This window comes from Neptunicoccus cionae (genome assembly GCF_014643735.1).
Classification (GTDB): domain Bacteria; phylum Pseudomonadota; class Alphaproteobacteria; order Rhodobacterales; family Rhodobacteraceae; genus Amylibacter; species Amylibacter cionae.
Window position 1 is genome coordinate 339,590 of record NZ_BMKA01000002.1, and the last position, 111,382, is coordinate 450,971.

The 111,382-nt window shown below is 57.2% G+C and carries 118 protein-coding genes, 1 tRNA gene and 4 pseudogenes (2 of these 123 cut by a window edge); 58 read left to right on the forward strand and 65 right to left on the reverse strand.

Annotation, left to right across the window (positions count from 1 at the left end; genetic code table 11):
• Both IEX10_RS06850 and phaZ read right to left on the reverse strand, forming a co-directional pair.
• Positions 1-382, reverse strand: the 5' end (the start) of a protein-coding gene (locus IEX10_RS06850) for a DUF2855 family protein (protein ID WP_188672455.1). 692 nt of this gene lie to the left of the window's left edge; 382 of the gene's 1,074 nt are visible here — the first part of the coding sequence; it begins with the start codon at positions 380-382; its stop codon lies beyond the left edge, outside the window.
• A 54-nt stretch (positions 383-436) separates the two neighbouring features.
• Complete coding sequence (gene phaZ, locus IEX10_RS06855; protein ID WP_373287464.1) at positions 437-1,744, reverse strand: polyhydroxyalkanoate depolymerase; 1,308 nt, start codon at positions 1,742-1,744, stop codon at positions 437-439.
• 179 nt (positions 1,745-1,923) lie between these two features.
• On the opposite strand from phaZ, the gene IEX10_RS06860 reads away from it, so the two are divergent.
• The 5 genes from IEX10_RS06860 to dtd all read left to right on the forward strand — a co-directional run bounded on the left by IEX10_RS06860 (position 1,924) and on the right by dtd (position 5,779).
• Positions 1,924-3,627, forward strand: a complete 1,704-nt coding sequence (locus IEX10_RS06860) for a PHA/PHB synthase family protein (RefSeq protein WP_229678458.1) — start codon at positions 1,924-1,926, stop codon at positions 3,625-3,627.
• A gap of 116 nt (positions 3,628-3,743) precedes the next feature.
• Positions 3,744-4,169, forward strand: a complete 426-nt coding sequence (locus IEX10_RS06865) for a Phasin (RefSeq protein ID WP_188672464.1) — start codon at positions 3,744-3,746, stop codon at positions 4,167-4,169.
• Between the two features lie 148 nt (positions 4,170-4,317).
• Entirely contained in the window at positions 4,318-4,878 is a 561-nt protein-coding gene (gene phaR, locus IEX10_RS06870) for a polyhydroxyalkanoate synthesis repressor PhaR (RefSeq protein WP_188672467.1), read from the forward strand.
• 9 nt (positions 4,879-4,887) lie between these two features.
• Entirely contained in the window at positions 4,888-5,340 is a 453-nt protein-coding gene (locus IEX10_RS06875; RefSeq protein ID WP_188672470.1) for a YtoQ family protein, read from the forward strand.
• A 1-nt stretch (position 5,341) separates the two neighbouring features.
• Entirely contained in the window at positions 5,342-5,779 is a 438-nt protein-coding gene (gene dtd, locus IEX10_RS06880; protein WP_188672472.1) for a D-aminoacyl-tRNA deacylase, read from the forward strand.
• A 6-nt stretch (positions 5,780-5,785) separates the two neighbouring features.
• On the opposite strand, the gene IEX10_RS06885 is transcribed toward dtd, so the two are convergent.
• From IEX10_RS06885 to IEX10_RS06910, 6 genes are all read right to left on the reverse strand, one after another.
• The gene (locus IEX10_RS06885; protein WP_188672475.1) at positions 5,786-6,688 is read right to left on the reverse strand and encodes a CobW family GTP-binding protein; all 903 of its coding nucleotides are present in this window, start codon (positions 6,686-6,688) and stop codon (positions 5,786-5,788) included.
• Entirely contained in the window at positions 6,685-8,328 is a 1,644-nt protein-coding gene (locus tag IEX10_RS06890) for an amidohydrolase (RefSeq protein WP_188672478.1), read from the reverse strand. The genes IEX10_RS06885 and IEX10_RS06890 overlap by 4 nt, the downstream gene beginning before the upstream one ends.
• A gap of 106 nt (positions 8,329-8,434) precedes the next feature.
• The gene (locus IEX10_RS06895; protein ID WP_188672481.1) at positions 8,435-9,268 is read right to left on the reverse strand and encodes an SMP-30/gluconolactonase/LRE family protein; all 834 of its coding nucleotides are present in this window, start codon (positions 9,266-9,268) and stop codon (positions 8,435-8,437) included.
• 81 nt (positions 9,269-9,349) lie between these two features.
• The gene (locus tag IEX10_RS06900; protein ID WP_188672486.1) at positions 9,350-10,273 is read right to left on the reverse strand and encodes a 2-dehydro-3-deoxygalactonokinase; all 924 of its coding nucleotides are present in this window, start codon (positions 10,271-10,273) and stop codon (positions 9,350-9,352) included.
• Positions 10,273-11,043 (reverse strand): SDR family NAD(P)-dependent oxidoreductase, encoded by a 771-nt coding sequence (locus IEX10_RS06905; RefSeq protein WP_188672488.1) that lies wholly within the window; start codon positions 11,041-11,043, stop codon positions 10,273-10,275. The genes IEX10_RS06900 and IEX10_RS06905 overlap by 1 nt, the downstream gene beginning before the upstream one ends.
• A gap of 65 nt (positions 11,044-11,108) precedes the next feature.
• Positions 11,109-12,026, reverse strand: coding sequence for a LysR family transcriptional regulator (locus tag IEX10_RS06910; RefSeq protein ID WP_188672519.1), 918 nt, complete (start codon positions 12,024-12,026; stop codon positions 11,109-11,111).
• An 84-nt stretch (positions 12,027-12,110) separates the two neighbouring features.
• On the opposite strand from IEX10_RS06910, the gene IEX10_RS06915 reads away from it, so the two are divergent.
• On the forward strand, positions 12,111-12,908 hold the full coding sequence (locus IEX10_RS06915) for a phytanoyl-CoA dioxygenase family protein (RefSeq protein WP_188672521.1): 798 nt from the start codon (positions 12,111-12,113) through the stop codon (positions 12,906-12,908).
• Between the two features lie 229 nt (positions 12,909-13,137).
• Here the strand turns inward: IEX10_RS06915 and IEX10_RS06920 are convergent, their stop codons facing one another.
• Positions 13,138-14,091, reverse strand: a complete 954-nt coding sequence (locus IEX10_RS06920) for an L-threonylcarbamoyladenylate synthase (protein WP_188672523.1) — start codon at positions 14,089-14,091, stop codon at positions 13,138-13,140.
• A 158-nt stretch (positions 14,092-14,249) separates the two neighbouring features.
• Here IEX10_RS06920 and IEX10_RS06925 point away from each other — a divergent pair, with 158 nt between their 5' ends.
• From IEX10_RS06925 to IEX10_RS06945, 5 genes are all read left to right on the forward strand, one after another.
• Positions 14,250-15,929, forward strand: a complete 1,680-nt coding sequence (locus IEX10_RS06925; RefSeq protein WP_188672525.1) for an acyl-CoA dehydrogenase family protein — start codon at positions 14,250-14,252, stop codon at positions 15,927-15,929.
• 4 nt (positions 15,930-15,933) lie between these two features.
• A complete protein-coding gene (locus tag IEX10_RS06930) occupies positions 15,934-16,962 on the forward strand; it encodes an MBL fold metallo-hydrolase (protein ID WP_229678459.1) in 1,029 nt (342 codons plus the stop codon).
• 9 nt (positions 16,963-16,971) lie between these two features.
• On the forward strand, positions 16,972-17,451 hold the full coding sequence (locus tag IEX10_RS06935; RefSeq protein WP_188672528.1) for a DUF6173 family protein: 480 nt from the start codon (positions 16,972-16,974) through the stop codon (positions 17,449-17,451).
• Positions 17,452-17,537: 86 nt separating this feature from the next.
• Positions 17,538-17,672: an aa3-type cytochrome c oxidase subunit IV gene (locus IEX10_RS06940; RefSeq protein WP_188672532.1), complete on the forward strand. Its 135-nt coding sequence runs from the start codon at positions 17,538-17,540 to the stop codon at positions 17,670-17,672.
• 33 nt (positions 17,673-17,705) lie between these two features.
• Positions 17,706-18,290 (forward strand): hypothetical protein, encoded by a 585-nt coding sequence (locus tag IEX10_RS06945; protein ID WP_188672535.1) that lies wholly within the window; start codon positions 17,706-17,708, stop codon positions 18,288-18,290.
• A gap of 211 nt (positions 18,291-18,501) precedes the next feature.
• Here the strand turns inward: IEX10_RS06945 and IEX10_RS06950 are convergent, their stop codons facing one another.
• Entirely contained in the window at positions 18,502-19,875 is a 1,374-nt protein-coding gene (locus IEX10_RS06950; RefSeq protein ID WP_188672538.1) for a D-alanyl-D-alanine carboxypeptidase family protein, read from the reverse strand.
• A 345-nt stretch (positions 19,876-20,220) separates the two neighbouring features.
• Between IEX10_RS06950 and clpS the strand changes: the two genes are divergently transcribed.
• The 4 genes from clpS to IEX10_RS06970 all read left to right on the forward strand — a co-directional run bounded on the left by clpS (position 20,221) and on the right by IEX10_RS06970 (position 23,058).
• A complete protein-coding gene (clpS, locus tag IEX10_RS06955) occupies positions 20,221-20,580 on the forward strand; it encodes an ATP-dependent Clp protease adapter ClpS (RefSeq protein WP_188672540.1) in 360 nt (119 codons plus the stop codon).
• Positions 20,581-20,626: 46 nt separating this feature from the next.
• A complete protein-coding gene (locus IEX10_RS06960) occupies positions 20,627-21,625 on the forward strand; it encodes a class I SAM-dependent methyltransferase (RefSeq protein WP_188672543.1) in 999 nt (332 codons plus the stop codon).
• 57 nt (positions 21,626-21,682) lie between these two features.
• Positions 21,683-22,489: an SDR family NAD(P)-dependent oxidoreductase gene (locus IEX10_RS06965; RefSeq protein ID WP_188672546.1), complete on the forward strand. Its 807-nt coding sequence runs from the start codon at positions 21,683-21,685 to the stop codon at positions 22,487-22,489.
• 152 nt (positions 22,490-22,641) lie between these two features.
• Positions 22,642-23,058, forward strand: a complete 417-nt coding sequence (locus tag IEX10_RS06970; RefSeq protein ID WP_188672549.1) for a DUF7282 domain-containing protein — start codon at positions 22,642-22,644, stop codon at positions 23,056-23,058.
• A 44-nt stretch (positions 23,059-23,102) separates the two neighbouring features.
• On the opposite strand, the gene IEX10_RS06975 is transcribed toward IEX10_RS06970, so the two are convergent.
• Together IEX10_RS06975 and IEX10_RS06980 are read right to left on the reverse strand one after the other, a co-directional pair.
• On the reverse strand, positions 23,103-24,065 hold the full coding sequence (locus IEX10_RS06975) for a DMT family transporter (protein ID WP_188672552.1): 963 nt from the start codon (positions 24,063-24,065) through the stop codon (positions 23,103-23,105).
• A gap of 185 nt (positions 24,066-24,250) precedes the next feature.
• Positions 24,251-25,006 (reverse strand): DUF1013 domain-containing protein, encoded by a 756-nt coding sequence (locus IEX10_RS06980; protein ID WP_188672555.1) that lies wholly within the window; start codon positions 25,004-25,006, stop codon positions 24,251-24,253.
• A gap of 132 nt (positions 25,007-25,138) precedes the next feature.
• On the opposite strand from IEX10_RS06980, the gene IEX10_RS06985 reads away from it, so the two are divergent.
• Together IEX10_RS06985 and IEX10_RS06990 are read left to right on the forward strand one after the other, a co-directional pair.
• Entirely contained in the window at positions 25,139-25,783 is a 645-nt protein-coding gene (locus tag IEX10_RS06985; protein ID WP_188672558.1) for a ribonuclease T2 family protein, read from the forward strand.
• 118 nt (positions 25,784-25,901) lie between these two features.
• Complete coding sequence (locus IEX10_RS06990; protein ID WP_188672561.1) at positions 25,902-26,579, forward strand: hypothetical protein; 678 nt, start codon at positions 25,902-25,904, stop codon at positions 26,577-26,579.
• A 75-nt stretch (positions 26,580-26,654) separates the two neighbouring features.
• On the opposite strand, the gene IEX10_RS06995 is transcribed toward IEX10_RS06990, so the two are convergent.
• From IEX10_RS06995 to IEX10_RS07005, 3 genes are all read right to left on the reverse strand, one after another.
• Positions 26,655-27,641, reverse strand: a complete 987-nt coding sequence (locus IEX10_RS06995) for an NAD(P)H-quinone oxidoreductase (RefSeq protein WP_188672564.1) — start codon at positions 27,639-27,641, stop codon at positions 26,655-26,657.
• Positions 27,638-28,513, reverse strand: coding sequence for a branched-chain amino acid aminotransferase (locus IEX10_RS07000; protein ID WP_188672566.1), 876 nt, complete (start codon positions 28,511-28,513; stop codon positions 27,638-27,640). Before IEX10_RS07000 ends, IEX10_RS06995 begins: the two co-directional genes overlap by 4 nt.
• 109 nt (positions 28,514-28,622) lie before the next feature.
• On the reverse strand, positions 28,623-29,336 hold the full coding sequence (locus IEX10_RS07005) for a COQ9 family protein (RefSeq protein ID WP_188672568.1): 714 nt from the start codon (positions 29,334-29,336) through the stop codon (positions 28,623-28,625).
• A gap of 162 nt (positions 29,337-29,498) precedes the next feature.
• Here IEX10_RS07005 and rpsU point away from each other — a divergent pair, with 162 nt between their 5' ends.
• Positions 29,499-29,705, forward strand: coding sequence for a 30S ribosomal protein S21 (gene rpsU / locus IEX10_RS07010; protein WP_069298912.1), 207 nt, complete (start codon positions 29,499-29,501; stop codon positions 29,703-29,705).
• A 146-nt stretch (positions 29,706-29,851) separates the two neighbouring features.
• Here rpsU and IEX10_RS07015 read toward each other — a convergent pair whose 3' ends face one another.
• On the reverse strand, positions 29,852-30,430 hold the full coding sequence (locus IEX10_RS07015) for a YqgE/AlgH family protein (protein ID WP_188672569.1): 579 nt from the start codon (positions 30,428-30,430) through the stop codon (positions 29,852-29,854).
• Positions 30,431-30,660: 230 nt separating this feature from the next.
• On the opposite strand from IEX10_RS07015, the gene IEX10_RS07020 reads away from it, so the two are divergent.
• Positions 30,661-31,491 (forward strand): protein-disulfide reductase DsbD domain-containing protein, encoded by an 831-nt coding sequence (locus IEX10_RS07020; RefSeq protein ID WP_188672572.1) that lies wholly within the window; start codon positions 30,661-30,663, stop codon positions 31,489-31,491.
• A 27-nt stretch (positions 31,492-31,518) separates the two neighbouring features.
• On the opposite strand, the gene IEX10_RS07025 is transcribed toward IEX10_RS07020, so the two are convergent.
• From IEX10_RS07025 to IEX10_RS07045, 5 genes are all read right to left on the reverse strand, one after another.
• A complete protein-coding gene (locus IEX10_RS07025; RefSeq protein ID WP_188672575.1) occupies positions 31,519-31,875 on the reverse strand; it encodes a DUF805 domain-containing protein in 357 nt (118 codons plus the stop codon).
• 72 nt (positions 31,876-31,947) lie between these two features.
• Positions 31,948-32,553, reverse strand: a complete 606-nt coding sequence (gene plsY, locus IEX10_RS07030; RefSeq protein WP_188672578.1) for a glycerol-3-phosphate 1-O-acyltransferase PlsY — start codon at positions 32,551-32,553, stop codon at positions 31,948-31,950.
• A 33-nt stretch (positions 32,554-32,586) separates the two neighbouring features.
• Positions 32,587-33,867, reverse strand: coding sequence for a dihydroorotase (pyrC, locus tag IEX10_RS07035; RefSeq protein WP_188672581.1), 1,281 nt, complete (start codon positions 33,865-33,867; stop codon positions 32,587-32,589).
• Entirely contained in the window at positions 33,864-34,310 is a 447-nt protein-coding gene (locus tag IEX10_RS07040; RefSeq protein ID WP_188672584.1) for a hypothetical protein, read from the reverse strand. Before IEX10_RS07040 ends, pyrC begins: the two co-directional genes overlap by 4 nt.
• Positions 34,307-35,263, reverse strand: coding sequence for an aspartate carbamoyltransferase catalytic subunit (locus IEX10_RS07045; RefSeq protein ID WP_188672588.1), 957 nt, complete (start codon positions 35,261-35,263; stop codon positions 34,307-34,309). Before IEX10_RS07045 ends, IEX10_RS07040 begins: the two co-directional genes overlap by 4 nt.
• 113 nt (positions 35,264-35,376) lie before the next feature.
• Between IEX10_RS07045 and IEX10_RS07050 the strand changes: the two genes are divergently transcribed.
• The 6 genes from IEX10_RS07050 (at position 35,377) to IEX10_RS07075 (ending at position 42,763) form a co-directional block, all read left to right on the forward strand.
• Positions 35,377-36,180, forward strand: coding sequence for a uracil-DNA glycosylase (locus IEX10_RS07050; protein WP_188672591.1), 804 nt, complete (start codon positions 35,377-35,379; stop codon positions 36,178-36,180).
• On the forward strand, positions 36,177-36,770 hold the full coding sequence (locus IEX10_RS07055; protein WP_188672594.1) for a metallophosphoesterase family protein: 594 nt from the start codon (positions 36,177-36,179) through the stop codon (positions 36,768-36,770). The genes IEX10_RS07050 and IEX10_RS07055 overlap by 4 nt, the downstream gene beginning before the upstream one ends.
• A 27-nt stretch (positions 36,771-36,797) precedes the next feature.
• Positions 36,798-37,328 (forward strand): molybdenum cofactor biosynthesis protein B, encoded by a 531-nt coding sequence (gene moaB / locus IEX10_RS07060; protein WP_188672597.1) that lies wholly within the window; start codon positions 36,798-36,800, stop codon positions 37,326-37,328.
• Positions 37,325-37,774: an NUDIX domain-containing protein gene (locus tag IEX10_RS07065; protein WP_188672600.1), complete on the forward strand. Its 450-nt coding sequence runs from the start codon at positions 37,325-37,327 to the stop codon at positions 37,772-37,774. The genes moaB and IEX10_RS07065 overlap by 4 nt, the downstream gene beginning before the upstream one ends.
• Positions 37,775-37,867: 93 nt before the next feature.
• Complete coding sequence (locus tag IEX10_RS07070; protein ID WP_188672603.1) at positions 37,868-39,343, forward strand: efflux RND transporter periplasmic adaptor subunit; 1,476 nt, start codon at positions 37,868-37,870, stop codon at positions 39,341-39,343.
• 3 nt (positions 39,344-39,346) lie between these two features.
• Positions 39,347-42,763, forward strand: a complete 3,417-nt coding sequence (locus IEX10_RS07075; RefSeq protein ID WP_188672606.1) for an efflux RND transporter permease subunit — start codon at positions 39,347-39,349, stop codon at positions 42,761-42,763.
• 14 nt (positions 42,764-42,777) lie between these two features.
• On the opposite strand, the gene IEX10_RS07080 is transcribed toward IEX10_RS07075, so the two are convergent.
• The 4 genes from IEX10_RS07080 to IEX10_RS07095 are packed head-to-tail and all read right to left on the reverse strand — an operon-like array spanning position 42,778 to position 45,595.
• Positions 42,778-43,440 carry a nitroreductase gene (locus tag IEX10_RS07080; protein ID WP_188672609.1) on the reverse strand — a complete coding sequence of 221 codons (663 nt, stop codon included), beginning with the start codon at positions 43,438-43,440 and terminating at the stop codon, positions 42,778-42,780.
• Positions 43,437-44,174 (reverse strand): alpha/beta fold hydrolase, encoded by a 738-nt coding sequence (locus IEX10_RS07085; RefSeq protein ID WP_188672611.1) that lies wholly within the window; start codon positions 44,172-44,174, stop codon positions 43,437-43,439. Before IEX10_RS07085 ends, IEX10_RS07080 begins: the two co-directional genes overlap by 4 nt.
• Positions 44,175-44,708: an rRNA large subunit pseudouridine synthase E gene (locus IEX10_RS07090; protein WP_188672614.1), complete on the reverse strand. Its 534-nt coding sequence runs from the start codon at positions 44,706-44,708 to the stop codon at positions 44,175-44,177.
• Complete coding sequence (locus tag IEX10_RS07095; protein WP_188672616.1) at positions 44,705-45,595, reverse strand: DMT family transporter; 891 nt, start codon at positions 45,593-45,595, stop codon at positions 44,705-44,707. Before IEX10_RS07095 ends, IEX10_RS07090 begins: the two co-directional genes overlap by 4 nt.
• A 173-nt stretch (positions 45,596-45,768) precedes the next feature.
• Between IEX10_RS07095 and thrS the strand changes: the two genes are divergently transcribed.
• The 3 genes from thrS (at position 45,769) to IEX10_RS07110 (ending at position 48,608) form a co-directional block, all read left to right on the forward strand.
• Positions 45,769-47,715, forward strand: a complete 1,947-nt coding sequence (thrS, locus tag IEX10_RS07100) for a threonine--tRNA ligase (RefSeq protein WP_188672618.1) — start codon at positions 45,769-45,771, stop codon at positions 47,713-47,715.
• Positions 47,716-47,721: 6 nt separating this feature from the next.
• Positions 47,722-48,246: a GNAT family N-acetyltransferase gene (locus IEX10_RS07105; RefSeq protein WP_188672620.1), complete on the forward strand. Its 525-nt coding sequence runs from the start codon at positions 47,722-47,724 to the stop codon at positions 48,244-48,246.
• A 158-nt stretch (positions 48,247-48,404) separates the two neighbouring features.
• Positions 48,405-48,608, forward strand: coding sequence for a hypothetical protein (locus IEX10_RS07110; protein WP_188672623.1), 204 nt, complete (start codon positions 48,405-48,407; stop codon positions 48,606-48,608).
• Positions 48,609-48,610: 2 nt separating this feature from the next.
• On the opposite strand, the gene IEX10_RS07115 is transcribed toward IEX10_RS07110, so the two are convergent.
• Entirely contained in the window at positions 48,611-50,032 is a 1,422-nt protein-coding gene (locus tag IEX10_RS07115; protein WP_229678460.1) for an MATE family efflux transporter, read from the reverse strand.
• 44 nt (positions 50,033-50,076) lie between these two features.
• Here IEX10_RS07115 and IEX10_RS07120 point away from each other — a divergent pair, with 44 nt between their 5' ends.
• The 3 genes from IEX10_RS07120 to arsC are packed head-to-tail and all read left to right on the forward strand — an operon-like array spanning position 50,077 to position 51,811.
• Entirely contained in the window at positions 50,077-50,412 is a 336-nt protein-coding gene (locus IEX10_RS07120) for a DUF952 domain-containing protein (RefSeq protein WP_188672624.1), read from the forward strand.
• A complete protein-coding gene (locus IEX10_RS07125) occupies positions 50,409-51,467 on the forward strand; it encodes a quinone-dependent dihydroorotate dehydrogenase (protein WP_188672627.1) in 1,059 nt (352 codons plus the stop codon). Before IEX10_RS07120 ends, IEX10_RS07125 begins: the two co-directional genes overlap by 4 nt.
• Entirely contained in the window at positions 51,464-51,811 is a 348-nt protein-coding gene (gene arsC, locus IEX10_RS07130) for an arsenate reductase (glutaredoxin) (RefSeq protein WP_188672630.1), read from the forward strand. The genes IEX10_RS07125 and arsC overlap by 4 nt, the downstream gene beginning before the upstream one ends.
• A 43-nt stretch (positions 51,812-51,854) precedes the next feature.
• Here the strand turns inward: arsC and IEX10_RS07135 are convergent, their stop codons facing one another.
• Genes IEX10_RS07135 through IEX10_RS07145 form a run of 3 tightly spaced genes read right to left on the reverse strand, consistent with a single transcriptional unit; the run spans position 51,855 to position 54,182 of the window.
• Entirely contained in the window at positions 51,855-53,159 is a 1,305-nt protein-coding gene (locus IEX10_RS07135; RefSeq protein ID WP_188674582.1) for an MATE family efflux transporter, read from the reverse strand.
• A 34-nt stretch (positions 53,160-53,193) separates the two neighbouring features.
• Positions 53,194-53,703: a PaaI family thioesterase gene (locus IEX10_RS07140; protein WP_188672633.1), complete on the reverse strand. Its 510-nt coding sequence runs from the start codon at positions 53,701-53,703 to the stop codon at positions 53,194-53,196.
• A complete protein-coding gene (locus IEX10_RS07145) occupies positions 53,700-54,182 on the reverse strand; it encodes a PaaI family thioesterase (RefSeq protein WP_188672636.1) in 483 nt (160 codons plus the stop codon). Before IEX10_RS07145 ends, IEX10_RS07140 begins: the two co-directional genes overlap by 4 nt.
• Before the next feature lie 382 nt (positions 54,183-54,564).
• On the opposite strand from IEX10_RS07145, the gene IEX10_RS07150 reads away from it, so the two are divergent.
• The 7 genes from IEX10_RS07150 (at position 54,565) to IEX10_RS07180 (ending at position 62,785) form a co-directional block, all read left to right on the forward strand.
• A complete protein-coding gene (locus IEX10_RS07150) occupies positions 54,565-54,960 on the forward strand; it encodes a MerR family transcriptional regulator (RefSeq protein WP_188672639.1) in 396 nt (131 codons plus the stop codon).
• Positions 54,961-55,128: 168 nt separating this feature from the next.
• Positions 55,129-55,527, forward strand: a complete 399-nt coding sequence (locus IEX10_RS07155; protein ID WP_188672641.1) for a MerR family transcriptional regulator — start codon at positions 55,129-55,131, stop codon at positions 55,525-55,527.
• A gap of 55 nt (positions 55,528-55,582) precedes the next feature.
• Positions 55,583-57,358 (forward strand): acyl-CoA dehydrogenase C-terminal domain-containing protein, encoded by a 1,776-nt coding sequence (locus tag IEX10_RS07160; protein WP_188672642.1) that lies wholly within the window; start codon positions 55,583-55,585, stop codon positions 57,356-57,358.
• Positions 57,359-57,419: 61 nt separating this feature from the next.
• Positions 57,420-58,574 (forward strand): acyl-CoA dehydrogenase family protein, encoded by a 1,155-nt coding sequence (locus IEX10_RS07165; RefSeq protein ID WP_188672645.1) that lies wholly within the window; start codon positions 57,420-57,422, stop codon positions 58,572-58,574.
• A 93-nt stretch (positions 58,575-58,667) separates the two neighbouring features.
• Positions 58,668-59,300 carry a glutathione S-transferase family protein gene (locus tag IEX10_RS07170; RefSeq protein ID WP_188672647.1) on the forward strand — a complete coding sequence of 211 codons (633 nt, stop codon included), beginning with the start codon at positions 58,668-58,670 and terminating at the stop codon, positions 59,298-59,300.
• 30 nt (positions 59,301-59,330) lie between these two features.
• Positions 59,331-60,545 (forward strand): acetyl-CoA C-acetyltransferase, encoded by a 1,215-nt coding sequence (locus IEX10_RS07175; RefSeq protein WP_188672649.1) that lies wholly within the window; start codon positions 59,331-59,333, stop codon positions 60,543-60,545.
• Between the two features lie 35 nt (positions 60,546-60,580).
• A complete protein-coding gene (locus IEX10_RS07180) occupies positions 60,581-62,785 on the forward strand; it encodes a 3-hydroxyacyl-CoA dehydrogenase NAD-binding domain-containing protein (protein ID WP_188672651.1) in 2,205 nt (734 codons plus the stop codon).
• A 136-nt stretch (positions 62,786-62,921) separates the two neighbouring features.
• Here the strand turns inward: IEX10_RS07180 and IEX10_RS07185 are convergent, their stop codons facing one another.
• From IEX10_RS07185 to nth, 3 genes are read right to left on the reverse strand one after another with little or no spacing between them, the layout of a single operon-like run.
• Positions 62,922-63,830, reverse strand: a complete 909-nt coding sequence (locus tag IEX10_RS07185; RefSeq protein ID WP_229678461.1) for a DMT family transporter — start codon at positions 63,828-63,830, stop codon at positions 62,922-62,924.
• Positions 63,831-63,839: 9 nt separating this feature from the next.
• Positions 63,840-64,835: an adenosine kinase gene (locus IEX10_RS07190; RefSeq protein ID WP_188672653.1), complete on the reverse strand. Its 996-nt coding sequence runs from the start codon at positions 64,833-64,835 to the stop codon at positions 63,840-63,842.
• Positions 64,832-65,476 (reverse strand): endonuclease III, encoded by a 645-nt coding sequence (nth, locus tag IEX10_RS07195; RefSeq protein ID WP_188672655.1) that lies wholly within the window; start codon positions 65,474-65,476, stop codon positions 64,832-64,834. Before nth ends, IEX10_RS07190 begins: the two co-directional genes overlap by 4 nt.
• A gap of 239 nt (positions 65,477-65,715) precedes the next feature.
• On the opposite strand from nth, the gene IEX10_RS07200 reads away from it, so the two are divergent.
• From IEX10_RS07200 to IEX10_RS07255, 12 genes and pseudogenes are all read left to right on the forward strand, one after another.
• Positions 65,716-65,931 (forward strand): hypothetical protein, encoded by a 216-nt coding sequence (locus IEX10_RS07200; RefSeq protein ID WP_188672657.1) that lies wholly within the window; start codon positions 65,716-65,718, stop codon positions 65,929-65,931.
• A 38-nt stretch (positions 65,932-65,969) separates the two neighbouring features.
• Complete coding sequence (locus IEX10_RS07205) at positions 65,970-66,728, forward strand: SGNH/GDSL hydrolase family protein (RefSeq protein ID WP_229678462.1); 759 nt, start codon at positions 65,970-65,972, stop codon at positions 66,726-66,728.
• A gap of 25 nt (positions 66,729-66,753) precedes the next feature.
• The gene (locus tag IEX10_RS07210) at positions 66,754-67,650 is read left to right on the forward strand and encodes a methylated-DNA--[protein]-cysteine S-methyltransferase (protein WP_188672660.1); all 897 of its coding nucleotides are present in this window, start codon (positions 66,754-66,756) and stop codon (positions 67,648-67,650) included.
• Between the two features lie 89 nt (positions 67,651-67,739).
• Positions 67,740-68,381 (forward strand): YiaD family glycine zipper/OmpA-like lipoprotein, encoded by a 642-nt coding sequence (locus tag IEX10_RS07215; protein WP_188672663.1) that lies wholly within the window; start codon positions 67,740-67,742, stop codon positions 68,379-68,381.
• A gap of 165 nt (positions 68,382-68,546) precedes the next feature.
• On the forward strand, positions 68,547-69,317 hold the full coding sequence (locus tag IEX10_RS07220) for a FadR/GntR family transcriptional regulator (RefSeq protein ID WP_188672666.1): 771 nt from the start codon (positions 68,547-68,549) through the stop codon (positions 69,315-69,317).
• Between the two features lie 99 nt (positions 69,318-69,416).
• Entirely contained in the window at positions 69,417-70,382 is a 966-nt protein-coding gene (gene glpX / locus IEX10_RS07225; RefSeq protein WP_188672668.1) for a class II fructose-bisphosphatase, read from the forward strand.
• A 10-nt stretch (positions 70,383-70,392) separates the two neighbouring features.
• Positions 70,393-70,740, forward strand: coding sequence for a hypothetical protein (locus IEX10_RS07230; RefSeq protein ID WP_188672670.1), 348 nt, complete (start codon positions 70,393-70,395; stop codon positions 70,738-70,740).
• Entirely contained in the window at positions 70,733-72,478 is a 1,746-nt protein-coding gene (gene recJ / locus IEX10_RS07235; protein ID WP_188672672.1) for a single-stranded-DNA-specific exonuclease RecJ, read from the forward strand. Before IEX10_RS07230 ends, recJ begins: the two co-directional genes overlap by 8 nt.
• Positions 72,479-72,553: 75 nt before the next feature.
• Positions 72,554-72,628, forward strand: a tRNA-Glu gene (locus IEX10_RS07240).
• 500 nt (positions 72,629-73,128) lie between these two features.
• A complete protein-coding gene (locus tag IEX10_RS07245; RefSeq protein WP_188672675.1) occupies positions 73,129-73,599 on the forward strand; it encodes a tyrosine-type recombinase/integrase in 471 nt (156 codons plus the stop codon).
• Positions 73,600-73,630: 31 nt separating this feature from the next.
• Positions 73,631-73,786 carry a hypothetical protein gene (locus tag IEX10_RS07250; RefSeq protein WP_188672678.1) on the forward strand — a complete coding sequence of 52 codons (156 nt, stop codon included), beginning with the start codon at positions 73,631-73,633 and terminating at the stop codon, positions 73,784-73,786.
• A gap of 367 nt (positions 73,787-74,153) precedes the next feature.
• Positions 74,154-74,565 (forward strand): annotated as a pseudogene (locus tag IEX10_RS07255) (site-specific integrase).
• A 1,060-nt stretch (positions 74,566-75,625) separates the two neighbouring features.
• Here IEX10_RS07255 and IEX10_RS20190 read toward each other — a convergent pair.
• The 8 genes from IEX10_RS20190 to IEX10_RS07290 all read right to left on the reverse strand — a co-directional run bounded on the left by IEX10_RS20190 (position 75,626) and on the right by IEX10_RS07290 (position 83,159).
• Positions 75,626-75,727: a hypothetical protein gene (locus IEX10_RS20190; RefSeq protein WP_373287439.1), complete on the reverse strand. Its 102-nt coding sequence runs from the start codon at positions 75,725-75,727 to the stop codon at positions 75,626-75,628.
• A gap of 155 nt (positions 75,728-75,882) precedes the next feature.
• Complete coding sequence (locus IEX10_RS07260; RefSeq protein WP_188672681.1) at positions 75,883-76,335, reverse strand: SRPBCC family protein; 453 nt, start codon at positions 76,333-76,335, stop codon at positions 75,883-75,885.
• Between the two features lie 31 nt (positions 76,336-76,366).
• Positions 76,367-77,695 carry a TRAP transporter large permease gene (locus IEX10_RS07265; protein WP_188672684.1) on the reverse strand — a complete coding sequence of 443 codons (1,329 nt, stop codon included), beginning with the start codon at positions 77,693-77,695 and terminating at the stop codon, positions 76,367-76,369.
• Positions 77,692-78,162 (reverse strand): TRAP transporter small permease subunit, encoded by a 471-nt coding sequence (locus tag IEX10_RS07270; RefSeq protein ID WP_229678463.1) that lies wholly within the window; start codon positions 78,160-78,162, stop codon positions 77,692-77,694. The genes IEX10_RS07265 and IEX10_RS07270 overlap by 4 nt, the downstream gene beginning before the upstream one ends.
• Positions 78,163-78,343: 181 nt before the next feature.
• Complete coding sequence (locus tag IEX10_RS07275) at positions 78,344-79,402, reverse strand: C4-dicarboxylate TRAP transporter substrate-binding protein (RefSeq protein ID WP_188672690.1); 1,059 nt, start codon at positions 79,400-79,402, stop codon at positions 78,344-78,346.
• A gap of 48 nt (positions 79,403-79,450) precedes the next feature.
• Positions 79,451-81,832, reverse strand: a complete 2,382-nt coding sequence (locus IEX10_RS07280) for a xanthine dehydrogenase family protein molybdopterin-binding subunit (protein ID WP_188672694.1) — start codon at positions 81,830-81,832, stop codon at positions 79,451-79,453.
• Positions 81,829-82,329 carry a (2Fe-2S)-binding protein gene (locus IEX10_RS07285; RefSeq protein WP_188672697.1) on the reverse strand — a complete coding sequence of 167 codons (501 nt, stop codon included), beginning with the start codon at positions 82,327-82,329 and terminating at the stop codon, positions 81,829-81,831. The genes IEX10_RS07280 and IEX10_RS07285 overlap by 4 nt, the downstream gene beginning before the upstream one ends.
• Positions 82,326-83,159: an FAD binding domain-containing protein gene (locus tag IEX10_RS07290; RefSeq protein ID WP_188672700.1), complete on the reverse strand. Its 834-nt coding sequence runs from the start codon at positions 83,157-83,159 to the stop codon at positions 82,326-82,328. The genes IEX10_RS07285 and IEX10_RS07290 overlap by 4 nt, the downstream gene beginning before the upstream one ends.
• 93 nt (positions 83,160-83,252) lie before the next feature.
• On the opposite strand from IEX10_RS07290, the gene IEX10_RS07295 reads away from it, so the two are divergent.
• Positions 83,253-83,933, forward strand: coding sequence for a TetR/AcrR family transcriptional regulator (locus tag IEX10_RS07295; protein WP_229678464.1), 681 nt, complete (start codon positions 83,253-83,255; stop codon positions 83,931-83,933).
• 202 nt (positions 83,934-84,135) lie between these two features.
• Here IEX10_RS07295 and IEX10_RS07300 read toward each other — a convergent pair.
• Positions 84,136-84,315, reverse strand: a pseudogene (locus IEX10_RS07300) (transposase); the annotation flags it as partial.
• 71 nt (positions 84,316-84,386) lie between these two features.
• Between IEX10_RS07300 and IEX10_RS19975 the strand changes: the two are divergent.
• Positions 84,387-84,705, forward strand: a pseudogene (locus IEX10_RS19975) (transposase); the annotation flags it as partial.
• A gap of 281 nt (positions 84,706-84,986) precedes the next feature.
• Here IEX10_RS19975 and IEX10_RS07310 read toward each other — a convergent pair.
• Positions 84,987-85,901 (reverse strand): COG3904 family protein, encoded by a 915-nt coding sequence (locus IEX10_RS07310; RefSeq protein WP_188672705.1) that lies wholly within the window; start codon positions 85,899-85,901, stop codon positions 84,987-84,989.
• 409 nt (positions 85,902-86,310) lie between these two features.
• On the opposite strand from IEX10_RS07310, the gene IEX10_RS07315 reads away from it, so the two are divergent.
• A complete protein-coding gene (locus IEX10_RS07315) occupies positions 86,311-86,826 on the forward strand; it encodes a GNAT family N-acetyltransferase (protein WP_188672708.1) in 516 nt (171 codons plus the stop codon).
• Positions 86,827-87,057: 231 nt separating this feature from the next.
• Here IEX10_RS07315 and IEX10_RS07320 read toward each other — a convergent pair whose 3' ends face one another.
• The 3 genes and pseudogenes from IEX10_RS07320 to IEX10_RS07330 form a co-directional block, all read right to left on the reverse strand.
• The gene (locus IEX10_RS07320; RefSeq protein WP_188672711.1) at positions 87,058-87,315 is read right to left on the reverse strand and encodes a hypothetical protein; all 258 of its coding nucleotides are present in this window, start codon (positions 87,313-87,315) and stop codon (positions 87,058-87,060) included.
• Complete coding sequence (locus IEX10_RS07325; RefSeq protein WP_188672714.1) at positions 87,302-87,709, reverse strand: amidase family protein; 408 nt, start codon at positions 87,707-87,709, stop codon at positions 87,302-87,304. The genes IEX10_RS07320 and IEX10_RS07325 overlap by 14 nt, the downstream gene beginning before the upstream one ends.
• A gap of 95 nt (positions 87,710-87,804) precedes the next feature.
• Positions 87,805-88,250: pseudogene (locus IEX10_RS07330) on the reverse strand (TRAP transporter large permease subunit); the annotation flags it as partial.
• Between IEX10_RS07330 and IEX10_RS07335 the strand changes: the two are divergent.
• The gene (locus IEX10_RS07335; protein ID WP_188674790.1) at positions 88,171-88,470 is read left to right on the forward strand and encodes a hypothetical protein; all 300 of its coding nucleotides are present in this window, start codon (positions 88,171-88,173) and stop codon (positions 88,468-88,470) included. The pseudogene IEX10_RS07330 and the gene IEX10_RS07335 sit on opposite strands and share 80 nt — an antisense overlap.
• Here the strand turns inward: IEX10_RS07335 and IEX10_RS07340 are convergent.
• From IEX10_RS07340 to fnrL, 12 genes are all read right to left on the reverse strand, one after another.
• Positions 88,467-89,099 carry a D-glutamate cyclase family protein gene (locus tag IEX10_RS07340; protein WP_188672723.1) on the reverse strand — a complete coding sequence of 211 codons (633 nt, stop codon included), beginning with the start codon at positions 89,097-89,099 and terminating at the stop codon, positions 88,467-88,469. The two genes, IEX10_RS07335 and IEX10_RS07340, sit on opposite strands and share 4 nt — an antisense overlap.
• A 190-nt stretch (positions 89,100-89,289) precedes the next feature.
• Positions 89,290-90,198 carry a phosphoadenosine phosphosulfate reductase gene (locus IEX10_RS07345; protein ID WP_188672725.1) on the reverse strand — a complete coding sequence of 303 codons (909 nt, stop codon included), beginning with the start codon at positions 90,196-90,198 and terminating at the stop codon, positions 89,290-89,292.
• A complete protein-coding gene (locus tag IEX10_RS07350) occupies positions 90,195-90,971 on the reverse strand; it encodes a sulfotransferase family 2 domain-containing protein (RefSeq protein ID WP_188672736.1) in 777 nt (258 codons plus the stop codon). Before IEX10_RS07350 ends, IEX10_RS07345 begins: the two co-directional genes overlap by 4 nt.
• A 159-nt stretch (positions 90,972-91,130) precedes the next feature.
• Positions 91,131-91,283 carry a cbb3-type cytochrome oxidase assembly protein CcoS gene (ccoS, locus tag IEX10_RS07355; RefSeq protein WP_188672752.1) on the reverse strand — a complete coding sequence of 51 codons (153 nt, stop codon included), beginning with the start codon at positions 91,281-91,283 and terminating at the stop codon, positions 91,131-91,133.
• Complete coding sequence (locus IEX10_RS07360) at positions 91,280-93,445, reverse strand: heavy metal translocating P-type ATPase (RefSeq protein WP_188672755.1); 2,166 nt, start codon at positions 93,443-93,445, stop codon at positions 91,280-91,282. Before IEX10_RS07360 ends, ccoS begins: the two co-directional genes overlap by 4 nt.
• Entirely contained in the window at positions 93,442-93,894 is a 453-nt protein-coding gene (locus IEX10_RS07365) for a FixH family protein (RefSeq protein ID WP_188672758.1), read from the reverse strand. The genes IEX10_RS07360 and IEX10_RS07365 overlap by 4 nt, the downstream gene beginning before the upstream one ends.
• A gap of 1 nt (position 93,895) precedes the next feature.
• Positions 93,896-95,332 (reverse strand): cytochrome c oxidase accessory protein CcoG, encoded by a 1,437-nt coding sequence (ccoG, locus tag IEX10_RS07370; protein WP_188672761.1) that lies wholly within the window; start codon positions 95,330-95,332, stop codon positions 93,896-93,898.
• A gap of 168 nt (positions 95,333-95,500) precedes the next feature.
• Positions 95,501-96,373, reverse strand: coding sequence for a cytochrome-c oxidase, cbb3-type subunit III (gene ccoP / locus IEX10_RS07375; RefSeq protein WP_188672765.1), 873 nt, complete (start codon positions 96,371-96,373; stop codon positions 95,501-95,503).
• Entirely contained in the window at positions 96,373-96,591 is a 219-nt protein-coding gene (locus IEX10_RS07380; RefSeq protein ID WP_188672768.1) for a cbb3-type cytochrome c oxidase subunit 3, read from the reverse strand. Before IEX10_RS07380 ends, ccoP begins: the two co-directional genes overlap by 1 nt.
• 9 nt (positions 96,592-96,600) lie before the next feature.
• Positions 96,601-97,326, reverse strand: coding sequence for a cytochrome-c oxidase, cbb3-type subunit II (ccoO, locus tag IEX10_RS07385; protein WP_188672771.1), 726 nt, complete (start codon positions 97,324-97,326; stop codon positions 96,601-96,603).
• Between the two features lie 12 nt (positions 97,327-97,338).
• Positions 97,339-98,952, reverse strand: a complete 1,614-nt coding sequence (ccoN, locus tag IEX10_RS07390) for a cytochrome-c oxidase, cbb3-type subunit I (protein ID WP_188672774.1) — start codon at positions 98,950-98,952, stop codon at positions 97,339-97,341.
• A gap of 148 nt (positions 98,953-99,100) precedes the next feature.
• A complete protein-coding gene (fnrL, locus tag IEX10_RS07395; protein WP_188674594.1) occupies positions 99,101-99,823 on the reverse strand; it encodes a transcriptional regulator FnrL in 723 nt (240 codons plus the stop codon).
• Positions 99,824-99,999: 176 nt separating this feature from the next.
• Between fnrL and IEX10_RS07400 the strand changes: the two genes are divergently transcribed.
• Complete coding sequence (locus IEX10_RS07400; RefSeq protein WP_188672777.1) at positions 100,000-100,521, forward strand: isopentenyl-diphosphate Delta-isomerase; 522 nt, start codon at positions 100,000-100,002, stop codon at positions 100,519-100,521.
• A 309-nt stretch (positions 100,522-100,830) separates the two neighbouring features.
• Here IEX10_RS07400 and IEX10_RS07405 read toward each other — a convergent pair whose 3' ends face one another.
• The 7 genes from IEX10_RS07405 to IEX10_RS07435 all read right to left on the reverse strand — a co-directional run bounded on the left by IEX10_RS07405 (position 100,831) and on the right by IEX10_RS07435 (position 108,017).
• The gene (locus IEX10_RS07405; RefSeq protein ID WP_188672780.1) at positions 100,831-101,820 is read right to left on the reverse strand and encodes an ABC transporter substrate-binding protein; all 990 of its coding nucleotides are present in this window, start codon (positions 101,818-101,820) and stop codon (positions 100,831-100,833) included.
• A gap of 36 nt (positions 101,821-101,856) precedes the next feature.
• Entirely contained in the window at positions 101,857-102,696 is an 840-nt protein-coding gene (locus IEX10_RS07410; protein ID WP_188672783.1) for an ABC transporter permease, read from the reverse strand.
• Complete coding sequence (locus tag IEX10_RS07415; RefSeq protein WP_188672786.1) at positions 102,693-103,568, reverse strand: ABC transporter permease; 876 nt, start codon at positions 103,566-103,568, stop codon at positions 102,693-102,695. The genes IEX10_RS07410 and IEX10_RS07415 overlap by 4 nt, the downstream gene beginning before the upstream one ends.
• A gap of 275 nt (positions 103,569-103,843) precedes the next feature.
• Positions 103,844-104,623, reverse strand: a complete 780-nt coding sequence (locus tag IEX10_RS07420) for an ABC transporter ATP-binding protein (protein ID WP_188672789.1) — start codon at positions 104,621-104,623, stop codon at positions 103,844-103,846.
• Between the two features lie 16 nt (positions 104,624-104,639).
• Positions 104,640-105,050, reverse strand: coding sequence for a VOC family protein (locus tag IEX10_RS07425; protein WP_188672792.1), 411 nt, complete (start codon positions 105,048-105,050; stop codon positions 104,640-104,642).
• A 71-nt stretch (positions 105,051-105,121) separates the two neighbouring features.
• A complete protein-coding gene (hydA, locus tag IEX10_RS07430; protein WP_188672794.1) occupies positions 105,122-106,585 on the reverse strand; it encodes a dihydropyrimidinase in 1,464 nt (487 codons plus the stop codon).
• Positions 106,586-106,766: 181 nt separating this feature from the next.
• Positions 106,767-108,017 carry a Zn-dependent hydrolase gene (locus tag IEX10_RS07435; protein ID WP_188672797.1) on the reverse strand — a complete coding sequence of 417 codons (1,251 nt, stop codon included), beginning with the start codon at positions 108,015-108,017 and terminating at the stop codon, positions 106,767-106,769.
• A 108-nt stretch (positions 108,018-108,125) separates the two neighbouring features.
• On the opposite strand from IEX10_RS07435, the gene IEX10_RS07440 reads away from it, so the two are divergent.
• Genes IEX10_RS07440 through IEX10_RS07450 form a run of 3 tightly spaced genes read left to right on the forward strand, consistent with a single transcriptional unit; the run spans position 108,126 to position 110,129 of the window.
• Complete coding sequence (locus IEX10_RS07440) at positions 108,126-108,761, forward strand: TetR/AcrR family transcriptional regulator (protein ID WP_188672800.1); 636 nt, start codon at positions 108,126-108,128, stop codon at positions 108,759-108,761.
• Positions 108,762-108,796: 35 nt separating this feature from the next.
• Positions 108,797-109,438 (forward strand): TetR family transcriptional regulator C-terminal domain-containing protein, encoded by a 642-nt coding sequence (locus IEX10_RS07445; RefSeq protein ID WP_188672804.1) that lies wholly within the window; start codon positions 108,797-108,799, stop codon positions 109,436-109,438.
• Positions 109,428-110,129, forward strand: coding sequence for a M50 family metallopeptidase (locus IEX10_RS07450; protein WP_188672807.1), 702 nt, complete (start codon positions 109,428-109,430; stop codon positions 110,127-110,129). Before IEX10_RS07445 ends, IEX10_RS07450 begins: the two co-directional genes overlap by 11 nt.
• Positions 110,130-110,179: 50 nt before the next feature.
• Here IEX10_RS07450 and preA read toward each other — a convergent pair whose 3' ends face one another.
• A protein-coding gene (gene preA, locus IEX10_RS07455) for an NAD-dependent dihydropyrimidine dehydrogenase subunit PreA (protein ID WP_188672810.1) crosses the window boundary here: on the reverse strand, positions 110,180-111,382 show its 3' portion. It continues 102 nt past the right edge of the window; 1,203 of the gene's 1,305 nt are visible here — the last part of the coding sequence; its start codon lies off the right edge, out of view; its stop codon occupies positions 110,180-110,182.

Consider the following 111,382-nt stretch of genomic DNA (forward strand, 5'->3'; position numbering starts at 1 on the left):
CCTCTGGCAAACCGTCCCGGTGGGGCGCGCCGTCCCGCACCGCACTGCGCCCGTGGGCGACAGGTTCGATAACCAGTTCGGACGCCATTGGATAAAAACCGTAGAGCCTCTCGCCAGTTTCCAGAAACTCGGATCGGCTTTCGACCACACGGGCAAATCCCCAAACCGGAACCAGCCCCTGTCCTTCCTCGGCCACCGGAAAAAACTTCCAATAGCCGATGTCAAATCCGGTCGCGGCATAGGTCACGTTATTCGCGGTGAGCGCGAAGCTTTCAATCGCAAGGCGCACCTGTCCGTCGCGCAGTGCTTCTGCGTCACACGTATCTGTCTTTTGGCGGGTGATGTTTTTCTGGTCGGTCAGAATGCGGGTGACTGCGGGCATGGGTAAGGCTCCTCCTGATTGGATGCCTTACCCTGCACGCTGGAAGAGGGCCTGTTAAGCCTTCTTCGCTGTTTTCGCAACGTCAGCTTGGCCAAGCTTATCCGCCGTCTTCTTTGCAGACTTCGGAGCCGCTGAAACTTTCTTACGGGCGTCTGGCGCATCGTTATGTTTGTCGATGAAGTTCAACACCGCAGGGCGGATGTCGTTGCGCCATGCGCTGCCGCTGAAGATACCGTAGTGACCGGCATCCGGCGCGAGGAAAGTTTCTTGCATATCCTCAGGCAAGTTCGGCAACAGATCCAGCGCCGCAAGGCACTGTCCGGGTGCCGAAATATCGTCCCGCCCGCCTTCAACAATTTTTACAGCCGTCTTGGTGATCTTGCTGATGTCCACCAGTTTACCGTCTACCTTAAATACATTGCGTGCCACTTCGCGGCGCTTGAAGACGCGATCCACGGTGGAGAGGTAGAATTCCGCGGGCATGTCCATAACGGCGAGGTATTCGTCATAGAATTTGTTGTGACGGTCCAAATCTGCCGCTTCACCGCGCGCCACCGCGCCAATCTGGTCGGCAAAGGCTTTGGCGTGGGTCTGCGCATTCATCGCGATGAACGACGAAAGTTGCACGGAACCAGGATAAACCTTGCGTCCGACGCCAGCGAAAGCAAATCCAACGGGGGTGATCACACTGTGTTCCAACTGGCCCATCGTCACGCGGTTGCCGAAGTCCGTGACTTCAGTCGGGTTGGCATCCGGATCAACCGGCCCGCCGATCAAGGTCAGAGTGCGCGGCTGTGGTGCGGTTTCGTCTTCCGCCAGCATCGCAGTCGCCACCAGTGTCAGTGGCACCGGCTGACAAACGGCGATCACGTGAATGTTTTCGCCCAAGTGCCGCAGCATTTGCACCACGTATTTGGTGTAATCCTCTACGTCGAACTTGCCCGCAGACAGGGGCACATCCCGTGCGTTTTTCCACTCCGTGACATAGACGTCACAGTTAGGCAGCAGGCTTGCCACAGTTTTACGGCACAGTGTCGCGTAATGCCCGGACATCGGCGCAACCAGCAGCACGCGGCGTTTCACGGGGCGATCCCGTTCTGCCGTGAAGTGGATCAGGTTGCAAAACGGCAGCTCCAGTTCGATCTGCTTTGTCACCGGATAGTCTGAATCCGCGGAAACAACACTGTCGATGCCCCAAGACGGTTTCGTCGCTATTTTTTCAAAGGTCCGCTCTGTCACTTCGCCCCAAGCGGAGAAAAGCGCCGGGAGCGGGCTCATGGTTACGGAAAAGGCAGGGTTTTGCCAGAAGGCTTTGGTCGTCGCACCCACCCAAGCACTGCTTTGGCGCATGCTTTCGCTCATGTCATAAATGGTCACAGTCTGAACCTTTTGTTGTCTCTTTGCGTGCATGTTGCGTAAAGTAATAGGTGAATACTAGTGCAATCCTCATTAATGGAGGTTTAATAATGACTGACCAGACGTCACCCGATGCCGAGATTTTAGAGAAAAACTTAAGTAAAATTAATGATTTAACCAAGAGAATGATGGCAGCTCTAGCGGATCGAAAAAGTCACAGTCCAAACCTCGAAACCCCCGATCATCAGTTCTATGCCAAGGCCGCAGCCGCCTATTTCGCCGAAATGATGAGCGATCCGAGCCGGATTATAGAGGCGCAAGTGGGGTTCTGGACCGATAGTCTGAAGAATTGGTCAGAAATTCAGCAACAAATGGCCGGCTCCGGTGAGAATTTGGACGCTGAACCGATGAAGGACAAACGGTTCAAGAATGAAAACTGGGACAAGAACCCCTACTTCAAAATGATCAAACAGCAGTATCTGCTGTCCTCGAGAACGATTGAAACCATTACCAAAGACATGTCCCACCTGCCCGAGCGGGAGCGGGAGAAGGTAAATTTCTTTGCCAAACAGGTTGTGGATATGTTCGCGCCGACAAACTTTCTTGCCTCTAATCCTGATGCGCTCGAACGGGCGATGGAAACAAATGGGCAATCGCTTGTGGATGGATTGCAAAATTTCGTCGCTGATCTGGAAAGCAACCAGCAGGGTATCGCGGTACGTCTGGCAGATCCCGATGCATTTGAGGTGGGCAAGGATATTGCCACCACGCCCGGTTCGGTTGTGTTTCAGAACCGTATGTTCCAGTTGATCCAGTACAGCCCGAGCACGGATAAGGTCTACAAAAAGCCGCTGCTCATCACTCCGCCGTGGATCAACAAGTTCTATATTCTGGATCTGCGCCCTGAAAACAGCCTGATCAAATACGCGGTCGATCAAGGCCATACGGTTTTTGTGGTGTCTTGGGTCAACCCCGACGCCAGCTATGCAGATTGCGGTTTTGACACCTACCTTGAAGAAGGCCTGCTTGTCGCGCTCGACAAGGTGTTGGAGATCACGAAACAGAAATCTGCGAACGTGGCTGGGTATTGTATCGGGGGAACCTTGCTGGCCTGTACGATGGCTTACCTGACAGCCATCGGCGAGGACCAGAAGATCAACAAGGCGACCTTCTTTACCACAATGACCGATTTCAGGAATCCGGGTGAGCTGGGGAACTTCCTTGAACCGGGTTTCCTGAAAGGGATTGAGGCTCAGGTAGAAGAAACCGGCTATCTGGAAAGTTACTTCATGTCACGCGCCTTTAGCTTCCTGCGGGCGCGGGATCTGGTCTACGCCCCTGCCGTTCGCTCCTATATGATGGGCGAAGCACCGCCCGCTTTTGATCTGTTGCAGTGGAATGCCGACAGCACCAACCTGCCCGGACGTATGGCGGTGGAGTATCTTCAGAAGCTTTACGTGGATAATGAACTGGCGGAAGGCAATTTTGAACTGCTCGGGGAAAAGATCCGGCTCGCCCAGATCAACCGGCCTATTTTTGCGGTGTCGACCATTCAGGACCATATCGCACCTTGGGCAAGCACGTTCCGCGGACTGACCAAGACGCGGGGCGACCGGACCTTTATCCTGTCCGAAAGCGGACACATCGCTGGCATCGTCAATCCGGCATCAAAGGACAAATACGGCCACTGGCACAATGCGGAGCCGCCCCGCGATCCGGAGTTCTGGCTGGAGAACGCCACCTTTGTAAAGGAATCATGGTGGCACCGCTGGTCCAAATGGTTGGCCGAAGGGGAGCAAAAATCGACCGCTCCGCGCAAACCGGGGAGCAAAAATAACCCTGTTATCGAACCGGCACCAGGAAGTTTTGTATTGAAACCAGGCGTTTGATTGATTTATTCTGCGTTGCAGCATAAAATTGTTGAAATGCCGCAACGCAGCATCTATATGTTTGTCACAGGCAGCGATCATGCTGGCTCCGAAATTCCGATCAAAGGATCAAAACGATGGCAAACCAAGACTTCGATTTCGCTAAAGCAACTGAAGAATTCTTCGCTGCTTTCAAAATGGACACAAAGATGTTTGACGACGCGACTAAGAACGCCGCTGAATTCAACGTCAAAATGGGCAAGATTGCACTGGCTGCTGCTAAGAGAAACGCAGAACTGACCAACGCATGGACTGCTGAAACTCTGAAAACTGTTGAATCAGCAAACAAGGTTCAAAAAGATCCTTCCGCTTACACAACAGTTGCTTCTGATTTCGCATCCGCACAAGCACAGTCCCTGCCCGAAAAACTGGCTGCTTACGCTGAAGTTGCAAAAGCTGCTCAACTCGAAGCTGTTGAACTGTTCGTTGCCGCTGGCAAAGACATGCAAGCTGAAGTTGCTGCTGCAACTAAAGACGTTACAGCAAAAGCAAAAGCTGCCTAAGCTTTTACCGCGGGTTCCGACCTCCCACGGAAACTGCACACAAAGGGGTACCGCGCGTCGGTGCCCCTTTTTGCGTTTTAGGTTTCCCTCTTTGAATACGCGATGATCTGCGCTACGGTGCAGCATTACCGCGCATTTCGGGGAAACCATGACCAACACGATTTTGATCAATCGCTACGCCAGCCGACGGCTGTATAACACGCAGACCAGCGAATATGTTACGCTGGACGAGATAGCGGAGCTGATCAAACAGGGCAACGATGTCGAGATCAAAGACCGCAAAAGCGGTGAAGATCTGACCCGTCAGTTTCTGCTGCAAATTATCACCGAACAGGAAAGCAAGGGCGAAAACGTATTGCCTGTCAATGTGTTGACGGGGCTCGTGCGGTCCTACAGCACCGCCGCTCAAGGGGTGCTTCCGGATTTCCTGTCAAAATCCTACGAAATGTTTTCCGAACAGCAGGCCGCCATGATGGAACGCATCCCTGGCATTGGGTCCGGAATGGCATCTGGCACCAACTGGCAAAAACAGCAGGCTGATCTGATGCAATCCATGATGGCTGCGTGGATGCCGCAAATGCAAAACAGTGCTGCTGCACCGCAACAAGACCCTGCCCCAGAAGCGGACCCGAAAACCGAAACGGACGAAGAACTCTCTGCTGTGAAACAACAGCTGGCAGAGCTGATGAAAAAAGTTGAAGGACTTTAAGACTTTCTTATGAAACTGAACGTATACCTTGCCGGCGAAATCCACACCTCCTGGCGTGAAGAGATTATCGCCGAATGCGAAGCCCAAAAGCTCGACATTACATTCACCGCACCTGTGACAGATCACGGCGCGTCAGATGATTGTGGTGTGGAAATTCTGGGCGCAGAGGAAGATAAATTCTGGCACGACAGCAAGGGCGCGAACCTGAATTCCATCCGCACCCGCAAGGCGATCAAGGATGCCGATGTGGTGGTCGTGCGCTTTGGTGAAAAATACCGCCAGTGGAACGCCGCCTTTGACGCGGGATTTGCCCATGCACTGGGTAAATCGTTGATCGTGCTACAAATGGACGAGCACCAGCACGCCCTGAAAGAGGTAGACGCCGCGGCGCAGGCGGTCTGTTCCACCCCCTCGCAAGTGGCGAAATGCCTGTCTTATGTTCTGACCGGACAGCTCGGCTGATATGCGCTGTTTGTTGCAGCGCGTCAGTCAGGGCGCGGTTTCGGTCGACGGCGAAGTTATCGGGGAAACCGGACCGGGCCTTGTGGTGCTGGCCTGCGCGATGCAGGGCGATACACAGACCAATGTGCAAGCCATGGCGAAAAAGCTGACCGCCCTGCGTATTTTCAAAGATGAGAACGGGCGGATGAACCGCTCGCTGCTGGATACCGGCGGCGGCGTTCTGGTGATCAGCCAGTTCACCCTTGCCGCTGATACCAAAAGCGGCAATCGCCCCGGATTTTCCGCTGCCGCCCCGCCGGAAGAGAGCGAGCGGCTTTACGAGCTACTCTGCGCTACCCTGTCGGATATGGGAATCACCGTCGGCAAAGGGCGGTTCGGCGCAGACATGCAAGTGTCGTTGGTGAATGACGGTCCGGTTACGATCTGGCTGGAAAAGTAACGCCCCTCACCCAAACGCTTGCGCAATCTGCTGACGCAACTTTTCCTCGTCAAACGCCGGTTTCAACCCGATGCAGACCAAACCGATGGGGGAGTCTTCGGGGGCTGGTTCGCTGCTCCAACGGCGGGACACGGATTGCACCGCGTGAACAGCACCACTTTCATCCCGCACAAAGCCTTTCGCCCGCACCAGATCCAGTTCGTCAGATGCCAGAAATCTGCCCAGCGCCGCCGGATCGCAGGGTGTTTCCAGCGGCAGACTGACAGAGTCAAAGCCGCTGGTGTCATGCCGTGCGCCGCTGTCGCGATTGCGTCCGACAAAGCTTTGCAGCAGCACTTCGGGCGGCAGGGCACCATGTTCGGCCCCTAGCAACTGGGCGTTTTTAGCATAGGACAGCGCGAAATCTGTACTGTCGGCCCGGGTCTTGTCGTCGACCAGATCCACCTTGTTCAGCACCACAATATCCGCATCCGCCAGCTGGCGGGTCACGGTATCGCCCATGTACTTGTGATTGGCATTGGTGCGCAATGTCTCGGCGTCGGCCACGATCACCACGCCGTCCATGCTATACCCCTGCATCAGCCCGACAGACCCCGCAATCGCACCGGGTAGCGCCACGCCAGACGCCTCTAGGACCACGTGATCCGGCGCCGGATCCAGCTTGCGTAGATCAGACAGGGCCGCCGCCATATCCGAACCATAGGAACAACAGACACAGCCCCCAGCGATAGAGATGATGTCATCCTCTTGCGCTTCGATCAGGTCTTCGTCGATGGGCAGCGCGCCGAACTCGTTAACCAGCACCGCCAGCCGCAGCCCGTCTGCATTGCGCAGTAAATGGTTGACGAGCGAGGTTTTCCCCGCCCCCAGATACCCGCCAATTACAGTAACAGGAAGCGGCTTTATCACAGGTCTGCCGCCGCAAAGATGCGTCCGCCCTGCACCGTCCCCCAGACCTTAACGTCTTTCAGTTCCGCCGGATCAACGGCTGTGGGATCATCCTCCAGCACAGCAAAGTCGGCCTTCTTTCCGATTTCGATCGAACCGACCTCCCCGTCGAGCTTCAGCGTATAGGCCGCCCCGATAGTGATGGCATAAAGCGCATCTGCAACCGGAATTTTCTCGCCCTCGCCCTGCACACGCCCCGATGCCGTCAGCCGGTTGACCGCACACCAAGCGGTGAACAGCGGGCCAAGCGGCGTCACCGGCGCGTCAGAGTGGATTGCCATCGGCACACCCGTGTTCAACGCCGTGCGACAGGCATTCATGCGCAGCGCACGTTCAGGGCCGACAGTCAGATTGTAATGTTCGTCCCCCCAGTAAAAATGGTGATTGGCGAACAGGTTCACACACATGCCAAGCTGTTTTATCTTGCGAAACTGCGCGGCATCGGCCAACTGGCAGTGTTGCAGCGTATACCGGTGGTCCGGTGAAGGATGGTTGCGCAGGGCTTCTTCCATCGTTTCCAGCACCAGTTCGGTCGCCTGATCTCCGTTGGTATGGGTATGGATGTGCAGGTCGTTTTCCAGCGCAAGGTTCAGGATTTGCGACAGGTGGTCCGGCGTGATGTACCACAGCCCGTTGTCCGCCCCGTTGTGATAACCGGGCCAGCGCATCCGGGCCGAGAACCCCTGAATAGACCCGTCTGCCACAACCTTGATCATCCCAAGGCGCAGTTGATCGGTGGACTTTTCCTTCAATTCCTTCGCGTGGTCGATCAATTCTTCCGGTGTCAGGCCCATGAAATGGCGCAGCGGGACGATGCGGCTGGGAAAATCCTTTTCGGACGTCACATCCAGCATCATCTCTACCGCTTCGTCGTTCAGACGGGCGGCCAGATCGGTGATGGTCGTGGTGCCGGTCCGCACGCACAGCTTGCCAAAGTCGCGCAAACCATCGGCGTCACAGCCGAGCACATCGCGATCAAAGCCGACGTGTTCGCCCACCGGCATATAGGCATCCGGCCCGCGCAACTCGCCCGTGGGATAACCGTCCGGTCCAAGCGGAATACCTGGATGGTTGATACCGGTTTTCATCAGTCCGGCCAGCTCCAGCCCTTTGGTGTTCACGTTCATGATGTGACCGGAGGCATGCAGCACCCCGATCGCACGGGTTTCAGAAACAGTGTCCAGATCAGCGCGGCTTACCAGTGCGTTGTCCATATAGATCGGGTCCAGCTGCCAGCCCGGCAACGGTGCTTTTGGATCATCCAAATCTGCTTCGGCCTGTTTAAGACGTTCCAACATGGCGTCGATGGATTTCACACCTTCCCAGACCTTGCCGTTCGGGTCCATCCGGTCGAAGAAACCGCAGTATACATTGCGCCACATCGTGCCTTCCATCGTGTGGGCGTGACCTTCCACAAAGCCCGGCATCAGCACTTTGTCCGCGAACCGCTCGTCCAGTTCGTAGTCCCCCCAAACCGCCAGTTCTTCAAGGCTACCTGCCCCCAGAACCCGCCCTTCGCGCACGGCGACATGGCTGACCTCGGGTTGGTTCGGGTTCATGGTGATAATCTTGCGTGCGGAATAAATTGTGGTCTGTGACATACTGAAAGTCCCGATCTCGTTGTGTGCCAAAAGACTACGGCGCGGCTGCTGATTGGAAAAATAGTTTTATGAGGCTAATACCCTCAGCAAATCTGAGGAATGATTTTCACAGTATAACGCGATGTTCGGGCTGTCCTGCCACATCCAGCTGGATCGAAAAGGTCTGCCCTTCTGATGGCCCGTCCAGCCCATCCGCAGCAGACGTCACGAAAAGCGTCTTAAGGTCGTCACCGCCAAAAGCAGGACAGGATATTTGCGCAGCGGGGAATTCCACGGCTTCCATAAACACACCGTCAGCATCGTAACGGGCCACGCGATGGGCGCCCCACTGGGCGTTCCAAAGGCAGCCTTCGCTGTCCACCACCGATCCGTCGGGGTTAAGCTCTTCTGTCCGCAGATCAAGGTAGGTTTCCGGCTCTCCGGTCGGCCAGCCCTCTGGGTCGAGCGCGATCTGCATAATCCGGCGGCCACGGGTGTCGGTGAAATAGGCGCGGTCCCCGCTTGGGGCGAAACAGATGGAATTGCTTATGGTGATACGGTCGAACAACTGGCGCAGCTCTCCGCGATAGTAGCGATAGATCGCACCCGCCCAGCTTTGCGCCTCTTTGCCCATGGTCCCTATCCAGAAGCCACCCTGCGGATCAGCGCGCCCGTCATTGGACCGGTTCTGCGGGTTATCTGCCTCCAACCCGACAATATCCGTGACGGCCTGTGTGTTCAGGTCAAAAGTGAACAGCGCGGTTTCCCCTGCCACCATCAGAGTATCCGCATCAATCCAACCCGCCGCCGAGACATGGCCGCTGAACTTCCAATCCTCGCCGCTGTCGCAGAGCAGTTTTTTCCCGAGAATATCAAACCAGAACAACTGCTTGCGCAGCGGATGCCAGAGCGGACCTTCACCCAGAACACAATGGCGGGGATCGTAAAGAGTGACGGTCATGGGGCTGGCTCCTGTCTGCAACGGCACCACTGTTGCCTGCACGCGCATCTGCGTCAACGGCAGAATATTTCCCGACCCCGCTTAATCTGCTGGCGCGGTGAGGGAGTCGTAAGCCGCCATCAAACCCTCGCGGGTTAGCGGCGCCGCATCAAACACCGGCGCTTGCAGTCCTTGCAATGACAAGGCACGCGCATAAATCGCCCCGATCTTTGGTGCACCCAGAATTGTAAGGTTCTGCCCCAGCCAATAGGGCCGTGTTGCGGCCAGTTCCATGCCGATCAGCAGGCCGGACAGACGGGCACGGGCCGCTTCCGGTGCGGGTGTCGACAGTTGCGCGGCGGCGTGCAAACTGAACAGCTTGGCCGCCACGGATTCAGGGCGGGAGATGGCTTCGCTGACGCCATCCTCGAACGCGGCATCGTCCCAGCCATCAATCGCCACAGCATTGAGCAGAACCGATTGACGGGCAATCAGCGCGTAAAGCTCTCCGGTCAGGAAGGTCTGGAAGGAAACGACCTCCTCGGCACTGATATGGACCCATCTGGAATGGGTGCCGGGCATCACCAGCACGCCGTCAAACTTCGGATTGGATTGTAAGAACCCTGCGATCTGCGTTTCCTCACCGCGCATAACGTCTGGCGCGGGGGCGGTTTGGCTTAGCCCTGGCAGAATAGAAACTGCGATGCGGGGATCGCGAGTCGCAGCACTTACAATCGACGCGGTTGATTGCGGGGCGCAGGGCACCGGCTGGAACGGAGCTTCGGCCCAGCCACCGAGCGATCCAACCATGCCCGAGCAGATCACTGGTGTTGTTTTTCCGTCAGTCAGGAAATCTTCGATTAGGGCGAGCAACGTGGGTTCAAACCCTTCAGGCGTCAACCCGCCCATGCCCTGATCAGCACTGCGTTCGGCCAACAGGTTTTCACCTGCCCCCATCACCCAGACACGCAGGTGTGTCAGCCCCCAGTCAACGGCGATCCATTCGGTTTTTTCGCGCAACGACATCAGCCCGTCACCACCACGCCGCCATCCACAACCATCGCCTGGCCGGTCATCATCCGGCTGGCTTTGGAGGCGAGAAACAAAGTGGCGTCTACGATATCATCAGCCACAAGATGCTCCTTCAGACATTGCTTCTCAAGATGCGCTGCCAGCCCTTCGGGTGTGGCCCAAAGCTTCATCTGCCGTTCCGTCAGAACCCAACCCGGCATCAGCGCATTCACGCGGATGTTGTGGGGGCCGAGTTCGCGCGCCAGACCACGGGTCAGGCCCGTGATCGCAGCTTTGGCGGCCACATACCCGGGATAATCCCCGTTCCCCATCATATAGGACACGGAGGAAAAGTTGATGATGGACCCTCCACCTGCGTCTTTCATGCCATCGACTGCGGCCTGCGCGGTGAACACATGGGGGCGCAGGTTCACAGCCTGCCCTATGTCCCAGCTTTCCGGCGTGATGTCAGCCAGCTGGTGGCGGTTGTCATTGGCGGCGTTGTTAACCACCACATCAAAGGCACCGTTGATGCTGGCGGCCTGTGCCATCGCCTCTTTCAAGGCGGGAATGTCGGTAATATCGCACTGAATGAACGCTGGCGTGCTGCCGTACTTCGATCCCATCTTCGCGGCAAATTCGCTCGCGTCGGAGCGTTGCACAAAGGCGACCTTGGCGCCCTGTTGCAAGAATCCTTCCGTCAGGCTCGCCCCGATGCCCGATCCCCCGCCAGTGATAAACACGCTTTTGTCTTTCAGGTCGTGGAAGGTGACGGTATCGCTCATGTAAGTTCCTTAGGCGTCTGGGACCGGCGTACCGGTCCTTCTCGAGTTCTGTTCCCTCTCTTTTATCACTGCCCTTCAGGATCGCAATCTCTACCCGTCTGTGGCGCCAGTGTCTTCAGCAGACGGGGCAGTTCCAGCACATCAGCCATATCGCTGCGATTGGCCGCCACGATATTTTCCTGCGCGGACGGATCGCTGATCTCCACCCGCTGCAAGGGCAGGCCATCGTAACTGTGATCTGACAGCGGCGCGGTATAGCTGATCCCGACGCCTTCACCGTTGGCAGCGAAAGAGCGCATGACTTCTAGCGATGCAACACGGTGCGCCACACGGGGCCGCACGCCCACCTCTGCAAATAGCGCGAGCATATGCCGGACCGAGAGCCCTTCATCAAACAGGATCAGATCCCGCGTTGCGAGCTGTCTCAGCGCCACGGAGGGCAGCTGCGCAAGCGGATCATCCGCCGCCACAAAGGCTCCGGGTGCCACGGCAGAAAGCCTGTGACGGGTAAATCGGGCATCAAGTCCAAGATCATAAGTAATGGCAAGATCAAGCTGCCCTTCGGCCATGTCTGCGGCCAGCGTTTCAAAATCTGCCACCAGCGGGAGAAGCTCGATACCCTCAAATTCTGCCCTGAGGCGTTTCAAGGAGGGGGCCAGCCAGACCGGTGCAAGATCGGAAAAGCAGCCGATCCGCAGCTTTTTCGGCGGCTTGTTGAAATCAGCGCGGGGGTTTTCCAGTTGCGCCGCACTTGCGAGCAGCGCCTCTGCTTCGACCAGAAACCCCTTGGCAAACCCTGTCGGACGGATCGGCGCCCCCTTGCGCCGGATGAACAGAGGCCTGCCAAGATGGGTTTCAACCGTGGCAACTGCCACTGACAGGGCCGGTTGGGAGATGTTCAGCATCTGGGCAGCCGCGCTCATGCTGCCCGCTTTGGAGACGGCAACCACATATTCATACTGGCGCAGGGTGAGGTATAACATGGAGCTATATTTAAGTTAGGTAATTATGATTTGAAACTATGTCATTAAACAGTCAACCCTGTCACCAGACAAAGGAGACAAAACATGCATCATCCGCTGATTACCCAAGACCATATCGACACCTACCAACGGGACGGCGTGGTCCTGATCAAAGGGCTGTTTGCCGATCACGTTGAAACCCTGCGCGACGGTGTTGAGGTGAATATGAAAGAGCCCGGTCCCTATGCCGCTGAAAACCTCAAAGAAGGGGACACCGGCCGGTTCTTTGACGACTATTGCAACTGGACGCGGATTTCCCAGTTTGAAGAGGTGATCCGCAATTCACCCGCAGCGGCGGTTGCGGCTGATCTGATGCGTTCGGAGTCTGTGCAGGTGTTTCACGATCATGTTCTGGTAAAAGAGCCCGGCACTTCCAAGCCGACGCCGTGGCATCAGGATGCGCCCTATTATTTCGTCGAAGGCCAGCAGACCATCAGCTTCTGGTCGCCGCTTGATCCGGTGACGGATGCGTCACTGCGGTGTGTGGCTGGCAGTCATAAATGGGAAAAACAGGTGGTTCCGACCCGCTGGTTGAACGAGGATAATTTTTACCCTGACAGTGATGCCTATATGCCGGTTCCTGATCCTGATGCGGAAGGAATGCAAATCACTGAATGGGCAATGGCCCCTGGCGATGCGGTGGCGTTCAATTACGGCGTTTTGCACGGGGCGCGGGCCAATGTGTCCGACCAGCGCCGCCGCGCGTTTTCCCTGCGGCTGGTGGGTGATGATGCGCGCTATGTAGAGCGTCCGGGACCGACTTCCCCGCCATTTCCGGGACATGATATGACTGCGGGACAGAAGCTGCGCGAAGACTGGTTTCCGGTGATCTATCAGCGGTAACGGGTATACACAGGCCTGTCAGCGAAATCTAGAAGCTTGATAACGCTTGGGAATCCCGTTTATCACCCTGCAAATATGAAGCGTCATACAAGACGCTTCATATAAGACGCGTGTTAAATGAAGCTTCATATATGAAGCTTCATGATTAACCATTTGTTAGCTTATTCTATCGCACACTAAAGCGAACCAGCCGCTGCACTCAATATTGTCACTGGGCACTGAAAGCGCATTAATCCCGATCAGCCGCCGCACGGGACAAACGATCATTGATCGCCAGCCCCAACCCCTTCAGAGGCACCGGCGAAATCGCGATGGTTCCGGCGTCCCTGCGCGCCAACAGATCCGCCCGACGCAACATATCAAACAAATTGGCAGCCGCCTCGGCCAGATCTCCCGTTTCAGACAGGTTCAATTCTGCGCCCGTCACTGCACCAAATCCGATCAGAACCTCATCCGCCCGTGCTTCGCTCGCGTTGATCCGAACCTTCGCATCCGGCGCATAGTGGGACGCCAACTGCCCCGGTGATCTCGGCGTATCAGGATCTTCGGGACGGGCCACAGCCTGCCCGAGCACGGCCTCGACATCCTCAACCGTCACCCCGCCCGCCCGTAAAAGCGCAACGTCTTCGCCCACATAAAGAATAGTAGACTCCAGCCCCACGTCGCAGTCACCACCATCGAGCACACCGTCGATTTTACCGTCGAGACCGTCCAATACATGGCACATCCGCGTCGGGCTGATCCCGCCAGAGGGGTTTGCCGATGGCGCTGCTACCGGACCACCAAAGGCTGCCAGCAGCGCCCGCGCTCCTTCATGGGCGGGGACACGGATCGCCACGGTATCAAGGCCCGCCGTCACCAGTGAAGACAGTCCAGCACCGTTGCGCACCGGAACAACAAGGCTGAGCGGTCCGGGCCAGAAGGCTTCTGCCAGCTTGCGGGCAAGGGGGGAAAACACGCCAAAACGCTCGGCCGCGGCAAGATCGGGAAGATGGATGATAAGCGGGTTGAAAGCTGGCCGCCCCTTGGCCGCATATACCCCCGCCACAGCCGTCCCATCACAAGCATCCGCGCCAAGGCCGTAAACGGTCTCGGTCGCGAAGGCCAGCAGCCCTCCGCGCCGCAGAACGTCAGCGGCCTGTTTGACCTGATGGCTCTCAAAACGCTGTGTCTGCTTGCCCATGCTGATCCTGCTCTGGCCCTTTAAAGGCCCCACAATGACGTTGTGTTCCAGTTGTCGTGACGCAACGGGCAGTTTAGGTTGCCTCGAAACCGCCGTTACCGTGCGTTTACCCGAATGACCTCGTAATACAAGCCTGCGCCGCAAAAGGACAAGCCCAGATGCCCTATACCGCCCCGACAGACGAACACCTCCACCTTTTGCGCAATGTGCTCGGCTATGAACGCATCAGCAGCACCGAACGGTTCGAGGACGCAGGCGACGATATGATTGCCGCCATCCTGTCCGAGGCAGGTAAGATGGCGCAAGATGTGCTGGCGCCACTGCAACGCCCCGGCGATCTGGAACCGGCCCATCTTGAAAACGGCGTTGTGCGTACAGCACCCGGCTTTCACGATGGCTACAAGGCGATTGCACAAGGCGGTTGGGTCGGTGCGGCCGCTGATCCCGAACACGGCGGCATGGGCCTGCCCCTGACAATCACTACACTGGTGGGAGAAATGATGGCTTCGGCCTGTCTGTCCCTGTCCCTGAACCCGCTGATGACCCAAGGCCAGATCGAAGCGCTAGAGGCGCACGGTTCGGATGCGATTAAGGCGCTTTACCTGCCCAAGCTGATTTCCGGTGAATGGACCGGCACGATGAACCTGACCGAACCGCAGGCCGGTTCGGATGTAGGGGCGTTGCGCTCCAAGGCGGTGGACAACGGGGATGGCACATTCGCGATCTCTGGCCAGAAGATTTATATCAGCTGGGGTGATCACGATTTTGGCGGCAATGTTTGCCATCTTGTGCTGGCGCGCCTGCCGGACGGCGTTCCGGGCACGAAGGGGATTTCCCTGTTTATCGTTCCGAAATTCATTCCCGATGCAGACGGCAATCTGGGTGAGGCCAACAGCCTGCGCGTTGTGTCACTGGAACATAAACTCGGTCTGCACGGCTCCCCTACTGCGGTGATGGAATTTGATGGCGCAACCGGCTGGATGGTCGGCCCGCCCCACGGTGGTATGGCGGCGATGTTTACTATGATGAACAACGCCCGTCTTGGCGTAGGGACAGAAGGGCTCGGCGTGGCGGAAGCAGCCTATCAGAAGGCGCTCGAATTTGCGCTGGAACGCAAGCAAGGCAAAACCCCTGTGGACGGCGGCACCGGCACGATTGCGGATCACGCCGATGTGCGCCGCATGTTGCTGACCATGAAGGCGCAAACCGCTGTGGCCCGCGCGATCATTCTTGATACCGCGATGAGCACCGACTTATTCAACGCCACCCAAGACGCCAGCTTTAAGGCGCGCGCTGCCTTCCTGACGCCAATCACAAAAGCCTTTGGCACGGACACCGGATCAGAGGTCGCAGACCTTGGCATTCAAGTCCACGGCGGCATGGGATTTGTCGAAGAAACCGGCGCGGCACAATTTGCCCGCGACGTGCGCGTGACCCGTATCTATGAAGGCACCAACGGCATTCAGGCAATGGATCTGGTGGGACGCAAACTGATGGATGGGGGCGATGCTGCCTTTGCCATGTTGGATGAAATCGCAGCGACTGCGAAAGGGAACGAGGCGCTCGCCAAAGCAGAGGCCACCCTGCGCGAAACCACCAAAGCGCTGCTCGATTCAGAGATGAATGCACGCTTTGCGGGGGCAACATCCTTCCTGCGCGCCTTTGCCATCACCCTTGGCGGTCACTATCTGACGCGCGGTGCGGACACAGAAAACCGTCGTGCGCTGAACGCCTTTTATACGGCCCATTTCCTGCCACAGGTCGACGCGCTTTGCGCTGCGGCCACTGCGGGCGATGCGCTGCTTTATGCTTTAGACACAGACGCATTGGCGGGTTAATCTTTTGAAGAATATCAACTTCCCCTATGAGACCCCGCCCGCAGAAGGCGAAGCAATCGACGTAGCACCGGGCATCAAGTGGCTGCGCCTGCCGCTGCCGATGAAGCTGGATCACGTCAATGTTTACGCGCTGGATGACGGCGATGGATGGTGCATCGTCGACACCGGATTTTATTCCAAACGGATGGTCTCCACATGGGAGAAAATCGTGGGGGAAACGCTTGGCGACAAGCCGATTACCCGCGTTTTGATAACCCACCACCACCCCGATCACGTGGGCATGGCGGGCTGGCTGCAAACCCACCATCAGGCAGAGCTGATCTCTACCCGCACCAGCTGGCTGTTTGCACGGATGTTGTTGCTCGATGCGCAGGACACCCCGCCCCCCGAAACCATCGCCTTTTATGAAAGCGCGGATATGGAGCCGCGTCTGTTGGAAGAACGGCGCACCCAGAAACCGTTCAACTACGCGGATATTGTGTATCCGATGCCGCTCGGCTTTCGGCGCATTCAGGAAGGTGACACGTTAAAGATCGGGGAGCGCACCTTTGATGTGCGCATCGGCAACGGACATGCGCCGGAGCACGCCACGCTGTGGTCCCGTGACGACAATATTGTTATCGCAGGTGACCAGATCCTGCCGGGCATTTCCCCCAACCTCGGGGTTTATGCCACCGAACCAGAGGCCGATCCGGTGCAGGGGTGGCTCGACGCTTGTGAAACATTTGCCAAAATCGCGCGGGAAGATCATTTCGTGCTGCCCGGCCACAAACTGCCGTTTACCGGCCTGCCCGCCCGTATGCGCCAGTTGATCGACAACCATCACCACGCGCTGGACCGGCTGATCAAGCATCTTGAAACCCCCGCCACTGCGTCCCAATGCTTCCTGCCATTGTTCAAACGCAAGATCGGTGACGGCGAATACGGGCTGGCACTGGTTGAATCCATCGCCCATTTGAACCATCTTCACCAACAAGGCAAAATCACCCGCACCCGCAATACCGCCGGTGCTTGGGTTTATCAGGCTGCCTGAGGGGGTCGTATGGACAACAAGATCAAAACCACCGCAGAGGCGTTGGAAAGCCACGCCCTGTGCGAGCTTTATTCCGCGCAGGTTGATCGGGACGGAGAAACCAAAACCGAGAATCAGGTCGTGGATAGCGGTGATGCAGGGCGCAAAGCTGGCCCCAAATCAGAAGCCGAATGGGCCTATGAACGTATCGTCATGTACATCCAGAAATTTGAGGAAACGCTCGATTCAGATCAAGAGGTCGGCATGGGCTTTGTTGGCGGCGATGTGGGTACTCTGCGGATTCAGGGCATGGGATTTTTTGCACCCGACCTGATCACCTTTTACGGCGCAGCGCCAAATGGGTCAAAAACCCAACTCGTTCAACACGTCAGCCAGCTGAATGTCATGCTTGTGGCAGCCCCGAAAGAGGACGAAAAGGCCGAACCACAGCGGATTGGCTTCCGTTTGGCGGCGAAACTGCACCAAAAATGGGACGAACCCGTTCTCTGAGCGTAAACGCGGCAAACTGACAATTGCATTGTCGCAAATTATCGGTCAAAACCTCTGCCAACCACGGGATAAGAAAGGGCACCATCATGGCCAACCACGAACATGGTAAAATGAACATCGAAGCACAAGAAGCAGCATTTGACGGCTTCATCCGTTGGAGCATCCGCGTATCGGTCTTTTCCATCGGCGTTCTGATTTTCCTCGCGCTTTTCAATTCCTAATTTCAAGGGGCGCCGGAAAAACCGGATTGCCAAATGGGTTTAATGTCATTTTTCCGCGTCCTTCTTCTCGTCCTTCTGTCAATTACTGTTTCCGCCTGTGGCGGGAAATCCGTCTGGGCGCCTGACGCCGAGGTCGAAAAGCGCCGGTATGTCAGCCCGGATGATCCCTATTTGATGCTGAAAACCATGATCAACAACCGCACCGGCTCTGGTGGCCATGCGGCTTTGGTGATCAATGCCAGTGAAACCGTGATGTATGATCCGGCAGGCCGCTGGTCCCATCCGCTCGGGCCGGAGCGTAATGACGTTGTTTACGGCATGTTCCCCGAACTGGAAGAAAATTACGATAACTGGCACGCCCGTGTGACCCATCACGTGGTGAACCAGAAGATCTATGTCAGCAGTGCCACGGCCGAGAAAGCCTTTGCCCTTGCCAAAGCCGCCGGCCCTTCACTTGATGCGCAATGTACGCTGAATATTTCAGGTCTGTTAATGCAGCTTGAAGGGTTTCAGGCAATCCAGCGCACCTATTTCCCCGCCAAGCTGATGCGCAACTTTGCAGACTTGCCCGGCGTGACCACCACCAAGGTTTACCAGACCGACGAAGGCCGCAGCTAAACTGCTTTACGCTGTCGGGCCAGCCTGACAGCGCCATCTGCCCTCCTCCCCTCCGCAATTGGCATGCTCTTTGAAACAGCACCCATACGGGCTGTGTGGCGATTGGTGACGGCCATTCGCAACTATAGCGCCCAACGCTTTACGCATCCCCAAAGAGAACCCCCTCCGAACGACAGTCCGAAGGGGCTCTATGTCATGCTATTTGCGTGGGTCAGGAACCGGGAGCGATCGGCAAACAGGTCTGATTGCGGGCGCGTAATCTGGCGCAAGCGAGATTGGCTTCGGCTTGGTTTAGCCCCACAAATCGGGCGCGGTACTTCTTGTACCCGTTGACTGTAGCGTAATCGATCCGGCGTTCGGACCCGTCAAGGGATTGCAGTTCCCGCAGGGCGGTTTGCAGCAAAGCTTTTTCCGCCTGATGACGGGAGGAAAACGCCCCGACTTGCACACCCCAATACTGATTGCCCGCGGTTGAGACGCGGCTGACCACGCGCAAAGGTTGCTCCGCCTGCGCAGCCGCCGCAATAGAAGTCAGCTTACCGCTGCTTGCTTTTACAACGCCATTGGCCTGCGCCTCGCGGTTGGCTGCTTTGACCGCTGCTTCAATCGCTTCCAGTTGTGCATCGGCCATAAGCGTTGTCGTGGTTGTGGTCGGCGCGGTACGCAACTTGGGTCGTGGGCTGGATTTTACAGCACCGGAATTGGCCACGCGGATGCGTTTTGCTTGCACGCCCAAATCCACCTTAGGCGGCTTGCGCACGGCAACACGGTTTTTAGAGCGTTTGAACCCCATATCGAGCAGTTCTGCCACGCGGGCATTGCGCCACGCTGTGGTGCGTCCGCCAAAGACAGTCGCAATCACCCGCTTGTTGCCCCGCTCTGCCGACGCCACAAGATTGAAACCGGCGGCATTGGTGAAACCGGTCTTGATCCCGTCCGCCCCTTTGTAAGCACTTAGAAACTTGCGGTTTGTGTTTGGCACATTGCGGATGCCTGCATGGGTCGATTTGCGAGAGAACAGGTTATAATACTGGGGAAAATCATAAAACAGGCGCCGCCCGAGCAGGGTCATATCGCGGGCAGTGGACAGATGCCCAGACTGCGTCAGACCGTGGGCGTTCTTGAAGGTAGAGTTCTTCATACCAATTGCCTTGGCCGTGCTGTTCATCATTTTGGAAAATTCAGCTTCGGAACCGGCAATCGCTTCGCCCAGTGCGGTGGCCGCATCATTGGCGGATTTCACCGCGGCTGCACGGATCAGATAACGCAGGGCGATCTTTTGCCCCGCCCGCAATCCCAGCTTGCTGGGCGGTTCGCTGGCGGCGTGACGGGAAATGGTGATCTGCTTATCCAGACTGATCACGCCACGCTCCACTGCGTCAAAAACGATATAAAGTGTCATCATTTTGGTAAGGGATGCTGGATGCAACCGCGCATCCGCATTGCGGGAATGAAGAACCTCACCGGTTCTGGCATCCACGACCATTGCTGCATAAGGCGCGGCCTGTGCCACGTTTGCCCCAAGGGTTACCACGATAAGAAGATAGAGGGCACATAGCGCCCGTACTGCTACTGCGATTCGCATCGGTTCTCCGACGTCCTGTATTGCTGCCTGCCTCGTCGCCATTTTCGGCGTATTGATTAAAATTAGGCTAGCACAAACCCGTTGGGGTGAGAAACCTTTTCTTTTTCCGTGGTTTAGCGGTGTCCACAACGCAACAGTCCACAACATTACGGGAACACGCCCAGTTCAACCACTAGGTGTAGTACCACCCCTAAACGGCTTTCCCACTATTTGTAAATCGGCCGCTCGAACCTACCAGAAACGGGGCAAACCCGCACCGGAATCACCCATCAGGATTAGGCTCTTTTTTCTTTGGCTCGAAACGCTATATAGTGTGCTGAAATGCAAACAACCCAGACCAATCTCATGACTTCAAGACTGACAATACGGGCGCAGAACGACGGGTCTGATTCGGACATCGGCGATCAGAACGGTGATACCGCGCTGGCCACCAAACCCAAATCCAAAACCGCGCGCCCGCCGATGTATAAAGTGATGCTGCTGAACGACGACTACACACCGATGGAGTTCGTCGTGCATGTGCTGGAACGGTTCTTCGGGATCGGCCACTCAGGTGCAATCGAACTCATGCTGACTGTGCACAAGAAGGGGCTGGCTGTGGTTGGCGTCTTCAGTCACGAGATTGCAGAGACCAAAGTGATGCAGGTGATGGAATGTGCACGCCAGCACGAACACCCGCTGCAATGCACTATGGAAAAAGAATAGGCGCCTTGCGCTTAGAATAGGGAGCAGGCGCGACGCGCCGGATCACATGAGCACCGTTAACCGCCTTATGCTGCCCTTCGATGAAGGGGCAATCAACCTGCCCGAAACCGGACAGATTGTCGTTCTTCGTGCAAAGACAGAAGGTTACGGGGATTTCCCCAGAGACCGGCTGACCTGCGTGCAAGGGTTCTACCCGACGTATCAGTTTCTTCAGGCATCAGGATACCAGACCACTACCGCGATTCCGGACGGGGCCGCGATGATGATCGTACACCTCACAAAAGCCAAGGACGAAAACCGCGCTCTGCTGGCGCTGGCCTATGATGCGCTGGAACTGGGCGGCACGCTGGTGGTGGACGGGGCCAAGACCGAGGGCGTGGAAAGCCTTATGCGCGCCACCAAAAAGCTGCATGCGGTCGACGGGCAACTGTCCAAGGCGCACGGCAAGGTGTACTGGCTAACAAAATCGACGCCGAAAAATCCCTTCTCCGACTGGGCCACAGCGCTGACCCCTGCCCCGAACAAGGACGGCTTCATGACCGCCGCCGGTGTCTTCTCTGCCGAGGGGATTGATCAGGGTTCAGCGGAACTTGCCCCTGTGTTCGCAGGCAAGCTGAAGGGGCGCGTTGCCGATCTTGGCGCAGGCTGGGGCTGGCTGGCGCAGCAAGCGCTCGACGCCAACCCCGCGATTGAAAGCCTCGATCTGATCGAAGCAGAACATATGGCGCTGAATTGTGCGCAACTCAACCTGAACGATCCCCGTGCGCGGTTTATCTGGGGGGATGCGCGGGAGGTGGCCGCCAAGCGCAGCTATGATGCCGTCATCACCAACCCGCCGTTTCACACAGGGCGCAAGGCAGAACCTGCCTTAGGCCGCGCCTTTATCGCAGCGGCCCGTGACATGCTGAAACCGGCAGGGCATCTCTACCTCGTAGCGAACCGGCAGCTGGCCTATGAGACCACGCTGAACGAATGCTTTGGCCGTGTAGACGTTGTGAACCAGTCCAGCCGCTATAAAATTATCCATGCGCGAAAACCAAAGTAACCTGTCTTCCCTTTTGCTAGACTGGCAGAGGTCGAATCATGAAAAGGTACCCGAAACATGAGTTTTTCGCTTGAGGGAAAGACCGCCATTATTACTGGCGCTGCCAACGGGATCGGGCTGGAAATAGCGCGACATTTTTCGGACCATGGGGCCAACGTCATGTTGGTGGATATGGATGAAGAAAAGCTTGCCACCGAGGCGGAATCCATCGTCGGGGATGGTGCCAATGTACGCAGTTTTTCGGGCGATCTGCGCGAAAAACTGACGGTGGCTAATCTGCTTTCCGCCACGATTGACGCGTTTGACAGTATCGACATCCTGATCAACGCCAGCCGTCAGGTGCTGCCGTCCAATCCGCTGGATGAAAGCGAAGACCATTTCGAAGAGCTGTTTCAGCAGAATGTTCTGGCCAATCTGCGGGTGACGCAGGCCGTGGCCAAACGGATGATTGCGCAGGCCAAAGACAAACCTGAAGCCAATTCAATCGGCGCTGTGATCAACCTCAGCTCTATTGCGGCAGATCGCACCCATGCGGGGCTTCTGGGCTATTCTGTGGCGTGTGCCGCGCTGAACCAGATGACCCGCTCGCTGGCGGTGTCCTTCGCGGACCAGCGCATCCGCGTCAACGCCATTGCCATCGGTTCAGTCATGAGCGCGAGCCTGCAAGCGCGGTTGAAACAAGACCCGGAAATGCGCAGCGCAACCCTTGCAACAACGCCTTTGGGCCGTATTGCCGAAGCCCGCGAGGTGGCCGAAACAGCGCAGTTCCTTTCCACAGATGCCTCCGGGTTTATCACCGGCCAGGTTGTCACAGTGGATGGGGGACGCTCTTTGATTGATCCGCTGGAAACAGCGGCGCATTAAACGCTGTAGAGCGTCATATTTTACCTGATCAAAACAGCAACCTACTAAAAATCTCATCTATAGTTGAATTCTTTTTGATCCACCAAGGCAGTGCCTCCGTACCCCTTACAGAGCCGCGAAACATTTGCGGCCAACAAACAGGAGGTTTACGCATGAAACGCAATCTTATCGCAATGACACTCGGGGCAACACTGCTGTCCGGCGCAGCTTTGGCTGAAGCCCACGGTGGCCTGATGGTGGCCGGTTCGGACCAAGACGTGTCCGGCGGTACTGTCACAGCTGAAAAGATCGTCGCAGGCGCGAATGGCTGGCTGGTGGTGCACCGCACCGACGACAGCGGCAAACCCGGTCCGGTTGTAGGTCACGCCCCGCTCAAAAAGGGCGAAAACATGGACGTTAGTGCAATTCTGACAGAGCCGGTAAACAGCGGCGACAAACTGATGCTCATGCTGCACGCAGAAGATGGTGGCATGAAGACTGGCGTGTTTGAATATACGCTCGGTGCGAAAGAAGACGGACCGATTAAGGTAGACGACAAACTGGTGATGGCGGTCATTTCCGCTAAATAACCGTATCCCCCCGGCACCTGCGGCGGCCAAGAGCTGTCGCAGGGCTACCGGCGGCCTGCCACCCGTTTTGCTGAAGGCTTACTGCCAACACGCCCTTCGCGCACCGCCACATAGACACCCGATCCTGCAATCAGAATGATCCCCGCCCAAGTGGTGCCCGTCGGCCATTCCTGCCAGATCAGGATACCCCAGAACACAGCCAGCAGCAGGGCGGAGTATTCAAACGGTGCAACAATCGCAGCATTCGTGCCCCGATACGCCAGCGCAATCAGATAGCCAGCGCAGGCGCTGATCCCGCCAAGTGCCAGCATGATAAGACCATCCTTCAGATCCGGCATGGTCCACGCCCGCAAAAAGAACTCAAGCGCGTCATTGTCGCTGCCCGAATAGCGCCCGTCCCCAAGGCCGAGCGCAAGACCGCCAGAGACCATCAAAAAGGTGATCTGGATATAAACCGACATGGTCGAGGCTCGCTCTGACATGCCGGTGTAACGGGTCAACACTTGTAATCCCGCATAGGCCGCCGCCGCCAGAACCGGCAGCAGTGCCACAACGGTAAAGCTTGCGCCTGTTGGTTTGACGACCAAAATGACACCGATCAGCCCGACACCCACCGCAAGCCAGCGCCGCATGCCCACCGGCTCACCAAGAACCAGCGCTGAAAGGCCGGTGATAAACAACGGCGCTACAAAGAAAATCGCCGAAGCATCCGCAAGTGGCATGGCTGCAATCCCTGCAAAAAAGGCGGAGTTGGCCACGACCACGCACAGCCCGCGCAGCACATGTATCCACGGGCGTTTCGCACGCAGGGCAGACCAGCCACCATCCAGTGGCACGATGAATATGACCGTCAGGGCAAGTGCCACCAAGGCGCGCAAGAACACGATCTGGTGCAACGGATAACCGCCGCTGAGGAATTTGATCGACAAGTCGTTCAGGGAAAAGAATATCGCCGCGCCCAAAGCGCATGAAATTCCAAACGCGACACCGCGCTGTGCAGTTTCCACGGGCACCCTCCTCCGACTGATGAAAACGCCCGCGCAATCCGCGGGTTCGGGGGCAAGCTACGCCGCGTTTATCCGTAAGGCCAGCGCAAAAGTACACACCTCAGGTTGTAGTTTCTTAGCCCCGAACCAGACACAAAAAACCCGGCGCGATGGCCGGGTTAATTGGGTCGATCTGCGGAATAAAATTACGCGTCGTCGTCTTCGTCGTCCTCGCCGCCACCTTTAGGCAGGTTGAACAGGCTGTCTGCATCCACAACCGGTTCGTTTTTCTTCTCTTCCTCGTCCGAGCTGGACAGGGAGAAGGTTTCAAGACCGGACATGTTGGACGGCAGGCGTGGCTCGTCGTCCATTTGCAGCGATTGCTCGGTCGAAACCAGCTTCAGACGTTCTTCATCGCTCATGGCGGTGCCGTCTTTAGCCGCCTTAGCAGCCGCTTTGCCCACAGCCTTGTCGAGTTCCAGCTGTTTACACAGACCAAGAGCCACCGGATCAATCGGCGCGATGTTGGCAATGTTCCAGTGGGTCCGCTCACGCAGGGCCTGAATGGTTGGCTTGGTTGTGCCTACCAGCTTAGAGATTTGTCCGTCGGTCAGTTCGGGGTGGAATTTCACCAGCCAGAGGATCGCTGCAGGGCGGTCCTGACGTTTGGACAGCGGAGTGTAGCGCGGACCACGGCGTTTTTCTTCGCCGTCAGCGGCTGGATTGTGCTTCAGCTTCATCTTGTGGCGGGGATTTTTCTCCGCCATGTCAATTTCCGCTTGGGTCAGCTGATTGTTGGCAATCGGGTCGAAACCCTTGATGCCTTGGGCCACTTCCCCGTCGGCAATGCCGTTCACCTCAAGTTCGTGCAGCCCGCAGAAATCCGCGATCTGTTTGAAGCTCAACGTAGTGTTGTCCACCAGCCAGACAGCGGTGGCCTTAGCCATAATCGGAAGCGCCATATCTCTTTCCTCCAAATAAACCTCTCCCGCGCCGAGAAATCGGTTGCTCGGGTCGGGACCGTCGCGAATTGCCGTTTCAGGTGGGGAATTCCCAGCCTATATAGACAAGGATAGCACAAAGGAAAAGGCCAAATGATCCGTATTCTAATGACCCTTCTTTCGATTACCGCCATTGCAGCAACTACGGCCCGCGCCGAAGGGGAGCGTCCCGGCCAGTTTGATTACTACGTTATGGCGCTGTCATGGTCGCCAAACTGGTGCGCTTTGGAAGGCGACGCCCGCAATTCGCCACAATGTGCACCGCAAAAGGATCACGGCTGGGTGCTTCACGGGCTTTGGCCACAAAAGGAACGGGGCTGGCCGTCCTACTGCCGCGCCAACACCCGCGCCCCAAGTCGTGCAATGACTGGCGCGATGGCTGACATTATGGGCACTGGCGGTCTCGCATGGCATCAATGGAAGAAACACGGCACCTGTTCGGGGCTGGATGCTGCTGACTATTATGCTTTATCCAGAGAGGCTTATGCCCGTGTGAACCGCCCCGAGGTGCTGCGCAAGTTGGGCAAAACCATCGCCCTGCCCGCTCGCGTGATCGAAGATGCCTTTCTGGAAGCTAACCCCGATTTTGACGCCGACCAGATCACCGTGACCTGCAAAAGCAACCACATCCAAGAGGTCCGCATTTGCCTGACACGAGACCTGAAACCCCGCCGCTGCGGTGTGGATGCCTTGCACGATTGCACCGCCAAAAAGGCCGTTTTGAACCCGATCAGATAAGGCGAAACAGTCACCAAATCATCAAACTACCCCCTAAATCCAGCCGCAAAGCTGCCCATATTCACCGATAATTTACCATGAACAAGCTTCAACGCACTCATGCAGAAACGGTGAAAACATGCTGGCATTTATATTGGCACACGCGGCAAACGCCCTGATGTTCGTAGCCTTGCTCGGCGCGTCGTTTCTGATCGGGAATGATGAATCCCCCGAGCAGCCAGTGGCAGTGAACTTCCCCAAAACCGAAGATAGCAAGCCGCTCCTCCCGCGCGCGCTGTCCGATCAGCGTCCCATCGCCCACAGCACCCCTGCGGCTCCGCAAATCGTTGAGGCACACGCAATAGAGATGCCTGCGCAGGGAATTGCGGACACGCCTGAAACCACTCCGACCGCAGAAAAAGCGGCGGATGAAGATGTGGTTATTGGGGACAGTGGCGATGACATGCTTTGGGGCGCCAGCAATGCAGAACCCCTGCCTGCTACCTCTGATACGGGTATCTTGCTGCTCGATCTGGCATATCAGGTAGAGCCGGAAGAACCGATCGCTCCACCCGCTGCCTTGGCGGAGCCCGAGGCGGTTGAGATTACCGATTTTGACCCTGCCGAAGACCAGCTTCAAATCGAATATAATGCCATGACTGATCCACGAACCGGCGAAACTATCCCTGCGTCCCTTTCGGTGATGACCTCAACAGACGGCACTGGCGCGGATATTGTTATCAACGATGTGGTGGTGGCAAAACTGGCCGGAGTGCAGGGGATCACCCCGTCCCACATCCAACTGATCGCCCGCTAAAATTCGCAGGCGCAAGATACGGCAAAGCCGGAAGATGACCCTTCCGGCTTTACCTGTTGTTCAGTGTTATCTGATTTAAACTTTCAGAACGATCTTTCCGATATGGGTAGACCCTTCCATCCGCGCATGGGCCTCTGCCGCCTGTGCCAACGGATAGGTGCTGTCCATCACCGGCGCAATTGTACCGTCCGACAGCATGGGCCAGATATTCGCTTCCAGCGCCCGCGCGATCTCTGCTTTAGCACCATCGCTTTGGGGCCGCAGGGTCGAACCTGTGATGGTCAAACGCTTCACCATGACCTGCGCGAAGTTCAGCTCGCTTACAGGGGCTTCAAGGAAAGCGATTTGCACCAACCGCCCGTCAAGCGCCAGCGCCTTCACGTTGCGCGGGATATAACTGCCGCCCACCATATCAAGGATCAGGTCGATGCCATTTCCGCCGGTGGCTTCTTCCATCACCTCGACGAAATCTTCTTCCTTATAGTTTATCGCCCGCTCCGCGCCGAGCTCTTCGCATTTGGCGCATTTTTCGGCGGAACCGGCTGTGGCAAACACCCGCGCACCGGCTTTCACGGCCAGCTGGATTGCGGTTGTGCCGATCCCGCTGGACCCGCCATGTACCAAAAACACCTCACCCGCTTTTAATCCACCGCGCATGAAGACGTTGGAATAGACAGTGAAATATGTTTCACACAGCGCCGCCGCCTGAACCATATCCAGACCCGCAGGCACTGGAAGGGCGTGATCTGCGGGGGTCGTGACGTATTCCGCATACCCACCGCCGGGCAACAGGGCGCAAACGCTGTCGCCCACGGCCCAGCGCGTGACACCTTCACCGATGGCAGCGACCGTGCCAGAACATTCGAGCCCCGGCAAATCGGAGGCACCGGGGGGCGGTGCATATTTGCCAGCCCGTTGCAGCGCATCAGGGCGGTTCACACCCGCAGCGGCCACCTGAATCAGGATTTCACCGTGACGGGGCGTAGGCACCTCACGCGTGGCGGGTTTCAGAACCTCCGGCGCACCGGGCTCGGTTATTTCAATAACATTCATATCGGTCATAGGGGCATACTTTCATAGTTCGAATGGGCAAAATCCCAATAGAGTTCACGGGCCCGCATCGCGACAGGGGATGACGCAAATTCGCGGGTATCCAGTCGGGTCACGGGCATCACCTTAGAGGCGTTTCCGGTCAGGAAAACCTCATCCGCCTCGCGGAAATCTTCAACGGTCAGCGATACTTCCTGCACGTCATAGCCATCATTGCGCAGCAGCGCGATCACCCGCCGCCGTGTGATCCCGTTAAGGAAGGTGCCGTTTGGATGGGGCGTCTGCACAACCCCGTCACGCAGCATAAACACATTTGTCGATGCGGTTTCAGCCACATTGTCTTCCAGATCAAGCGATAGGGCATTCTTGAACCCGCGCTTGCGTGCCTCTGTCAGAATGCGCGCGTTGTTGGGGTAAAGACAGGCTGCTTTCGCCTCGGTCAGCGCCGTATCCTGACGGGGCCGCCGGAACGGGCTGATCGTGATCGGCATATCGCTAGGTTCGGGCATTGGCAGGGTTTCAAGGCAGATCGCAAAGGCGGTGCTTTCAGGATCGGCGTCCAGCAGCGCCGGAGAGGCCTCGCGGCTCCACATCATCGGGCGCAGGTAGAGCGCCTCTTTCGTGTCCATTTTCGCGATACCGTCACGGATCAGACCGGCGATTGTGTCGCCATCCACCGGCGCATCCATGCCCATAGCTTCGGCAGATTTCACCACACGGGCGGCGTGGTGATCAAGATCAGGCGTCACGCCGTCAAAGAACCGCGCCCCGTCGAATACCATCGTGCCCTGCCAAGCCCCGTGGTCCGCCGCGCCGATCACCGGCGTGTGCCCTTCATGCCAGTCTCCGTTGAAATAGGTCAGCTGTCGCTTGCCAAGTGCCATAGTGTTTCCTCGGTTTGGGAACGTCTTTATTATTCTGGCAACGAAGTGCATTCGGATAACGGATGCAAGCGGCAAATACCGCGCGGGCCACCCGACGCAGCGACGCCGGTCAGGACTTGGGCGCGACATACCCCGGCATATTGCTCTGCGCGGATGTGTCAGGGGCTTTGATCAGATCAAGCAACCGGCCCGGCCCTGCCATAAATGCTTTGGACAGCGGATTGTCCCGCAACTTTGCCTTGGTGGTCTCGATCTTCATCACATCGCTAATACGCCGGTCGATGAAAGCCCATGTTTCCGCCGAATCCTCGCTGGTATCCCCAAGCCAGAACAGGACCGCACTGGAATAAACCGCAGACAGCATCGCCCGCTTGGAGTACCAGTTCACATCCCGCGACGTGTCACCCAAGGCATCCCAAATCGCGCTGGAGGTTTCCCAGATCAAACCAGCCCCTTCGGCGGCATGATGGGGCAGCGCGAACAGCGTCGACCCACGGTGCACCAATTCGCGGTCCGCCGTTTCCAAACGCGCACGAAGGCCATAGGCCACGCGGTCAGAGTAACGCATGGACTGCAGGTCTGCCGCTTCCATCGCGGCAACCATCGCACGGTCCCCCTGCCGGTGATAGGCCACCGCCAGATCAAGCCCCTTGCGCGGACAGGCCTGCGCGGCAAGCCCGGCATCCACGCCGCTCTCGGCTACGGCGGCGTCGAATGTCGCATCGGACCAGCCGTCAAACACCACATGGGGGATGGCCGCCTCTAACAACGCAGCGCGGGTTTCAAGGATATGGTCGGCTTCGGTTTTTTGTGTCTCGGTCATACCCTATAAATAGGCCTACCGCCGCCGAAAGCAAAGTCCGGATCGCCAGCGCGACGTTTTACCAGCGCCATGCCAACAGCGCTGGACAAAAAAAGAATCCGCGTCTATAAGGCGCCTTCCTGCACTTCTGCAAACTCAAACCTAGAAAGGTGGTGACACCACATGCAGGTATCGGTACGCGACAACAATGTCGATCAGGCGCTCCGCGCTCTGAAGAAAAAACTGCAACGCGAAGGCGTTTTCCGTGAGATGAAGCTTCGGCAGCATTACGAAAAGCCTTCCGTTAAGAAAGCCCGTGAAAAGGCCGAGGCAGTTCGCCGTGCACGCAAGCTGGCGCGCAAAAAGCTTCAGCGCGAAGGCATGCTCTAAGCACTACGCTTCAGACCGAAAAGTCACTAAACCCCCGGATCCGTTCGGGGGTTTTGCTTTTGCGGGACGCGAAACAGCCCTGCCCAAGTCCATTTTCTTCAAATATCCAAAGTCCAACAGGGCAGCACGAAACAACGCAGGCAGGTTCAGGCGCTCCCGCCTTCCATTGACAGAACTCGTGGGTCAATCCCGATCTGTTTCATCGCTGCCGCCCACTTCCCTTCATGGTCCGCCGAAAACACCAGCGACGCATCCGCATCGCAAATCAGCCAGCCGTTTTCGCGAATTTCTCCTTCAAGCTGCCCCGGCCCCCAACCGGCATACCCCAGTGCCAGCAGGCAGCTTTGCGGGCCGAACCCCTGCGAAATGTCCTCCAAGATATCCAAAGTCGCGGTCATGCCAAAATCGTCATTCACCGTAAGGGTCGAATCTTCTGATCCGTAGTCCCGCGAATGCAGCACAAAGCCGCGCCCGTGTTCAACCGGCCCGCCGTAATGCACATCAATGCCTTCAATCGGGCGGTCCGCTTTTATGTCCAACTGATCCAGAAGATCCGCAAACTTCAGGTCCGCTGCGGGTTTGTTTACGATCAAACCCATCGCACCGCTGTCCGAATGGGCGCAGATGTAGATCACCGAGCGGTCAAAACGCGGGTCGCCCATCGATGGCATTGCCACCAGCAATCGCCCGTCCAGATGCCGTGCTTCGGATGAATACTCTGCCATTTTGACCACTTCCCCAGTATTGTACAGGCGCAGAGCCGCGTTAAACAGCGCGCCCCTGATCCGGCAAGGAGCCACCACATAAGGGGTATCCCGCAGCCGGAGCTGTTTATTCCTATAAGATGCGCTCGTTCGTTCCGGGTTTCAAGTCAGTCCCGCAGCGAAGTCACGGCACTCTCTCTGATTTGTGACTTTCGCTTTGGCCGCTGCCCCCATATTCTAAGGGTAGTTAAATGGATATCGAACAGCCCATGATACGCACCTGTCTTACCGCCCTTAGCCTTGCCTTCGGACTTGGCCTGCCTACCGCGCTTTTGGCGCAGGAATACAATATCCAAGGGGTGGCCCGTCTGGACATCCTTCCCGGCTATGAGACATCGGCAGGCCATATGATTGCCGCCCGCATTCAACTTGCACCCGGCTGGAAGACCTACTGGCGCGCACCGGGTACCAACGGCATCCCGCCTGCTTTTGATTGGGGCGGATCACAGAACCTTAAGGGTGTGGCGTTCCACTGGCCCGAACCCTACGTCTTCATGAAGGACGGCGAACGTACCATCGGCTATGAAAACGAACTTGTCCTGCCCATCAGCATCACACCCCAGAAATCCGGCGCTCCGGTTTCGCTGAAAGGCGAGGTTCTGTTTGGCGTGTGCGAAGATGTCTGCATTCCGGTCAAAGCGCGGTTTGCGATGGATGTTGCAGGCAGTGACGCGGGCAGCACCAAGGTGATCAAGGCGGCTTTGCGCAAGAAACCGGCCAGCGGTGCATCCCGTGGAATTTCGCCGGTGTCCTGCGACATAACCCCGATCAAAGGCGGCTTTCGCATCAGCACCACACTGCGCAGCGTCAAACCGCTGCCCGCTGGCAGCCTGCCTGTGATAGAGTTTCCGGGCAACGATGTTTGGATCGAACAAAAAGACAACCGGATCGACGGTAAGTCCCTCACCGCAAGCGCCAATCTTTTCGCCTATGGCAGTACACCCCTGATGGTGCAGCGCAGTGGCGTCACGGTTACACTGTTGGGGGGACCCCGCGCGGTAGAATTGCGCGGGTGCCCTTAAGTTAGGCCAAGAGTTGGCTAAGCTGTCCTAAACCGCTTGGGGTGCGGGCGGCGGGCCGTAAGCGTTCGCTTCTTTCTCGCCCTCTGTAACGTACCAGTAGAGCAGCACCAGCATCCCGATACCTGTAAAGGCAAGCAACAACCACCAACCGGTGCGGCCATGATCGTGCAGGCGGCGCACCGCGACAAAGATACTCGGCAGCAGGGTTGCAAGCGACCACAGCGGGTTCAGCGCCACAATCCCAAGCACGCTGTCGACGATTGTTGTAATAATGCTTACTATTACTGTGAACAATGTCCACCACCAGAATTCAGAGCGTAGCGCCCGTCCGTTCCAATCCACATATTTGCTGAATACGGTTTTCACCGCCGTTGTAAAATCCATTGCACTGTCCCTAGTCGGTTATAATGGGATCAACCTTAGGGTTATTGCATCGCACCGCAAGAATTTTCGGCGTCAGGACTTCTTTCCGATCTTTGGTTCGGTCCCTGCCAGTATCCGGCTGATGTTGGCGCGGTGGCCCCAGAAAATCAGCGCGCCGAGTAGGATGATCAGCACGATCCCCTGACCGTATCCCAGCACCAACGCCCAGATCGGCGTGACAAGCGCACTGGCCAAGGCGCTGGCGGACGATATCCGCAACAGAACCGCCGCCACCAGCCAGCTTGCACAGGCCGCAAGACCCACAGGAAAGGACAGCGCCAGCAGCAGCCCGAGATATGTCGCAACACCCTTGCCACCCTTGAAGCCCAGCCAGACCGGAAACAGATGACCCAGAAACGCCGCCAGCCCGGCAAGTTGCGCGGCCCCTTCTCCGGCGATTGAGCGGGCGATTAGAACCGCCACCGCGCCTTTGCCAGCATCAAACACCAGCGTCAGGAACGCGGCCTTCTTGTTGCCCGTGCGCAGCACATTGGTTGCGCCGATATTGCCTGACCCGATGTCGCGCAGATTGCCCAGCCCCATGACCCGCGCCATCACCATCCCGAACGGCACAGAGCCGAGCAGATATCCGCCAATCACCAGCAGCAGAGTCACAAGATCAAAAGTCTGTTCAGGCATCAGAGCCTCCTAAATATGCGCCGGTACCCGCGATCAATCGCGGCTGTAAACCTGCGCGCCCCCTACAAAGGTCGCCAAGACGGCCCCCTGCATCCGGCGTTCATCATAGGGTGTATTTTTACAGCGTGACAGCATTTTGAAACGGTCCATCACAAAGGGTTTGTCCGGATCAAACAGCACCAGATCCGCTGGGGCACCTTCTGCCAGCCGTCCACTCTCCAGCCCCATAACCTTGGCCGGATTAAACGAAACTGCGCGCCACAGGGTCGGCAAATCCAGATGCCCCGCATGTACCAGTGACATCACTGCGGGCAGGATGGTCTCCAGCCCCACCGCACCGCTGGCGGCTTCTTCAAAGGGCAAACGTTTGCTTTCTTCGTCCTGCGGCGTGTGCAGAGAACAGATCACATCAATCAACCCGCTCGCCACGGCTTGCGCCATTGCGATGCGGTCATCTTCGTGGCGCAGGGGCGGTTTCAGTTTGAAAAACGTCCGGTAGCCATCAATATCCAGCTCGTTCAGCGTCAGATGATGGATCGAAACCCCAGCCGTCACCGGCAAACCCGCCGCCTTGGCCCGCTCCAGCACAGGCAGCGACACAGCGGTGGAAAGCTGGTCCACGTGATAACGCACGCCGGTCATTTCTACCAAAGCCATATCCCGTTCCAGCTGGATACGCTCCGCCATCGGAGAAACCGCTGGCAGGCCAAGCTTGCTGGCGAAAGGTCCAGCGGTGGCACACGCCCCGTCCGACATCACAGGTTCCTGCGCATGGCCGATCACCAGCGCCCCCATTGCACGCGCATAGCTCAGGCAGCGGCCAAAGATCTTGTTGTTGCGGTTAACCGCATCCCCGTCGCTAAAGGCCACCGCGCCCGCATCCAGCAGAAAGCCGATCTCGGCCATTTCCTTACCGGCGCGATCCTTGGTCAGAGTCGCCATAGGCAATACGTTTACCTTGGACACATCCCGCGCACGGCGCAGGGCGAATTGCAGGGTTTCGGGGCTATCCACAGCGGGTTCTGTGTCCGAGCGCACAACCATCGTCGTGACCCCGCCAGCAGCAGCAGCCTCCCCCGCAGTGCGGAAGCTTTCCTTATGCCGCTCTCCGGGTTCGCAAACCTTTACGCCAATATCGATGATACCGGGCGCAAGGCATTTGCCGTTGCAGTCCAGCGTTTCATCCGCCTTTGGCAGCGCATCGCCATCCGCAATGATCCGGCTGATCCGACCGGCCTCGATCAGGACAGAGCCACGAAATTCAGTGGCGGTTTCAGGGTCGATCAGACGGGCGTTTAATAAGAGCGTGGTCATATATATTTCCCGCCCTTACGTGTAGGATTGCCTCTGTGGACCCCAAGCCCTTTGTTGCAATTATCGCAATTGTATTGGTAACTATAACCTGACTGTGAGCGCCGGACCCTAAACAACTTATCTTCTTTCACGTAACAATAGTTGCAGTACGGTCTATCCGAGCGCTTGCCATTTTCATCTAATTCAAAAAGAAGACCATCTTCATCTTCCAGATTACCACGCTCATTCAATTTTTTCTTTAGTGAAGCTATTTCTAACAGTAGTTCTCGTTCGTTCTGCTGAGCGTCCACGAGACTGTTTTTAGCCTCAAGAATGCCATCTACAACTTCGGCAAATCGCAATTTGAGTTCTGCCTTATCCATCTCATGCGTGATATTGAGAAGCCCCTTTGACACTTTCAATGTCTCGTTTAGCGTGGTCAATGCCGTTACAAAGTCCATCACACCATCACCCCCACATCCCGTTTCGCGTCCCGTCTAGCCTTCACCAGTAGCTCCATTGCGGCCATGCGCACCGCGACGCCCATTTCCACCTGCTCCTGAATAACTGAACGGTTCAGGTCGTCTGCGATCTCTCCGTCGATTTCAACGCCGCGGTTCATCGGGCCGGGGTGCATGACGATTGCGTCGTCTTTGGCGTGGCTTAACTTCTCGGCGGTCAGCCCCCAGCGGTGGTAATATTCGCGGGGGGACGGGATGAACGCGCCGTCCATGCGTTCCCGTTGCAGGCGCAGCATCATCACCACGTCAACGCCTTCCAGCCCTTCGGCCATATCGTCGAACACCTCTACGCCGAACTGGTCGATACCACTTGGCAGCAGGGTTACAGGCGCAATCAGGCGAATGCGGCTTTCCATTTTATTCAGCATGAAAATATTGCTCCGCGCCACGCGGCTGTGGGCGATGTCTCCGCAAATCGCCACGCTCAGCCGATGCAAACGCCCTTTGGCGCGGCGGATCGTCAACGCATCCAGCAGCGCCTGCGTCGGGTGTTCGTGCCGCCCGTCGCCTGCGTTCAGAACCGCGCAATTGACCTTCTCGCTTAGCAGATCAACCGCGCCGGAATGGGGATGGCGCACCACCAGCAGATCAGGGTTCATCGCATTCAGGGTCAGCGCCGTATCAATCAGCGTTTCACCTTTCTTGATCGAACTGGCCCCCATCGCCATATTCATCACATCCGCCCCAAGCCGCTTTCCGGCGATTTCAAAGCTGGATTGCGTGCGGGTGGAGTTTTCAAAGAACATGTTAATCTGCGTCATCCCCGCCAGCGTATCCACATGTTTGTGGGGCTGTCGGTTCAGTTCGACATATTGTTCCGCAAGATCGAGTATGGAAACGATGTCGTCGCGGGAAAGATGCTCTATCCCCAAAAGGTGCTGGGCGGTGAACGTCATGGCCGACCTCTTTGCTGACTTCGCCGCGTTATAGGCGGGTGGCAAATGCGAAACAAGGGATTTACGACTCCACTTAGGCTTTGATACCCTGACCGCTGAACACAAGGCGCCCCATGACCGACTCTGCCAGCTATTTTGCCGACCTGACTGCCCTTGACTGGCAGATTGATCTTGGCGCCGATGAGGCGATTCAGGACACGCCCGTCAACCGCTATGAACAGGTGATGACCCCCGCCAAAGGTGCTGTGCCGAAAACTGGCCCCAACAGCAACATCAAGCCGGTGGATGTGATGCCGGTCCTGCCGCAAGTGCAGGAAAGCGGGGCGGATATCGCCCATATCATGGCGGGGCGCTGCAACAGCCTTGCCGATCTGCGCGATGCGCTGGCGGTGTTTGAACATTGTGCCATCAAAAAAGGGGCGCGCAATCTGGTGCTGTCAGAAGGCCATCCGAACGCACGGGTGATGATCGTCGGTGAAGCGCCGAGCCGTGACGAGGACCGCTCCGGCGCGCCCTTCATCGGGGAATCAGGCAAGCTGCTGGACCGGATGTTCGCGGCCATCGGCCTGTCACGGGACGGCGAAGACCCGAGCGATGCGCTTTACCTGACCAACCTGCTGCCGTGGCGTGTGCCGCAAAACCGCGATCCGAAACCCGATGAAATCGCCATGATGCTGCCGTTTCTGGAGCGTCATATTGCGCTGGTTGATCCCGATATTATTGTGCCACTGGGCAATATCCCCTGCAAAGCGCTGCTTGGGAAAACCGGCATCACCCGCCTGCGCGGCACGTGGGCAGAGGCATTTGGCAAGCCGGTCCTGCCCATGTTCCACCCCGCCGCCCTGTTCCGTGATCCCCTGAAAAAGCGGGACTGTTGGGCGGATCTACTGGCAATCAAGGCAAGGCTGACCCCATGAGAATACTCGCGTTTTCCGATCTTCATGCCAATCAGGCCGTTGCGGACACACTGGTCGCGGCCAGTGCTTCGGCGGATCTGGTGATTGCTGCAGGGGATTTCTGTAACTTCCACAAAGGGCTGGAAGAAGCCGTCGCGATGCTGGAACCGATCCCCTGCCCGATCATTGCTGTTCCCGGCAACCACGAAACCGCCGATGCGCTGTGCGCGGTGGCCCCGCCCCGCATGACCGTCCTGCACGGCCAGTCCCACGCAATCGGCACGCTGGATATTTTCGGCATCGGCTACGGCATCCCGTTGTCGCCCTTCACGGATTGGTCGGTGGATTTAACCGACGCCCAAGCCTATGAAATGCTGGAAAACTGCCATCAGGCAGACATCATCGTCAGCCATTCCCCCCCGATCAATCTGGGGGACCGGACCTCGCAAGGGCAGCACGTCGGGTCAGCTGCCCTGCGCGAAGCGATTGAACGGCTGAAGCCGAAGTTCTTTTTCTGCGGCCATATCCATGAAAGCTGGGGCACCGCGGGCAAAATCGGCGAAACAGAGGTCTATAACCTCGGGCCGAGCATTAACTGGTTTGACATCTAACCCGCCCCAAAACACGAGACCAACACCATGAGCGACCGCCAATTCATCCCGATCCGTATCGCAGTGCTGACCGTGTCAGACACCCGCACGATGGAAGATGACAAGTCCGGCCAGACCCTTGTGGGCCGGCTGACGGGTGACAATCATATCCTTGCCGACCGCAAGATACTGCCGGACGAACGGGCGCAGATCGCTGATCAACTGCGCGCATGGTGTAACGATCCGGATGTGGACGCGGTGATCTCCACCGGCGGCACCGGCCTGACCGGACGGGATGTCACGGTTGAGGCCCACCGCGATGTTTACGAAAAGGAAATCGACGCCTTTTCCACCTACTTCACCATGATTTCAGCGGATAAAATCGGCACTTCCGCCATCCAGTCCCGCGCATGCGGCGGGGTGGCGAACGGCACCTATCTGTTTGCGCTGCCGGGTTCCCCGGGCGCGTGCAAAGACGGCTGGGACGGCATCCTGCGCTACCAGCTCGACTATCGCCACATGCCCTGCAACTTCGTTGAGATCATGCCCCGCCTGACCGAAGACCAGCGCCGCAAATGAGCGCGTGTTTCACCACGCTCGGGGAGTGGTCCAAGACCACAGCCACCGCAGCGGGGATTATCCTGATTGACCAGCAGGACCGTCTGCTGATGCAGTTGCGCGATATGAATGATCGTACCGCAGGCCCCGGATTATGGAGCATCTTTGGCGGGCATGTCGAAGCGGGCGAAACGCTCAGCCGTGCCGCCGTGCGCGAATTTGCCGAAGAAACCGGACTGCGCGTATCAGAAGACCAACTTACCCTGCTGGCCCGTGCAGTATCCGCGTTTGGAACGGGACTTTATGCATACACGCTGAATATGAAGATTGACCCGGCTGAGATCCGTCTTGGAGAGGGGGCAGGATTTGCCTTTCTGACCCGTTGGCAGATCGAAACCTTGCCCCTGATGCCCGCTGCCGGACAGATCCTTAAGCACTTCTTCACCCTGACCGACACGCGCTTGTAAACTTTTTTGTATTCCGGCGACGGAACGCTAAATAATTCACGTATAATGCTTAATAAATCCGTGACCTTCGGGCGCCTTCTTTAAGGGAAATCCATGCGTTTTGTGACCCGAAGCCTGCTTGGCTTGTTTCTGCTGACCCTGACAGTGGCGTTGCTGGCGCTGGCTGGGAACAGTCTTGTCTCTGCGCTGAAGGACCGGAACAACGGCGGTTTTGCAGGGCGACAGGCCCGCGAACGGGTCTTTACAGTTGAGGTTGCGAAGCTGACCCTTGGCAGTCATGCGCCCGAAATTCGCACCTTCGGCGAAGTAATCTCGGGGCGCACACTGGAACTGCGCGCTGCTGCGAGTGGTGCGCTGGTACAGCTGTCTGACAGTTTTCGCGAAGGTGGTAAGGTCTCCAAAGGTGAGATATTATTCCAGACCGATCCCGCAAACGCCCGTTCAAAACTGCTGATTGCGCAAAATGAACTGGACGAAACGCAAGCGGACCTTTTGGACGCACGCCGCAATCTGACACTGGCGGAAGACGAACTGGCCGCCGCGCAATCCCAGCTGGACCTGCGCAAAAAGGCGTTCGAGCGCCAATCCTCGCTTAGCACACGGGGACTTGGCACCGATACAGCGATGGAAACCGCCGAGCTTGCGGTTTCGGCGGCGGAACAATCTCTGCTGTCCAAGCGACTGTCGCTTGCCAATGCGCAGGCCACCATTGCACGGGCAAAGACCCTTATGGAGCGGCGTAAAATCAACCGGAACGAAGCCGAACGCATTTTGGCGGAAACCACGGTACGCGCCGATTTTGACGGCGTGTTGACAGGTGTGAGCGCTGTTCTGGGGCGGCTGGTCAATGCCAACGAACAATTGGGCAGCCTGATAGATCCCGAAGCGCTGGAAGTGTCTTTCCGCGTCTCGGCGCAGGAATTTCGTGCTTTGATCGCAAACGGCAACGGTCTGGAACAGGCGGAGGTGCATCTCACTGCACCGAGTGGCGCGACCGTATCGGGCCGCATCGACCGCGTGTCCGCTGCTGTGGCAGCGGGGACAACCGGACGTGAACTCTTCGCCAAATTACAGGGCGCGGCAGGTCTGGGGATTCAACCGGGTGATTTTGTAAGCGTGATCCTGCGCGAACCGGCGCTGCTGAAGGTCGCGAAAATACCGGCAAGTGCCTCTACAACCAGCGGCGACGTGTTGCTGCTGGACGGGGAAAACCGGCTGGAAGAAGCCACCGTGGAAATCCTGCGCAAACAGGGCGATGACCTGATTGTGAGAATCGACGGGTTGGAAGGACGCCATATCGTGCTGACCCGTGCGCCCCAGCTTGGCGCGGGCATTCGCGTGGAGCCGCGCAGTCCGGATGGCCTACCTTCCGCAAAAGCTGCCCCTGCGGCAGCGAAGCAGGAGGAAACCATCGAAATCTCCGACGACCAACGCGCCAAGCTGATTGCTTTTATCACGGAAAACAATCGCATCCCCCAAGCGCGCAAGACCGCAATGCTGGAATCCCTGCGCCAACCCCGTGTGCCCAAGGCTATTGTGGACCGGCTGACCCAACGGATGGGCGGATAGATCATGGCGATGCGGCAACTTCCCCCTGCGGCCGGTGGTTTGCTGAGTTATTTCACCCGCCATCGGACCGCTGCGAACCTGCTGCTGGTGCTGATGTTGGTGATCGGTCTAGGCTCTACCACACAAATTCGCTCCCAATTTTTTCCCGATGTGATCGTGGACAGTATATCGGTGTCCGTCGGCTGGGATGGCGCTGGCCCTGAAGACGTGGACAATGGCGTGGTGTCGGTGCTTGAACCTGCGCTGCTGTCACTGGAAGGAATTGAAAGCACGACAAGCTCCGCCACCCAAGGCCGCGCAATGCTCTCGCTGGAGTTCGAGCCGGGCTGGGATATGGCGCGGGCCGCCGATGATGTGAAGGCGGCGGTCGACGGAGTTACGAACCTGCCCGATGGCGCGGACGAGCCGACAATCCGGCGCGGCGCGTGGCGGGACCGTGTTACGGATGTAGTCATTTCCGGTCCGGTCTCGCCAGATCAACTGGGGCGGTTTGCTGATGAATTTGTCGCTCGCCTGTTTCGCGAAGGCGTCACCCGCACCACTATTCGAGGGGTTTCAGCGCCAGAGATTACTGTTAACGCGCCAGAACTTTCCCTCATCCGCAACGATGTTACCCTGTCCGAAATCGCAGCTGCAATCGCAGAGGAGGCCGAGACCGATCCCGCAGGAGATGTTGCAGGCGGTGCTGCGCGGGTGCGCACGGGCATCGAAAAACGCAGCCCCGAACAGGTGCAGGAGATCGTCGTGCGCTCCAATTCCGACGGCTCCAAGCTGCGGGTCGGAGATGTGGCCGGAATTGAGGTTCAGGGTGTCACACGGGATCGCAGCTATTACGTCGGAGAGTATCCGGCAGTGTCGATCCGCGTGGATCGCGCTGATCAGGGCGATGCGATAGAGATGCAGCGGCAGGTGCAGGACATCGCACAAGAGATGCAACTTACCCTGCCGGACGGCGTCACGATTGAACTGATCCGCACCCGCGCGCAGGCGATTACCGACCGGCTGAACATCCTTGTGGACAACGGCTTGGTCGGGCTAGGGCTGGTGGTTTTGCTGCTGTTCCTGTTCCTGAACGCCCGCACGGCGTTTTGGGTGGCGGCTGGTATTCCTGTGGCGATGTTCGCTGCTATTGCGCTGATGTATGCGTTTGGGCTGACCATCAACATGGTCTCCCTATTCGGGCTGATCATCACTCTTGGCATCGTGGTGGATGACGCCATCGTCGTGGGGGAGCACGCAGACTTTCGGGCGCGCCAACTGGGCGAACATCCTATCGAAGCCGCTGAAAACGCAGCGATCCGCATGTCAGCGCCGGTGTTTTCAGCGACCATCACCACCGTCATCGCCTTTTTCGCGCTGACAGCAGTGGGCGGGCGCTTCGGGACGCTGATTGCAGATATTCCGTTTACTGTCATCGTGGTGTTGATCGCCTCGCTGGTGGAATGCTTTGTGATCCTGCCCCATCACATGTCACACGCGCTGGCCGCGATCGAACAGCGGCGCTGGTATGACTGGCCATCGACCACGTTTAACAAAGGGTTCGACTGGTTCCGCCACACTCTGTTCCGCCGCTTCGTGTCCCTTGTGCTGACCCTGCGCTATCCCGTTTTGGCCGGTGTTCTGGTACTGCTGGCCGTGCAATCGGCCCTGTTCATGACCGGCGAGGTGCGCTGGCGCTTTTTCAACGCGCCGGAGCGGGCGTCGATTTCGGGCAATGTGGCGATGGTGTCAGGTGCAACCCGCGACGACACGCTGGAAATGGTGCGCGAATTGCAACGCGCCGTGAACGCCACTGCCGCCGAATATGAAGAAGAATACGGCATCAATCCGGTGACCTACGTGCTGGCCGAAGTGGGGGGGAACACGGGGCGCGGGCTGGCCGGTTCGGATACGAAGGACGCAGACCAGCTTGGCTCTATCGCGATAGAATTGATTGACGCGGACAGCCGGCCCTATACCTCGTTTGAACTGCTGGCTGCGATCCAGAAAAATGTGCGCGAACACCCGCTGGCAGAAACCGTCAGCTTTCGCGGCTGGCGGTCCGGTCCGGGTGGGGACAGTCTGGACATCCAGATTTACGGGGCCGAAGCGGACACACTGAAACAGGCGTCACAAGCGCTGAAGGCGGCGGTCGCGCTATATCCCGAAGTTTCTGCGGTGGAAGACAACCTCGCCTATGACAAAGAAGAACTGGTGCTGGAGCTGACCCCGCAGGGGCAGACGCTCGGCTTTACCATCGACACTATCGGGCGGGAGCTGCGCAATCGTTTGAACGGCATCGAGGCGGCCAGCTTCCCTGTGGGCGTGCGCACCGGCAAAATCACGGTGCGCCTGCCAGAGTCCGAACTGACAGCCGATTTCCTAGACAGAACCCGCCTGCGCACCCCAAGCGGCACTTATGTGCCCCTGTCCGATGTGGTCAGCGTGGAGACAAGCCTTGGCTTTTCAACCGTGCGACGCGAAAACGGCATCCGGCTGATCGGCGTCACCGGTGACATCTCCGAGGACGATCCAGACCGCGCTGCCTTCATTGAGAACCAGCTACGGGAGGTCATCATGCCCTCCATAGCGGCCGATCTGGGCGTGGAATGGCGCATGGGGGGACTGGCAGAACAGGAACAGGAATTCCTGTCTGATGCGATGCTTGGCTTTGGGCTGTGTCTGCTTGGAATTTATCTGACACTAACATGGATATTCGCCAGCTGGACGCGGCCTCTGGTGGTGATGGCGGTGATCCCTTTCGGGTTGATCGGCACGATTTACGGCCACTACGTGTGGGGCGTATCGCTGTCCATGTTCTCGGTCGTGGGGCTGATCGGCATGTCAGGGATCATCATCAACGACAGTATCGTTCTGGTTTCGACCGTGGACCAGTATTCCCGCAATCGCGGTTTGGTGCCTGCGATCATTGATGCCGCCGTAGACCGTCTGCGCCCTGTTTTGCTGACCACGCTGACAACCGTGCTGGGGCTGGTGCCGCTGCTGTACGAAGGCTCGCGGCAGGCGGAGTTCCTCAAGCCGACGGTGATCACGCTGTGCTACGGGCTTGGCGTCGGGCTGTTTCTGGTGCTGCTGGTGGTGCCATCGCTGCTGGTGATGCAACAGGACGTGGGGCGGCTGTTCAAATCCTACCGCCGCGCAGGGTTCGGGCGTCACCGCGCGCGGGGCCAACGCATTATCCTACTGGCGGCGAGCCTTGCCAGTGCTGCACTGCTGATCGCGACCATCGGGCTGCAAATCGCCACCGGCGCACCGGCGGCATGGATCGTTTCACTGCTGACGGGCCTGAACCTGTCAGGACTAGCGGCGCTTCCGGTCAGCCTGTTATCCCTTACGGTGCTACTGATCGGGTTGATGATCACCCTGCTGATCGCCCTTGGTGCGAGTCTGTTGCTGAAACAGCGTGGCCAGCAGGGGTAAACTGTCGTCTTGTCTTATGCGTCCTGCAACCAGATATCCGGTTCGGCCCGTGTTGACATGAACCGGTTCACCGGATGCTCTGTGTCAGGTTGACCGATAGCCAGCCCCGCGAACAGCATTTCCTCTGCCGGTGCCGAGACATATTTCGATACGAACTTATGCTGGGTACACCATGCCTCTTGCGGACAGGACCCAAGCCCGGCCTCTTCCAGCAACAGCATCACCGTTGCAAGATAGCCGCCAAGGTCGCTCCACTGGGCGGCACCCATATCACGGTCTACGAACAGGAAGGCAGCAACAGGGGCGCCAAAGAACTGAAAGTTGTTGGCAAACCACTTCAGCCGCGCCGGTTTGTCATCCCGTGGTATGTCCAGACGGTCATACATGGTTTCGCCCACAGCGAACCGCTGGCTGCGGTAGGGTTCTTTCATCGGCTGCGGATAGACCGGATATTCCGGCGCATCCACCAGCCCCTTGGCCGACCGCGTGGCCATTTGCGCCTTGAAATCCGCCATCCGGTCGCCGTGCAAAAGGTACAACCGCCAAGGCTGCACATTACCGCCCGACGCGGCGCGGGCCGCTTTTACCAGAACATCGCGCACAAGATCGGGATCAACCGGCTGGTCCAGAAACGCACGACAGGAGCGGCGCTGCGCGACCGCTTGTGAAACCTTCACGAACTGACCTCTTCCACAGCGTCCAGTATCATTTGCAGGCAGGCAATATCGGAAAACCGGTGATCTGCCCCTTTGACGAAGGTTAACCGCATATCATCGCAGCGGGCGTGATCAATGATCCGCAGCGGCACCGACATCGCCACATCCACATCCGCCGTGCCATGCAACAGGCGCACCGGAAACGGCAGGTCCAGCGGTTCGCGCAGCACCAGATGTTTGCGACCGTCCTCGATCAATTTGCGGGTGATCACATAAGGACCATCATCATATTCGCTTGGCAGCTCAACCCGCCCCCGATCATTCAGGGCTGAGCGCTGCTCTCCGTCAAAACCGGCCCACATGCTGTCTTCGGTGAAATCCGGCGCGGCGGCGATGCCCACCAGCCCTTTGATCCGGTCCGGTTGGACGCGGGCCACCAGCAGTGACATCCAGCCGCCCATTGAACTGCCCACGAGGATTTGCGGCCCTTCGGTCAACTGGTCAAGAACCGCCAGCGCATCTGCAGACCAATCCCCGATACACCCGTCTGTGAATGCTTCGGAGCTTTCGCCGTGGCCGGAATAATCAAACCGCAGGAACGCCCGCCCCCGTGCCTTGGCCCAGTCTTCCAGATAGACAGCCTTGGTGCCTTCCATATCCGACTTGAAGCCGCCTAGGAAAATGATTCCCGGTCCGGTCCCAGCGGTCTTGTGATAGGCGATCCGACGCCCGTTTGCTTCCAGATAATCAACCATTTAAACCTCCTTCCATTGTCCCGGTTCTAACCCGTCGAGCGTCCAATCGCCAACGGAATAGCGGATCAGACGCAGCGTCGGATGGCCCACCGCCGCTGTCATCCGCCGCACCTGCCGATTGCGCCCTTCCCGAATGGTCAGGGAAATCCAGCAATCCGGCACAGATTTGCGAAACCGCACCGGCGGCTCGCGGGTCCACAGGCCTGCCGGTACGTCGATACGTTCACAATCCGCCGGCGCCGTCACACCATCTTTTAGCGTAACCCCCTTACGTAAAGCCGCAAGCGCGGCTTCATCCGGCACCCGCTCTACCTGCGCCCAATAGGTTTTCGGCGCTTTGAACTTGGGCGAGGCAATGCGGTTTTGCAGCTTGCCGTCATCTGTCAGAACCAATAGCCCCTCGCTGTCCCGATCCAGCCGCCCCGCTGCATAGACACCGGGCTTGTCGATGAACTCTGCCAGACTGCGATGCCCCCCTTCCGAGGTAAACTGCGACAGCACGTTATAGGGCTTGTTGAAAAGTATAGTGGTCATGGGGCAGTTCCTTTGTGCTTGCGCGTTGCGATATACACCCCTGCGCCCGCCAGCACCAACCCGACCCAAGCCAAGGGGGGCATTTTTTCAGAAAGCGCGACCCAAGCCACCAGCGCTGCCAAGGGCGGCACCAGAAACAATAGTGCAGAGACTTTGGCCACCTCACCGGCGCGGATCATTGCCAGCAACAAACCGATTGCGATCAGCGAATTACCGATCACCAGATAGGCCAGAACCCAGATGAACGGCATATTCCATTCCACAGGACCAACACCCTGTGCCGCCAGAAAGGGCAGCAGGCAAATAAACCCCGCGCCATAGCCGATCAGATTGGCCGTGACGGGATGATGGTATCGCCCAAAGCGCTTTTCCCACAGGCTGCCCATGACGATACCGCCCAGCGCAAGGGCGGAAAACAGGAACCCCAACAGCGGCGCCGGCCCGATATCAAGCCGCGCGACGATCACCACAGCCGTCCCCGAGAGCGCCAGCACCAGCCCGCCCCATTGCCGCCAGCCGATCTGCTCACCGCTCCAGCGCGGGGCGATCAAGGCCACGACAATCGGCTGCAACGCCATAATCAACGCCAGCGTGCCAGCCGCGATGCCATTCACAAACCCCATGTAGCAAAAGCCGAAATAGACGGTCTGGATCAACACACCGACAATCGCCAGATGAAGCCAGTCCGCTGCGGTCTCAGGCAGCGGCGGGCGCAGCACCAGAAACATCACTGCCATGATCAGAATCACCAAACCAAAGCGCAGCGCCAGCAAGGTCATCGGCGGCGCATATTGCAACCCGATCTTGGCAACCGCAAATCCCGCCGACCAGAGTATCAGGAAAATAGCAGGGGCAAGTATCAGCCAGAGGGGACGGGTTTGGGGCACAACAGAGCCTTAGATTCAGGTGTTCCCAAACTTGTGCATGATGCCACACAAAGGTGCAAGCATATGACAGCCCATCGGAAATCTTGACAAGGGCGCAGGGAATCTCCAAAACCGCGTCAACATAACCGCAACCGGGCGTTTCGTAGGCGCCAAAATGATGGAGGAGCCAACAAATGGCCGACATTACCCTTACCCTTCCCGATGGCGCAGAGCGCGTTTACCCCGCAGGTGTTACCGGCGCAGAAGTGGCCGCGGATATTTCAAAGTCCCTGTCCAAAGCCGCGTTTTCCTGTTCCGTGAACGGCGAACATCGCGACCTGTCCCGCAGCATTGATGCGGATGCGGATTTCGCGATTTATACCATAAAGGACGATGCACAGGCGCTTGAACTGATCCGCCACGACTGCGCCCATATCATGGCCCGCGCGGTGCAGGAAATCTGGCCCGATGTGAAGGTCACCATCGGCCCTGTGATCAAGGACGGCTGGTACTACGATTTTGACCGCGAAGAGCCTTTCACCCCCGAAGACCTCGGCGCGATTGAAAAGAAAATGCGCGAGATCATTAACAAACGCGAGCCGGTCACAACCGAAGTCTGGGACCGCGACCGCGCGGTGCAGTTCTACAAGGACAACAACGAGCCCTATAAGGTGGAACTGATCGACGCCATTCCGGGCGATGAACCCTTGCGCATGTACTGGCACGGCGACTGGCAGGATCTGTGTCGCGGGCCGCATTTGCAGCACACTGGTCAGGTTCCGGGCGACAGTTTCAAACTGATGTCGGTGGCAGGTGCCTACTGGCGCGGGGATTCCAACAACGCCATGCTGCAACGGATCTACGGCGTGGCTTTCAAGAACAAAAACGATCTGAAAGCCCATCTTCTGATGCTGGAAGAGGCCGCCAAACGGGACCATCGGAAACTGGGCCGTGAAATGGACCTGTTCCACATGCAAGAAGAGGCTCCGGGCCAGATTTTCTGGCACCCGAACGGCTGGAAAATCTACACCGCGCTGCAAGATTACATGCGCCGGATGCAGGACAAAAACGGCTATGTCGAGGTAAACACCCCGCAGGTTGTGGACCGCAAATTGTGGGAAGCCTCCGGTCACTGGGAAAAATATCAGGAAAACATGTTCATCGTTGAAGTGGACGAAGAACACGCCCGCGAAAAAGCCGTGAACGCCCTGAAGCCGATGAACTGTCCCTGTCACGTGCAGATTTTCAATCAAGGCCTGAAATCCTACCGCGACCTGCCCTTGCGCATGGCCGAATTCGGCTCCTGCAACCGTTATGAACCGTCAGGCGCGCTACACGGCATCATGCGCGTGCGCGGATTTACACAGGATGACGGTCACATCTTCTGTTCCGAAGACCAGATCGAATCCGAAACCGCGATCTATATCGAATTCCTGTCCAAGGTTTACAAAGACCTCGGGTTTGAAAACTTCAAAGTGAAGTTCTCTGACCGTCCCGAAACCCGTTCCGGTTCGGACGAGGTTTGGGACAAAGCCGAAGAAGCGCTGCTGTCTGCAACCCGCAAAGCCGGGATCGAGCCGGAACTGAACCCCGGTGAAGGCGCGTTCTATGGCCCGAAACTGGAGTTCGTTCTGACCGACGCCATCGGGCGCGACTGGCAGTGCGGCACCCATCAGGTGGATTTTGTGCTGCCCGAACGGCTCGACGCGAGCTTCATCGGACAGGACGGCAACAAGCACCGCCCCGTGATGCTGCACCGCGCGACCCTTGGGTCTTTCGAGCGGTTCATCGGCATCCTGATCGAATCCCATGCCGGTAAACTGCCATTCTGGCTGGCGCCCCGTCAGGTTGTTGTGGCCTCGATCATCTCAGACGCAGACGATTACGTGCACGAAGTGGTTGCCGCGTTGCGCGCCGCCGGTGTGCGCGCCGAAGCGGATATCCGCAACGAAAAGATCAACTACAAAGTCCGCGAGCATTCTCTTGGCAAGGTTCCGGTGATCCTTGCGATCGGCATGAAGGAAGTAGAAGAGCGCACGGTTTCCGTGCGTCGTCTGGGCGAAAAGCAAACCTCGGTTCAGGCGCTTGATGCTGTGCTGAGCGATCTCTCTGCCGAGGCGACACCGCCTGACATGCGCTAGGCCAATATGCTGAGCGCTGCGCCAAAGCTGAACACGGAACGGCTGATCCTGCGGGCCCATCGCTTGCAGGATTACGCCGATACCGCTGCGATGTGGGCCGATCCAGAGGTTAGCAAATTCATCGCACCTGAACCGGCCACCCCTTCCGAAAGCTGGTCCCGTTTCCTGCGTTATACCGGACACTGGCAGATGCTGGGGTTCGGGTATTGGTGCGTGACCACCCACGACGAACGGTTTGTGGGCGAAGTCGGCTTTGCCAACTACAAACGGGACATTCGCCCTGCCCTTGGGGACACTCCCGAAGCAGGCTGGGTGCTTGCCCCTTGGGCCCACGGACAGGGGTTTGCTGCCGAGGCTATGGGCGCAGCGCTCGACTGGGCCGATACCCGCTTTGACGAAACCGTGGCGATCTTCCATCCGGCCCACGCTGTGTCCCAACGTCTGGCAAATCGGCTCGGTTATGCACCAAGCCATAAGGCCCATTACATGGGACACGACACAGTTGTCATGCGGCGCAGCAATCCGAAGTGACCCAAAGTCAGCGCGACTATTTCATCACACAACTGTTGCAATTATCGCAAAATTAGCCGTACCCCGCTGCCCCTACGCCCAAATTCCGCCAAATTCAGACTGCAGGCTGATCTGACAAGCGCCCGAAAGAATGGCGCGTCTTTTCAAAGGCAGAGCAAATGGCATCACGATACCACGCCACCGAAAACCCGCGTGAAACCACACCGGAACAAACCTGTAGCAATGCACCGGACCCGCATGTCTTGCGCACGTCCCAAACCCTCCAAGCCAAGGCAGAAGTCCCGCCACGCCACGCTGACAGCCGCGAAGCAGCCCCACGCTTGGTCGCCCTGTTCCATGTGTTGCAAGCGCGCTACGGCTGAACCTAACTGCGCCAGCCGCCGATTTCTGAACGCGCCACGCGGGCACTAAGGACAAGGGACAAAACCAACCCGGTAGTCACTGCAAGTGCCAGTCCGAACCACACCCCCAAAGTGCCCATATCGAACAGGCGCACAAACAACCAAACGAATGCAAAGACCGCCACGCCCTGACGGTAAATGCCAACCCACAGGGTATAAATCGGCTTTTGCAACGCTTGCAGAAATGAATTTATCGCGAATAGAACGATGTAAACCGGCAGGATAAACCCGTCCACGCGCAGATATTGCGCACCGATGCGGATCACCTCGGGGTCATCTGTGAACACTGCCATCGCATAGGGCGCGGCCAGCCACAGTACCGCCGACCCACAAAGCATCAGCAGCACGCCCGTCTTGCAACAAAACCACAAAGCCTCTCGCACGCGATCGAATTGACCGGCCCCGAAATTCTGCGCCACAATCGGCAAGAGCGCACCTGTCAGCCCGAAACCGGGCAACAGTATAAGCTGCTCGACACGCAGCCCAACGCCGTAAGCCGCCACCGCCGCCGCGCCAAATTCTTTCAGGAAATACTGCATAACAAATCCCGCCATCATCATCACAATCATTGTGAAACATGTGGGCAACGCCTGCTGCGTGATCTGGTTAAGCCATTTGCCACGGGGCCGGAACACGGCATCCTGCTTGTGCGCCATGACGTCAGAGCAGAACACACGGTGAAGGATAAAGACCATCACCCCCGTCTGGCTGATGGCAGTGGATACCGCGATCCCGTTAAAACCGATCCCACCGACCACGCCCGGGACACCGAAGATCAGCAACGGGTTAAGCACGAGATTGCAGAAAAATGCTGCGATCTGCGCCCGCTGCATAGAGGTCATATCCCCTTGAGCACCAAGTATCCCATTAGCACTGAAGGCCACCAGAAAGCTCGGCGCGGCGAACAGCAGAACCTGCAAATAGGACTGTCCCGCCGCACGATAGGCGCCGGGCTCTGACACAATCGCCAGCAGGTAGGGCGTTGCATAAAAGCCGATGATGGACAGGACGACAGACGCAAGAACCGAATAGGTGATCCCCTGACAGGCGATCCGCTTGGCCTGCCCCGCCCGTTTCTCCCCCAGCGCCTTACCCACCAGCGCGTTAAGTGCTGCGTTCAAGCCAAACCCGAAAGCAAGCATCACAAAGAACACCTGAAAGGAAATCGCTAGCCCCGCCTGCGCGTCTGTGGAAATCATTCCAGCATAGAACGTATCCACAACATTATAGAGCGTGGTAAAGACCATACCGATGGCCATCGGCACTGCTAACGCTCTGAAGTGGCCGGAAACCGGCCCTGTGGTCAGGTCACGGGATTGGGACATTTCACGCTCCTTGATCTCTCCCGTCCAGCGCTCGCACGGTTTTGCAGTGCTGTCGAGCATCAATCCACCTTGACCTGAAGCCGGACTCGCGGCATCACGCGGCCATGTTGATATATAAAATCTTCCGCTCCGATGAATGGGCCACCATGCAGGCCGACGGCGAAACACTGGGCGCGCCGGTGGACCTGGCCGACGGCTTTGTGCATTTCTCCACTGCTGAACAGGCCCGCGAAACAGCGGCCCGCCATTTTTCTGGCGAAACCGGCCTCTGGCTGATCGCTGCTGAAACGGACGCGATGGACAGGTTGGAATGGGAAACCTCCCGCGGTGGGGCGAAGTTTCCACACCTTTACGCCCCCTTCCGCATGGCGCAGGTCGCATGGGCCAAAGAATTGCCCCTTGGTGCAGATGGCCACGCCTTTCCGGTAAAAATGACATGACACTGGCAGAGCGTCTGGCGCTGGCGGCCATGTACCGGATCGATCCCGAAACCGGCCACCGGCTCGCCATTAAGGCGCTCCAACTCGGGCTGACGCCGGCATCCGGCCCTGTGACCTCTGCGCGTTTACACACCACGCTGGCGGGAATGTCCCTGCCCAACCCAATCGGGCTGGCCGCAGGTTTTGACAAAAACGCCACCGCCGTTGCACCCCTGCTGCAATCGGGCTTTGGCTTTATCGAGGTGGGTGCAGCCACCCCCAAGCCCCAAAGCGGCAACGACAAACCCCGCCTGTTCCGCCTGCGCGAAGACGCCGCCGCGATCAACCGTTTCGGCTTTAACAACGACGGGGCCGATGCAATTGCAACCCGTCTGGCAAACCGCAAAGACAACGGCATCGTCGGGCTGAACCTCGGGGCGAATAAAACTTCGCAGGACAAGGCAGCCGATTTTTGCAAGGTGTTACAACGCTGCGCCCCTTATATCAACTTTGCCACTGTGAATGTTTCTTCGCCCAACACTGAAAAGCTGCGGGACTTGCAGGGGAAAGCGGCACTTGCCTCTTTGCTGGCAGATGTGATGGAGACCCGCGCAGCTCTGGATCGCCCGATGCCCGTGTTCCTGAAAATTGCGCCTGATCTGGACACCGCGGATCTTGAAGACATCGCCGAAGTCGCCACAACCAGCGGGATCAGCGGAATTATCGCCACCAATACGACCCTGTCCCGCGATGGCCTGCGCAGCGCGGATCGGGACCAGCAGGGCGGCCTGTCCGGCCAACCGCTGTTTGAACGCTCCACCAAAATCCTCGCACAACTCAGCCAACTGACCGATGGCACCGTCCCTTTGATCGGCGTCGGCGGTGTCTCCAACGCAGAACAGGCCTACGCCAAAATCCGCGCCGGAGCCTCTGTTGTGCAGCTTTACACAGCGCTCGTTTACGGGGGCCTGTCGCTCGCCCCGCAGATCGCTCGTGACCTTGACAGGTTGCTCCAACGCGACGGTTTCGCAACTGTCGCCGATGCAGTGGGTACAGCACGGGGGGAATGGCTATGAGCGTCACACTCTGGCACAATCCGCGATGCTCCAAGTCCCGTCAGACGCTGGAATTGCTGACTGCGGCAGGCCATGATCCGCAGATCATCCGCTACCTTGAAAACCCGCCAAGCGTGGAAGAACTTCACAGCGCACTCGCTTTGTTGGAGATTCCTGCGATCAAACTGATGCGCAGCGGCGAGAAACGCTTTCGCGAACTCGGCTTGTCGAAAACGGACGCAGATGCAGAACTGATCGCGGCAATGGCAGAGAACCCGATTCTGATCGAACGCCCTGTCGTCTTTGCCAACAACCGCGCCGCCATAGGCCGCCCTCCGCAAACCGTTCTCGCGTTGTTCGACTAAGCGACAGGCTTCAATGTTCCAAAAGTACTCATAACCCGGAAGATCAATCGTCCGCGCCCCGCTCCAAAGCCGGATAGCGCACGGCAAGGGTCACACCGCGCGCCACAAAGAAGATCAGCAAGCTGGCCCAAAGCCCGTGATTGCCAAACGGCCCAAGCAACAGCGAGACTGACAGCAGGTAAATCCCGAAGGACACCACCATCATGTTGCGCATGTCGCGGCTGCGGGTTGCCCCGATAAAGATGCCATCCAGCATCCATGACGGGCCGCCCAGAAACGGCGCCAGCACCATCCAGAACAGATACTCCCGCGCCACCGATTGCACCTCTGGCGCTTTGGCCATCAGGTCGATCAGCCAGCCCCCCCAGACCGCGAAGAACACGGACAGGATGACAATCACCACCGCCGCCCAAAAGCTAGTCAGCAACACGCTGCGCCGCAAAGAGGTCCGGTCTTTCGCGCCCAGCGCCTGCCCGATCAGCGCTTCGGCAGCAAAGGCGAAACCGTCCATACCATGAGAGGTGATGAACAGGAACTGGATCAGCACCTGATTGGCCGCAAGCGTGGTATCGTCAAAAGACGATCCTAAAAACAGGAAAGACACAAAGCCGATCTGTAACAGCACCGAACGGATCATAATGTCGGAATTAACCGAGGCCATGCGCCGCAAAATCACGCGGTCAAACACCACCGCCCAGTTGCGCCAATACGCGCCCGCAAATGCGTCCCGCACCAGCCACAGGCCAAGGATCAACCCGCTGGCTTCGGCGATCACTGTCGCGATTGCAACGCCCTCAACGCCCCAACCCAGTTGCAGTACAAATAGAAGGTCCAGAAGAATATTCACCCCGTTCATCCAGACCTGCAACACCAGCACAGCCTTGGTGCGTTCGTGGGCAATCAGCCATCCGGTTAACCCGTAAATAGCAATCGCAGCTGGGGCGCTCCAGACCCGAATGGCAAGATAACCCTGCGCCAGCCCCTCCACCTCGGGCGATGCGGGTGCAATCAGAAAGGCCGCTGAAAACACGGGAACCTGAAACAGGATAAACCCAAAGCCCGCCACCAGTCCGATCATCAGGCTGCGCACCAAGAGGGCACAGACCTCTCCCTGATCCCGCGCACCGATGGCCTGCGCGGTCAGTCCCGCCGTTCCCATTCGCAGGAAGCCGAAAATCCAGTAAATTGCAGTCAGTATGATCGCGCCAATACCCACCGCGCCAATCGGTGCGGCCAGCCCCATCTGCCCCACAACGCCGGTGTCCACCGCCCCGAGAATAGGGACCGTGGCATTGGAGATCACAATAGGCACCGCCACATTCAACACCCGACGGTGGGTCAGACGCATCCTGCCTTCCGCCAGATCGTGGGGTTGGACAGGCTCAGCCACCCGTGTTGAGCCGTGGCATCAGAAAATGCCCCGTGGCTTGCGCGAAAAGGCGGGCGCGGTTGTCCTGCCATGCCTCTACGTGGACGCTGGCGTAACGTCGGCCTGACCGGTTCACCCGCGCGCGGGCATAACAATCCCGTGGCAGGCCGGAACGCAGATAATCCACCGTAAAATCGATGGTCTTTGGCAGCCGAAGATAACCGGCAGCCGCTACATCATCCGCGTCCAGTTGACTGTCTTCCATCGCCGTCCATGCCCGTTGCCACGCCAGTTCGATCAACGCGGCAGTTTCAAGGAACGACGCCGTAGCCCCACCGTGAATCGCCGGAATAGCCGGATTGCCGATCAGCTTGTCTTCAAACTGCATCACAGCGGTCAGTTCGTCGCCCCGCCGGTCAAACGAGATATTCAGGAACTTGATATAAGGGATGCTATCGACCAGAGCGGCAAGCACACCGTCGCGCCGCTGTTTTACGACCTGCAAGGATTCCGGCTTGTTCATGCGACTGCTCCGCTCTTAGTTGGCGCATCGGCCTTGCCGCTTTTGCTGCTCTTGCTGAATACGAAAGCTCCCGTCGCTGTTGCCACGGGATTTTCGGGATCATTTTCATAGGCAATCGCCCGCACGAAGGCGACTGTGCGCGTCGCCTTATAGACGTGGGCTTTCGCAAAAATACGCTCCCCCGGTTTGGCAGGACGCATATAGTCCATGCGCAGATCAATTGTCGCTGTCGGGCTGACGCATTCGGGATGCAAGTTCACCGCAAAGCCGCAGCAGGTGTCCATCAGTGCCGAAACCGCACCGCCGTGGACGACACCTGTATCGGGGTCCCCAACAGTCATCGGATTATAGGGCATGGACATCACCGCTTCGGAGATCCCCGCTTCGTCGATCCGCATATCGAGCGCATGGCAAAACGGCAGCGCCGCCATGAATTTCTTTGCCACTGTCACGCGTTGGCGGAGTTCTTCTTCGGTCATCGGTCGTGCATCCCTTCATGAAACGAAGCTCTTCGGGCGCTAAGACGCCCGGTGCTCCTGTCTTGGTTACGCCACTGATATTTAACTTGCAATTCACTTAACAAGACCTAATTCTTGCAACCGTTCGCAACAGGCGAAGTGTCCGTCAGTTTTTTCCCTCGTTCTCCATTCACCTTGGCGCGCGCCCGAATCTTTTGATAGCTTACCTTTTCAACGCTAATGCGGCTTCGTTTCCGACACTTAGCGCAACCCGCTAAGTCTGCGTCTTTGCCCCCACGCCCTTGCGCCCGACCCGTTTTGCAGTGCGGAACAGGGTTTCGTATTGCAAACCTTCTGTGGTTTGGTAAATTTCGCTCAAATCTTCCTGGGAGGAATGAACACAATGCCCGGCGACCGCTTGAACCTCAAAGAGATGTGCGCGAAATTCGATGTGACCACGCGCACGCTCCGTTATTATGAATATATCGAACTGATTTTCCCCGAAAAAGAGGGGCGCACCCGCTTTTATGGCCCGACCGAATTCGCCCGAATGGAGCTGATTCTGCGCGGGAAGCGCTGGGGCTTCAGCCTTGAGGAAATCCGCCAGTGGCTGGAAATGTACGACAAGGAAAACCAGCAGAACCAGCTTGAAGCGCTTATGGAGATGGCTGACCGCCAACTTGTAGAGCTGGAAGACCGTTATGCACAACTTGCGGTTACACTGGACGAGTTGCGTGAATTGCGCACCCGCACAGAGGAGCGACTGGAAACGGCTCGCCGCACTGGTAAAGCCAGCTAAGTCACAGACAAAATCTCGCGGGATTCCGCCGATTTACGTAAAAGTTGATCGGATAAGGTTGAAGTAACGCTGCGTCCCTTTACGTAAACGTAATGCACAATCCGTGATTTTGTGTTACGTTGACGTACACGTAAGCATCACGATTCAACTCTGAACCCGAGGTCAATCATGTCTGAACCCCGCAAGACTATTCGCCAGATGTGCGAAGAATATGATGTAACCCCGCGCACTTTGCGGTTTTACGAATCTAAAGAATTGCTGTCCCCGCTGCGCGAGGGACAAAAACGCCTGTATGGCAAACGATCCCAAGCCCGTTTGAAACTGATTCTTCAGGGCAAACGTTTTGGCTTTTCGCTGGAAGAAATCCGTCAGTTGCTTGACCTCTACTATATAGGGGACCAGCAACGCACTCAGATGACCGAGACATACGAACTGGCTCAGGAACGTCTGGCAGCGATGAAACAACAGCGCGACGAGCTGAACCAGACCATCGCCGAATTTGAGAAACAGCTCGAATGGGGCGCAGATTTCATCGCCAACACATTCGCGCAAGAGGCAGCAGAGTAAACCTGCGCCGCTTGCCCCACCTTCCAATCAATTCCAAAGACCAAGGAAAACGCTAATGCCAACTTATACCGCGCCAACAAAAGATATGGCCTTTGTCCTGCATGACGTTCTTGACGTTGAGAACGAAAAAATCCCCGGCTACGAAGAGCTGACCCCTGATTTTACGTCTGCTGTTCTGGAAGAAGCCGGCAAGATCACCGGCGAAGTCATCGCGCCGCTGAACGTGGTGGGCGACAAGGAAGGCTGTAAACTGGAAAACGGTGTTGTGCGCACGCCGACCGGTTTTAAGGCGGCGTTTGACCAGTTCCGTGAAGGCGGCTGGACCGGCATCGCGTCCGATGCGGATTACGGCGGACAGGGTATGCCCTATATCCTCGGGATGACGGTTTCCGAAATGGTGTCCTCCGCAAATCAGGCGTTCGGGATGTACTCCGGCCTGACCAACGGCGCATATGCGGCGATCCACGCCCACGGCACAGACGAGCAGAAACAGACCTACCTGCCAAAAATGGTGTCCTGTGAATGGACCGGCACCATGAACCTGACAGAATCCCACTGCGGCACCGATCTGGGCCTGATGCGCACCAAGGCGGACCCGCAGGACGACGGTTCTTACAAAATCACCGGCCAGAAGATCTTTATCTCCTCGGGCGAGCACGACATGTCCGATAACATCATCCATCTGGTTCTGGCGAAAATTGCCGGTGGGCCGGAAGGGATCAAAGGCGTGTCTTTGTTTATCGTTCCCAAGTTCATGGTGAATGAAGACGGTTCTTTGGGGGATCGCAATGGCGTAGCTGTTGGCTCCATCGAAGAAAAGATGGGCATCCACGGCAATTCCACCTGTGTGATGAATTATGACGGGGCGACGGGCTATCTGCTCGGGACCGAGCATAGAGGCATGCGTGCGATGTTCACCATGATGAACCATGCGCGTCTGGGTGTCGCGATGCAGGGGCTATCGCAGGCGGAAGCTGCCTATCAGAACGCTGTGATCTACGCCAAGGACCGTCTGCAAGGCCGCGCTGTGACAGGTGCTGAAAATCCTGACGGACCGGCCGATCCGCTGATCGTCCACCCTGACGTACGCCGCAGCCTGATGGATCAGAAATCCTTCGTCGAGGGTGCCCGTGCCTTTGTTTACTGGGGCGCGATGATGATCGACAAGGCGGAAGAGACTGGCGACAAAGACGCCGACGGCCTTATTTCCTTGCTGACACCGGTCCTGAAAGGGTTCCTGACCGACAAGGGCTATGACATGACTGTTCAGGCCCAGCAGATCTATGGCGGCCACGGTTATATCGAGGAGTGGGGCATGTCCCAGTTCACCCGCGACGCCCGTATTGCGATGATCTATGAAGGCGCGAACGGCGTGCAGGCACTTGATCTGGTGGGCCGCAAGCTGGCACAGGATGGCGGCAAGCACGTCATGGCCTTCTTTGACATGGTGAAAACCTTCATTTCCGAGAACAAGGAAGACGAGGCGATTGCCGATTTCATCACCCCGCTGAAACAGGCGTCCAAAGATCTGCAAACCGCTGGTATGTTCTTTATGCAAGAAGGCATGAAGAACCCGAATGCGGCGCTGTCCGGTTCTTCGGACTTTATGCACCTGTTCGGTCACGTCTGCATGGGCCTGATGTGGGCGCGTATGGCAAAAGCCGCAACGTCTGCTCTTGACGCTGGCACCGATGATCCAGACTTCTACAAAAACAAACTCGTCACGGGCCGTTACTATATGCAGCGCCAACTGCCTGCCACCGGCATGCACCTTGCGCGGATTCAATCCGGCGCGGAAAACGTGATGGGTTTGGACGCGGAAGCGTTCTGAGCAACACATTAAAGAAACGGGTGGCAGCAGTGCCACCCGCTCACGTTAAGGGAGAGAAACCATGACCATCGCCAGCCTTCCATCCGCATGGATGAGCGACGAGCACAAGATGCTCGACGAGATGACAACCCAGTTTATCGAAACCGAATGGGCGCCAAAATTCGAAAAGTGGCGCAAACAGGGCGAAATGGACCGCGACACCTGGCAGCAAGCCGGTGAGCTGGGCCTGCTGTGCCCGTCCATTCCGGAAGAATACGGCGGGGCCGGTGGTGATTTCGGCCATGAAGCAGTGATCCTGATGGCGGGTTCGCGCCTCAACCTTGCAAGCTGGGGTCACGGCATCCATTCGGGCATCGTTGGCCACTACATTCTGCATTGCGGTACGGAAGAGCAGAAAAAACGCTGGTTGCCAAAGCTGGTTTCCGGCGAGCTGGTCGGCGCGCTTGCCATGACAGAGCCTTCGGGCGGGTCGGATGTTCAGGCGATCAAAACCAAGGCGATCAAAGACGGCAACAGCTATAAGATGAACGGTCAGAAGACCTTTATCACCAACGGCCAGCACGCCAATCTGATCCTTGTCGCCGCCAAAACAGACCCGACGCAAGGGTCCAAAGGCACATCCTTGATGGTTCTGGAAACAGACGGTGCCGAAGGCTTCCAACGCGGGCGCAATCTCGACAAAATCGGCATGAAAGCCGCCGACACATCCGAGTTGTTCTTTGACAACGTGGAAATCCCGCCGGAAAACCTGCTGGGCGGGGATGAAGGCCGCGGCTTTTACCAGATGATGCAGCAGCTTCCGCAGGAACGTCTGATCATCGGCTGTGGCGCTGTTGGCGCTATGGAAGGCGCTGTGGCGCGGACCATAGAATATTGTAAGGAACGTCAGGCCTTTGGTGGTCCTTTGACACAGTTCCAAAACACCCGTTTCAAACTGGTCGAATGTGCCACAAAGACCCAAGTGGCGCGCGCTTACCTTGACACACTGATCGCAGCACACCTGCGCGGTGAACTGTCTGTCGAACAGGCGGCCATGTCCAAATACTGGCTGACCGACACACAAGGCGAAGTTCTGGATGAATGTCTGCAACTGCACGGCGGGTACGGTTTCATGGCCGAATATGCGGTGGCAGAGATGTATACCGACGCCCGTGTGCAGCGCATCTACGGCGGCACAAACGAGATCATGAAAGAACTGGCGAGCCGTTCGCTCTGATCACAGCACCGTCCTGACCCATCGGGTCGGGACTTCCTGAATTGTGCGGCTTTGGGGGAGGACCCGAAGCTGCCACCACCTAAAGGACGGAACATGGCTGATATGAAACTTTATTGCATGGGTGAAAGCGGAAACGCCTACAAATGCGCCCTGCCCCTAGAACTCTCCGGTTTGAACTGGGAACCGGTTTGGGTCGATTTCTTCAACGGCGAAACCCGCTCTCCCGAATTTCGCAAAGACATCTCGGTGATGGGCGAAGTACCGGTTCTGGTACATGAGGACGTTAAGCTGACCCAATCCGGTGTTATTCAAAGCTACATCAGCGAGCTGACGGGCAAATACGAAGGCGAGACCGCACAAGAAAAACGCGAAGTCCTGCGCTGGGTGCTGTGGGACAACCACAAAATGTCCTCTATGGCGGGCGTGACCCGTTTCCTGATGAACTTCCTGCCCGAAGACAAACGCCCCCAAGAAGTTATCGGCTTCAATCAGGGCCGCCTCAAGGCCGCTTACGCCGTGCTCGACGCCGCGTTAGAGGGCCGCGACTGGCTTGTCGGCAATGGCCCGACCCACGCGGATTTCTCTTGCTGCGGCTATCTTTTCTACCCTGAAAACTTCGGCTTTGACCGGAACGAATGGGTCAATATCAACCGCTGGCTTGGCAATATCGAAGCATTGGAAGGCTACAAAGCGCCTTACGATCTGATGCCACGCTCTGCCGCATAAATTGAACAACCAACTCAAGGGACCATACACATGACCCACGATGCATATATCTATGACACAGCCCGTTCCCCACGCGGGAAAGGTAAGAAAGACGGTTCACTGCATGAAGTTTCCGCCGTGCGCCTGTCTGCCGAAGTCCTGAACGAACTGCAAAGCCGCACCGGTTTTGACAGCAAGGACGTGGACGATCTGATCTGGGGCAACGTGTCCCAAGTGGGCGAACAAGGCGGCTGTCTGGCCCGTTCTGCGGTGCTTTACTCTGATCTGGACGAAAGCGTTGCAGGCGTTTCTGTAAACCGTTTCTGCGCCTCCGGTCTGGAAGCTGTGAACATGGCCGCCGGTCAGGTGATGGGCGGCATGGGCAACGCCTATATCGCTGGCGGTGTGGAATCCATGTCCCGCGTGCCAATGGGTTCAGACGGCGGCGCGATTGCCGTTGACCCGACGCTGGCGATGAAAGCCTATTTCGTCCCACAGGGCATTTCCTCGGACATTATCGCCACCAAATACGGCTTCACCCGTGACATGTGCGACGAATACGCCGTTGAATCCCAAAAGCGTGCTGCACAGGCACAAAAAGAGGGCCGTTTTGACAAATCCGTCTTTGGCATCACAGATCAGAACGGTTTGGAAATCCTTGGCCATGACGAAATGGTGCGCGGCGAAACCAACATGCAAACCCTTGGTTCGCTGAACCCCTCGTTCAAGGCACAAGGCGAAGTCATGCCCGGTTTTGACGCGATTGCCCTGCTGAAATACCCCGAACTGGAAAAGATCAACCACGTCCACCACGCGGGCAACTCTTCCGGTATTGCGGACGGTGCTGCGGCGATCCTGATCGGCAATAAGGAATTTGGCGAACGTAACGGCCTGAAACCCCGCGCACGGATCAAGGCGACTGCGAAAATCGGCACCGACCCGACCATCATGCTGACGGGTCCGGTTCCTGTAACCGAACGGATTCTGGAACGCACCGGCATGAACATCGGTGACATCGACCTGTTTGAAGTAAACGAAGCCTTTGCATCCGTTGTGCTGCGCTTCCAGCATTACTTTAACGTGGACCATTCCAAGCTGAACGTAAACGGCGGCGCGATTGCGATGGGCCACCCGCTCGGCGCGACGGGCGCTGTGATCCTTGGCACGCTGCTGGACGAGATGGAACGCTCTGACAAAGAAACCGGACTTGCCACATTGTGCATCGGCTCCGGTATGGGCGCAGCCACCATCCTTGAGCGCGTTTAATCGCGCCCCGAAACAGATACAGATAGAGAAAACAGATGACAGATTTTCACTACAAACTCGACGACGACGGCATCGCCATCATCACATGGGACTGCCCCGATAAATCCATGAACATCATGTCCGAAACCGGCTTTGCGGAGCTGAACGGCCATATCGACACGGTTCTGGGCGACGATGCCATCAAAGGCGCGATCATCACTTCCGGCAAAGACAGCTTTGCCGCTGGTATGGACCTGACGGTTCTTGCCGAGTGGAAGGAAAAGGGCGGCGACACTCCGGCCCGCGCGCTGATGGACGGTGTGATGCAGGGCCATGAGGTTATGCGCAAAATCGAACGCGCTGGCATGGACCCGAAAACCAACAAGGGCGGCAAGCCGATTGTAGCAGCCCTGCCCGGCACTGGTCTTGGCATCGGTCTGGAAATCCCGCTGGCTTGCCACCGCATCTTTGTGGCTGACAACCCCAAGGCCAAGATCGGCCTGCCCGAAATCATGGTTGGTATCTTCCCAGGCGGCGGCGGCACAACCCGTCTGGTGCGCAAACTTGGCGTGATGAACGCCTCTTCCTTCCTTCTGGAAGGCAAAACAGTTGCACCGGCCAAAGCCAAAGCCGCTGGCCTGATCGACGAAGTGGTTCCTGCGGACGAGCTGATCTCATCAGCCAAGGCATGGATCGAATCCGCCACTGACGCCGATCTGGTGAAACCTTGGGATGCGAAGGGCTACAAAATGCCCGGCGGCACGCCTTACCACCCCGCTGGCTTCATGACCTTTGTCGGCGCAACCGCGATGGTCCACGGCAAGACACAAGGCGCATTCCCAGCGGCCAAAGCCATGCTCGCCGCCGTCTATGAAGGCGCATTGGTGCCCTTCGACCAAGCGATCCGGATTGAGGCCCGCTGGTTCACCAACATCCTGCTGAACCCGTCCTCAAGCGCCATGATCAACAGCTTGTTCATCAACAAGGGTGCACTGGAAAAAGGCGCTGTGCGTCCCAAAGGCATCCCCGACCAGTCGGTTAAGAAAGTCGGCGTTCTGGGGGCTGGCATGATGGGTGCGGGTATCGCACTGGTCTCCGCGCTCGCCGGTATCGAAGTGGTTCTAATCGACCAGAGCCAGGAAGCTGCCGACAAAGGTAAGGCCTATTCCGAAGCGCACGCCGACAAAGGCATCGCACGGAAAAAATCCACGCCCGAGAAGAAAGAGAAGCTGCTTTCCCTCATTACCGCCACCACCGATCTTGAAGCCCTGAAGGGGTGTGATCTGATCGTTGAAGCGGTGTTTGAAGACGTGGGCGTGAAAGCCGAGATGACCAAAAAGGTAGAGGCCATCGTGGGCGAGGATTGCATCTTTGCGACCAACACCTCCACCCTGCCAATCAGCGAACTGGCCAAGGCTTCGGCCCGTCCGGAACAGTTCATCGGCATTCACTTCTTCTCCCCTGTGGACAAGATGCTGCTGGTGGAGATCATCAAAGGCAAAGAAACCGGTGATCGCGCTGTGGCCAAATCGCTCGACTTTGTGCGCCAGATCCGCAAGACGCCGATCGTGGTCAACGACGAACGCTTCTTCTACGCCAACCGCTGCATCATCCCTTACGGTGCCGAAGCCAACCGGATGGTGGCCGAAGGGGTGGAACCTGCCCTGATCGAAAACGCCGCCAAGCAACTGGGCTTCCCGCTTGGTCCGCTTCAGTTGGGGGATGAAACCTCGATTGATCTGGCCGAAAAGATCATGCGCGCCACCAAAGCCGCCCTTGGCAATGCCTATCCGGCGTCTAATGGCGATGATGTGGTGCAAAAGCTGTTCGACATGGGCCGTCTGGGTCGTAAAACCAAATCCGGTTTCTACGACTACGACGAGAAGGGCAAACGCACCGGCCTGTGGAAAGGCCTTGGCGATCACTTCCCCGTTTCCGAAGACCAGCCCAGCCTGACAGACGTGCAACACCGTCTTGCGATGGCGCAGGTTCTTGAAGCGGTGCGCGCGCTGGAAGAAGGCGTGCTGGAAGACATCCGCGAAGGCGATGTGGGCGCGATCCTCGGCTGGGGCTTTATGCCTTGGTCCGGTGGTCCGTTCTCATGGCTCGACATTCTCGGCTCGCAAAAAGCGGTGGAAATCTGTGAAGACCTCGCCGCCCGTTACGGCGACCGGTTTGAACCACCTGCGCTGCTGAAAGAAATGGCCAAAAACGGCGAAAGCTTCTACGGCCGCTTTGGAGCGGACGCAAAAGCCGCCTAAGCGCATTACGTACACCAAAAAGAAAGCCCCGCAGCATCCTGCGGGGCTTTTTCATCTCTAGATCATACACCCGCTTCTTCTGGCTGAAAATATCCCGGGGTCAGGGGCAGCGCCCCTGCGTATCACCGCGCAGCGGTCACTTCTGTAAAGCCACCCGCTTACCCGGCTTCTCCCTCCACAGCACCAGCAATCCGCCACCGATGATCAGCAACACTCCGGGAAAGATCTTATCGAACGGCGCTTCTCCAAACACCAGCCAGCCCATGGTAAAGGCGGAAATCAGTCCGAAATAGTTGAACGGCGCCAACAGGCTCGGCTCTGCCATGCGGACGGAGACCAGCATACAGATCACCCCGCAGCCCCCAAGCAGCGACATGATCGTGATCTGTATCCCGTCCTGCATGTTGTCTATCCCTGCAAATCCGGTGGTGGCCTGCACGACGATGACATTGATCACCGCCGCCGCGACTGCGGAATAAAGGTACAACAGTGCGTTAGACACAGCAGTATCCACCAGCCGCACCGTCACCATCGACAGCGCATAGCAGAAGGCCGCAGCAAGGGGCAGCAGCGCGTAGAGATTAAAGTTATCCCCCGTGGGCCGCACGATCCAAACCGCCCCCGCAAACCCCATCACAACCGCGATGGTCCGCCAGATGCCGACACGCTCTCCCAATAGGGGAACCGACAGCACCACCACAAACAGCGACATGGTGTACCCGAGTGCCGCCACCAGCGCGAATTCGGACTGGCCGAGCGAGATATACCAAAACAGCTGCGCCAGCGTCACCATCAGCCCGCGGCCCAAGGCCAGCTTCCACTGAGGAATGATCAAGGCGCGCGGGTTCTTGCGAAGCTCTCCGCTCCAAAACATCAAGACAAATGCCGGTATCATCCCGATCACATTGCGATAGGCAGATAACTCCAACGCGCTGTAACGGGGCAGCAGCGTTTTGATAAACACCGACATCCCGTCGAGAAATACAATCCCGAGCAACAACACCATAAGGGCCTGTATCAGATTGGAGCGGAAGAAATTCCGCACCTGACTTGCCTATTCCAGCCCCTTCTCACGGAAAAGCGCACCCAGATCCGCTTCGGGACGGGCCCCGATGTGGCTGATGATTTCGCCCGCAGCGATACACCCCATACGCCCGCAGGTCAGCATATCGCGACCGTTGACCAGACCGTGCAAGAAACCGGCGGCGAACAGATCACCCGCACCGGTCACGTCCACAACTTTTGCAGCTTCGGCGGGGGCTTGCGTCCGTTCACCGTCCTTGATGATGATTGCGCCTTTGGCCCCTACGGTACAGGCTACAATATCAACACGCTCTGCGGCTTGGGCGATGCTTTCGTCCAGCGTGTCGGCAGGGTACATGGCGGCCATTTCGTGTTCGTTACAGAACAGCAGGTCGATATGATCGCGGATCATGTCGCGGAACGCCTGATGGTGACGGTCCACGCAGAATGGATCAGAAAGCGTCACCGAAACCTTACCGCCCGTGCTTTTGCAGGCCTCAATCGCTTTGGCGAAGGCTGCTTTGCTTTCGGACCCGTCAAAACGGTAGCCCTCAAGGTAAATCCAATCCGCCTCGGCCATCATATCCGTGTCGATGTCATCAGGTCCCAGATGCTCTGACACGCCAAGATAGGTGTTCAAAGACCGCTCGCTGTCCGGTGTCACCAGTACCATGCAGCGGCCTGTTTCATGGGTTTCGGACTTCGCTGAACGGGGCACGTCATAATCGGCGCCCTGAGCGCGCATGTCATGGGCAAAAATATCGCCGAGCTGGTCGTCCTTGACCTTACCCACATAAGCAGTCCGACCGCCCAGCGCTGCAATCCCTGCGATCGTGTTGGCCGCAGAACCACCGGAAATTTCCGTTGCAGGTCCCATCATGCCGTATAGTTCGGCTGCGCGGTCCGTGTCGATCAACTGCATGATGCCTTTTTCCACGCCATTGTCGGAGAGGAAACTGTCGTCGCAGCTTGCCAGAACATCGACGAGCGCGTTGCCGATGCCGACAACCTGATATTTCTTAGTCACGTGGTTTTCTCCTCAAACGGACATAAATCTTCTACGATGCAATTCGCGCACACCGGCTTGCGGGCCTTACAGATATAGCGCCCGTGTAAAATCATCCAGTGATGGGCGTGCTGTTGGAATTCGGCGGGGATGTGATCTTCAATCGCGCGTTCGACCGCCACAACATCCTTACCAGGTGCAACACCTGTGCGGTTGCCAAAGCGGAAAATATGCGTATCCACCGCCTGTGTCGGCTGTTTGAACCACATGTTCAGCACCACATTCGCGGTCTTGCGCCCCACACCGGGCAGACTTTCCAGCGCAGCGCGGCTGCTTGGCACCACACCGCCGTAATCATCCACCAGAATCTGGCTCAACTTGATGACATTCTTGGCCTTTTGACGGAACAGACCGATGGTTTTAACATGTTCAGTCACGCCCTCGATCCCAAGCGCGAGCATCTTTTCCGGTGTGTCTGCCACCGCGAACAGCCCGCGGGTGGCCTTATTGACCCCCGAATCCGTAGCCTGCGCTGATAAAGCCACAGCCACCACAAGGGTATAGGCGTTGGAGTGTTCCAGTTCACCTTTGGGTTCCGGTTCGCTGTCGCGGAACCGGTCGAATATCTTATAGATCGTGTGGTAGTCTAGTTGCTTGGCCATAGCGCTGTTTCTGGCACGCGGCACGGAAAATGGAAAGCCGGAACACGCCTGACGCAGCCGTCATAGCGGCCATGACGGGCTTGCATGATCGTAACAAGGATCACAACTTCGACAGGATTTCGCAAAATTGTTACTTAACCCTTGAAAGCACTGCTCACTTCCCTATCTACCTCCCAACTCTTACAGCACCGCCGCCGGAAGCTACCGGCTGGTGGCAGGCTCTTTTCAAGGATAATACCATGTCGGCCCTTACTGCTGTCATCCTGACAACTTTTCTAACCACTCCTATTGTGCAGGTCTCCCACGACCAAATCATCGAAACGGCCCGCAAGACCACCCGCCAGCACCAACCGGTCCCCATCGCGGTCTCAGGTGCAATAGACCTCGGCATTGATGACTCCGCGCTGAATGATTTTGTGTCGCGGACGAACAAGCGGTATCAGGGCCACAGATAAACGCCCCGAGCACCGCGGCCAATCCGGAGGGCACATCAGTGCGCGCAGCCTTGGAAACCCTTCTGAAATTGTCCCTCTCTCCACTGCTTATCTGGCAAGGGCTTGGCGTGCGCAAACACGCGCTGATTTTGCCCGAAGCCAGCGGGGAACGCTCCGGCTGTGTTGGCACCGGCACCCCGTTGCGCGTGTTGGTTCTGGGGGACAGCTCTGCTGCTGGCGTGGGTGTGGAAACACAAGAACAAGCGCTTAGCGGGCAGCTCGCCCGCGCCCTGTCAGCGGATTACGCGCTAGAGTGGCGCCTCGTTGCAAAAACCGGTGCGACAACGGCCAGCACGTTGGAACGGGTGAAACGGCTTCACGCCGAAACCTTCGATGTCGTGGTACTGGCGATCGGGGTGAATGATGTGACCCGCTCTGTGCCGCTGCGCCGCTGGCTGGCGATGCACGATACGCTATTGAAACTGCTGCACACAAAGTTTGGCGCGAAACGGGTTTACACGACCGCCCTGCCGCCGATGGGCCGGTTTCCGGTATTGCCCCAACCGCTGCGCCATGTGATCGGCCTGACCGCCAGCCGCTATGATGTGGCGATGGCGGGGTTTCTTGCGAACCGGCCTGACGTGACCCGCCTGCAACTGGACCTGCCCTTGGACCCGACGCTGATGGCAAGCGACGGCTTTCATCCCGGTGCCGAGGTCTACCGTATCTGGGCTGATCATGTCGCCGCAGCCATCCGCAGCGATTTCCCGCCAGAAGCCCTGAAAACGGCCATTGCGCAAGAAACGGGTGGCATCTAGGCCCCTTCAGCGGCATCCTGTTTCTATGACACAGCCATCTTATCATCACGCCGTTATCGCCCGCGCGATTGCCTATATCGACAGCACCAAGGACAGCCAGCCAAGGCTTGAACAGGTGGCAGAGGCAGTCGGCCTGTCTCCGACCCATTTCCAGCGGGTGTTCTCGCAGTGGGCTGGCGTCTCTCCGAAACGTTATCAGCAATATCTGACGCTCGACCACGCCAAATCCCTGCTGCAAGACAGGTTCACCCTGCTCGACACCGCGCTAGAGACCGGATTGTCCGGCACCGGACGGTTGCACGACTTATTCCTGACTTGGGAGGCCATGAGCCCCGGTGAATACGCCGCCAAGGGCAAGGGGCTGACGATCACATGGGGCTGGTTTGACAGCCCGTTCGGCGAAATGATCGTCGCGGCCACTGCGCGGGGGATTTGCGGCATGGGATTTACGGCAGAGTTCGGGCGCGACTGGTCGCTGGAAGATATGCAAGCCCGCTGGCCCGAAGCTACCTTCGTGCAGGATGAGGCCACCTTGCAACCGGCGGTGGTTCGGATACTTGGCGGAGAGGACGCACAACTGCACCTGATCGGCGCACCGTTCCAGATAAAAGTATGGGAGGCGCTGTTAAATGTGCCGAGCGGGCACGTCACGACCTATTCCGCGATTGCCAAGGCCATCGGAAACCCCAAAGCAGTCCGCGCCGTGGGCACTGCTGTCGGGCGCAATCCTGTAAGTTGGCTGATCCCCTGCCACCGCGCCTTGCGCAAATCCGGCGCGCTTGGCGGGTATCACTGGGGCCTTCCAGTCAAACGCGCCTTGTTGGCTTGGGAGGGCGCGCGGGCGGACGCGGAAGGTCCGCACGGGTCCACCCAGACCGTTGGAGATCACGGCCAACCCGCGTTTGCGCAGGAATCCGCCTGACCGCCAGCCTTATGCGTTCCGCAGCCTTGAAACTTTACCGAACCCGTCCATCTTATACGACGGACAAGTAAACTAGAAAGGCCAGTACTATGGCATTGACCAAAACCGTTTCCGCCGCCGTTATTGCGGTTTTCGCTCTGACGGCCTGTGATGAAGCCACCAACCCTGATTACCGCAAAACCCGCAACGGGGCTGCGATCGGGGCTGCTGTAGGCGCCGCAAGCCAGATCATTGCTGGCAACTCTGAAGGGTCCATCGTGAAAGGTGCTGTCGTGGGCGCCGCCGTTGGTGGTGTCTTCGGAGCGATCCTTGACCAGCAGGAAAAAGACCTGCGTCAGGACCTTGCCGGTTCCGGTGCAACCATCACCAACACTGGCAACGAGCTGATCGTGACCCTGCCCGAAGCCATCACCTTTGACACGGACAGCACCTATGTACGCCCGTCCCTTCAGGACGATCTGCGCGCGCTGGCCAGCAACCTGCAACGCTATCCAGACAGCACAGTTGACGTGATCGGCCACACCGACAGCGTTGGCGATGCGAACTACAACCAGAACCTGTCTACACGCCGCGCACAATCTGTTGCCGGCATCCTGACAGGCAGTGGCGTGCGCTCCAGCCGCATCCGCGCATATGGTCGTGGTGAAACACAAGCTATTGCGTCGAACGACAGCGCAGCAGGCCGCGCGGCCAACCGACGCGTCGAAGTTGTGATCCGCCCAACAAGCTGATATGTAGAACCTAATACGACACCGCAATAAGCAGCGCCGTCCTGATCCGTTAGGGCGGTGTTGTGCGTTTCGGGGGCGACATAATAGGGTACGACCCGCCCTTGCCGCCCTTCCCTTTTCATCCCTATACGTCATACTCTGCTAACAATCCCAGCGGAGCCACCCATGCCGTTTCAGAAAATCCAGCCGGAACGCATTGCCGATACTGTCGTGCGCCAGATCGAACAGTTGATCCTGCGCGGCATCTTACGCCCAGGCGAGAGACTTCCGTCCGAGCGGGACCTGTCGGAACGGCTCGGCGTGTCCCGCCCTTCCATCCGCGAAGCGATTGCCGATCTGGTGGAGCGGGGATTGCTGGCCACCCGTGCCGGATCGGGAATCTATGTGGCTGATGTGCTCGGCTCTGCCTTCTCCGAACCGTTGATCAAGTTGTTTTCCACCCACGAAGAAGCACTGTTCGACTACATCACCTTCCGCCGCGATCTAGAAGGGCTGGCCGCAGAGCGGGCTGCCAAACTTGGCAGCGATACGGACCACAAGGTTATCACCACGTTGTTCGCCAAAATGGAAAACGCCCACACCAAGCGCAATCCCGCAGAAGAGGCCGCACTGGACGCGGAATTTCACATGGCCATCGTAGAGGCGAGCCACAACGTCTTCATGCTCCACATGATGCGCTCCATGTTTGAAATGTTGCGGGCGGGCGTCTTTTACAATCGCAAAGTTATGTTCAAAGTGCGCACCACTCGGGAAGCTCTGCTCGACCAGCACCGCGCCATTCACGATGCAATTCTGTCGCGCGATCCCGCCGCCGCACGCAAGGCTGTAGAGGATCATCTTGGATTCGTTGAAACCTGCATGCATCAGGACCGCAAGGCCCGCACCAACGAAGAAATCGCGCAACTGCGCTTTGCACAGGAAATGGACCGCAGATAAGCCTCCCAGCGCCCCCCCGAGCGGGGGATTTTAGTTGTATCGGCGCGCTTTTTACGGCATTTGGGCGCTAACGTCGATTAACTTTCAGGACCGTATTTCATGACCGACACCAAAGACTTTGCCGATCGTATGCTCTCACTGGGTCTGGCCCGTGTTTCCGAAGCCGCTGCCATTGCCAGCGCGAAACTCATCGGGCGCGGTGACGAAAAAGCCGCTGATCAGGCCGCTGTCAACGCCATGCGCGAACAGCTCAACATGCTGGACATCGCTGGCGTTGTTGTCATCGGTGAAGGCGAACGGGACGAGGCCCCGATGCTGTTCATCGGCGAAGAAGTGGGCACAGGCAACGGTCCGGGCGTGGATATCGCGCTTGATCCGCTGGAAGGCACAACGCTGACAGCCAAAGACATGCCCAACGCGCTGACCGTGATTGCAATGGGTCCGCGCGGTTCCATGCTGCATGCGCCGGATGTTTACATGGACAAACTCGCCATCGGGCCGGGCTATCCTGTGGACACCGTTACGTTCGCCATGTCCCCGGCGGAACGGGTGCGCAATCTTGCCAAGGCCAAAGGCTGTGAGCCGGACCAGATTACCGTCTGCGTTCTAGAGCGTCCGCGCCACGAAGAAATGATCGCGGAACTGCGCGAAACAGGCTGCGCCATCCGCCTGATCACTGACGGCGATGTGGCTGGCGTGATCCATTGCGCCGAAGCCGCACAAACCGGCATCGACATGTACATGGGCTCTGGTGGTGCGCCCGAAGGTGTGCTCGCCGCGGCTGCGCTGAAATGTATGGGCGGACAGTTCTATGGCCGCCTGACCTTCCGCAACGACGATGAACGGGGCCGCGCCACCCGTGCTGGCATCACAGATTTTGACCGGATCTACACCCGCGACGAGCTGGTGACAGCCGACGTAATCTTCGCCGCAACAGGCGTCACCGACGGGTCCATTCTGGACGGTGCCACCAAAGACGGTAACTTCATGGAAACCGAAACCATCCTGATGCGGTCTAAAACCGGTTCTGTACGCCGGATAAAATACCGCCAGAACAACAACTGATCGGAACAATATGGCGCGCAAGGTCGGATTCTCAAAACCGGATACAGAGGCAAAGAGATCTATTGCCGACAGCTATCTGGACGAATTCCGCCAGCGCCATAATCACGAACTCTCCCCCGATCCTTACGGGGCCAAACAGGAACGCAAACGCAACTGGTTTGTGATTGTGTTCCTGACACTCTGGCTCACCGGCTGGAGCGGCGGCATCCTTCTCGTCAGCGCAATCCTGCGGGACGGCAATGGCGACAGTTTTCTCTATATCTGGCTCGCCGCTGCCGTTCTGGGCTGGGGCGTCGCAGTATACGTCCTGATCCAGCAACTTAAAGGCAGACCGCTTTCCAAAGGCAAACATGACTGATTTTCTTGGGGTGTCCCGTTCCGCAACAGGCCGCCGCTGGGTCGGTCTTTCCTCTGACGCTGACCGTCAGGCGCAAGCGATTGCCCAGCAGACCGGCCTGCCCGCCACACTGTCGCGGACACTGGCGCGCCTTGGCGTGCTGCCGGAAAATGCGGCCGCCTACCTGTCTCCTGCCCTGCGCGACCTGATGCCAGACCCGTCGATCTTTCGCGATATGGACACAGCCGCTGAGCGAATTTTACAGGCGATTTCCAAACGCGAACGTATTGCAATTTTTGCCGATTACGATGTGGATGGCGGCAGCTCCGCCGCCCTTCTCATCGACTATCTGCGCCAGATGGGGCTCGCAGCGACGCTCTATGTGCCCGACCGGATTGACGAAGGCTACGGGCCCAACGAACCGGCTATGGCCGATCTTGCCAGCCGTCACGACCTGATCATCTGCGTGGATTGTGGCACCCTGTCCCATGACGCAATCGCCGCCGCCAAAGGCTGCGATGTGATCGTGCTCGATCATCACATGGGCGGCGAAACCCTACCTCCCGCGCTGGCCGTGGTAAACCCGAACAGGCAGGACGAAGACAACGACTTTGGCAACCTTTGCGCGGCTGGAGTGGTGTTTCTGACCCTAGTTGCCATCAACCGCCTGCTGCGTGCCGAGGGACAGAAAGCACCGGATCTGATGGCGCTGCTTGATCTGGTGGCGCTGGCGACCGTGGCCGACGTGGCCCCGCTGACCGGATTGAACCGTGCGTTGGTGCGACAGGGGCTGGTGATCATGGGACGGCGCAACCGCGTCGGCCTGTCCGCCCTTTCGGATGCCGCTCGGTTGACGACCGCTCCGAACAGCTATCACCTCGGCTTTGCCCTTGGACCGCGCATCAATGCGGGCGGGCGCATCGGTAAGGCGGATCTCGGTGCGCGCCTGCTCTCGACCGATGATCCCCATGAAGCCGAAGCCATCGCTGACCAACTGTCCCAACTCAACGACGACCGCCGCGAGATCGAAGCACAGGTTCGCCTGCAAGCGATGGAACAGGCTGAAGCCCGCGGGTTTGACGCGCCATTGGTCTGGGCCGCCCATGAAGGCTGGCATCCCGGCGTAGTAGGCATCGTCGCAGCACGCCTGAAGGAAGCCACCAACCGCCCGACAGTGGTGATCGGCTTTGATGGGGCTGAAGGCAAGGGCTCTGGTCGCTCGGTCACGGGAATCGACCTCGGCTCCGCCATCGCCACCTGCACCCGCGAAGGGCTGCTGCTCAAAGGGGGCGGTCACAAGATGGCAGCCGGACTAACCGTCAGCGCAGAGAACCTCGAACCCGCAATGGAACGGCTGGCAGAACTGCTCCACAAACAAGGGGCGAGCGATATCGGCCCCAAAGACCTGATGCTCGACGGATCGGTTATGCCCAGCGCGATCAACACGGAACTGGTCGAACAACTTGAACAGGCGGGCCCCTTCGGCGCCGGTGCCCCTGCTCCCCGTTTCGCCCTGCCCGCCCAACGCATCGCCTTTGCAAAACGGGCTGGTGAGAACCACCTGCGCCTAACTGCACAGGATTCCGGGGGCGCCCGAATCGATGCCATCTGTTTTGGCGCATTCGACAGTGAAATCGGCCCGATGCTAGAGGATAATCGGGGCAAATTGTTCCATCTCGCAGGCCGCTTAGAGATCGACGAATGGGGCGGACGCAAGAAGGCAAAGCTTAGATTGGAAGATGCGGCACCCGCAGAATAAAAAAGTGCAATTTAGTCGAAAAAAGCTCTTGCCCCACCCCAGCCTAATGACTAAAAGCGCCCTCACAGAAGCTGCGGTCCCTTCGTCTATCGGTTAGGACGTCAGGTTTTCAACCTGAAAAGAGGGGTTCGATTCCCCTAGGGACTGCCACTTCTGTCGAAACCTCCCCCAAGTTATTCAGTTCGGATATGCATCAGGCATTGCAGTCAGAGAGCCTGCCCACTCAAAACCCCACGTGATGTGCGCAGGTTTCAATGTTCCCCCAATACTCCCGCCGGAGGGGTATATCCTTCGTATCAAGCGCTCTCACAAACGCTCTGAGATTTAAATCGTGCTTTAATAAGAGTGCGGTAGCGTCTCAGCGCGGTCCGGAAATTCCCGGGCAGTGCCATCTGCGTTTGTAGATATTTCGCAAGCGCACAGGGAGGTCGGTTCCATGTTCTGGCCTATGCTGCATTTGAAGCCCATCGCTCTACGCTGAAGCATGAAGGGTCGGACGGGATGTGGTTCAGCCCGATCAAGAACCATCTTCTGCCGCATCTCGGAATGATGCCGGTCGTCAAGATCGACCAGCATGACAATAAGCAGGCGCGGTCCCGTGGCTGGGAGACCTCTCCTGTTACAGCAAGAAGGCTCTTTCCCGACTAAAGGTGGTACTGAGCTATGCCATCGCAGAAGGCTTTGACGTGAACCTCGGCATCATTGACCAAGCACGCATCCTGCTCGGTGCTCCAAGACACACCGTCACCCATATCGCCGCACTCGACTGGGCTGAGGCGTCGGCCTTTTACCAATCCCTTGGAGAGCTCGCACCCGCAGAACTGGCGCTCCGCATGCTGATGCTGACAGGAGTGCGTTCGAATGCGATCAACAACATGACGCTTGAGCAGATCACCGAGGGCATCTGGACGGTACCTGTAGAGCATGTCAAAGGCCGCAAAGGCTTTACCAAGCCTTTCCGTGTCCCTCTATCCAGTGAAGCCGTGCGGGTGGTCGATCTCGCCCGCGCGATTGAACAGAACGGCTATCTCTTTCCCAACAGTCGTGGCGGCCCCCTGAACAAGATGTCCATGCGCAACTACATGGATGCATGGGCGAAGTATTTAAATGTGAGTGACTGATGCTCTGGGTCTTCCCGAAGAATAGGCGCTGATGATGATTCTGATCAACTGGATGTTGTCGATCAGTCTTGTCGTCGACATCGGCTTGATTGTCCTTTGGCAGTCTGGCATCGACATCCGCCGCGCGCGGCAAGAGGCGATGACAAGCACTCCGGACGGTCGGCATCGCGAAGTTGACAGGCCATGACACCCCGCCGCCGTTTCTGGCATATCGCGGGCGCGGGCACGGCCTTTCAGGCTGGGTCGGCGGCGGTGGACGGTGCGAAGCGCTGGAATCGTCCGGTTAGATCGCCATGCGCCTCATGCGCTCCTACAACTCGCCTGCGCTTTCCTTTCGCTCGCTCTAGTGGTCGAGCAAGTTTTCCACTGCCCTCAAAACCAGCCATTCGCTACAAGCGCAGCATCGGTCAAAGTGGGCTCATTGCGGCCTTACGCGCCGGCAGAAATACCGCATTTAAAGCGCGTCTGTGAACGGCCATTCAACCCGATGTTGTGTTCTGGTCGTCAGCACTGTGCTGACGTCTGGGCATGGAGGGAGGATTGGAGGGCATATTATGCAAAGAGTACAACTTCCAGCAGTGACCCCGAAGCGCAAAGCATGGAACAAAGGTCGGATCATCGGTCCGAAACAACCGTTGCTTCCCAAACAAGTATGGGTCATCCGCGCAAGGCTCGAACTTGCAAGTGTTCTTCGTGATCTGGCGCTGTTTAACGTTGCGATTGATAGCAAGCAGCGTGGCTGCGATCTGATCAAAGATGACCCCGTTCGTGAACGGGTTTCGGTGATCCAGAGTAAGACCAAGAAACCAGTTCAATTTGAACTTACTCAAACACACGTGATACTGTCATCGCTTTCTTCGCGCCGTGCAACTTCTGATTGGCAATACGAAGATCATTAGCACCGTGCGCTATTTAGGCGATAAACTGGAAGATGCGTTAAGCGTCGCTGAATGTATCGACATTTGAACGAAGTTGACGGACCGTGTTGCCGTTCGCCAATTTAGAACAGACGAAGGATCATGTTGCGGCGAAAACCAAGAACGAGCCCCGATGATTGAACCCGCTTTTTGTTCTGCTCGCGCAAGCAGCACGGAAATTTCTGCACTTACGTAAGCCCTTTCACTGCTGAGTGGTAAGAAAACGGGTCATCCATGCAATCTGCAGCAAGAACGAAATGCTTGAGGGCCAAATCACGGACAAAGCCATCTTCCGATAAATCCTCTACAGTGGTTTAAGCGCAACTTCGTAATTTCATTCTGGTGAGCGTCTGAGGTTTTAAGTCGAGCAAGTGGGTAGGAATGGCAACACCAAAGTAGATGTTATACCGGACGCCAATGGGAACTTGCTATGGTAGTTACGCATTCCTGATTGTTTGCTGGTTATATGCGAAGGCCTGCGCAGCCTCTGTCAATGCCGCAACTGTAGTCAGATTTGCGTTTCGCAGTGACGGAACCAGACCAATTGGCCACTAACGCGCTGAAGATCACAATCCGAGACGCCCAATTGAGAGAAAAGGGCAAGACGTTTGAGTGCGCTGGTTACCAAGTACGCCAATAAACCCTGCAGGTGTTGCAAATGCTGCATCGAGGAATTCGGGTTCCCAGTCGTGACCGAGAAGCAGAGTCAGAAAGCCGCTGGAACTTTCCAGATTCAAAGGGGCTATGCTGCCTTTGGTTCAAACATGCGTCGGGGAGGTTTTGCAATGTGCTGTAACCTTCTCAAGGTCATCGAGGTCTGGAGAAAATGCCGACACTTCGAACTCAATTGCATGCACGATATTTGCCGTCGCCCAAAAAATTGCGCCCCGTCCCGCGAGTGTCAGGGCATTTTTCGGTTGATCAGATATCGTATTTTCAACAGTGCTACGCGCGTTGCTGCTGTTTGAGGGCGAAACGTGAGCTCAGTTGGCTTAGGTTCCAGAAGAGCAGCAAAGGCATCCCTATTTGCGTCCGTGTCAGGTGAGGGATCAATCCAGACGGAAAACGACCCACCACAGCGCAAGGTGAGATCGTTAAAGGGTGAACCTTCACCAATGCGTTAACAATCGGGCCCCACCAGTCTCCAAACAGCTCATGGCACGAACAAGAATGTCCTGATAAATGCATCCATTGTACAAGTAGCCTGTCATCTCACCGGACTCGGAGATGACAGGCAGAGAGCCTACATCGCGCGCTACCAACTTTAGTATCAACTGAAGCTATCAACGCAAAGCGCAATCCAGTGCCAACATAGGTCGAAACCTGCGCCAGAACGTCGCCTGCGTGGTCTTGATACGCAATTGGGTTAGGCAATTTTCTCTGCGTCCAAGGCCTCTGCAAAGTTGCCAAAGAACCTAGCTGCGAGTTTCTTGGCCGTGCTCTGGATTAGCCGGCTGCCCAACTGCGCCAGCTTCCCGCCGATTTCGGCTTTGGCATCATACGTCAGCACTGTTGTGTCACCGTCAGCCAACAGCGCGACGTCCGCCCCACCTTTGGCATAACCGGCGGCACCGCCGCTGCCTTGACCTTTCAGGGAAAACGCATCAGGTGCGCCGCTTTTGTCCAGTTGGACATTGCCGCTGAACCGCGCCTTGACCGGTCCAAATTTGAGGACGACCTTTGCCTCAAGCTCTGTGTCGGAATGTTGAATAAGCTCTTCACAGCCTGGGATGCAGCGCTTCAAAATCTCTGGATGATTCAGCGCCGCATAGACGCGGTCCAGTGGTGCGTTGATGATGACTTCGTCTTTGAGTTCCATGTCCACATCCTTAATCGTGCAGGGTGAAAATCTATAAAAACAGGGTCGATGTGATCGGAAAGATCGCAACGAGAATAAGCACGACCAGCATCACGCCAACGAATGGCATGGTCGCTGCAAATATCTGTTCAACTGATACATTCGGATCGTTGAGCGTATTGTGGACAGTGAAGACCGATATGCCGAAAGGCGGGGTCAGCAAGCCGATTTCGACGGCCAATACAGTTATGATCCCGAAATGGCTCAGATCAAGACCCATACCTTGGGCGATTGGTGCCGCGATGGGGACCATGATCAGCAAGATCGACGTGCTGTCCAAAATCATCCCCATCAACAAAATGATGGACGCATAAAAGAACAGAAAACCAAAGGGCCCAAATCCCGAGCCCTGTACAAGGCCCTCGATGGCGTTGGGCAAGCCGGCAATCGATAACATCCGAGAATAAAAGCTCGCTGCGATCAACAACAACAGGATCGAGACCGAAATGACGCCCGTTTGTTTCATCACGTCCCACAACTTGTGGCGATCCAAAGAGCGCCGCGAAATCGCGACGATCAACGCACCGAAGGCGCCTATGCCACCGGCCTCAGTCGGGGTGAAATATCCGGAATAAAGCCCCCCCAACACCAGAACCACCAGCGCAAGGATCGGGAATATCTTGGCTGCCATTGTCCCCAGCGGCATCTTTTGCGCACTGACATCCAAGCGCCGCGTTCTGGACGCATCGGGGTCAGTCAGAACAAAGCTCGGGAACGCTATCGTCAGGCCGATCAGCATAACAATAAACCCGCCCGCCAGCATGATCCCCGGCACGATTCCGGCGATAAACATTCCGCCAATCGAGACTTCTGCCAGAACGCCGTAGATGATCAGCAACAAGCTGGGTGGAATAAGCATGCCAAGCACTGATGACCCTGCCACCGTACCTGCAGAAAAAGCCGGACGATATCCGTGGCGCGTCATTTCGGGCACCGCGACCCGTGTAAACACGGCCGCAGAGGCAATGGACACGCCTGTCACCGCCGCAAAGATCGTGTTGGCCGCAACAGTCGCAATGCCCAAGCCACAGACCATGCGGCGCAGCAGATCTTCTGCGACTTCAAAGGTGTCGCGCCCGACATTCGACACGCTGACCAAAAGACCCATCAAGACGAACAATGGAATGGTTGCGAACAGATAATCGGCGATACCGCTGTAGGCGGTCAGTTCCAACATTTTGAACGCCAAATCCACGTTGTCGCGGATAATCCAGATCCCGACAAATGCGACAGCAAAGAGCGCATAAGCAATCTGCATTCCCACAAGAACGAGCCCGATTAGAACAGCGATGAGGATGAAACCGATTGTCAGGGTGGTCATGAGGTCTGGCTCCGGAAGCTGCGGATTTCATCGTAAACGCGATAGAAGGCTGAAAGAGAGGCCACCGCACAGCCAAAAACCGTGATGGCGCGAAAGGGTGCAGTTGGAATGGTGAACACCCCCTGCACCCCGAAAAATTCGGATCCGTACCATGCGTCAATAAGTTTCGGCCAAGAGGCCCAAAGTATGAGAGCAAAGACCACTGCGCCGGTAAGTGCGAAAATAATCTCGAGCAAGCAGACAAACCTAGGTGACGAACGCTCAAAGCGCCGGACAAGGAAATCGGCCCGGGTCAGGCGTTTTTGTTGAATTGCTGCGGCGACCTGCAAGAATACAATCGCGACAATCGTCCGCGCTGCGATCTCTGAGACGCCCGTGATCGGCGCATTAAAGAAATTTCTTCCCAAGACATCAGCCACGACCAATGCCATGAGCGCGCCCACGCATAAAGTGCCGATAGATGACATGATGGCGGCCACCGTTCCCAACACCGCACCGACGGGTGCGTCTGCGAATTTCGGGACTGTCGGGTGGTCCCTTGCAGCCGTATTGACTTGATTCATCTGCGATCACTCATGCTTGCGCGCTTAGGGGAAAACACCTGCCCAAGCGCGTTGGGCAGGTGCGGTTTAAAAGGTGCTTTAGACGTTAGCGCCCTTCATCCCAGTTGCGAAGTGGTGTGGCGCCCCGTTCACGAAGGGCGTCGAAATAGGCCGACAGAACAACTTTGCCTGCATCGCCTGTTTGATCGAGCCATGGGGCAACGATATCTGGCAAACCATCAACCCAAGCCGTTTTTTCGGCATCCGAAAGTTCATGCACAGTCAGACCCGCAGCCTGCATTTCGACCATTGCGCGTTCGGCGAGGTCGGCAACGTAATCGCCATGCGCCACAGACGTCGCTCGGGCCGCTTCGCGGAATGCGGCCTGAACCGGTTCTGGCAGACCGTTGAAGAAGTCTTCGTTCGCGGCGATCCCGCCAAAATACATCGACCCGATGCCGACACGGGTCAGCTCTGGTGCTACTTCATAGACGCGCGTTGGCAAGATACCGGATGCGAAGGACAGAGTGCCCTCTGTGACCCCAGTCTGGATGTTGGTGTAGTAGGTGGTCAACGCGCCATCAACTGGCGTTGCGCCTGTTTCCTGCAACCAGTTGGCGGAGGTGCCCGGCGCATTCAGCTTGCGGTTTTGCAAATCATCCATCGTAGTGACAGGGAATGTCGCATAGATGTCGTAGCTGTCGGTGATCAGAGACGACAGATGCACCATTCCGTTTTCGGACCAGCTGTTGGCAAGCTCTGGCAGGTTCTGGCTCAGGTCATCGAAAATCTCGATGATCATCTTGTGGTCAGACGTCGCGAACGGCGTGAAATAGGTCACGTTCTGCAAAGGCATGTTCGCGCCTTCCCAAACCGTGCCGACCATGCCGACGTCGACAATACCATCCATCACGGCTTCGCGGGTATCGGTGAATTTGTAAAGGGTGCCGGCGTAGGCCTCGACCCAATTCACCTGAAACTCACCGCCCGCTTCTTCTAGAATGCGGTTCACTTCCGGCTGAAACGTGTTCTTCATCGCGTAGACCCAGATATTGGCCTCTGGGTGCGATGACCCGATGTTGACGGTGATCTGCTCTTGCGCAGAGGTCCATCCTGCCGCGGACAAGCTGAGTGCCGCAGCAATGGTGAAAGTCGTGTATTTCATTGTCGTTCCTCCCTAAAAGAAAATGCCTCCTCGCATTTTCGGTTTGATTTAATCTTCGATCTCCCCCAACGCGCGCAAAATGCGTTCGGGTGTGAATGGCATGGCGCTCACCTGCGCGCCCTTGGGACGCAGGGCGTCGTTGATGGCGTTCATGACCGCGGCCGGAGCACCGGCGGTGCCGGCTTCGCCAGCGCCCTTGGCGCCAAGCTCGCTTTCCTTCGTTGGTGTTTCCACATGCCCGATGACCATATCCGGCATCTCAGCGGCCATCGGCACGAGATAATCGGCCATGGACCCGTTAAGCAATTGCCCTTCCTCGTCGTAATGGATCTCTTCGAACAGCGCCCCACCGAGACCTTGAACAATCCCGCCACGAATTTGCTCGTCTACCAATTGCGGATTGATGATGCGGCCGCAGTCCTCGACGCACCAATGCTTCAGCAGCGTCACTTCGCCAGTGTCGGTATCCACTTCGACATAACTGGCTTGCACACCGTTGGTGAAAGCAAAGGGATATTCTGAGGTGATGTAGTGTCGGGTCTGAACCAGCTCCCGGGGTAGGTCTTCGGGGAGTGTGTCGCCGCGAAAATAGACGATCCGCCCCAACTCTTCGAGCGGCATCCGCGCCGCACCTGTATCACTATCGACAACCTCGCCGTCGCGAATGTCGAGGTTGTTCTGGTCGGCCTGAAGCATCGTCGCCGCGACCTCAAGTATCGATTCGCGCAAGGCCCGACCCGCGCGCAGGGCCGCTTCGCCACCGATGCCCGCACCACGCGATGCCCATGTGCCGCCACCATAAGGCGTGACTTGTGTATCTCCGGTAATCACGCGCACGTTATTCGGACGCACACCAACGCCTTCCGCTACGATCTGGCTCAGCATTGCTTCGGTGCCCTGCCCTTGTTCGGTTACGCCGGACAAAGCAACGATTGAACCATCTGGGTCCATTCGCACCGTGCAGCCGTCTTGTGCCGATATGCGCGCGCCGCCAATGCCATACATGAAAGGTGACGGGTTGGTCAGCTCAATAAATGCCGCGATCCCGATGCCGCGATAAATGCCCTTCTTTCGGGCCTCCGCCTGATCCGCACGCAACGCGTCGTAGTCCATCAGTTCGACCAGCTTATCCATACTTTGATGATGCGACAGACCCTCGAACCGCATCTTCGCGGGGGATGTCACCGGATACGCATCATCAGCATACATATTGCGCCGTCTGATCTCGATTGGATCTAGACCAAGCTCGGCCGCAGCCATGTCTACCAGCCCTTCAGTAATTGCCACAGCAATCGGGTGGCCGACCGCACGATACTGACAGGTCGGTGTCTTGTTCTGGAAAACAACTGTCGTCTTGGCGCGGTAATCGGCAAAATCATATGGGCCACCGCACAGGTTGATGACCTGATTGCCCTCGATCGCCGAGGTGCGCGGATAGACGGAATAGGCGCCAATTGCGGTCCAGTCATCGACGTCAAACCCGAGGATTTTTCCATCCTTATCGACCGCTATTTTGGCTTCAATCTTATGGTCACGGGCGTGAATGTCGGTCGTAAAGCTCTCAAGGCGATCTGCGATAAACTTGACCGGACGCCCCATGATTTTAGCAATAGCAGCGGTCGCGACTTCGTCAGGGTAAACGTGAACCTTAATGCCATACGACCCGCCCACATCGCCGCAGATCACCCGTACGCGGGATTCCGCCAGGTTGAGATGTTTGGCCAGCACGGTTTGCATCATATGCGGCGCTTGGGTTGCATGATAGGCTGTCATTTGGGCTTCGGCGGGGTTCCAATCCACCAGAATAGAACGGGGTTCCAGTGTAATACCGGTATGGCGCGCAGTGCTGAACTGCGCCGATACAACCCTGTGTGCGCCCGCAAAAGCGGCCTCGATATCGCCCTCTTCATTGATGCGCTGGAACGCCAGATTATCGCCCATTTCGGGGTGCAAAACCGGTGTGTCCTTATCCAGCGCTGTCATCATGTCGGTCACAACGGGCAGTTGCTCATAATCCACGTCGACCAATTCAGCACCATCCTCGGCGGCGGCACGGGATGTGGCGACCACGGCGACCACGGGCTCTCCGACCCAACAGGCGCGATCGACGGCCATGGGGTGCTCGGGTGGTGACTTCAGGCCTTTGAGGTGCGCAAGAACAGCGACCCAAGGTGTGCAAACCTCAGCCAGATCAGCGCCGGTCAAGACACGCAACACGCCTTTGACTGACAACGCGTCTGCGGTCTCGATGCTGTTGATATTGGCGTGTGCAAAAGGTGAGCGCACAAAGGCCACATGCACCATGCGCGGCAATACGATGTCGTCGACGTATTTACCACGTCCCTCGACCAACCGTGCAGCGTTGGGCCGCGGAACCGTCTTGCCGATATAGGAGTTTGGGCGATCCGGATTGCCGAATTGAAGGGTCATGACGTCACCTCATCGGCACGCGCACGCGCGACACTTTCGACGGCGTCCACGATGGCCTCATACCCCGTGCAGCGGCAATAATTGCCTGACAGGTGTTCACGGATCACGGCGCGGTCGGGTACGCCTCCCTTTGACAAAAGTTCCTCAACGGCCATCAACATGCCGGGCGTACAGAACCCGCACTGCAACGCGTTTCGCGCAATAAATGCTTGTTGGAGATCACGGATCGCATCGGTGTCAGACAAACCTTCGACTGTCCAGATATCGGACCCGTCAAGTTGGGCCGCCAACGTCAAGCAGCCGCGCACCGCTTCGCCATCAATGCGGATCGTGCAGGCGCCGCAGACGCCATGTTCGCAACTCGCATGCGCACCGGTCAGGCCTAATTCCTGACGCAGAAAATCGACAGCATGTTGGCCTGCAGGGACACGCGCCTGAACCGCTTCACCGTTCACCGTCAGATCAATTACAATCTTGTCGCGAAACATCTCGCTCATCGGGCATCTCCTGTCACTTGATCAACCGCGCGGCGCAAAAGGACGCCCGCGATATGGCGTCGATACTTCGCGCTGGCCTTGGTATCGCTTGGGGGATCAATCTCTGCGCGCAGGGACACGATTGCCCCTTCGATATCGCCATCATCCAGCTTTGCCATCGCATCCGTGGCCAATTCGGGCTGTTCACCGACCGACAACATCGTGACGCGGTGACCGCCCTGTCGTTTGACGAGGCATAGCCCCGCCAACGCATAATCACCGGATCGGCGCGTCACTTCTTGTAAGACCTGACGTTCGCCCATCTCGGCCTTCGGAATGCTTATTGCTGTTAGTATTTCTTCGGGTTCCAGTTCGGTCTCGAACAAACCTTGGAAGAAATCTTCTACGGCAATGGTGCGCTCGCCGTCTGAGCCCATAACATGCAACGTCGCCCCCAAGGCGAGCACACAGGCTGGAAACTCGGCCGCTGGATCGGCAAGGGCAAGTGCACCGCCAATTGTGCCGCGGTTGCGGATCGCGGCATGGGCGATGACCTTTACCGCGTCGGCTAACAATGGCGCGTGATCCCTAACCAGCGCATTGCCCTCGACGTCAACATGCCGTGTGAGCGCGCCAATGCGGATCGTATCGCCTTCATCTGTCACGCCTCGCAACTCGGACAAACGCGAAATATCCACCAGCAAATCGCCAGTCGAAAGGCGCATATTCATCGCAGCCACGAGGCTTTGCCCTCCTGCGAGAACACGTGCCATACCGTCCGCAGCCTCCAATAGAGTTATGGCGTGCTGCAGGTCCGTCGCCCGCGCATAGCCGCCTACAGATGCTTTCATTCTTAACGCCCCCCAATAAGCCAGCACTCCTACGCGTTAGCTAATGATCAAATGATCAATGTTGTTGATCATTTGATCTATAACTGAAAGGTATTGCAAGAAGATTCTTTTACGCCGACAAAACAAGCCATGAACATGAACAAAAAAAATAGTGCCGATGCGGGGCAATCGCCCAAAACCTTACGCCGCCGCTTGCATCCTGATGACCGGCGACAGCAGATCATTGACGGCGCTGTCGCCTTCTTTGCAGAAGTCGGCCTAGACGGAAAAACCCGTGATCTTGCCAAAAAAATCGGCATTACCCAGTCGCTTCTTTTCAAATACTTCGCAACCAAAGACGCCCTGATCGAAGCAGTATACGAACAGGTCTATCTGAACCGGCTGTCACCGGAATGGACCCACCGCATCGCGGATCGAAGTATTCCGCTGCGCGATCGTATTTTGGCATTTTACAGCGATTACAGCAGGCTCATCTTCGAATATAACTGGATGCGGATTTTCATGTTTTCGGGTTTGGCTGGGGCTGAACTCAACCGGCGTTACCTAGATCACATGCACCAGATGATATTGCGCCCCTTACTGGAAGAGATCCGTGTGGCCGCGTCCGGTTCAGCGGTCCCCACCATGGAAGACCTCTGGAACCTCCACGGCGGCATCGTCTACATCGGCATAAGACAACACATCTATCGAATGCCATACACCGCCGACCCAAATGAAGCAATTGAACGTTCTGTTAATCGTTTCTTAAGTGCATTCTCGGTCGAAACAGCCTAGCAAATGAAAAGTCTGCGTCGGCAATTGCTGCGATTGCAAAAGGCAGCTTCGTCCCGCAGAGCCGCCATCCGGATGAAGTTTGATTTCTGCAATACAGCGTTTCAACATCTTGAGCTGATTATATTGAACAGCTCTTTGGTTTCAGCCTTTCGAAGTCTGCTATCGCGTTGATTTGTTTTGAACGTCCCTAAGTCGCCCCCTTTTATCCGGTGGCGGTCATCATTGGCTTAAGTTTGGCCAATTTCCGAAGGTTTTGGGCGGTGGCGGCGAGGGTGAATTCGTCTTGAACGCCACATGCCCCCCGCAATTGTAGACGTCCCAGCCCAAGGATGCGTTTGAGGTGCGCAAAGAGCATTTCGACCTTTTTGCGCCGGACCTGAGCCCTCGGATTGAATGAGGTGCCCCTAGATTTGTAGACGTTTTGCCCCCTAACTTTGAGGCAAGTAAGCCGACATGGGGAGAAGCAATTACAACGAAGAGTTCAAGCGGGACGCGCTGCATCAAATCACGGCACGAGGCTATCCGGTTCGAGAGATTTCCCGTCGTTTGGGTGTGAGCACGCATTCCTTGTACAAATGGCTTAAGCTGTTTGGGGAACCGGCGTCCAAGCCGAGCGCCGTTGACCATGAAGCTGAGAACCGCAGGTTAAAGCAGGAGCCAGCCCGGGTCACCAAAGAGCGGGATATTCTAAAAAGGCAACGGCGTACTTCGCGCGCGAGTTCAAATGAGGTACGCCTTCATTCGGGCGCATCGCGAGGAACTCGGCATCCGATCACACACTCAAACTGTTCAGAAACCTTTTGCACCAATGGGTGCATCCATACATGCAGTAAATGCTATCAAAGGAGCGGCATCAAACCGCGGCAGGTCCACTTTGAAACGAGCTGGGTTGCAGCACCCAAAGGCTATCGAATGGCACTTGAAGACTACGGGTTTAACGTCTCCGCGGAAAAAGTTCCAAATATGATAGGGAATTTAGCTGCGGGGCGTATTTTGCCTACCGAAATAGTCGCGCTTAAGAACGCATAGAAAACTACGCGGCTGCAACAACATTCATTTCTCGCCAACTCGGTCGATAACTTTTGTTACAACTCTCGCCGCTAACAGTTTGGACGAATTTGGGTACCAGATTTCCGATGAAGGGCTGTTAAACATCTCTTCCACGAACCATGCGGCAACTCCGGACTTGATAAAAAGCGCCTTGTCTCTTTCCTGCTCTTTCAGTGGATCGGCATTCAACACTGAATAGACAGCATCAATCCGAAATTGGTGAAACCCCAATTTCGCCCCATTGACCAAGAACCGCTCGGCACCGCCGATGAAAGCAGTTGTGCAGGAAGAACTGCACTCCAAAGTAACCAATGTGTTCAGACCGTTCTTCCGGATCGCGTTCGACAATCCTCTGGCTTCGTAAATATTCCCACCGGGACTGGACAGGACGATGTGTGACGTGTTCGGATAGGCGGCGAGTTGGGCATCCAGTTTGCGCGTAATTCCCCGTTCTATTGAACCAGAAAGGGTAAGCGTTTTACCGTCAGCGGATGGTTCTACACTGTACTTAGCAGCCCGCTGTGCTTCCATTGCGGCATAAGCCTCAAGCCTATCTGGATCTCGAAGCGTCATCTGCCATGCTTCAAGCGTAAATGCCAGAACCCAGAACACCATGATGATCAGCGTCAATTGTGTGGCCCAAGCCGGCGCCATATAGCCGCTGGCACGAACAGACTCTTCCGAAGCGCGGACGACCCCAACGGCCTGCCAGACAAACACGACACCATGAAAGACAAAAACAAAGAGCAATACCGCAACTTGATGGTCATTGTGATCCTGCCCCTCGAACGGAGCGAACCAATCCTGCAACGCAAATATGAGAGCGCGGATCAAGATCAGATTGACCCAGAAGGACCATTTAAGACCTTGCTCACCGCGCCAATGCCCAATCGCGTAATGTCTCACAGCGTGGATCAATATCTTCTCACTAAGTTGGTTCGTTAATACTTTAAGGACGTATACCACATCCTGGCGTTCTTCGGCATCTGCCTCAGATTAGGGCGTCGTGCTTTTTACGCTGAATAAATGGCTTCAAAGCATTAACGCGAAGGCATTGTTAAGAACAAAGAACGTCTGCTAACGACAGTGAACCTGCCGCGAGGGGAGAACGTCCATTTCCCGCCTAGACGTTTCGGTTTCTGCAGCGCTGCGCTTCAGTACCTTCGCGCCGGGAGAAGACATTCGCTGCACTTTGCATAGAGGTCTCCTGAGCGGGACAAAATTACCCTTCACGCTTCTACCCCATTGTCTTGTTACTCAGCCCAGTTGAATTGACTTAGTTGTCCGGACACACAATGGTATGTGGTGAACTTCGAGGTGTTCTGACATGACGGAAATAACTGTGCGACTATCTCGCGATGCGGCGGACATGGAAGCGGCACGTGCACTCTGTCGAGATTGGATGAACTGGCATTGGAAAAACTACCCACCGGATTGGCCAAGAGGTGACGATCATCCGATGAGCCCGGTCGCATTCGAAGCGACCCTTGAAAATCTACACGATATTCACAAGCGACCCCTTGGCGGGGTACTGATTGCCTCGGTGGACGGAATACCCTCTGGATGTGTCATGTACAGTGAAGCAGAACCGGGGGTTGCTGAATTCAAACGGATGTTTGTGAATGTCTCTAGTCGAGGCTATGGTCTTGGTCGCAAATTACTGGATGCCATGATTGAGCAGATGGTCGCTGACGGATACCAGCGCGTATTCTTCTCATCTGCCACATTCTTAAAGCACGCGCGCGCAATGTATGAGAATGCCGGTTTTGTCCCGATAGCTCACCCCGATGGATTTCCAGATGAGTGGCGCGACAAAGTCTATTTCATGGAACGTTCGCTCTAGTAATCGCAAAAGTCGATTGCGTTGAGCCGACTCACCGATGCCCTCAGTGGACATTCGTCTCCCTTGCAGCATTAGGCCCTTCGGGCTCGAAGGTGATCTTCGCTGTACCTAAGACGAACGGCAGCTTCGGGCCGTTCCATTGGAAATGGCCTAAACTGTTGAGATCTCGCTCGCCTCGGCAATGTTAACTTATCCAGAGGCTCAGTCGTCAAGACGGGGAGGTGGTGAGCCTTACGCGGTTTCCTCGTGAGAACGTGCAATCAACCCATTGCGGGGTGTAAGGTTTATCCAGCCAACGCTGGTTTCAATGCGTGCGGTAAAGTCCAGCAAGGAAAGATTGCTTTGGTTTGCGGCGGTGAGCATCACGCCGTTCTGGTTGCCGCCGTCATAAAATGGCAGGGACAGGCTGCACCCGTTCATAACATTCGCGACGGTCGGGATCCGCAAGGCCAAGAGGTTCAGGCGGTTATACGTCCTATCGTCCTCCATTACAGCCCGGAAAGCGCGCGTTCTCCAGCGTACCATAATGGTGGTTCAGGCAAAGCCCTGAGTAAGCCAGTTCGGTCATGCTCGTGTGCCCCACGAAGACACAACCCTGAGCCCGCAGCCGGGCGACCACCTCGGCATCTTGCTCGGCGGTGGGATTGTCTGCCATGAAAACAGTTCCCGCCCGCGTGGTGTAGCCTTCTACGTCCAGCAGGTCCTTTATTGACACCAATGCACCACTTAGCGGCGTGTCAGGCAAGGCTTCGGGCGGAAGGTCATCAGAAAAAAGCTGTGTGAAAACGTGGCGCGTCTCAGCAGTGTCTTGTGCGACGTGTTGACGGGTGCGTTCCAGCCTTTGCGCGGCGGTGTCACGGGACCAGAGAAAGTTTTCTGTCATGTTTTACTCACGTAGCGTTCGGCACTGGCGGCTGCAATTTCGGCCGCGCGCGCAAAGTTCGTTTCGTGGACCGCCCAGAATGGACTCGGTGAATTCAAGATCATCGAGCTGGTGCGAATGGTGCCCTTCATACTGAGCACCAGCATGTCCCAGTTGATGGCACGCTGTGTCGCAGCAATGACAAAAGCCATGGCAACACCGATGGCGGCCGCTTCGGTCGGGGGGGCCCAGCCGGCATAGATCGACCCGACGATCACGCCAACACAAAGCCGGGAGTGAGACCAGCGAGGAACAGTTGTGGGATCGAAGTTTCGGTTAGAAACCCATAGACGATCAGGTTGATCGACGGTGGGATCATGATGCCCAGCGTGCCTCCCGCCGCGATTGCGCCGGAAAAGAGTTTGGGGTCATAGCCCAGCCGCTCTGCCTGAGGCGTCGCGACCGATGCCACGGTTGCTGCTGTGGCCACCGACGATCCAGAGGTGGCCGAAAACAGCGTGGCCGTCGCAATATTGGCGTGGATCAAACCGCCAGGAATCCACAGCGACTGTGGTATCCAAAGCGGCGTTTCCAGCGTGGTGTTCGCCGTTCTGGAGCGGATCGGCCTCATCGAGATCGGTGATCAGCATGGCCCAGGCGCGTGCGTGATTGCGATCTTGAGCGCTGCAGAGACAAGCGCCTCTTGCGTGGTGACACCGCAGCTTCAGAAGGCGGGCACTTCGCCGTCGCCGACCATTACGCCTTCGACCCAATCGGACTAACTGATGTTTTTGATTCCGATCTCCTTCGGCGCGCCGTGCGCGTGGGGAAAGGCAGCACAAATACGTTTGACTTTTTCGACCCGATCTTTGGGGATTGGCCGCATACTAACGACTGCTGCCCCGCCAAACCGGCCAACGGGTTTCGTCTGAATATTGGTGCGAAACATCGGGACAGTTACCCCGTCGGTGACGTGTCGCATTTCGATCCCGCTGCGCATCAGGGCATGTTCAAAAGTAAAAGAGCAGCCGATGGCAAAGGCCATGAAGTCATCGCGCCGTAGCGTTTTGATATCCTTGATCCGCTCAACGATCTGGCCAGGCCGGTACACGAAGTAAATCGGCAGATCACTGCGAAGATCAATGTCATGATCAAGTTCTGGCATCTCGGTTGCGCCGATTCTCGTAGTGCCGATCAGTGGACTGAAGACAGGGATGGTTTTGCGAAATTTGCCAAAATCCGCCCCATTAGAGCCAGTCAAAATGACTAGGTTACGTTGCAGTTTGCCAGCGGACAGCCCCGTCGTATGGGCTGAATACCTGTTCGCACGCAATGCCAGACCGATGTCTTTGGAAGACAGTTCAGTCCGTGCTTTATAGGCGATTTGCGAATGGACAGATGCTGGAAACATTGTAGCCCCCTGAGTGAATTCAGGTATGGCACAGATTAAAAGATAACAGGTATCTGTAATTTTGCTTCAGAAACGATCGAAGGGGCAGAGAAAAAGAACAATCAGCAGGTTTGAAGAGCCGCTGCGCGGCAAGGCACCGGAAAATTACCGTTTCCGCCAATGTATGACGGAGGCCGTCCGAGGCTTCCACCTACTGCTTCATCTGCTCTTGCGCTGCGCGTAGGGCTTTGCGGAAATTCGGGCCGCCACGGGTATTGAGGACCGCGCGGGCGTATAGCGCGATGAGCCATGGGCGGTTCTTATCCAGCAGGCGGTTCAGCATTTCTTTTTGATAGCGGTGGTTGTGCAGTCTCGCCCGCATCAATTGGTAGAACTGGGCGGTTGTCAGCGTGCCCTCGACACAGCCCAGCACGACCTGTTTGAGCACGCCCATCTGCTGCCAGAGCGATGCGATACGGTGGCCCATGAAGCGGCATTTATACTTGCGCACGTTCTCTCCCTGAAACAGGGCGGCGTGCATGGCATCAAGGCTGGCTTGCGGATCATAGAACAGGTGCACTTGTTTCGCTTGCAAGGATTCCACCGGTCCATAGCCATAGCGGGAGGAGAAATCCCGCGCCCAAGCCTTGCGATAGCGGGTCTCCCAAGAGGCCACATCACGGCTGAGCGTGGCTTGGGGTGACAGCAGGATCACGGTCGATCCAGGGGCGGCGGCGTTAAACACGCTTGCAGCATAGGCCCCCATAGATGCGCCATAGAACAGAACATTGTCGAACTGTTCAAAGAACCCATCATCGCGCAGGCGGTCGAAGAAATCGAACACAGCTTCGTCGCGGTACCACGTCCAGCCGTGGGCCATCATCCCGAGCATGGACCAGCCCTGCCCTGTGACAAAGTTATAGCCCCAAGGCATCCGGTGCTCGGCATCCTTGGCCACGTCATCAAGGTTTTCGAAGGTCACAAACAGGGTTTTGCCGCCCTGCCCTTCGCCTTGCACGAACAGTGCGGAATGCTGGTCGCCCAGTTCCTCGAAGAAACCTTTCTCACCGCCCACATTGGCGAGGTGGTTTTGCAGGTCGATCTGGGACGGTTTGTTCATAGGGCGAGCACCGTCTGGATCTGGCGGCTTTTGACGGCTTCATACATCTCTAGGTCGGCACCAAAGGCCCGTTCGATATTGCGGCGATCCTTGCGGGTCAGCCCTGCCACCAGTTCCTTGCTGGATGTCTTGTGTCCAAGCGAATTGCGGGTGTCCTGCACCATTGGCTGGGCCTTCCCGAAACAGGACGAGACGATTTCCTTTAAAGCCGGTTCCAGATCGTCCGTGGTGCCGACCACATCGTAATTGATCAGCCCCCAAGAGATTTCCTTGCTTTGGGGGCGCCAGTGGCGATCCACGTCCAACGCTTCGGGGTTGTGTGCCAGCACATCCAAAAAGGCCGAGAGGCTGAGATCTTCATCCTTGGCCCGCCCGAGTTTATCCATCAGTTTGTGCTTTTTAGCGCCCTGCCCTGCCACCTTATCGGCCCAAGCGCTGACGGTGCGGCTGATTGGTTCGCGCACAGCCGTGAAGCGGAACACATCGGGGGATTGCAGCGCATCAACCGCACGGTCCAGCGACAGGGTGCGCTTGCCCGCGTGGATCACATCCATCGGCGGTTTATGCACGTTCTGCATGGAAATATCGCGGCTGTCGCCCATTTCTGCCAGCAGGTGAGCCATCAGCGTGGCGATCACTGTGGTGCAGGCCGCCTTATGGTTCTTCATGTAAACAAAATTGCGTCCCGCCGGTTGGAACGCAGGCATGTAGACGGTTTGTAGAAAATGCCGCTCATGGAGATAGTTGTCCAGAATCCCGTCTTTGAAGGCCATTTAACACTCTCCCTTAACGGTCTTTTCCCTGCTCCCACAGCGCATTACCGCGCCGCAGCAGGGCTGTTCTGCTTGCCTGTTATCGGGATTACAGCAATTCCCGCGATGGTGGAAGTGGGAATGGACCCTGTGCCAGCCTGCCGGCCCTGTGCGGTGGTGTTAGTCAATCGGTGCATCATCATCCAGCAGGATGCGGGCCGCGCTGCCCTCGGGGTCATCGTATTGCGCGTTGCGCACTGTCCACAAAAACCCGACCAATCCGACCCCGCCAAGGATCAGGGACACAGGGATCAGAACCACCAGAACATTCATTTCACCAACCTCACACGCATTGCGTTTGCCAGTACGGTCAGCGACGACGCGGACATCGCCAGCGCCGCCAGAAGCGGTGTCGCAAATCCGGCCAGTGCGATCGGGATCGCAATCAGGTTATAACCCGCCGCGATTGCAAAGTTCTGCCGTGACAGTTTGACAGTCGACCGCGCCACCGCCAGCGCCAGCGGGATGCTGGCCAGATCCTGCCGCAAGATTACAATATCAGCGGCATTGCGCGAGGCATCCAGCGCTGTGGACGGCGCCATAGACGCATGAGCACCGGCCAGCGCCGCCGTATCGTTCAACCCATCCCCCACCATCAAGACCTTATAGCCACGTTCCTCAAGGTCCTTCAGTCGCGCCAGTTTTTCTTCGGCGCGCACGCCTGCCTGAATGTCCAGCACGCCGAGTTGATGGGCAATATCAACAGCAGCCTCGCGCCGGTCGCCCGTCAGGATATGAACGGGTATTCCCGCCTTTTGCAGTGTCGCAACGGCTGATTTTGCCCCGTCCCGCAAGGTTTCAGTCGTTTCAACCTTGCGCGCCTGCGACGACCCGATCCGCAATCCGGTGCCGGAAAATTCCGCTCCGAGCCAGTCCGCACGTCCCAGTTGCACCCTATCCCCGCCAAAATACGCCTGCACACCTGCGCCTTTGATTTCTTCAATCCTCTCCAGCGGTGCCGGTTTCATTTGCGCCCCGAGGGTTTCGGCAATGGCTTTGCTGACCGGATGGTCGGACGCCTGCGCAAGCCCCAAAAGGATCGCCTGCTCCACCGCGCTAAGGCCGGATGTCGCCACATCAAATCCCGGACGGGTGAGCGTGCCCGTTTTGTCAAACACCGCCAGATCCACCTCAGCCAGACGTTCCAGCGCGGTGGCGTGGCGCACCAGCAGACCTGCGGAAAACAGCCTGCCGATTGCGCCAGTGGACACAGCAGGAACCGCCAGCCCCAAGGCGCAGGGGCAAGTGATAATCAGCACGGCAACGGCAATATTGAGCGACATCCGCACGTCATGGCTTGCGACCAGCCACCCCAGAAACGCCAGCAGCGCAAGCAGATGCACCGCAGGAGCGTAAATCTGCGCCGCCTTTGCCGCCAGCGAGGTGTAACTGTTGCGCCCTGTTTCTGCCAGTTCGACCATCGCGGCCACACGGCGCAGGGTTGTGTCTTCGCCCACCGCAGTGGCGCGCAAGCTCAGCGGGGCGCCAAGATTGACCTCTCCCGCTTGTAAGGCGGCACCGGCCTGAACCTCGACCTCATCGGATTCACCTGTTAGGAAAGACCGGTCCATCTGCGCCGTCACAGACAAAAGGTCTCCGTCCACGGGAACGCGCATTCCGCTTGGCACAAGGATATGATCCCCGACTGCCAGTTCAGAAACCGCACGGGTTTCGGCCTGCCCGTCGATCATCACACTTGCCCTGTGAACCTCCAGCGCGGACAACTCCCGCGCGGCAGAGCGGGCGGCACCGCGGGTTTTATGTTCCAAAAACTTGCCGATCAGCAGAAAAAAGGTCAGCGACAGGGCCGCGTCGAAATAGGCATGCGCCCCACTCTGGCGGGCTTCAAAGATGGACATCCCCACCGCCAGAACAATCGCCAGCGAGATCGGCACATCCATATTCAGCCTGCGGTGGCGCAAAGCGGACCACGCGCTTTTGAAAAACGGCTGACCAGAGAAAGCCACCACTGGAACGGCAATGGTGGCAGAGATCAGATGGAACAGGTCCCGCGTTGCATCTGTAGCACCGGACCAGACCGCCACGGACAATAGCATCACGTTCATCATGGCAAATCCGGCCACCGCAAGACGCAGCAGTAACGCGCGGCCCTCGGGGTCCGTATCATTGCCCAGCGCCTCTTGATCCAGCGGATAGGCTGCGAACCCCAGTCCGGCAAGATGCTCGGCAATCTGCGCTTCGCCCACGGTATCATCGGCCTGAACGCTCAGCCGTTTCAGTGACAGGTTCACCCGCGCGTCCCGAACTCCGGGTACCGCCTGAAGGCCCTGTTCGATCTTGGCAATGCACGCCGCACAATGCACGCTTGGCACCGAAAATCGCAGGTTCGCTTTTATCTTCTTGGCCACCTCTTCAGAGGCCTGCGTGGCCGGAATACAGCCCGGACACGGGGACGCGGACACGGCACTGCTCATTGCGCCACCCGCACGATAATGCGCTGCTGGAACAGCGTGCCATCCGGCGCGCGCGCTTTCAGCCGCAGGTTCCAGTTGCCCGCACCGGCAATGACTGGCGCAACGAAGGCCCCGTTCTCGCGGCGAAATTGCAGCTCCTGATCCTTCGCCACACTGGTGGCCCGCCCGAATGTGGCCTGTTCAATCAGCGCCGGTACCGGCGTGTCGCCCTTGGTAATATTCAGGGTCAGATAGCCGTCTTCAACAAATGCCCCCACATCCCAACGAAGCGCAACTTGTGCATCGCGGTCGGCGTCAAAGCTCTGGCTCGCCACGTAGGAGTTTTTTACCTCAAGGCCGGGAAAGCTGTGCACGGCATTATACGCCAGCACCAGATTGACCCCGATAATCACCGAAAACGCCAGCGCGAAGGACCCGAAAACATGCCATCCTGTAATCTGCTTAACCATATCACTCTGCCTTTCCGTTGAATGTCGTCGCTTGCGACGCCCGTGTGCCTGTCGCCGTGTCTTCAATCCAGATGCGGATATCGCTGCGGACCTGTTTTGCGGCGGGATCCTGACGCGGTGCGGTGACGTAGACCCGCTGCATGAAAGTCTGATCCGCTGGCACAAGGATGCTGCGTCGATCCGCCTGCCCTTCCAGTTGCAACCGCACGCCCGTGTCGCCGGTCACAGACAGCTGGAACACCCGCGCCTCGGCGTGTTTGTTGCGCATCCGCACATCGTAAATGTTGCGAATGCTACCATCCGAGAGCGTCACATAGGTGGGATTGCGCAAAGGCGAAACGGCCAGCTCGATGTCAGAGCGCATGAACAGCGCATAGATCAGCCCGACCCCGACCAGCGACCAGAGCGCTGTGTAAAACAGCGTTCTGGGCCGCAGTATATGTTTCCACACCGGTTTGGGCGCCGCACCAGCACGTTCTGCCGGTTCATCCGACAGCGCCAGATAGTCGATCAGCCCGCGCGGTTTACCGATCTTATCCATCACATCATCGCAGGCGTCGATGCACAGGGCGCAGGTGATACATTCCATTTGTTGCCCGTCGCGGATGTCGATCCCCATCGGGCAAACATTGACGCAGGCCATACAGTCGATGCAATCCCCAAGCGGTGCTGCGTCTTCAGCCTGCACTGCTTTGCGGTGCTTGCCGCGCGGTTCGCCGCGCCAGTCGCGGTAGGCCACAGTGATAGTGTCCGGGTCCATCATCGCCGCTTGAATGCGGGGCCAGGGACACATGTAAATGCAAACCTGTTCCCGCAAGAAGCCGCCAAAAACGAAAGTTGTCGCGGTCAATACGGCTATGGTGCCATAAGCGATGGGATGGGCCTCAAAGCGCAGCAGATCCCGCGCCAGTGTCGGGGCGTCGGTGAAATAGAACACCCAAGCCCCGCCAGTTGCCATCGCAATTCCAAGCCAGATCGCCCATTTGGTCAGTCGCAGCCGCCATTTGTGAAAATCCCATTTCGCTTTCCACAAGCGCACCCGCGCGTTGCGGTCCCCCTCGACCCAGCGCTCCACCAGAATGAACAGATCGGTCCAGACGGTCTGGGGGCAAGTATACCCGCACCAAACCCGACCAAGTGCAGAGGTGAACAGGAACAGCCCCAGTCCCGCCATCACCAACAGACCGGCAACAAAGTAAAACTCGTGCGGCCAGATCTCGATCCAGAAGAAATAGAACCGCCGCCCCGCCATATCCAGCAGCACCGCCTGATCCGGCAGGTTCGGTCCGCGATCCCAGCGAATCCACGGCAGCAGGTAGTAAATCCCCAGTGTCACCAGCATGATCCACCATTTTAACCGGCGAAACGTGCCCGATACCTTACGGGGAAACACGGGCTCTTGCGCCGCGTAGAGAGGGGGAGGCGTGGTTTGGGTCATAGTATCAATCCTGTTCGCATCCTCTTCCTACTTCATGGGAATCAGGTGCGCCTTGATCTGGATCAAAAAGATCCCCGAAACGGCTTGTTTGCGAACAGGGCCGTTTCGGGGGAACGGCACCGCTGTAGGGGATGCAGTGCCGTATTCTGGTAGTCGTCGGCGCGCGGCTTATTCGCCGCCGCCAAGACCGTGAACATATGCAGAGACAGCGCGCACATCCGCTTCGATCAGACGCTGCCCCCATGCAGGCATGATGCCAAATCGTGAATAGGTGATGGTCTGGATCAAAGTCTCGCGGTCGCCACCATAAAGCCAGATCGCATCTGCCAGATTAGGCGCGCCCTGTTCGCGGTCGCCCCGTCCGGTATCGCCGTGACAGGCCGCGCATTGCTCTCCGTAAAGCTGCTGTCCGGTCGCGGCCAGTTCGGGTTCCGCATCGTCGTTGGACAACGAATAAACATATTCCGCCGCCGCACGAATCTGGTCTTTGTCCAGCAATTCACCAAAGGCAGGCATCGCTGTATACCGTGCATCGTCGTCGGTCTCGTTGCGAATGCCGTGGCGCACAGTGTACGTGATTCCATCCATACTGCCCCCCCAAAGCCAGTCATCGTCCAGCAGGTTCGGATAGCCCTTGAAGCCTGCCGCGCCGGAGCCGTGACACTGGGAACACTGCGCTTTGAAGACCGCACCACCACGGGCGACCGCATAGCGCAGCAGATCGGGGTCTTCGGGCAAGCTGTCCATTTCGGTTGTCAGCAATTGCTCCACGAGCGACCCGTTCTTTGCGTCGTGGGCCTTAATATCCTGCGCTACATTTGCGCGTGTGGACCAGCCGAGCACCCCTGTCGTCGCGCCAGAGATCAGCGGCCATGCGGGAAAGGCGATTGTATAGGCAATTCCCCAGACAATCGTTGCGTAAAGCGTCCAGAGCCACCAGCGGGGCATCGGGTTGTTCAACTCCTGAATGCCGTCCCAGGAATGGCCAGTGGTTTCCACGCCGGTGACTTCATCCACGTTCTTTTCGGTGTGATCAGACATCAGCTTGTCCTCTTGAAACAATCAGGGCAGTTGCCCACACAGTCGAGACGCGGGGCATCCGGATCGAGGTTATCGCGCAGGGGAATCTGACTGGCGTCCTCGTGCATTTTCCGGCTGCCGGGGCGGAACAAAAACAGGACCGCGCCAAGGAAGAAGCAGAACATTGCCAGCAAAAACCAACTGTCAGCCAGTTCGCGTAGGAAAGAATAGGTATCCATGTCGCCCTCCTATCGGCTTGCTTCGGGGGTGAAAGTCGAGAAATCAACCATCGTCCCGAGCACTTGGAGATACGCCACCAACGCATCCATCTCGGTCAGGTCTTTCTGACCGTCAAAGTTGGCTACAGCCGCCCCCGGATAGCGTTCCAGCATGTCGTCGTAATCACTGTCAGGATTGGCCTGCGCATAAAAATCCGCCACCGCGTTATCCAACATGTCATCGTCATAAGGCACCCCCACAAGGCGGTGGGTATTCAGCAGCGCCTTGATCTGGGTTGGCTCAATGCGGGTCTCTGCCAGAAACTCGTATTTCGGCATAATGGATTCCGGCACGACCGACTGCGGGTCTTTCAGGTGCTCTACGTGCCAAGCGTCCGAATAGCGCCCGCCCACGCGGGCCACATCGGGCCCGGTTCGCTTTGATCCCCACTGGAACGGGTGGTCATACATCGATTCCGCCGCCAGTGAATAATGCCCGTAGCGTTCCACTTCGTCCCGCATCGGGCGGATCATCTGGCTGTGGCAAAGGTAGCAGCCTTCGCGCACATAGATGTCCCGTCCTGTCAGTTCCAGCGGGGAATAGGGGCGCACGCCCTCTACTTCTTCGATGGTGTTTTCCAGCCAGAACAGCGGCGCGATTTCCACGATCCCTCCGATAGAGACCACCAGAAGGGAGCTAACCAACAGCAGGGTCGGGCTTTTTTCAAGGATTGCATGTTTGTCGAGAAATGCCATTTTCCGAACTCCTTACTCTGCTGCTACGGTCGGGGTGGTGCCAGTGGCACCTGCCCTCGCCGCTTTGGGGCCGCGGATGGTCATCCACATGTTCCAAACCATGATCACCGCTCCGGCAAGGAACATCACCCCGCCCAGACCACGCACCACATACATCGGGAATTTCGCGGCGACGGTGTCTGCGAAAGAGTTCACAAGGAACCCCTGATCATCCACTTCGCGCCACATCAGGCCCTCCATGATGCCAGTCACCCACATGGAAGCGGCGTAAAGAACGATTCCGATGGTCGCCAACCAGAAGTGCCAGTTGATTGCGCTCATGGAATACATCTTGTCACGGCCCCAAAGGCGCGGCGTCAGGAAGTAGAGACAGGCGAATGTGATCATGCCGTTCCAGCCCAAAGCGCCGGAGTGGACGTGACCGATGGTCCAGTCAGTATAGTGGCTCAGGCTGTTGACCGCGCGGATCGACATCATCGGACCTTCAAAGGTAGACATGCCATAAAAACCGAGAGACAGGACGAACATACGCAGGATCGGGTCGGTACGCAGCTTGTCCCAAGCCCCTTGCAAGGTCATCAGACCGTTGATCATACCGCCCCAGCTGGGCATCCACAGAATGATCGAGAACACCATCCCAAGGGTCGACGCCCAATCCGGCAGTGCTGTGTAATGCAGGTGGTGTGGACCGGCCCAGATATAAAGGAAGATCAGCGCCCAGAAGTGGATGATCGACAATTTGTAGCTGTAGACCGGACGGCCCGCCTGTTTAGGCACAAAGTAATACATCATCCCAAGGAAGCCAGCCGTCAGGAAGAAGCCTACCGCGTTGTGGCCGTACCACCACTGGGTCATGGCATCCTGCACGCCGGCAAAGACCTGCACCGATTTGCTGCCCCAGATGGATACCGGAATGGACAGATTGTTGATCACATGCAGCATCGCTACAGTGATGATGAAGGCAAGATAGAACCAGTTCGCCACATAGATATGACGCTCGCGCCGCTTGAAGATTGTGCCAAGGAACACCGCGAGATAGGCAAGCCAGACGATGGTCAGCCAGATATCCACATACCACTCAGGCTCGGCGTATTCTTTGGACTGGGTGGAGCCAAGCAGATACCCCGTTGCCGCAAGCACGATGAACAGTTGATAGCCCCAGAATACTAACCAGGCGAGATTGCCGCCCCAAAGCCGTGTCGCGCCAGTACGCTGGACCACGTAGAAAGATGTGGCAATCAACCCGTTGCCACCAAAAGCAAAGATGACTGCGGATGTATGTATGGGCCGCAACCGGCCAAAGTTCGTGTAGGGTTGCGCCCAGTCGAAATTGAGCGCGGGAAAGGCCAGTTGGAAGGCAATAAAAGTCCCCACCAGAAATCCGGCAATGCCCCAGAACGCCGTAGCAATCACGCCTGCGCGGATCACCCCGTCGTCATACCCTGTCGGCACTGGTTTATCCGCCCGTGGCTCCCCCGCGTTGCGGATCACCCAAACAAACATGCAAAGCGCAATGACAAGAATCAGCACCGCATGTAATTGATAAGCCGGATCCTGCGCCCAATTCGCGCCCATAGCCGCAACAAGCGCGACTCCGGCCAATAAAAAAGCCTTAATATAGTCCATCTGACACCTCGAAAATGACGAGCACTGCCAAGGCAGACACTCCTGTTCGCAAGTGTAGGGATAGGCGGGTTAGGGCGACGTTTCCTTGATCTGTGTCAAGTTTGGCAAAATGCGTTTCGATTTTCGCAGTGTTTCGATGCGAAAGCGATTAGCGCGGAGCGTCGTCCCCTGATATATCGTGCAGCGCCTTCGGGTTAAGCACCTCAAAGCTGCGACGGTCTTTGAATTGTAGGATACCTTGGGATTTCAGCGCAGACAGCTGACGGCTGACGGTTTCCAGCGTCAGGCCAAGGTAATTGGCGATTTCCTCGCGGCTTAGCGGCAGGGTCAGCGCATCATTCTGCGCTGTCGAACCTTCTAAACTGCTGCGCCGGATCAACATATCAATAAAGGTCGCGATCTTTTCGCGCGCCGTTTTGCGCCCCAAAAGCAGCATCCAGTCCCGCGCTGCATCCAGTTCATCAAGCGCGATTTCCACCAGACGTTCGGACAGATGGGGCGTCACCAGAAGAAGGTTCTCAAACGGTTTGCGATCAAAACAGCAAAGGGTCACATCCGAGGCCGCGATCACGTCAAATTCCACACGATCCCGACCGGGCCGCCCGATGAAATCTGACGGCAGCAACAACCCGACCATTTGGGTGCGCCCGTCTTCCAGCGTCTTGCCAAGGGTCGCTACGCCGCTGACGACCGAGGCGACAAAATCCATCGACTCGCCGCGCCACAAGATCTGTTCACCGGCCTTGAAGCTGCGGTAGACTTTGATTTTCTCAAGGATATCCAGCTCTGCCCCTTCACAACGGGAACAGACTGCACGATGCCGGATCGGACATTCGCCGCATTTGATATTGGAGAGCACAGGAGCATTCATATCGCCCAGACCACCGCAGATTGTTAATAGAAGCAACAGATTTATACCGGAACGGCCCAAGAAGATATGCTGGCAGAACGCCGCACCACGGGTACAAAGTGACACAGGCGCGACCCTCCGGCCCTTGCAAACCTGCGCACAATGTCCCAAAGGATCGCAAAACGTGGAAGTGAAACATGACGCAGCTTATTCCCGCTTGGGACAACGGGGTTTTGACACCGCTGGACAAACTGGACGTACACCGGCGCGGGCTGAAACATCCCGCGATTTCGGTGTTTCTGCTGTGTGGCGACCAGACTTTGATCCAGCAACGGGCGGCCCATAAATACCACACACCGGATCTTTGGGCCAATACGGTCTGCACCCACCCTCACTGGGAAGAGCCGAGCCTGACCTGCGCGAACCGACGTCTTGGGGAAGAGCTGGGGATCACGTGTGGTGATCTGCAATTCGGCCAAACCGTCGAATACCGCGCCGATGTGGGGGGCGGATTGATCGAACATGAAGTCGTGGACATTTATACCGCCCGCGTAGAGGTCGACATCGCGATGGTGCTCAATCCGGATGAGGTGCAGGCCGTACGCTGGATCGGGTTTGATCAACTCGCGCAGGAAATAGACGAAACACCAGAGCGGTTCACGCCATGGCTGCGGGTTTATATGCGCGATCATCGGGACTGGATCACCGCTGCGGTTTAGGTGCTGTTTGTTAACCTTTTGGACGCGCGCGCGTGTGTACGGACCAATTGAAATAAACAGATAGCGCGGCGAAGGCATCGAAACTTAGCTATCCAAACCCCTGTTTTCAAAGCGTGAACCGCTTTAACATACTGCATATATGAAGCTTCATATAAGACGCTTCATAAATGAAGCTTCAAGGTTAAGGTTCTGTAAAGCTTTTTTAACAAGGCCCGCAGACAGAAGAAGCCTACTTACACACCAACCCACACAAAAAAGCCGCGCCGCAGGTTTCCCCACGGCGCGGCCTGTTTCGCAAAAAGCCTCCGCTTAATTCAAAGCAGCGTCCGTGATTTCCAGAGTATACGCGCCTTCAGGCTCTTTCGTGATCACAGGGTCGGAACCGGCAGTCAGCAGGCTGTCCACTGTGCGACGGTAATCCGCCTCGTCCAGTGCACCGTTTGAATTGGCGGTCAGTTTCGCCACTTCGGACATCATCCGCTTCTGGTGCTTTTCTGTTTGCGCACCGGTTGCATCATTGTCCAGAACGATCATTGCCGCCTCGTCCGGATTTTCCTCGGCGTATTTCCAACCCTTCATGGAAGCGCGCACAAAACGGACCATCTTCTTTTTGAACGCTTCGTCTTTCAGGTTTTCACCCAAGACATACATCCCGTCTTCCAGCGTAGCCACGCCCTGATCTTCGTATTTGAACACCACCAGCTCTTCCGGAGTGAGCCCTGCATCAATAACCTGCCAGTATTCATTGTAGGTCATGGTGGACACACAGGCCGCCTGTTTCTGCAACAGTGGATCAACATTGAAGCCCTGTTTCAGAACCGTCACACCACCGTCAGACCCGTCGGTTTTCAGGCCAAGTTTGCTCATCCAGCTCAGGAATGGATATTCGTTCCCAAAGAACCAGACACCCAGCGTTTTACCCGGAAAATCATCTGGCGAGGATATGCCAGCATCTTTACGACAGGTCAGCATCATGCCCGACGATTTGTAAGGCTGGGCGATATTTACCAGATCCAAACCCTTTTCACGCGAAGCCAGCGCGGACGGCATCCAGTCCAGCACCACATCGGCACCACCACCGGCAATCACCTGTGCCGGTGCAATATCCGGACCACCCGGTTTAATCGTGACGTTAAGATCTTCCTCTTCGTAAAATCCCTTATCCTGTGCCACATAATATCCGGCGAATTGCGCCTGTGTGACCCATTTCAGTTGCAGCGTCACATCGTCCGCCGCCTGAGCAAATGACGCGCCCAGCGCCATCGCACCGGCCAGTGCTGTTGTTACAATTTTTTTCATTTTCTTACTCTCCTTGTTGATTCGTTTTTAATTTTTCTACCCTCTCTGTGAAGGGTGCCAGAAGGTGACGCCTTTTTCCAGCAGCGCAACCAACCCGTAAAAGGCCGAACCCGCAATCGCCGCTACGGCGATCTCGGCCCAGACCATATCCAACGCCAACCGTCCGACTTCGGTTGAGATCCGGAAACCCATTCCTTTGATCGGCGAACCGAAGAATTCGGCAACAATTGCGCCGATCAGGGCCAGCGTCGTAGCAATCTTCAAGCCGTTGAATATAAATGGCATCGCCGCAGGCAAGCGCAGTTTCATCAGCGCCTGCGGATAGCTTGCCGCGTAGGTCCGCATCAAATCCCGCTGCATCGCATCGGACGCCTGCAACCCCTGCACGGTATTCACCAGCACCGGAAAGAACACCATCGCCACAACCACAGCCGCTTTGGACTGCCAGTCGAACCCGAACCACATTACCATAATCGGGGCGAGCCCGATAATCGGCAGTGCAGCTACAAAATTCCCCACCGGCAGAAGGCCACGTTGCAAAAACGGGCTGCGATCCACAGCAACCGCCACCAGGAACGCCGCGCCACATCCGATAATATACCCGCTTAACGCGCCCTTAACGAAGGTCTGAAAGAAATCCTCCCACAGGATGGGCAGGTTTTGTGAAAACGTCACAGCGATGGCCGAGGGCGGTGGCAAAAGAACAGGGCTGATCCCGAACCCCCGCACGATCCCTTCCCAAAGCAGCAACAGGGTAATCCCGAACAGGGCTGGAACCGCAAATGCGTTAAGCCGGTTCGGCTTTTGGGCGGTAAGGATAATATTTACCCACCAAGCCGCGATCCAGAATACCAGTACAAATACAATCCAGATCATTGCGCCATCCCCATCCGTTTAAGTGTCACCCGTTGGACAACCCCGATAGCGGCCACCATCAGTGCCGCCAGTGTGGCAGCTGCAATCAGAGCTGACCAGATCTGCACGGTCTGACCATAATAGCTGCCAACCAGCATCCGCGCGCCCAGCCCGCCGTCCTGCGACAACGACAGTTCCGCCACCACAGCACCGATCAGACTGGCCGCGATCCCCACTTTGAGGGAGGCAAACAGATAAGGGGCCGAAGCAGGCAACCGCAACTTCCAGAAGGTCTGACTGCGCGAGGCATTCCACGTGCGCATCTGGTCCATCTGCATATGATCCGGCGACCGCAGCCCCTTCACCATGCCAACGACCACAGGAAAGAAGGACAGATACATGGAAATCACGCCTTTCGCGATCAGATCATCAACCTGCGCACTGGCCAGAACAACTACAATCATCGGTGCAATCGCCAGAATCGGAATGGTCTGGCTGGCAATGATCCACGGCATCACCGACTTATCCATCGCACGGTTATGAACGATCCCGACCGCCAGCAAAATGCCAAGTCCCGTTCCAAAAACAAAGCCGAGCACGGTCGAGGACAGGGTAATCCAGCCGTGATAAATTAACGAACGTTTGCTGAAGGCCCGCCCCCGCTGCACCATCGCGCCGGTGGTCTTCCACAACTCTGCCCCCACCAGATGGGGCGGCGGCAAGCGGGGTTTTTCCTGTGTCATCGTGTCTTTGACCATCTCCCCAAAGGAGAGTTCGACACCGGCCCGCTCGGCCTTGTCATAGGCCCAGTTTTTATTCAACAACACCGCCCCGCCATACCAGAGCGCGAAAACCGCCAGAACGACGGTCAAAACAGGTAAGACGTTACGCATAACAAACGTCCCCCTGCTTCAAGGTTCCCCGAAATACTCCCGCCTGGGGCGTCCCGCAATCAGCAGCAGCCCAATTTAGTTTGAGTATTTTAAGAACATCGAAACCTTTCGAGTCGCATTCTCGCCCTACGGCACAGGCTAAAGAGCCGATGGCCGTGAACGTTGAAGCCGCTTTACCCTCCCTATAGGGCAAAAGTGTCAAATCTGCAGGGGCGTGCGCAAAGAGAGGTCGGACGCCCCTGTCAGCGGCGGTTGCGGCACTTGGGAACAGTCGTTCATCCATCCGCGTGTCCCTCTCTCAGCCCGTCGCGCACGCGGTGGGCGATTTCGATGAATTCCGGTGAATCGCGGATATCAAGGGGGCGTTCCTTGGGCAGCGGACTGCCGATGACATCGGCAATCCGGCCCGGTCTCGGGGACATGACTACGATTTTCGTGGAAAGATACACCGCTTCGGGGATGGAGTGTGTCACGAACCCGATGGTTTTTTCCGTGCGCGCCCAGAGCGCAAGGAGTTGTTCGTTCAGATGGTCCCGCACGATCTCGTCGAGCGCGCCGAAAGGCTCGTCCATCAGCAGAATATCCGCATCAAAGGCCAGCGCCCGCGCGATGGAAGCCCGCTGTTGCATCCCGCCTGACAATTGCCAAGGGAACTTGCGATCAAACCCGTCGAGCTCCACCAGTTCAAGCACCTGTTGCACCCGCTTGGCCTGATCTTCTTTTGAATACCCCATAATTTCCAGCGGCAGGCGGATGTTTCCGCCGATTGTGCGCCACGGATATAGCCCTGCCGCCTGAAACACATACCCATACGCGCGGGAACTACGCGCCTCGCGCGGGGTAACGCCGTTGACCGTGATCTCCCCACCCGTCGGGGTTTCCAGATCAGCCATACAGCGCAGGAATGTGGTTTTCCCACAGCCCGAAGGCCCGATGAAAGAAACAAACTCTCCCTTGGCGATATCAAGGTTGATATCCTTTAGCGCGTGGACTGGACCGTCGTTGGTCTCAAACGTGAGACTAAGGTTCTTTGCTGAAATTACAGTGTCGTTCATTCCCTGCTTTCTGTTTTTATCTTGTGGGTCGCTTCCAGAGTTTAGGCTCTGATAGTTCGACCGAATTCCCTGCCGGATCTCTGACGTAGATTGATCTTGCGCCGTTTGGCCATTGGAAATCCGCTTCAATGGCAATGTTTAGTTTGTTCAGATGTGTGGCCCAGCGGTCCAACTCGGCGCCGCTGACCCGAAAACACATATGCCCCTGCCCTTCTGCGCCGTGGGTAGGCACGGGCAATCCGCTTGGGGCTTTGGTGGTGGCTTCGGGGTTGAAAATCAGCAGCATCCCCGGTCCGCAACCGAAAAACACATGCCGCCCCTCCACACGGAGCACCTCTTCAAGCCCGAAAACGCGGCTGTAAAAATCGGCAGCCGCCTCCAGATCGCGGGCGTAGAGGGCTGTTTCCAGAATGGCGTCGGGGGTCATGGCTGTCCCTCGTTGAAAAACAGCACCGGCCCGTGTGTCTGACGATCAGAGAAACGGGCGCGGCACATATCTTAAATCCCCGCCGGAATGTTCATCGGATCCCGCTCTATCTTGCGGGGCGAGTTCAGTTCCTTCCACTTGGACAGCGCGGTGTGAGCCGATGGGAAAGCCGGACGCGGCACGAAACGGCCCCGACCGGGCTGTGGCTGGGAGTTTTTGCCCCAAGCCCAGATCACATCCCCGCGGCTCAGCGTGTAGCGGGCGTTGGCTGTAACCTCAAACCCTTCGAACACGTTGTAATCCAACACGGAATGATGATTGCTCGGCGAAATAGTCTTGGAGATCTTCGGGTCCCAGACCACGATATCTGCATCCGCACCTTCCACGATCGCACCCTTCTTGGGATAGATGTTCAGGATTTTCGCCACATTGGTCGAGGTCGCAGCAACAAATTCCTGCGGTGTCAGGCGGCCTGTTTCAACACCTTCCGTCCAAAGCACAGCCAGCCGTTCCTCCAACCCGTTGGAACCGTTCGGGATGATGCGGAAATCATCCCGCCCGGCCCGTTTCTGTTCAGTGTTAAAGGCCGCGTGATCAGTTGCAACAACTTGCAAAGATCCCGATTGCAGACCGGCCCACAGACTGTCCTGATGTTTCTTGTTGCGGAAGGGCGGTGACATCACGCGGCGCGCAGCGTGGTCCCAATCCTTGTTGAAATACTCGCTTTCGTCCAGCGTCAGGAACTGGATCAGCGGTTCCCCGTAGACGCGCATACCCTTCTGGCGGGCACGGCGGATCGCTTCGTGGGCCTGCTCGCAAGACACATGCACAATGTAAAGCGGAACGCCTGCGGCATCGGCAATCGTGATCGCGCGGTTGGCGGCTTCGCCTTCCAGTTCGGGCGGGCGGGAATAGGCATGGCCTTCGGGGCCGGTGATCCCCTCGTTCATGTATTTCTCTTGCAGGATCGCAACCAGATCGCCGTTTTCGGCGTGAACCATCGGCAAAGCGCCGAGTTCCTTACAGCGTTGAAAAGAGGCGAACATCTCGTCGTCCTCAATCATCAAAGCGCCTTTGTAGGCCATGAAGTGTTTGAAGGAGTTTACGCCCATTTCCACAGCCGTCTTCATCTCTTCAAAGATGTTCTCGTTCCAGCCTGTCACCGCCATGTGATAGCCGATGTCCGAACAAATCTGCGGCGCGGATTTGCGGTGCCATTCCTTGATACCGTTTACGATAGAGCCGTCTTCACCGGGCAGGCAGAAATCCACCAACATCGTCGTGCCACCACAGGCCGCTGCCCATGTACCGGATTCAAAAGTCTCGGCGGCGGTGGTGCCCATGAACGGCATTTCTAGGTGGGTGTGGGGGTCGATCCCGCCCGGAATGACATAGGCCCCTTCCGCGTCAATATATTCATCGCCTTTCAGATCCTCGCCGATTTGTTTGATCGTTTCCCCTTCGATCAAAACATCGGCTTTCCAAGCGCGGTCTGCGGTGCAAACGGTGCCGCCTTTGATGACTTTGGTGGTCATGTGTTTTCTCCCATTTTCTCCGCATCGTTCCTAGCCTTGGCTGGAACTACCCTCAGAACGTGATCAGAATATCTCTACTCCATCCTGCCAATGCGGTTTGTTTTCTTCGTTCAAACGTACTTTCTAACTCTACACCAAGGATGGCCGATCTTTAGAGGCGAGGCCATTATGCACAGGGTGCTCACCCCTGCACCTCCGCCGTCTCCAGCACTGCGTGCATCAACACATCTGCACCAGCCGCAGCCCATTCCTTGGAAATTTCTTCCGCCTCGTTATGGCTCAGACCGTCCACACAAGGGCACATCACCATCGCGGTGGGCGCCATGCGGTTGATCCAGCAGGCATCATGCCCCGCGCCGGATACGATGTTGCGGTGGCTATAGCCCAGCCGTTCTGCTGCGTTGCGCACGGCTGTGACGCAGCCCTCGTCGAATTCAACCGGATCAAAACCGCCGACTTTTTCGAACTCCACGCCCAACCCCATATCATCGGCAATCTTTTGCGCCGCAGCTTTGAAACGGGTTTCCATATCCTTAATCACATCCAACTGCGGGGAGCGGAAATCGACCGTGAACACCACCTTGCCCGGAATCACATTGCGCGAGTTGGGGTAAACGTCGATGTGCCCTGCCGCGCCGACTGCATCGGGTTTGTGGGACCATGCGATCTCCTCCACCTGCTCCAGCATCCGCGCCATGCCAAGCCCTGCGTTCTTGCGCATCGGCATCGGCGTGCTGCCGGTGTGGGCGTCCTTGCCTGTGACGGTGACTTGCGTCCACGACAGGCCCTGCCCGTGGGTGACAACACCGACATCCTTGCCTTCGGCTTCCAGAATTGGCCCCTGCTCGATGTGCAGTTCGAAGAATGCGTGCATCTTGCGTTCGCCTACGGGTTCATCCCCCTTCCAACCGATCCGCGCCAGTTCGTCCCCGAACTTCAACCCTTCGGCATCTTCGCGCGCGTGAGCCCAGTCTTGCGTGTGCATCCCTGCAAACACACCTGACGCCAGCATGGCAGGCGCAAAGCGTGTGCCTTCCTCGTTAGTCCAGTTTGTCACGACAATCGGATGTTTGGTTTTCACGCCAAGATCATTCATCGAACGCAAAAGCTCCAATCCGCCCAGCACCCCAAGGATACCATCGTATTTGCCGCCTGTTGGCTGGGTATCAAGGTGCGACCCCACAAAGACCGGCAGCGCGTCAGGATCGGTGCCTTCATACCGCGCGAACATATTGCCCATCGTGTCGAGCCCCATCGTGCAGCCTGCTTCCTCGCACCATTTCTGGAACAGGGCGCGGCCCTCGCCATCTTCATCTGTCAGGGTTTGCCGGTTGTTGCCGCCCGCCACGCCGGGGCCGATCTTGGCCATCTCCATCAGACTGTCCCACAGCCGGTCTGCGTTTATCCGGAGGTTGCTTGCTGGTGCCGCCATGAATCTTCTCCCTGTCTTGCATCTTGCGCTGGTCTTTTTCTGACCATATGGTCAGGACTATGGATGCACCCTGACCATTCGGTCAAGAATTTTCTGAAAGTGCTTTGAATGAACCCAAATGCCGCCCCCGTCCGCAAACAAAATAAGCGCCGTGAGAAAGAAGTGGTTATTTTGCAGGCAGCGGAAAAAATCTTTGCAGAGGAAGGGTTTGGCGGTGCTACAATGCAGCTTATTGCGGATGCGGCACAGCTGCCAAAGGCAAATGTGCATTATTATTTCTCAACCAAAGAAGAACTTTACCGACAGGTTGTCTCCAATATTTTCGACGTCTGGCTGCAAGCCGCAGGCAGCTTTGAAGAATCCGACGGCCCTGCGGAAGGGATCGGCGCCTATATCGACGCCAAGATGGAGATCAGCCGCACGCGCCCCGCAGGCTCCAAGGTTTGGGCCTCCGAAGTGATGCACGGTGCGCCGATCATTCAGGACTATCTCGAAACCACGCTGGTGGAATGGACCAACTCTCGCATTCAGGCCATCGAAGCGTGGATTGCGGCAGGATTGATGGACCCGATCAGCCCGCGACACCTGCTTTACATGATCTGGGCCACGACCCAGCACTACGCCGACTTCGGCCATCAGATTCAAACCCTGAACCACAACTCTCCCCTGTCCGAAGACGAATGGAACAGAGCCAAGGATTCGGTTAAAACGATCATTCTTAAAGGTATTGGCGTCGCAACGTGACGCGCTAGTTTATTATGCATTAAGGGCACGACGATATGGCACGCGCAGCTTCCACCAAAGGAAACACCCGAATCCAGCGTCAAAAGACGACGCAGATCCTAGACGCGGCGCTAGAGGTGTTTTCGACCTACGGTTTTCGAGGCTCCACCATCGATCAGATCGCAGCACAAGCGGGCCTGTCCAAGCCCAATATCCTCTACTATTTCGACGGCAAGGAAGCGATCCACGGCGTGCTTCTGGACCGGTTGCTCCACACATGGCTGGAGCCGTTGGAGCACCTCGGCGAGAGCGAGAATCCGGTGGATGAAATCTGTGCCTATGTGACCCGCAAGCTGGAAATGTCGCGGGATTATCCCCGTGAAAGCCGCCTGTTTGCCAATGAAATCCTGCAAGGCGCGCCTAATATTCTTGCTGAATTGCAAGGACCGTTGAAGTCCCTGACAGATGAAAAATGCCGCCTGATCCAAAGCTGGATTGACGCCGGAGAAATCGCGCCCCTTGATCCACATCACCTGATCTTTTCCATATGGTCGACAACCCAGCACTATGCGGATTTTGACGTACAGGTGAAGGCGGTTCTGGGCGCGTCAACCACAGACAGGTTTGAGACCGCGCAAACCCATCTCGACCACTTGTTCCGCAGTATGCTGACGCCGCGCAGAACAGATGGGATCTAAGGTCACAGCATTCTTGCGGGATCACTGGCAACTTTTGCTGCTGGTGGCGCTGGTTTTCGTGTTCTGGCGCACCCCTTTTCTGCTGCCCCTGCGACTGCTGATTGTTTTCTTCCATGAAGCGGCCCATGCGATTGCAACGGTCCTGACCGGCGGATCGGTGGTGGAATTCGTAATTAACGCCAATGAATCCGGCCATGTCCTTAGCCGTGGCGGCAGCCGGTTTATGACCTTAACCGCAGGATACCTCGGATCGCTGCTGATCGGTGCGCTGCTGTTCCTACTTGCGGTGCGTACCCGATGGGACCGCCCCGCACTCGGGCTGCTCGGTGCAATGATCGGCGCCGTTACCCTGTTTTACATCCGCGCGCTTTTCCCGCTGGTCTTTGGCGTGGCGATAGCAGCAGCCTTCGTCGCCATCGCCTACGCCTTGCGCCCCGCTTACAGCGATTTCCTGCTGCGTTTGATCGGGGCCACCAGCATGATCTATGTGCCTTACGACATTTTCTCCGACACTATCCGCGGCGCGGCGGCCCGTTCTGATGCGCGTATGTTGGCCGAAGAGTTTGGCGGCGCAACTGTACTGTGGGGCGCGCTCTGGCTCGGGATCAGCCTGTGGTTCATAACCTTCGTACTCCGCTACGCACTGCGCGATCCCAGTAACATCCAGTGGCGCAACCCGCAGACAAAATAAAACGGGACGCCAAGGCGCCCCGCTTCAATGTTCTGATAAATACTCGAACCTTACTCTGCTGCAACAACACTCGGGTTGTTGGGATGGGTGGTCCAGTCGCCATGCTCGGCGGAAACCACCTGCCCCGTACGCTCATCCACCATACCCGGCTCCAGCGTTTCCATAGTGATGCAGCCTTCCACAGGGCAGACATTCACACACAGGTTACAGGCCACACATTCGTCGTCCATCACCTCGAACACGCGATCCGCAGACATGGAAATCGCCTGATGAGAGGTATCTTCACAGGCCGCAAAGCAGCGACCGCATTTGATGCAGTCGTCCTGACTGATCCGCGCTTTGGTGACGTGGTTCAGGTTCAGATGCTGCCAGTCACGCACGTTTGGTACGGCACGGCCAACCACATCATCAATGCTGGCGTGGCCTTTTTCGTCCATCCACTGGCCAAGACCGCTGATCATTTCCTGCACAACCTTAAACCCGTAGGTCATCGCTGCGGTACAGACCTGCACATTGCCACAGCCAAGCGACATGAACTCAGCCGCATCGCGCCATGTGGTGATGCCGCCGATACCAGACATAGGCAAACCGGCCGTTTCAGGGCTGCGGGCGATTTCGGCAACCATGTTCATGGCAATCGGCTTCACCGCCGGACCGCAATACCCCCCGTGGGAGCCCTTGCCGTCGATAGTGGGTTCCGGTGCAAAATTGTCCAGATTGACGCTGGTGATCGAATTAATGGTGTTGATCAGGCTGACCGCATCCGCGCCGCCCCGTTTCGCCGCCTGCGCTGGATAGCGCACATCGGTGATGTTAGGGGTCAGCTTGACGATCACCGGCATGCGGGTGTTCTGCTTGCACCAACGTGTGACCATTTCGATATATTCCGGCACCTGCCCCACGGCAGAGCCCATGCCCCGTTCGGCCATTCCGTGTGGACAGCCAAAGTTCAGCTCGATCCCGTCCGCGCCGGTTTCTTCCACCACTGGCAGAATTGCCTTCCATGCGTCTTCCTCGCACGGAACCATCAGGGATACGATCAACGCGCGGTCGGGATAATCCCGCTTCACCGCTTTGATCTCGCGCAGGTTTTGCTGCAAGGGGCGGTCGGTGATCAGCTCGATGTTGTTGAGTCCCAGCAAGCGCCGGTCCGCACCGAATATCGCGCCGTAGCGGGGGCCGTTTACGTTGACCACTGGCGGGCCTTCTTCGCCCAAAGTCTTCCAAACCACACCGCCCCAGCCGGCCTCATA

Excerpts from the sequence above, each read along its gene's own strand:
- IEX10_RS07320 (WP_188672711.1), bottom strand. The coding sequence starts at position 87,315 with ATGGAGGACGATAGGACGTATAACCGCCTGAACCTCTTGGCCTTGCGG.
- IEX10_RS06995 (WP_188672564.1), bottom strand. The coding sequence starts at position 27,641 with ATGACCGATATGAATGTTATTGAAATAACCGAGCCCGGTGCGCCGGAG.
- IEX10_RS06905 (WP_188672488.1), bottom strand. The coding sequence starts at position 11,043 with ATGAGCGATACCGTCACCTTCCACGACCTGAAAGACAAAAGCGTGTTT.
- phaZ (WP_373287464.1), bottom strand. The coding sequence starts at position 1,744 with ATGAGCGAAAGCATGCGCCAAAGCAGTGCTTGGGTGGGTGCGACGACC.
- thrS (WP_188672618.1), top strand. The coding sequence starts at position 45,769 with ATGGCCGACATTACCCTTACCCTTCCCGATGGCGCAGAGCGCGTTTAC.
- IEX10_RS07265 (WP_188672684.1), bottom strand. The coding sequence starts at position 77,695 with ATGACCACCCTGACAATCGGTTTCATCCTCATCGCTGTTCTAATCGGG.
- IEX10_RS07275 (WP_188672690.1), bottom strand. The coding sequence starts at position 79,402 with ATGAAATACACGACTTTCACCATTGCTGCGGCACTCAGCTTGTCCGCG.
- ccoS (WP_188672752.1), bottom strand. The coding sequence starts at position 91,283 with ATGAATGTTCTGGTGGTTCTGATCCCTGTGTCCCTGATCCTTGGCGGG.
- IEX10_RS07090 (WP_188672614.1), bottom strand. The coding sequence starts at position 44,708 with ATGACCACTATACTTTTCAACAAGCCCTATAACGTGCTGTCGCAGTTT.
- IEX10_RS07435 (WP_188672797.1), bottom strand. The coding sequence starts at position 108,017 with ATGGCGGCACCAGCAAGCAACCTCCGGATAAACGCAGACCGGCTGTGG.
- IEX10_RS07350 (WP_188672736.1), bottom strand. The coding sequence starts at position 90,971 with ATGGCCTTCAAAGACGGGATTCTGGACAACTATCTCCATGAGCGGCAT.
- glpX (WP_188672668.1), top strand. The coding sequence starts at position 69,417 with ATGACCGACACCAAAGACTTTGCCGATCGTATGCTCTCACTGGGTCTG.
- IEX10_RS07250 (WP_188672678.1), top strand. The coding sequence starts at position 73,631 with ATGATGATTCTGATCAACTGGATGTTGTCGATCAGTCTTGTCGTCGAC.
- IEX10_RS06960 (WP_188672543.1), top strand. The coding sequence starts at position 20,627 with ATGAGCACCGTTAACCGCCTTATGCTGCCCTTCGATGAAGGGGCAATC.
- IEX10_RS07315 (WP_188672708.1), top strand. The coding sequence starts at position 86,311 with ATGACGGAAATAACTGTGCGACTATCTCGCGATGCGGCGGACATGGAA.
- IEX10_RS07105 (WP_188672620.1), top strand. The coding sequence starts at position 47,722 with ATGCTGAGCGCTGCGCCAAAGCTGAACACGGAACGGCTGATCCTGCGG.
- IEX10_RS07180 (WP_188672651.1), top strand. The coding sequence starts at position 60,581 with ATGACAGATTTTCACTACAAACTCGACGACGACGGCATCGCCATCATC.
- IEX10_RS07085 (WP_188672611.1), bottom strand. The coding sequence starts at position 44,174 with ATGGTTGATTATCTGGAAGCAAACGGGCGTCGGATCGCCTATCACAAG.
- IEX10_RS07065 (WP_188672600.1), top strand. The coding sequence starts at position 37,325 with ATGAGCGCGTGTTTCACCACGCTCGGGGAGTGGTCCAAGACCACAGCC.
- IEX10_RS06860 (WP_229678458.1), top strand. The coding sequence starts at position 1,924 with ATGATGGCAGCTCTAGCGGATCGAAAAAGTCACAGTCCAAACCTCGAA.
- IEX10_RS06965 (WP_188672546.1), top strand. The coding sequence starts at position 21,683 with ATGAGTTTTTCGCTTGAGGGAAAGACCGCCATTATTACTGGCGCTGCC.
- IEX10_RS06920 (WP_188672523.1), bottom strand. The coding sequence starts at position 14,091 with ATGGGCAAGCAGACACAGCGTTTTGAGAGCCATCAGGTCAAACAGGCC.
- IEX10_RS07270 (WP_229678463.1), bottom strand. The coding sequence starts at position 78,162 with ATGTCATCTATCGGCACTTTATGCGTGGGCGCGCTCATGGCATTGGTC.
- IEX10_RS07285 (WP_188672697.1), bottom strand. The coding sequence starts at position 82,329 with ATGAGCGAGATGTTTCGCGACAAGATTGTAATTGATCTGACGGTGAAC.
- nth (WP_188672655.1), bottom strand. The coding sequence starts at position 65,476 with ATGGCCAAGCAACTAGACTACCACACGATCTATAAGATATTCGACCGG.
- IEX10_RS07160 (WP_188672642.1), top strand. The coding sequence starts at position 55,583 with ATGCCAACTTATACCGCGCCAACAAAAGATATGGCCTTTGTCCTGCAT.
- IEX10_RS07345 (WP_188672725.1), bottom strand. The coding sequence starts at position 90,198 with ATGAACAAACCGTCCCAGATCGACCTGCAAAACCACCTCGCCAATGTG.
- IEX10_RS07025 (WP_188672575.1), bottom strand. The coding sequence starts at position 31,875 with ATGGATTTTACAACGGCGGTGAAAACCGTATTCAGCAAATATGTGGAT.
- clpS (WP_188672540.1), top strand. The coding sequence starts at position 20,221 with ATGACTTCAAGACTGACAATACGGGCGCAGAACGACGGGTCTGATTCG.
- IEX10_RS07140 (WP_188672633.1), bottom strand. The coding sequence starts at position 53,703 with ATGAACAAGCCGGAATCCTTGCAGGTCGTAAAACAGCGGCGCGACGGT.
- IEX10_RS07360 (WP_188672755.1), bottom strand. The coding sequence starts at position 93,445 with ATGAGCAGTGCCGTGTCCGCGTCCCCGTGTCCGGGCTGTATTCCGGCC.
- IEX10_RS07120 (WP_188672624.1), top strand. The coding sequence starts at position 50,077 with ATGTTGATATATAAAATCTTCCGCTCCGATGAATGGGCCACCATGCAG.
- IEX10_RS07075 (WP_188672606.1), top strand. The coding sequence starts at position 39,347 with ATGGCGATGCGGCAACTTCCCCCTGCGGCCGGTGGTTTGCTGAGTTAT.
- IEX10_RS07110 (WP_188672623.1), top strand. The coding sequence starts at position 48,405 with ATGGCATCACGATACCACGCCACCGAAAACCCGCGTGAAACCACACCG.
- IEX10_RS07425 (WP_188672792.1), bottom strand. The coding sequence starts at position 105,050 with ATGACCCCCGACGCCATTCTGGAAACAGCCCTCTACGCCCGCGATCTG.
- recJ (WP_188672672.1), top strand. The coding sequence starts at position 70,733 with ATGACTGATTTTCTTGGGGTGTCCCGTTCCGCAACAGGCCGCCGCTGG.
- IEX10_RS07415 (WP_188672786.1), bottom strand. The coding sequence starts at position 103,568 with ATGCGTAACGTCTTACCTGTTTTGACCGTCGTTCTGGCGGTTTTCGCG.
- IEX10_RS07290 (WP_188672700.1), bottom strand. The coding sequence starts at position 83,159 with ATGAAAGCATCTGTAGGCGGCTATGCGCGGGCGACGGACCTGCAGCAC.
- IEX10_RS07020 (WP_188672572.1), top strand. The coding sequence starts at position 30,661 with ATGGATATCGAACAGCCCATGATACGCACCTGTCTTACCGCCCTTAGC.
- IEX10_RS07210 (WP_188672660.1), top strand. The coding sequence starts at position 66,754 with ATGACACAGCCATCTTATCATCACGCCGTTATCGCCCGCGCGATTGCC.
- IEX10_RS07280 (WP_188672694.1), bottom strand. The coding sequence starts at position 81,832 with ATGACCCTTCAATTCGGCAATCCGGATCGCCCAAACTCCTATATCGGC.
- IEX10_RS07165 (WP_188672645.1), top strand. The coding sequence starts at position 57,420 with ATGACCATCGCCAGCCTTCCATCCGCATGGATGAGCGACGAGCACAAG.
- IEX10_RS07230 (WP_188672670.1), top strand. The coding sequence starts at position 70,393 with ATGGCGCGCAAGGTCGGATTCTCAAAACCGGATACAGAGGCAAAGAGA.
- fnrL (WP_188674594.1), bottom strand. The coding sequence starts at position 99,823 with ATGAATGCTCCTGTGCTCTCCAATATCAAATGCGGCGAATGTCCGATC.
- IEX10_RS06980 (WP_188672555.1), bottom strand. The coding sequence starts at position 25,006 with ATGGCGCTTCCGATTATGGCTAAGGCCACCGCTGTCTGGCTGGTGGAC.
- IEX10_RS06915 (WP_188672521.1), top strand. The coding sequence starts at position 12,111 with ATGCATCATCCGCTGATTACCCAAGACCATATCGACACCTACCAACGG.
- IEX10_RS06935 (WP_188672528.1), top strand. The coding sequence starts at position 16,972 with ATGGACAACAAGATCAAAACCACCGCAGAGGCGTTGGAAAGCCACGCC.
- IEX10_RS07365 (WP_188672758.1), bottom strand. The coding sequence starts at position 93,894 with ATGGTTAAGCAGATTACAGGATGGCATGTTTTCGGGTCCTTCGCGCTG.
- IEX10_RS07145 (WP_188672636.1), bottom strand. The coding sequence starts at position 54,182 with ATGACCGAAGAAGAACTCCGCCAACGCGTGACAGTGGCAAAGAAATTC.
- IEX10_RS07405 (WP_188672780.1), bottom strand. The coding sequence starts at position 101,820 with ATGAAAAAAATTGTAACAACAGCACTGGCCGGTGCGATGGCGCTGGGC.
- ccoN (WP_188672774.1), bottom strand. The coding sequence starts at position 98,952 with ATGGACTATATTAAGGCTTTTTTATTGGCCGGAGTCGCGCTTGTTGCG.
- IEX10_RS07070 (WP_188672603.1), top strand. The coding sequence starts at position 37,868 with ATGCGTTTTGTGACCCGAAGCCTGCTTGGCTTGTTTCTGCTGACCCTG.
- IEX10_RS07175 (WP_188672649.1), top strand. The coding sequence starts at position 59,331 with ATGACCCACGATGCATATATCTATGACACAGCCCGTTCCCCACGCGGG.
- rpsU (WP_069298912.1), top strand. The coding sequence starts at position 29,499 with ATGCAGGTATCGGTACGCGACAACAATGTCGATCAGGCGCTCCGCGCT.
- IEX10_RS20190 (WP_373287439.1), bottom strand. The coding sequence starts at position 75,727 with ATGACAGGCTACTTGTACAATGGATGCATTTATCAGGACATTCTTGTT.
- IEX10_RS06925 (WP_188672525.1), top strand. The coding sequence starts at position 14,250 with ATGCCCTATACCGCCCCGACAGACGAACACCTCCACCTTTTGCGCAAT.
- arsC (WP_188672630.1), top strand. The coding sequence starts at position 51,464 with ATGAGCGTCACACTCTGGCACAATCCGCGATGCTCCAAGTCCCGTCAG.
- IEX10_RS06875 (WP_188672470.1), top strand. The coding sequence starts at position 4,888 with ATGAAACTGAACGTATACCTTGCCGGCGAAATCCACACCTCCTGGCGT.
- IEX10_RS07000 (WP_188672566.1), bottom strand. The coding sequence starts at position 28,513 with ATGGCACTTGGCAAGCGACAGCTGACCTATTTCAACGGAGACTGGCAT.
- IEX10_RS07200 (WP_188672657.1), top strand. The coding sequence starts at position 65,716 with ATGTCGGCCCTTACTGCTGTCATCCTGACAACTTTTCTAACCACTCCT.
- IEX10_RS07015 (WP_188672569.1), bottom strand. The coding sequence starts at position 30,430 with ATGGCAGAGTATTCATCCGAAGCACGGCATCTGGACGGGCGATTGCTG.
- IEX10_RS07420 (WP_188672789.1), bottom strand. The coding sequence starts at position 104,623 with ATGAACGACACTGTAATTTCAGCAAAGAACCTTAGTCTCACGTTTGAG.
- IEX10_RS06890 (WP_188672478.1), bottom strand. The coding sequence starts at position 8,328 with ATGTCACAGACCACAATTTATTCCGCACGCAAGATTATCACCATGAAC.
- IEX10_RS07340 (WP_188672723.1), bottom strand. The coding sequence starts at position 89,099 with ATGTTTCCAGCATCTGTCCATTCGCAAATCGCCTATAAAGCACGGACT.
- IEX10_RS06990 (WP_188672561.1), top strand. The coding sequence starts at position 25,902 with ATGCTGGCATTTATATTGGCACACGCGGCAAACGCCCTGATGTTCGTA.
- IEX10_RS07410 (WP_188672783.1), bottom strand. The coding sequence starts at position 102,696 with ATGATCTGGATTGTATTTGTACTGGTATTCTGGATCGCGGCTTGGTGG.
- ccoP (WP_188672765.1), bottom strand. The coding sequence starts at position 96,373 with ATGTCTGATCACACCGAAAAGAACGTGGATGAAGTCACCGGCGTGGAA.
- IEX10_RS06895 (WP_188672481.1), bottom strand. The coding sequence starts at position 9,268 with ATGACCGTCACTCTTTACGATCCCCGCCATTGTGTTCTGGGTGAAGGT.
- IEX10_RS06865 (WP_188672464.1), top strand. The coding sequence starts at position 3,744 with ATGGCAAACCAAGACTTCGATTTCGCTAAAGCAACTGAAGAATTCTTC.
- IEX10_RS07150 (WP_188672639.1), top strand. The coding sequence starts at position 54,565 with ATGCCCGGCGACCGCTTGAACCTCAAAGAGATGTGCGCGAAATTCGAT.
- IEX10_RS07215 (WP_188672663.1), top strand. The coding sequence starts at position 67,740 with ATGGCATTGACCAAAACCGTTTCCGCCGCCGTTATTGCGGTTTTCGCT.
- IEX10_RS07325 (WP_188672714.1), bottom strand. The coding sequence starts at position 87,709 with ATGACAGAAAACTTTCTCTGGTCCCGTGACACCGCCGCGCAAAGGCTG.
- IEX10_RS06950 (WP_188672538.1), bottom strand. The coding sequence starts at position 19,875 with ATGCGAATCGCAGTAGCAGTACGGGCGCTATGTGCCCTCTATCTTCTT.
- dtd (WP_188672472.1), top strand. The coding sequence starts at position 5,342 with ATGCGCTGTTTGTTGCAGCGCGTCAGTCAGGGCGCGGTTTCGGTCGAC.
- IEX10_RS07050 (WP_188672591.1), top strand. The coding sequence starts at position 35,377 with ATGACCGACTCTGCCAGCTATTTTGCCGACCTGACTGCCCTTGACTGG.
- IEX10_RS07045 (WP_188672588.1), bottom strand. The coding sequence starts at position 35,263 with ATGACGTTCACCGCCCAGCACCTTTTGGGGATAGAGCATCTTTCCCGC.
- IEX10_RS06900 (WP_188672486.1), bottom strand. The coding sequence starts at position 10,273 with ATGTCGTTGCGCGAAAAAACCGAATGGATCGCCGTTGACTGGGGGCTG.
- IEX10_RS07400 (WP_188672777.1), top strand. The coding sequence starts at position 100,000 with ATGACGCAGCTTATTCCCGCTTGGGACAACGGGGTTTTGACACCGCTG.
- pyrC (WP_188672581.1), bottom strand. The coding sequence starts at position 33,867 with ATGACCACGCTCTTATTAAACGCCCGTCTGATCGACCCTGAAACCGCC.
- IEX10_RS07220 (WP_188672666.1), top strand. The coding sequence starts at position 68,547 with ATGCCGTTTCAGAAAATCCAGCCGGAACGCATTGCCGATACTGTCGTG.
- IEX10_RS07380 (WP_188672768.1), bottom strand. The coding sequence starts at position 96,591 with ATGGATACCTATTCTTTCCTACGCGAACTGGCTGACAGTTGGTTTTTG.
- IEX10_RS07170 (WP_188672647.1), top strand. The coding sequence starts at position 58,668 with ATGGCTGATATGAAACTTTATTGCATGGGTGAAAGCGGAAACGCCTAC.
- IEX10_RS07440 (WP_188672800.1), top strand. The coding sequence starts at position 108,126 with ATGAACCCAAATGCCGCCCCCGTCCGCAAACAAAATAAGCGCCGTGAG.
- IEX10_RS06945 (WP_188672535.1), top strand. The coding sequence starts at position 17,706 with ATGGGTTTAATGTCATTTTTCCGCGTCCTTCTTCTCGTCCTTCTGTCA.
- ccoG (WP_188672761.1), bottom strand. The coding sequence starts at position 95,332 with ATGACCCAAACCACGCCTCCCCCTCTCTACGCGGCGCAAGAGCCCGTG.
- ccoO (WP_188672771.1), bottom strand. The coding sequence starts at position 97,326 with ATGGCATTTCTCGACAAACATGCAATCCTTGAAAAAAGCCCGACCCTG.
- IEX10_RS07115 (WP_229678460.1), bottom strand. The coding sequence starts at position 50,032 with ATGCTCGACAGCACTGCAAAACCGTGCGAGCGCTGGACGGGAGAGATC.
- IEX10_RS07135 (WP_188674582.1), bottom strand. The coding sequence starts at position 53,159 with ATGCGTCTGACCCACCGTCGGGTGTTGAATGTGGCGGTGCCTATTGTG.
- IEX10_RS07055 (WP_188672594.1), top strand. The coding sequence starts at position 36,177 with ATGAGAATACTCGCGTTTTCCGATCTTCATGCCAATCAGGCCGTTGCG.
- IEX10_RS06940 (WP_188672532.1), top strand. The coding sequence starts at position 17,538 with ATGGCCAACCACGAACATGGTAAAATGAACATCGAAGCACAAGAAGCA.
- IEX10_RS07450 (WP_188672807.1), top strand. The coding sequence starts at position 109,428 with ATGGGATCTAAGGTCACAGCATTCTTGCGGGATCACTGGCAACTTTTG.
- moaB (WP_188672597.1), top strand. The coding sequence starts at position 36,798 with ATGAGCGACCGCCAATTCATCCCGATCCGTATCGCAGTGCTGACCGTG.
- IEX10_RS07260 (WP_188672681.1), bottom strand. The coding sequence starts at position 76,335 with ATGGAACTCAAAGACGAAGTCATCATCAACGCACCACTGGACCGCGTC.
- IEX10_RS07155 (WP_188672641.1), top strand. The coding sequence starts at position 55,129 with ATGTCTGAACCCCGCAAGACTATTCGCCAGATGTGCGAAGAATATGAT.
- IEX10_RS06910 (WP_188672519.1), bottom strand. The coding sequence starts at position 12,026 with ATGTTATACCTCACCCTGCGCCAGTATGAATATGTGGTTGCCGTCTCC.
- IEX10_RS07005 (WP_188672568.1), bottom strand. The coding sequence starts at position 29,336 with ATGACCGAGACACAAAAAACCGAAGCCGACCATATCCTTGAAACCCGC.
- plsY (WP_188672578.1), bottom strand. The coding sequence starts at position 32,553 with ATGCCTGAACAGACTTTTGATCTTGTGACTCTGCTGCTGGTGATTGGC.
- hydA (WP_188672794.1), bottom strand. The coding sequence starts at position 106,585 with ATGACCACCAAAGTCATCAAAGGCGGCACCGTTTGCACCGCAGACCGC.
- phaR (WP_188672467.1), top strand. The coding sequence starts at position 4,318 with ATGACCAACACGATTTTGATCAATCGCTACGCCAGCCGACGGCTGTAT.
- IEX10_RS06970 (WP_188672549.1), top strand. The coding sequence starts at position 22,642 with ATGAAACGCAATCTTATCGCAATGACACTCGGGGCAACACTGCTGTCC.
- IEX10_RS06985 (WP_188672558.1), top strand. The coding sequence starts at position 25,139 with ATGATCCGTATTCTAATGACCCTTCTTTCGATTACCGCCATTGCAGCA.
- IEX10_RS07125 (WP_188672627.1), top strand. The coding sequence starts at position 50,409 with ATGACACTGGCAGAGCGTCTGGCGCTGGCGGCCATGTACCGGATCGAT.
- IEX10_RS07445 (WP_188672804.1), top strand. The coding sequence starts at position 108,797 with ATGGCACGCGCAGCTTCCACCAAAGGAAACACCCGAATCCAGCGTCAA.